This is a genomic window from Salegentibacter sediminis (assembly GCF_002078605.1).
In the GTDB taxonomy this organism is placed as follows: domain Bacteria; phylum Bacteroidota; class Bacteroidia; order Flavobacteriales; family Flavobacteriaceae; genus Salegentibacter; species Salegentibacter sediminis.
This window is the reverse complement of the sequence record NZ_MSJR01000003.1, coordinates 115343-230685: the sequence shown is the minus strand read 5'-3', so window position 1 is coordinate 230685 and position 115343 is coordinate 115343. Positions and strand designations below refer to the sequence as shown.

Here is a 115343-nt window from a genome sequence, read left to right as displayed (position 1 = left end):
GTTGGGCGCACCCCTGGGCTGTCTTGACTCTGCCCGTTTCGGAATTGCCTGGGGCGCAATAGGCGCCGCGATGGATTGTTACGACACCGCTTTAAGATATTCAAAGGAAAGGGTACAATTTGATAAGCCAATTGGGGGAAAACAACTTCAGCAAAAAAAACTGGCAGAAATGATTACCGAAATCACCAAAGCCCAATTAATGGCGTGGAGACTTGGGGTTTTACGAAACGAAGGCAAGGCTACTTCTGCCCAGATTTCTATGGCAAAAAGGAACAATGTGGAAATGGCTATAAATATTGCCCGGGAAGCCAGACAGATCTTGGGGGGAATGGGTATTACAGGTGAATACAGCATTATGCGCCATATGATGAACCTTGAAAGCGTAATTACTTATGAAGGCACTCACGATATTCATCTATTAATTACAGGTATGGATATTACAGGAATGCCAGCATTTTAATTAGGTATTTCTGAATTTTCCAAAAGATCAAAACAAGGGCAGCGCTTACAACGCTTGCCCTTTTTATATTTTTCGCAACATTCACTCTTTAATGGTTTTGGCTTTTTTGCCACAACCCCTTCCAGCTGCAAATAATCCTTTGATTTATTGGAATAAAATACCAGAATATTATATGAATTTTTGACCTGAGTTCTCATAATTTGAATATATCCTAAAATATTGGATGTTAAGAAGTTTATGTCCTTAAGATTTTCATTTCCAGACTTAAGCTTTTAATTTTGAAGCTATATGAGGAAAGATAAAATGACACAAGAAATAAACCAAAAATTTAATTCAGACTTAAAAAACTTCAGGAATTATCCCATCCACCACTATATTAATAATAAACAGCAGTTACAGGTGTTCATGGAACACCAGGTTTTTGCGGTATGGGCAAACATGTCTTTGCTCAATTCCTTAAAAGAGGAATTTACCAAAACAACTAATCCGTGGTTACCAATTGGGGATCCCGACCTCAGGTATCTTATAAACAAAATTATTCTTCAGGAGGAAAGCGCCAGGAATTATTCTGGTAATCATCAAAGTAAATTTGAGATATATCTTGATGCGATGGCAGCCACAGGGGCTAATACTGAAAATATCACTAATTTCCTTAGACATGTGAGTCATGGCACCGATATTTTTCTCATCATAGCCGCTTCTAAAATGCCCATACGCATCAAACGGTTTATCAAAACAATTTTTGATATCATATCAGAAGGAAAATCTCATAAAATAGCTACAGCATTTGTTTATAGCCAGGCAGGAATTAGTGCACTTAATCTAATAAAGACAATTTTAGAAATAGAGAAAGAAACAACAATCGATCTTAAATTATATAAATACTACCTACATTTAGAAGCAGAAAGCGATTTAAGCTCCTCATTTGAAATTCTGGAAATACTCTGTGGAAAGTCTATGGAAAAATGGAAAGACACCGAAGCAATTGCCGAAATAATCACAAAAAATCAGCAAACCCTAATGGAAGGCATAGAAACCGAACTCACAGGTAGCTTTTCAAATTAAAAACCGGTAAAGAAGGATCTTAACCGGTTTAAATTTTTCATTATAATCAGGGTGCCACAGGCGCTATTTTTACCTCCAGACCTTCGAGTTCTTCTGTTATAGGTATCTGGCAACTCAAACGACTATTATCCTGCAGGAAAAACGCCTGATCCAGCATATCTTCCTCTTCGTAACTTTTTTGAGGCAGTAAATGCTCAAAATTAAGCATATAACATTGGCAGGAAGCACACATAGCCATCCCGCCGCAAATCCCAATGGTACCTTCCGGAGCCAGCTCGAAGGAGCGAATAACCTCCATAAGATTCATATTCATATCGGTGGGGGCAGTTACGCGATGAGCCTCCCCTTCTCTATCAATAATAGTGATATTAATATCAGACATCCTCTAATTTATGCTTTTTACAATCTCTCTTTTCGCTTCCTTCTTACTTCCGTCAAAACCATTAATCCCACTAACCGTGGTATACTTCATGACATATTTCTTGTCTGGAAATATACGTTGGTAGGCACTTTGGCACATTATTGCGGCTTCGTGAAAACCACAAAGAATAAGCTTTAACTTTCCGGGGTAAGTATTCACATCGCCAATTGCATAAATTCCAGGGATATTGGTTTGATAATCATACGTATTATCAACCTTTATCGCATTTTTCTCGATCTCTAAGCCCCAGTCGGCAATGGGACCAAGCTTGGGAGAAAGTCCGAATAGTGGAATAAAATAATCGGTGTCTTTTATTTCTTTTTCTGAAGCCTTATCGCGGTGAGATATCACCACGCTTTCAAGTTTTTCTTCTCCTTTTAGGTCGGTCACTTCGGCTTCTGTAATTAGCTTGATTTTTCCTTCTTTTGAGAGTTTTTCTACTTTTTCTACTGAATCCAGAGCCCCACGGAAATCCTTGCGACGATGTACCAGGGAAACTTCCGAAGCAATCTCAGCCAGATAAATAGACCAGTCTAAGGCAGAATCTCCTCCTCCGGCAATAACCACCCTTTTACCACGATAGATCTCCGGATCGCGAATAATATAAGCTACGCCATTCTCTTCATACTGCTGAATATTGGCAATAGGTGGCTTTCTGGGCTCAAAGCTTCCCAGTCCCCCGGCGATTACAACCACCGCTGCATGATGTTTAGTGCCTTTACTGGTAGTAACAATAAAACTTCCGTCTTCCAGCTTATCTATAGTCTCAGCCCTTTCTCCCAGCGTGAAACCGGGTTCAAAAGGTTTAATTTGTTCCATAAGATTATCTACAAGATCACCTGCAAGGACCTCTGGGAAACCGGGAATATCGTAAATAGGTTTTTTAGGATAGATTTCTGAACATTGGCCGCCAGGTTGGGCTAAAGCATCGATCAAGTGACATTTGAGCTTTAACAATCCAGCTTCAAATACCGCAAACAGCCCTGTTGGCCCGGCACCAATGATAAGTATATCGGTTTTAATCATTTTTCATTTTCATTTTAGGCAAACCCGTTGGATTACCTTTCGATATTTACAACCTGCTCGATTTGGGGGGCGTATTTCTTAATAGTCATTTCCACCCCCGATTTAAGGGTCATCTGATTTACAGAACAACCCACACAGGCTCCTTCCAGCTGAACTTTCACCAACCTGTCGTCTTCGATCGAGACCAAAGAAATATTGCCTCCATCACTTTCCAGAAAAGGACGAATTTCAGCCAGCGCCTTCTCCACATTTAGTTTTACTTCTTCGCTTGTCATCTATTTTTTATTAACAGCACTACAACCGGCCATAGTGGTGATCTTAATTGCTTCGGTAGGCGGCAGGCTTTGGTTACGGTTTACCGTTTGCTGCACCATATTTCTGGTAATCTCTTCAAATGCAGCTTCTATAGGGGAATCGGTTTGCAGGGCCGCCGGCCTCCCGATATCTCCAGATTCCCGAAGGCTCTGCACTAATGGAATTTCCCCCAGAAATGGAGTTTCAAGATCTTCTGCAAGGTTTCTTGCACCATGCTTTCCGAAGATATAATATTTATTTTCAGGCAATTCCTCAGGAGTAAAGTAAGCCATATTCTCTATTAATCCCAAAACAGGAACGTTTATGCTTTCCTGGCGGAACATCGCCACCCCTTTCTTAGCATCGGCCAGGGCAACATTTTGGGGGGTGCTTACCACTACTGCTCCTGTGATAGGTAAAGACTGCATTATTGAAAGATGGATATCGCCAGTTCCGGGAGGAAGATCGATCAATAGGAAATCGAGTTCACCCCAGGCTGCATCAAAAATCATTTGGTTGAGCGCCTTGGCGGCCATAGGACCACGCCATACCACTGCTTGATTTGGCTGGGTGAAAAAACCGATGGAAAGAATCTTAACGCCGTAATTTTCTACAGGTTTCATTTTTGATTGCCCATCTATATTCACTGAAAGGGGTTTTTCAGCCTCCACATCGAACATAATAGGCGCCGAAGGCCCGTAAATATCAGCATCTAAGAGGCCTACTTTAAAGCCCATTTTTGAAAGAGACACCGCCATATTCGCCGTAACGGTAGATTTTCCCACACCGCCTTTTCCTGAAGCCACAGCAATTATATTACTGATACCCGGAATATGTTTTCCTTTAATTTCAGGCTTTTTATCGGGGGCATTTACTTTGATATTAACTTTTACCTTAGCTTTTTGGTAAACATGTTCGTGAATAGCTTTTAGCACATCTACCTCAGCACGTTTTTTAATATGAAGTGCGGGGGTATTTAGAACGAGGTCTACTACCACCTCGTCACCAAAAGTCATAACGTTTTGAACTGTGCCGCTTTCTACCATATTTTTGCCTTCACCGGCAACAGAGATAGTTTCAAGGGCTTTAAGGATATCTTTTCTATCTAATTTCATCTTAATTGTATTTAGGGCATAAGGCCTGTGCTTTGCCGCAGAAAAGTCCCAGTCCTTACAATGAATTCTGTAAATAAAGATTTTTAAAAATCAGGCTTATATAGACTGATTCTAAACGCAAATATAGGGGGAAAAGCTAAGAAAACGAAGTATTTACCTATAATTGATTTATGGAGTAATAAGCCGGTTTTATGATTAAAATCAAGGATATATATGCGAGGAAGGGTCCCAGAAATATTTTTCGAAATCTACCACCTTATTTTCGCTAACACTTAGGCCTTCGGCTTCAAGTAAATTTTGCATTGCATTGCTGTCTCCAAAATGATGTTTCCCACTTAAAAGACCCTTGCGATTTACTACCCGATGGGCCGGCACATTTTCCAGGTTATGAGAGGCATTCATCGCCCAGCCAACCATTCTGGCACTTTGTGGTGAACCAATTGCCCTTGCGATTGCGCCATAGGAAGTGACCCTTCCAAAAGGGATTTGCCGCACGGTCTCATAGACTTTATCAAAGAAATTCTTTTCTTCAGAAATCATAAATTATAGATTCTGACAATGGTTATAATTATTAAGATGAGCATAAGACTGGCCATAAAATAATTGGAATATTTAGCAAACCTATCAGCATACTTTTCAATTTTCATAAATGAAAGCACGTAGAGATAAAGCGTGGTAAAACTCCCAAGAGAAGCAGCTAACACAAAAGCTATAATCAAAGACCAGTCATAAGTAACCCCTACCCCTACGTTAAGAGCTCCTGCAATAGCCACGAAATACGGAACAGGAAACAAATTAAGAACAGATATCAGCATGCCTTTAAAAATGCTATTGGCATTTGCTTTTTGGGAAGTATGTTCTATTCCACCCCGTCTTTTGGCCATAAGCAAAAAATATATCCCCAGCAGTATAAAAATTACCAAACCGGCACGTAAAAGAATACTTTGCACAAAAGGATTATCAAATATATATTTTGCAAGAAGAACTGCGATAAGCGCCTGTAAAACCACCACACTGGAAGCGCCAAAAGCTACATATAAACCATTGCGTTTCCCATGTTCCACACAGGTTTTTGCAACAGTCATATTAACCAGCCCCGGAGGAATCACCCCTACAAGGGCGGCAAAGTAAGTGATTAAAAAGAGCTTAGTTTCCTCCAAAAGACGCTATTTTATCCTAAATTGAATATAGGTAATAGGTTTTCCCTGGTCAAGATACTGTTTTTCATAGAAAGTTTGAATTTCCCGCACTTCTTTAGGCGAATATTCATTCTTATAAATATCGTGATGGGCGTAAACAATCTCCTGACCCTGCCCATGTAGAAGCCCCAGGGTATAACCATGCATAAATTCACTGTCGGTCTTAAGGTTCACCAGACCTTCGGGTTTTAAAATATGTTTATATTTTTCAAGGAAATCGGCATTGGTTAAGCGATGTTTTGTGCGCTTGTATTTAATTTGCGGGTCGGGGAAGGTTATCCATATCTCATCTACCTCATTTTCTGCAAAGATCTTGTCGATAAGTTCTATTTGAGCTCTCAGGAAGGCTACATTTTCCAGTTTTTCCTCAAGGGCGGTCTTGGCTCCTCTCCAAAAACGTGCACCTTTAATGTCGATTCCTATAAAGTTCCTATCGGGATAATAATGTGCGAGCCCCACGCTATACTCACCTTTCCCACAGCCCAGCTCAAGTACAATTGGATTATCGTTTTTAAAAAAATCTTTTCGCCATTTCCCTTTTAAACTGAATTCATCCTTTTCCAGTACTTCTCTGGAGGGTTGAATAACATTTTCAAAGCTTTCGTTTTCCCTAAATCGTTTTAACTTATTTTTACTACCCACAGCTTGTTTGAAATTTTGACAAAATTAAGGAAATTAGCCAACAGGAGGAGTATATTAAAAACATATATGAAGAAGAAACGAATTTTGGTTGCTGTACTTAACTGGGGGTTAGGCCATGCCACCCGGTGTATTCCCATCATTAAGGCGCTGGTGACCAATGGATATGAGCCCATACTAGCTTCAGATGGAGCTGCCCTGGCCTTGCTGAAAAAAGAATTCCCCGAGTTATTGGCAGAAGAACTCCCCTCCTATAATATTGACTATGGCGATTCCCCGAATTTTCTAAAGTGGAAACTGTTTCTGGAAAGCCCCAGAATAATGAAGGTTATCAAAGCCGAAAAAGAGTACACCAGGTTATTAGTAGAAAAATACAATTTAAACGGGATAATTTCAGATAACCGATTGGGAGTTCGTTACAAGCATCTAAAGTGTGTTTTCATTACCCATCAACTCAACGTGCTCTCGGGAAATACCACCTGGTTAAGCAGTAAACTTCATCAAAAATATATCAGGAAATTTGATGAGTGTTGGGTGCCCGATCTCCCCGGTTCCAGGAACCTGAGTGGGGTCTTAGGCCATTTGAAGAAAACTCCTGAAGAAGTGAAGTACATGGGGCTGTTAAGCAGGTTCAGCAAAATAGATCTTCCGCAGAAATACAAATTCATGATCATTCTCTCGGGGCCTGAACCTCAGCGTTCCTTTCTGGAAAAAATTCTTTTGAAAGAGTTTAAAAACATTTCAGAAAAGACCCTATTTGTGAGAGGTGTATTAGATGAATCCAATTTAATTTCAAAAGAGCATAATCCTAATCTGATATTAAAAAATTATCTTTTCGGGAAGGATTTGGAAGAGGCTTTGAACTCCAGTGAAACCATAGTATGCAGATCGGGTTACACCAGTATATTGGATCTTTCCAAACTTGAAAAAAAGGCATTCTTGATCCCTACACCAGGACAATTTGAACAGGAGTATCTGGCAGAGCGTTTAGAAAAGCTTGGTATCGCCCCGTCCTGCAGCCAGGATGATTTTAAAATTTCAAAGCTAAAAAGCCTAAAGAGTTTTAGCGGCTTTAGAGACTTTGGGGGTGTTCCCGACTTCAGGAGTCTTTTTGCTCTTTTCGAGGGTAAATGAGAATTCACTTCCCACCCCAAAGACACTTTCTACATAGATCTTTTCATTATGGGCTTCAATAATATGTTTCACAATAGAAAGCCCTAAACCTGAGCCACCTTCTTTTCGGCTTCCGCTTTTGTCCACCCTATAGAATCGTTCAAAAAGCCGGGGAATATTATCTTTTTCGATTCCTTCCCCGTTATCGGTTATTCGCACGATCACCTTATTCTTAATAAGGTTTTCGATGCTAACCTCGGTGGTCCCTCCTTTTTTTCCGTATTTAATTGAATTTACAATAAGGTTGGAAACCACCTGCTGAATTCTATCCCGGTCAGCTCGCACCAGTATGGGCCGGTCATATGGCATATCGAAAGTAAGGGTAATGTTCTTTTTTGCAGCTTTCATCTCGAGCAGATCAAAAGAGTTCTGAACCAGCTCTACAATATTAAAATCTTCCAGATTAAGATGTAGTTCACCAGCCTCAAGTTTGGTGATCATATCAAGATCTTTAACGATATAAATAAGTCTCTCCACTCCTTTATTAGCTCGTTGTAAATATTTTTTTCTCACAGCTTTATCCTTAATCGCTCCGTCAAGCAAGGTTAGGATATAACCCTGAACGGTAAATAACGGCGTCTTTAACTCATGAGAAACGTTTCCCATAAATTCTTTTCGGTAAGCCTCCCGCACTTTAAGGGTTTCTATCTCGAGTTTGTTATACTCCGCAAATCTTTCTACCTCCCTGGTAAGCGAAGCCATATCTGTAGTTACCTGGCTGGGGCTAAGGGTTGTTGAATCCAAAAGGGAAACATTGTCGTAGATTTTTTTAATCCGTTTATAGATAAAATGTTCTACCCTGTATTGAATAATAAAAAAAGAGAAAAGATAAGTGAGCAGAGCCAGGATTAAAACCGGAAACAACTCAAATCCAGTAGTGAAAACCGCATAAAGCGCTACTGCCACCGAAAGAAAAACGGTAATATATAATGAAGTTTTAACTGCAAATTTATATGAACGCTTAAATTTTTTCGCCATTAAATCACAAACTTATAACCAACGCCTTTTACTGTTTTAAAGGATTCATCTCCTATTTTTTCACGTAGTTTTCGAATATGTACATCTATGGTACGTCCCCCCACAACTACCTCGTTACCCCAAACCTTATCTAGAATATCTTCTCTTTTAAAAACCTTTCCCGGTTTTGAGGTAAGCAGGGAAAGCAATTCAAATTCCTTTCGCGGAAGCATCAGTTCTTGTCCATCCTTAATTACCTTATACTGATCACGATCTATAACCAATTCCCCAATTTTGAGAATATTCGTAGAACCTGTATCATCTTTAAAGCGCCTCAAAAGTGCCTTAACTTTACTCACCAAAACCTTAGGTTTAATAGGTTTAGTAATATAATCATCGGCACCGGCATCAAAACCTGCCATTTGAGAATAATCTTCCCCCCTTGCAGTTAAAAAAGTGATGATGGTTTCTTCCAGGCCAGCTATATTTCTTATTTTCTCACAGGCCTCAATACCATCCATTTCGGGCATCATTACATCCAGGATAATTAGCTGAGGTTTGTGTTTTTTTGCCAGCCTTACCCCATCAGCTCCATTTTCAGCAGTAATTACCTGGTAGCCTTCGGTTTTGAGATTATACCCCACAATCTCGAGGATATCGGGTTCATCGTCTACTAAAAGAATTTTAATGTCACTCTTTTTCATTAGTATATAATTGTGTTCTTATTTTGAAGTAAAAGTAAGTATAAATTCCTATGCAATAATCTCCTCTTCTCAAGTCTTAACCTTAAGGTAATATAGGCAATTTTCTTTGAAATGCTTTTATAATCAGGTCTTTTCAGAGAGCATTTTTATAACATTCCTTCCATAAACACCTCTCCTTTTCAAAAGAAAACCCCCGAAATAAACCTAATCATAACATTAAACGTTTCAGAATAACATAAGCTTAAACTTAAGCTAAGACCGCGCTTAAACTAAGCTCGTTTATTTGCTTCAAATTAATTACAGAAACGAAAACTAAATTTTTTGACTTATGAAAAAACTGATTATTGCCGGTTTTGCAATTGCCACCTTAGGATTAACCAGCTGTAGCGAAGATGACGATATGCCAATTGAACAACTTGCTACCTGTACCGATGGAATTCAAAATGGTAACGAAACTGGTGTAGATTGTGGCGGAGCATGTGCCCCGTGTGATGGAGGTGACAATGGTGCAGTTCCGCAGGACGAAGACCTTTCCGGGTTGCTAAGTGAAGATTTTACTTTAACCAATGATATAATTTGGGAATTGAATGGAAAATTTGTGGTAGGTGAGGGAGCTACCCTTACTATTGAACCTGGCACCATTATTAAAGGCCAGGAAGGAACCGGCTCTTTAGCTTCTGCTCTTATCGTAGCCCGTGGAGGCCGAATTATGGCTGAAGGTACTGCTGAGGAACCGATAATCTTCACTTCTATAAATGACAACATCGATCTTGGAGAAAAACAAGGTTCAAACCTTGACGAAAATGATCGCGGACTATGGGGCGGAGTTCTAATTTTAGGAAATGCACCGAGTTCCTTTGAAGGTGACTCTGAAGAATCTCAAATTGAAGGAATTCCAGCCGATGATGAATTTGGGAGATTTGGTGGTAACGATGCAGATGATGATTCAGGCGTATTTAAATATGTATCTATTCGTCACGGAGGTGCATTAATTGGTTCCGGAAACGAAATTAATGGACTTACCCTTGGTGGTGTTGGGGCAGGAACTGTGATAGATCACGTAGAAGTTGTTGGGAATGTAGACGACGGAATTGAATGGTTTGGCGGCACCGTGAACACGAGCAACCTTGTTGTATTCGCTGGAGGAGATGACGGACTTGATATAGATATGGCTTACTCTGGAACTATTACCAATGCCCTGGCCATACAAGGCGCGGAGTCTGATCACGCTTTAGAAATTGACGGGCCAGAAGGTACTCTTGAAGGAGCTTTTACCATTCAGGACCTAAGCATTATTGGAGATGCTAACGCCCCATCTGGTGCAATAGCAGATCTAAGAGACGGTGCAATGGGAGCTTTCAACAATGTATACGTAAGAGGCTTTAACGATATACAGAATGTTGAAATTGACGATAGCGCATCTGCTGCAAATTATACCGATGGAAGCTTAAGCTTCTCAGCCTGGGAAATTGTATTACCGGAAGGGGTAACCAGTGTTTCGTCCATTTTTGAAGACACCACAGGAAGCACAGATTTTTCAAACGATGCTACCAATTTTGCTACAGCAATAGAACAGGACCAGGAAACTGTAGGTGCAGACCTATCGGTTTTTGGCTGGACCTATGCTAGCTTCCGTGGTGCATTCTAAAAATTTAAAGCCAAAATTCAAATAAAGCTTTTCAAATTGCTCGCCTTTTTAGAGGGCGGGCAATTTAATATTAAGATTGTTAATCTAAATTTATATGAAAACTCAATTTTCAGTAGTTTTATTCTTTTGTTTATTTATAAGTCTGGCTCAGGCTCAAACCGGAAAGATCTCAGGATCTATTTTTGATGTAGAAGCAAACGATGTGATGCCTTTTGCCAATGTTAGCCTTAAAGGTACCAATACCGGTACTACTTCAGATTTTGAAGGTGATTACAGCCTCACTGTTGAACCCGGAACCTATACGGTGGTTTTTTCCTTTGTGGGTTACGAAACTGTAGAAGTAACTGAAGTCTTAGTAAAAAAAGGTGAAGTAACCAGCCTTAATGTTGAAATGAAATCTTCTGCCGGGGCTTTAGATGAAGTTATAATTACCACAACTACTGCCAGGGATACTGAGGCTTCGGTCTTAAATATGCAAAGAAATGCCGTTAACCTTTCCGATGGGCTCTCTTCCCAATCTTTCGATAAAATTGGAGCTGGAGAAGTTTCTTCAGCAGTTAAAACAATACCTGGTGTTTCTGTGCAAGGCGGAAAATATGTTTACGTAAGAGGTTTAGGAGATAGGTACACGAAATCTATCCTTAACGGGATGGACGTTCCAGGCCTGGACCCAGATCGAAACACTTTACAAATGGACATTTTTCCCACCAATATTCTGGATAATGTTATGGTGGTAAAATCTCTAACCGCAGATAGTCCGGCCGATTTTACCGGGGGAATGGTGAATATTATTACCAAGGATTTCCCTAGCCGCGAGGAATACAGTGTTTCCCTTGGAGCTACCTACAATCCATCGATGCACTTCAACTCAGATTTCCTGCAATATGAAGGTGGAAACACAGATTTTCTGGGATTTGATGATGGCACAAGAGATCGCCCTGTAAATAGAAGTCAATCTTTTCCAAGACCATTTGATAATGACGCCGCACTAACCAGAATAACCGAGCGTTTTAACCCAACTTTGGGAGGTACAAGAAAGCGGAACAATATGGATTTTAGTCTGGGTTTTACTGCAGGCAACCAATATGATGTTGGTAAGAAAAACAATAAACTAGGTTATTTTGCATCGCTTTCTTATAAAAACACTTCAGAATATTTTGAAGATTTCGAGAACAATTCCTGGTTAAAACCAAGGGAAACTTCAGAGTTTGAACTACGCCCCGCAAGATTATTAAGTGGGGATGTTGGAAAGGAAAACGCATTGCTTAGCGGGCTCACCGGTCTTGCTTTTAAAACCAAACAATCTAAATATCAACTCAATTTGCTTCATATTCAAAATGGCGAATCCACAGCTGGTAATTTCCAAGAAGAAGTTCTTGTTTCTGATGCCATTAAGGTTTTTAGAGATAACCTGGAGTATACCCAACGCTCTATCACCAACGCATTATTAAGCGGAAAGCATACTAATAAAGATGCCAGCTGGACTACCGAGTGGAAAATTTCACCAAGCCTTTCCCGTGTTTACGATAAGGATGTAAGAATTACAGCTTTTGAATACAACCCAGGCAATAACACTTATAGTATCCGGCCCAGCTCATCTGAAAGTCCTACCAGGATTTGGAGAAACCTGGAAGAAGTAAACCTTGCAGGAAAAGTAGATCTTACCAAAAGACATCAGCTCTTTGGCAGAAACGCAAGCTTAAAATTTGGCGGGGGCTACACCTACAAACAAAGAGATTTTACGATAGACCAGTATCAGATCCTCATTCAGGGATCTATAAGTCAAAATTTTGAAGGAGACCCAAACCAGGTATTGGCGCCAGGTAATATCTGGACTCCCGAAAACCAGGCAGGGTCTTATATAAATGGATTTTATGAACCCGCCAATACCTACGATGCCTATAATACCAACGGTTCTGCATACGTTTCGGAAGAATTTAATCTAACCGAAAACCTAAAAGCAATCCTTGGTTTAAGACTTGAAAAATTCGATCTATTTTATACAGGACAAAATAACCTGGGAGATTTAATCCTGGAGGACGAACACCTTATAGATAAAACCGATCTTTTTCCATCAGCAAACTTTATTTACAGTCTTAATTCCGATAGTAACCTAAGACTTTCTTATAGTCGTTCTACGGCAAGGCCTTCCTTTAAAGAAGCTTCAATTGCCCAAATTTACGACCCCTTAACCAACAGGACTTTTATTGGGAATATAGATTTGCAGCCTACCTATGTAGACAACATTGATGCGCGTTACGAACTTTATGGTGGGGATGCGCAGCTTTTTGCGGTAAGTGCCTTTTACAAGAAATTTACAGATCCTATTGAACTATCGGTCTATAGTGATTTTTCAGCCGACAACTTCCAACCCAGAAACGTTAATGATGCAACAGTTATTGGAGCAGAAATTGAAGTGAGAAAGAATTTTGGGTTTATAACAGAAGGGCTTAAAAAATTAAGTGCAAATCTAAATGTTTCTGTAATAGACTCCAGGGTAGAAATGGACCGAAGCCCAAGTGGAGAATTCGAGTCAAGACAACGTAACCTCAGGCCCGGGGAAGAATTTGACGGTACCAGGCAGTTGCAAGGGCAATCTCCTTTTCTTATCAATGCCGGCCTGGATTACACCGATCCCGAAAGGGGATGGCAGGCAGGTATTTTTTACAATACTCAGGGAAAAACCCTGGAGCTGGTGGGATTAGGCACCGTTCCTGACGTTTACACCATGCCTTTTCATAGCCTTAATTTTAATTTGAATAAATCTTTTGGAGAAGAAAAAAATTCTACCATCTCCTTAAAGATTTCCAATATCCTGGGGGATGATATCGAAAGTAAATTCCAATCTTTTGGAGCAGAAGATCAAATCTTCTCTCTAAGAACACCCGGAACTCCAATTTCATTGAGTTATAGTTACAAATTCTAGATGTTGAACCTATATTTGGAATTAGCCCAGAAAGGCTGCCTGTTCGGCAGCCTTTTTTAATGTTATTTTAATATTAAATACCTGTAAGATGTGGCAGGATTTTTGAAATTAATTTGTAAGTTTGTAATAATCACTATTTAAAAGAATGAAGCAATACTACTTTTTTACTTTTCTTCTGGTACTTTTTCTTTGGGTTTCGGCACCTGCTGTGGCTCAGGAATCGTATTGGAAAAGTCAAACAGAGCATTCTATAGATGGTTTATCAATCTATCCTAACCCGGTTACCAATGGAAAGGTTTATATCAACACAACCTTTAACCTGGAAAAGGAAATTGAAATTTATAATGTAATTGGGAAACCCATTTATAAAACAAGATTAAAGGGTAAGGAAATGGATGTTTCTACGCTGTCTCCAGGAATTTATATTTTGAAGATCACAGAAAATGGCAACAGGGCTACCAGAAAGCTGGTAGTAAAATAATACAGTACAACCTATACAATTAATAAAGCTTCTGACCCCGGAAGCTTTTTTTATTTTATTTTTTCGGCTTAATTTCGGTGTATGTATTCAGAGAAGATATTTTCCGTTAAAAGCGAAGCAGAATTTCAGGCTCTGGCCTTCGAGATTTTTGCCTACCAATACCAAAATAATAAAGTTTACAGGCAATTCTGTGAGCTGTTGAAGAAGAGCCCCGGGCAGCTCAGAAAATTGGAAGACATTCCCTTTTTGCCTATTGAATTCTTTAAATCTCATCGCCTGATATCTTCACAAGCAGAACCTGAAATTATTTTCACCAGTAGCGGCACTACCGGGAATCAAACCAGCAAGCATTACGTTACAGACCTTAAACTTTACGAAAAAAGCTTCTCACGGGCTTTTAAAAATGTTTATGGAGATCCTGAAGACCTGGTCATCCTCGCTCTTTTACCTTCCTACCTTGAACGCACCGGCTCTTCCCTAATCTACATGGCCAATGCTCTTATAAAAAAAAGCCAGCATCCTGAAAGTGGATTTTATCTCAATAACCTCGATGAATTACAACAAACTCTGGAGAAAGTTGAATCAGGAGGAAAAAAGACCTTGCTTATTGGAGTATCCTTCGCGCTTCTGGACCTCGTAGAACGACACAGATTTAATTTAGAACATACCCTTATTATGGAAACCGGAGGGATGAAGGGCAGACGCCGGGAGATGATAAGAACAGAGCTTCACGAAATTCTCTGTAAAGGTTTTGGAGTCCCGGCTATCCATAGCGAATATGGGATGACCGAGTTATTGTCACAGGCCTATTCTACCGGAGATGGGTTGTTTGAGGGGCCACCATGGATGAAAATACTCATCCGCGATTCTGAAGATGCCCTTAGCTTACTTCCAAAACATAAGACCGGAGGCATAAACATTATCGATCTGGCAAATTTTAACTCTTGTTCATTCATCGCAACTCAGGATTTAGGCAGAAATACAGGATCTGGAAAAACAGAAATATTGGGCCGTTTTGACAATTCTGACATAAGGGGCTGTAATCTACTAATACTCTGATTATCAGTACAAAATTAAGCACCAACTAAACAAATGTAAATTTTACGTTAAATTTTAAAATCAGCTGTAATTTTCAGGGATTCCATCGACTTAATATATGTAAGATGAAAATAGAATAAGTTCTATTGATTTTTACAGGCTAAGTGAAATTTTTTCATATTAGATTGGTTAGTTAGTTGCAAGCCCCGTGGACGTCCTGTTCACGGGGTTTTGTATTTTTACTACACCGCTCTGATAATATAAGTATTTTTCTTCCCTTTATTCAGGATAATATATTTTTCATTTATAAGGTCATCTGAAGTTAACCTGTAATCTTCTTTTACCTTTTCCTTATTTACCGATACTGAATTTTCTTTGAGTGCTCGTCGTGCCTCCCCGTTGGACTTAAGGAACCCTGTTTCTGCAGAAAGCGCTGCGATCATATCCAGCCCCCTCTCTATAAGGCCTTTAGAAACCTCTGCCTGGGGAACCCCTTCAAAAACATCTAAAAAAGTAGCTTCGTTCAAAGATTTAAGGTCCTGGGCTGTACTTTTTCCGAAGAGAACTTCAGAAGCCTTCACAGCATTTTCAAAATCTTCACGAGAATGAACTGTTACTGTGATTTCCTCAGCCAGGGTCTTTTGTAGTTGCCTTAAATGCGGAGCTTCCTGGTGACTCTCAACCAGCTGTTCTATTTCCTCTTTGCTTAAAAAAGTAAAAATCTTTATATATCTTTCGGCATCAACATCACTGGTATTTAACCAGTATTGGTAAAATTTATAAGGAGAAGTTCTTTGAGGGTCCAACCATACATTTCCACTCTCGGTCTTACCGAATTTTGTTCCATCGGCTTTTGTGATCAAAGGACAGGTAAGCGCGTAGCCTTTGCCATTTCCAATTCTTCTTATCAACTCCGTACCGGTGGTAATATTCCCCCACTGGTCGCTTCCGCCCATCTGTAAACTACAATTATGTTCTCTGAATAAATGCAGAAAATCATAGCCCTGTACCAATTGATAGGTAAATTCGGTAAAAGACATGCCTTCAGCAGCTTCAGAAGATAACCGCTTCTTCACCGAATCTTTGGACATCATATAATTTACCGTAATATGTTTTCCCACATCTCTTATAAACTCCAGAAAAGAGAAGTTCTTCATCCAGTCGTAATTATTAACCATGACGGCAGCATTTTCAGCATCACTTTCAAAATCCAAAAACTTAGACAGTTGGTTTTTAAGAGCTTCCTGATTATGCCTCAAGGTCGCTTCATCCAAAAGATTTCTTTCTGCCGATTTCCCAGAGGGATCACCAATCATCCCAGTGGCGCCACCCACCAATGCAAAAGGTTTATGTCCGCAAAGCTGAAAATGACGAAGCATCATAACGCTCACCAGGTGGCCAATATGTAGCGAATCGGCAGTTGGATCTATTCCCACATATGCTGCTCTCATCGTTTCTTTCAAATGTTCTTCGGTGCCGGGCATCACATCGTGAACCATACCCCGCCAGGTAAGTTCTTCTACAAAATTCTTGGTCATAATTATATATTTGAATACAAAAAGAGCCGTAAAGATACCATAAACTCTTATTTTTCCTAAGGGCTTTCCCTATATTTACGACATGATTTTAATCACAGGAGCAACAGGATTGGTAGGCTCACATTTGGCCTTTGAGCTTGCGAAAAAGAAAGAAAAAATACGGGCATTATTCCGTAGTGAAAGCAAACGGGAGCGTGTAAAAGACATCTTCACCTATTATACGACCCCTGAAAAGGCTGCAGAATATTTCCAGAACATTGATTGGGTTAAGCTTGAAATTAACGACATCCCGAAGCTGGAAAGAGCTTTTGAGGGAGTGGAACAGGTCTATCATTGTGCAGCTTTGGTATCTTTTAACCCGGCTGATGCACAAGAGCTCAGAAAAACAAATATCACGGGCACTGCGAATATTGTAAATTTATGCATTGCCAATAAGGTGAAAAAGCTATGCCACGTAAGCAGTACCGCCAGCCTGGGCAGAGATATAAAAAAGCCTGAAATTGACGAAACTACGGGATGGAATCCCGAGGGTAATCACAGTGACTATGCAATTTCAAAATATGGTGCAGAAATCGAGGTATGGCGTGGGTCGCAGGAAGGCATTCCCATGGTTATTGTAAATCCGGGAATAATTATAGGCCCGGGTTTCTGGGATTCTGGTAGCGGTCCCATTTTTAGCCGGATACAACAGGGCTTAAACTACTTTTTTTCAAAAACCACTGGTTTTGTAGGGGTTGGAGATGTTGTGAGCATCATGCAACTTCTAATGAATTCTGAAATAAAAAACGAAAAGTACGTCATTGTTTCAGAAAACATCAATTTCAAAAGAGTGATGAGCGTTGTAGCCCAAAACCTCAACAAACCTGCTCCAAAGAAGGAATTAAAAAAATGGATGCTATGGCTAGGTTGGACCGGTATGAAAGTAGGGAGCATTTTTGGAAGGAAGCGCCAAATCACAACCAGCACGATTAAAACTCTATTTGAAGATGCTCACTACAGCAATGAAAAAATCAAAAAGGAACTGGATTATGAATTTACTCCCATGGAGAAAGTAATTTCAAAAACAGCAGCTATTTACAAAGAAGAAGTTACTGGATCTCGATAGAACGCGAGTTGATAAGACTATCCAGTTTTCTGTCCTGTTCCATTTTTAGAGAATCGCTTTTTACCCTTAACGAGTCTATCTGAAGGCTATCAAGATCTCCTTCAGCTGCCAGAATAGAATCCTTAATTTTACGCTCCACTTCCCGAATAGAATCCAGTCTATCTTTCATTCCCTGAAGATTTTCTTTTACCCGGCGATAAATATTTTCATACTGCATATAATTTTCAGCATAGAAAGCATTGCTTCTCTCAAATTGTAAACTATCTATACCGAATTTCTCATAAATATACTCCTCGGGTTCAATCCCGGTAGCTTCAAACTCCCGTTTGTTAAAATTACGGGCAGATGTCATAATAGAAATTTCGGTTAACACCTCCACCATTTTATCTTCAGCAATAAGATCATCAGGCTTTTCTGTCTTCTCAACATTTTGACAGGCCGAGAGAAGCATTATAGACATAAGTAAATACAGGCCTCTTTTCATTTTATCGATCAAATTCTATTCTTTCGGCCACCTTTGCAAAAGGCTGATGTTTGAAGTTCTTGTAAACAAGCTTCCCGTTCACGAAGGTATGGGTTACCCTGGATTTAAAAGTTACACCTTCAAAAGGCGACCAACCACATTTATACACAATATTATCTGGTTGCACCGCCCAGGGAGAATTGAGATCAACCAGCACCAAATCGGCCTTATAACCTTCCCGGATAAACCCGCGATCCTTTATTTGATAAAGTATTGCTGGATTATGGCAAAATTTCTCAACGATTTTTTCCAGCGAGATTTTTCCCTGGTGATGTAGCTGAAGCATCGCAGGGAGCGCATGTTGCACCAATGGCCCCCCACTAGGAGCTTTGGTATAAGGGTTTTTCTTTTCTTCTTTGGTATGCGGGGCATGATCGGTTGCCAGTACATCTATACAATCATCTAACAGCCCCTTAAGTAATGCCTCCTGATCTTCTTTTGTTTTTACGGCAGGATTCCATTTAATTAGAGTTCCCTTCTTCGCGTAGTCTGAATCGTTAAACCATAAATGATGAATACACACCTCGGCTGTTATTTTTTTATCTTTCAGGGGCAATTTATTGCTGAATAGTCCTATTTCCTTTGCGGTAGAAAGATGAAAAACGTGCAACCGGGCTCCGGTCTTTTTGGCGAGTGCTACTGCCCTGGAAGACGACAGGTAACAGGCTTCCTCGCTTCTTATCTTGGGGTGCAGCTCTATGGGAATATCATCTCCATAACGCTCCTTACATTCCTGAAGATTTTTCTGAATTGTTTCCTCATCTTCACAGTGAACCGCAATCAACAAAGGGGATTTGGAAAAAATTTCTTCAAGAACCTTCTCATCGTCAACCAGCATATTTCCCGTGGAAGACCCGAGGAAAAGTTTTAGGGCAGCTGTTGTTTTAGGATCAACTTTTAGTATTTCCTCGAGGTTATCATTAGTGCCTCCAAACATAAAAGAATAATTGGCGTAAGAGCTTTCGGCCGCCAACCTGAATTTTTCCTCCAGAAGTTCTATGGTAGTTGTTTGCGGCAGGGTATTAGGCATTTCAAAAAAGGAGGTAATTCCACCGGCCACAGCAGCTTTTGAGCCAGTTTCTATCGTATCCTTATGCGTAAGCCCAGGTTCTCTGAAATGTACCTGATCATCAATAAGACCCGGCAGGAGATAAGTCCCTTCAGCATCAAAAATGTTGACATCGGGAGATTTAGGACTGATGCTTTCCCCAATTTCTACAATTATTCCATCTTCAATAAAAACATCGGCTTCCCTGATATTTCCTTCGTTAACAATACGCGCATTCTTGATTAAAACCTTTTTCATTACCATTTATCCTTTTTGAAAAGACTTTTTATTTTCATAAATATTACCCCAAATACGGCTTCAGAAATAATTCCACCGCTCATTTTAGAAGTTCCCTGTGTCCTGTCGGTAAAGATCACGGGCACTTCAGTAATTTTAAAACCACTCAGGTATGCTTTAAATTTCATTTCAATCTGGAAAGCATATCCCACAAATTGAATTCGGTCCAGATCGATGGTCTCAAGCACCTTCCTGCTGTAACATACAAATCCGGCTGTAGTATCGTGAATATTCATCCTGGTAATTAACCTCACATATTTTGAGGCCAGCCAGGAAAGAAGCACACGATTCATAGGCCAGTTTATCACATTTACCCCTGTAGCATAACGGGATCCAATAGCCATATCGGCTCCACCCCGTTTACAGGCGTTATATAATCTTATTAAATCATTAGGATTGTGAGAGAAATCGGCGTCCATCTCAAAAATGTAATCATAGTTTCTGGTCAGTGCCCATTTGAAGCCATGAATATACGCCGTCCCCAATCCAAGTTTTCCGTTTCGTTCTTCCAGAAATAAGCGGTCGTGATATTCTGCCTGGAGGGTTCTAACCCTATCGGCAGTACCATCAGGAGAGTTATCATCTACCACCAGGATATCAAATTTGCGCTTTTGAGAGAAAATATTTCTAACAAGGCGCTCAATATTTTCAATCTCATTGTAAGTGGGTATAATGATAATCCCCTTTACCATTCTGAATTTTTTTGCACAAATGTATGCATTTTAAATCTTCATTTTCTTCAGACTTATAATCTCCCCGTTAACATCAAAATTTTACATTTGTAAAAAAATCCATTTGCAGGCAATTGAGCGACATGTAGAATCTTTAGACTGGGTAAGCCTCATCCTACTGGGCGCCTTTATCCTGTTAAGCCTTGTAAAAACCGCCTATCCACAGCGTTTTGAGGATTTTATTTCCCTGTTAACTTCGAACAAATTTATGGTGTTTCGAGGAAAGGAGTATAAGGCTTTTCATCCTTTTAACATTTTAATGTTTTTGGTGAATATTTTATCGGTTTCCTTATTTTTATTTCTTATTTCCCAAGTGTTTTGGCCGGAAACTTTACCAGCCAGTCCTGGTATTCTTTTTTTAAGAATCGCAACAGGATATGCCAGTTTTATTTTGCTGAAATTCGGTGTGGAAAAGATAATTGCCAATATTTTTGATCTGGACAAAATAATAGACTACTACCTTTATCAAAAACTGGCATATCGCAACTTTATAGCGCTTTTATTATTCATTCCTTTATTGTTTTTTTTCTACGCCTTTCCCCCTACAACACTTGTATTATCTATAATCTTAGGCCTGGTAATACTTACTAACATTATAAGCATGGCTACCATCTACAAACAAAATCAAAACCTAATTAGCGCTAATTGGTTCTATTTTATTTTGTACCTTTGCGCTCTCGAAATTGCTCCTTATATTATTTTGTATAAGCTTATTACAATTTAACCCGGATCAAATTAAAGTATTGATATATGAAAGTGAAAACAATTTTGGTTTCCCAGCCAGAACCTAAGATAGAGAATTCACCTTATTTTGAGCTTGAGGAAAAACAGCGAGTAAAAATTGATTTCATTCCCTTTATACACGTTGAGGGGGTTCCTTCCAAAGAGGTAAGGCAACAAAAAGTTGATTTAACCAAATATTCTGCAATTATCCTTACCAGCCGTAATGCCGTAGATCACTTTTTCAGAATTGCTGAAGAAATGCGTTTCAAGGTTCCAGACACCTTAAAATACTTTTGTTTGAGTGAAGCGGTTGCCTACTACCTGCAAAAATATGTAGTATACCGTAAGCGTAAGATTTATGTGGGAAAAAGAACATTTGCCGACCTATCTCCTCTAATCAAAAAATACAAGAATGAGAAGTTTCTTCTTCCTTCTTCCGATATGTTGAAACCAGACGTACCCAAGACCCTAAATAAACTTGGTGTTGAATGGAAACAGGCTACTTTTTATAAAACAGTAGTTAGTGATCTTTCTCATTTGAGGGATGTAACTTATGACATTCTGGTATTTTTTAGTCCAAGCGGTATTAAATCCTTGTTCGAGAATTTCCCTGATTTTGAACAGAACGATACTCGTATAGCGGTTTTTGGAAATACAACAATTAAAGCGGCGAAAGACCATGGGTTAACGGTAAATATCAAAGCTCCTACTCCAGAGACACCTTCCATGACTATGGCGCTTCAAAAATATATTAACGAAGCAAATAAAAAGCATACTTAAACCTGGCTTCCATTTGTTTATTAAATAAAAAATCCGGTGTCATTTCAACACCGGATTTTTTTGAATCCAATTAACTAATTAAAAATCACGAAACGGGCCCTCCTGAGAGTATTTCAGAATTGGCGTTATCTTCATATTTTTTAAAGTTCGATTTGAACGATGTCGCCAGCTCATTGGCTTTCTTATCATATGCCTCTTTGTCCTTCCAGGTATTTCGCGGATTAAGCACTTCTGCAGGAACTCCCTCACAGCTCTCCGGCATATTCAACCCAAAAATAGCATGTTTAGTATATTCCATATCTTCGAGTTTTCCTTCCAGGGCAGCACTTATCATGGCTCTGGTATATTGAAGTTTCATACGATGCCCGGTACCATAGGCGCCGCCGGTCCAGCCTGTATTCACGAGCCAGACATGAACTTGCTCTTCTTTCATTTTCTTGCTTAACATCTCAGCATAACGCGTAGGGTGAAGCGGCATAAAGGGAGCGCCAAAACAAGCTGAAAAACTTGGTACAGGCTCATCTATTCCTGCCTCGGTTCCAGCTACTTTTGCAGTGTAACCGCTTATAAAGTGATAGGCTGCCTGTCCTGGGGTTAATTTACTTATGGGAGGCAGCACACCAAATGCATCGGCGGTGAGAAAGAAAATATTCTTTGGATTTTTACCTACCGATGGTTTCTTGATATGATTAATGTGATAAATTGGATAGCTTACCCTGGTATTTTGGGTAATAGAAGTATCCTCGAAATCCACCTCGCCATGTTCATCAAGAATAACATTTTCAAGAATCGCACCCGGTTTAATGGCATTATAGATATCAGGTTCTTGTTCTTTGGTAAGATTAATAACCTTGGCATAACACCCACCTTCGAAATTAAAGATAGTATGCTCCGGAGTCCAGCCGTGTTCATCGTCACCAATGAGTTTTCTCTTCGGATCGGCAGAAAGCGTCGTTTTTCCCGTTCCCGAGAGGCCAAAGAAAATGGCTGTTTCGCCATCATCCCCAACGTTTGCCGAGCAATGCATTGACAGGGTATTCTTATCTACTGGTAAAATAAAGTTAAGTGCAGAGAAAATACCCTTTTTGATTTCACCGGTATAACCTGTACCTCCAATCAAAGCGATCTTTTTACTGAAATTAAGAATAGCAAAATTTTCGGCACGCGTGCCATCCACTTCGGGATCGGCTTTAAAGCCGGGTGCATTCAATATAAGCCAATCTTCTTTAAAGTCTTTAAGCTCCTCTTCTTCCGGTCTCAAAAACATATTATAGGCAAACATATTAGACCAGGGATACTCATTCACCACCCTGATGTTTAACCTGTATTTATCGTCGGCGCAGGCATATGCATCTCTGGCAAAAATTTCTTTTCCTGAAAGATATTCAGTAACCTTTTTATACAGCTGGTCAAACTTTTGTGGTTCAAATGGGATGTTGATGTCTCCCCACCAAACTTCGTCTTTGGTAACTTCATCTTTTACAATAAATCGATCCTTAGGTGAACGCCCGGTAAATTCACCGGTATTCACTGCCAGGGCTCCCGAACTGGCTTCGACGCCCTGTCCTTTTTCAATTGTAATTCGATGTAATTCTTTCGGACTTAATTGATAGTGAAGTGTTGCGTCTTTGATCCCGTACTCCTCTAACGAAATCGTTTTCGTAATTTGGGTGTTTGCGAACATAAATTATTAAGTGTGTGGTTTGTTTAGGCGTACAAAATTATAAATCTTAAGCAGAATAAAGAGATTGCCCCGGCATTTTATTCATTTTTTAACGAAATAAATTTCACCCCTAATATTAACCATGCAAGTATAAGCAGGGTTCCTCCTATGGGGGTAATCAATGCAATGCTTCTAAAGTCGACGCTTGTAAGATCATTTGTGGCAAGTAAATAAATGGAACCTGAAAACAATAGCACCCCTACAAGTAGCAAATAAAAAATACTTTTTAAATTTTTTAATCCTGAAAATTTATATCCCCCAATTATTAGAAATAGCAGCGCATGATAAATTTGATACTTCACACCTGTTTCAAAAGATTTGAGCGAAGCTTCCTCCAAAAGCGGACTTAAACCATGGGTGGCAAAAGCACCAATTACAATTCCCAAAAGACCAAAAACACTTCCTGCAACCAAAAATCGCTTATCCATCTATTAATTTTTTATGAAGTAAAGATTTAATACATTCGTTACCACTACACAAAATTAACTTATTTTATGCGAGAAATATTAATAATTGGCGCGGGAAAATCTACTTCCGTGCTTATCAACCACCTGCTCGAAAATGCAGAATCTGAGGACCTTTTTCTAAGAATTGGAGATCTGGATATTGAAACTGCGCAAAAAGCTACCCAAAACCATAAACGTTGTGAAGCCCTGGCCCTGGATGTCTTTGACCCGGCAGGCCGGGAAGCCGCCATAAAAAAGGCCGATATCGTGATATCTATGCTCCCGGCCCGATTTCATATCGAGGTTGCCCGGGACTGCGTAAACCTGGGAAAGAATATGGTTACTGCCTCTTACATTAGCAAAGAGATGAAAGCTCTGGATGAAGGAGTAAAGAAAAAAAACCTGGTTTTTATGAACGAAATTGGAGTCGATCCCGGTATTGATCATATGAGTGCTATGCAGGTTATAGACCGAATTAGAGATAAAGGCGGGAAAATGCTCATGTTTGAATCCTTTACCGGGGGTCTGGTTGCCCCAGAAAGCGATACCAATCTCTGGAATTACAAATTTACCTGGAACCCCAGGAATGTTGTGGTTGCGGGCCAGGGAGGTGTGGCTGAGTTTATCCAGGAAGGAAAATTTAAATATATCCCTTACCACAGATTATTCCGAAGAACAGAACTTCTTCAAATTGATGAATATGGAAAATTTGAGGGCTATGCTAACAGGAATTCCCTAGATTATATGAGCATTTACGGCCTTGAAGATATTCTAACCCTTTACCGGGGCACCATAAGACGGGTAGGCTTCAGCCGTGCCTGGAATATGTTTGTGCAACTGGGAATGACCGATGACAGTTTTAAAATGACTGATTCTGAGAATATGAGTTACCGCGATTTTGTAAACTCATTTTTACCTTATTCCCCTACCGATTCTGTTGAGCTCAAACTTCGGCATAACCTAAAGATCGATCAGGACGACCTGATGTGGGAAAAATTGCTGGAGCTGGATATCTTTAATGATAAAAAGAAAATAGGAATTAAAAATGCCACCCCCGCCCAGGCTCTTCAGAAGCTATTGATGGAGAAATGGTCACTAGCCCCAGAGGATAAGGATATGATTGTAATGTACCACAAATTCGGTTATGAATTAAACGGTGAAAAAAAGCAAATAGATTCCACCATGGTGCATATAGGAAAGAACCAATCCGAAACCGCTATGGCAAAAACGGTTGGTTTGCCGGTAGCTATTGCTACCATCAAGATCCTTAATGGAGAAATCAATACTCCCGGAGTGCAACTGCCAATTAAGAAAGAAGTTTATGAACCTATATTAAGGGAACTTGAAAAACATGATATCATTTTCAAAGAAAAAGAATCTGATTATCTGGGATATAACCCCTTTGGAGAAGTAGGCAATTAATAGTTATTTTAGCCTTACTAAAAATCACTTTAATGAAAGTAGTAAACGAGAATGTTGTAGTAGATGGTATAGATAAAACCATTCTGAATCATTTAATGGAAGATGCCAAAAAACCTATCCTGGAGATCGCCCGAAGCATCGGAATTACGGGGGCGGCGGTACACCAACGTTTGCGAAAACTCGAAAAAAGCGGATTGATAGAAGGCTCCAAACTTATTGTAGACCCCCGCGTGCTGGGATTTAAGACCATGGCATTCGTGGGGGTCTATTTAGATAAGGCGGTTAGCAACCCACAGGCTGTGAAAAAGCTCAGTGAGATCCCGGAGGTAATTGAGTGTCATTATACCACAGGAGACTGGTCTATTTTCCTGAAGATTCTTTGCCGGGACAACGAGCACCTAATGCAGGTTCTCAATAAAGATATTCAGGCCATAGAGGGTGTTTCAAGAACAGAAACTTTCATTTCGTTAAATCAACAAATTAAGCGACAAATTAAGATCTAATATTTGGAATAATTCTAAATAAGAATTAATTTTGGCGCCAGGATGAATACAATTTTTAAGGCCCATAATTTCACTTCATACCAATGCGACAGCTCGCGGGCTTTTTATATTGATGTAAAGCATAAAATGATAAAGCTTAGCTTCTGCCAACTACTCGCTTTCAGAGAACAGGTTAAGCACATAGATCTTGATGCTCATTTTAGCGGGAAGAACAAACACGGAATTGAAATTCTTGTTTTATGTAATCGCTGCCACATCTTCATTTTTGACACTTTTGAATGCATAGCTCTGAAAGAACTCATGGATGGAACCTTCGCAATGCTGGAGCTTAATTCCCTTCTTACAACCAGGGTATAATAAACTCTTTAGGTTTAGACTCTTTCTAAATTCTGCCGAAAATTGGGTGGTTAATAGCTTTTTGGCTAATTTTAGAAAAAAGAATCATGAAAGATATAGTAAGACAAAAGTTAAGCATAAATGTGGAGATCATGGATATGCTTAATAAACAGATAGAAAGGGAAGCAGTTTCCTCTTCGGCATACCTTGCAATGGCATCCTGGTGTGATCATAACGGATTAGTGAACAGTGCGAGTTTCTTTTACGAGCAGTCTGCAGAGGAACGGGAACATATGTTGAAGATATTCAAATTTATAAATGATAATGGTGGTACTGCTTATGCTCCTGAAGTAAAAAGCGTGATGCACGAATTCAATTCCCTTGAGGAGATTTTTGAGACCGCCCTGGACCAGGAAATTGAGATCACCAAAAACATTCATAATCTAGTTCAGAAATGCAGGAAACTCAACGACTTTACCACCGAATATTTCTTGCAATGGTTCGTAAATGAGCAAATGGAGGAAGAACAGCTTATGCGCAGAGTGCTGGAGTTATTCGACCTGATGAGCGATGAACCTCTAAAGTATATAGACGAAAGAATCCCTGGAATAAGGGAAGAATAATTAAAAAGGCCGCTTTTAAAGCGGCCTTTTTTCTTTCAGGCTTACATTTTATCGGCCGGGATCTTGGTTAATTCGGCAATAGCAAAGCCCTCAATCTCTATGGAAATAAGAAACAAACTCTCTCCGGGAATAATATCTACAATTCTGAAGTTTTCAAGGTAACCCGACAGACTAATTTCTTCTGAAGGTTTTATATGCGCTTCTAATTTCTCATTTATCTCCTTTAACTGTTTCTCTATGTGTGGAGAAAAATCCAGTTTCATTCTTTTTTTAAGCTTTTCATAAATAAAAGTGTTGGCTACAGCCTGCAAGCTTTTATCCATAAGCCAGTTATTACTCCTTCCTTCCAGCTTATAATCTTTCACCATTATTTCCTGCTCTTCAGGGTCAAATTCAATAGCCAGGTGCAGAAATATGCGACCTTCCTTATTTTTAAACAGGGAAGTGAGGGTTTTAAATTTAATATCCAGTGCCAGGTCATAGCCTTCCTTTTCACTCTTCATCAGGGCGGCGTCTAAAATGCTGGCATAGGTAGAAACCTCGCCATCTTTCCCTTCTGTTTCAATATTTTCACCTACAAGTTTATTCCGCAAGGCTTCATCAAGAACCTGAAAGCCGATTTTAACCGGTAACCGAATGGAAATTTTATCTTGTAATGAGTTGCTCATAGAAATATTTTTACTGATTCCTGCTCTAATTTAGAAGTTATCATTCATAAAACCGACAATATTAAATCAGGTTTATACTTCTAAAAGTAAAAAATAAGATTTCATTAACTTTATTCCATAAGGAAGGCTCCCGTCAAAAATAAGAAAGCTCATGACCTAATATATCATGAGCTCTGATTTACTTTAAGTCACGGCTTAAAAATCGAATTTAACTTTAAAATTTCCCTCGGAAATATGCTTTTGTGATAGATAGGTACCATTATGACCCTGAAATGAAAATCTTCCGGTAAGATAATTTCCGTCATCCTCTAAAATTTCAATCAAATCCTGGGAATTACCTTTAATATTAAGCCATTCTCCATTGGTGTGCCTATACATAATCCAGCTATCCTGAAAGTTGTTACTACTTAGAACATAAGCGTGATTCCCAAGGTAATTGGCCAGTCGGAATTCAATTCCTTCTCCGTTGGTGGTTTCAACCTTAAGTAGTAAATCCATACTTCCATTATGATTAAGATATTTCTGGCAAGAGATTAGCCCGTCTAAACCTTGAACAGATAGATTTACACCATCTATTTTAGCAGTTAAAAACTCTTCTTCATCCATAAGTTGTAATGAATCATCACTATTACAGCCTACTAGAAGACACATAAAAAAGAACAGGGGGGCTGCGGTTTTTTGGATGAAATTTTTCATAATAAAAGAACTTTAGTGATTACAAATTATCAAGCTCTTTAAAAGTAAGACATTCCAACCAGTCCTAACAAGGGTGAAATCACCCTAATTTACTGAAAATCAAATTTTTAACATCTGTTTACCGATTACATTAGGCTTCATTTTAAAAAAACCGGGACTCCTCCATAGAAACCTTGATCTCCAACTGCTGCAAGTTAGTTCGTTTAGGTATCTTGTTCCGAAAATTCTTTTAATCTTGAAGCTTTGCGATGGTATATCTTTTCGAGAGGAACACTTGTAAGACCATGTACTAAGGTAGAAGCAACCACAATCAAACTCGGTATAACCCAAACTTCCTCCATCCCCGATTTTTCTTTCATGAGAACAGAATAATATAGCGTAGCTACTCCTATAGGTCCAAACCACCCAAGAAGAAGGGAAGAATAAATCTTATTCCTGAATTTGGGAAGAAACGGCATCAATGCAAGTACCGCCGGTATTCTTCTAAAGATTAAGATCAAAAGAGGAATGGCAATGGCTTTCCATCCTAACAAGTTCCATTGCTGCCACGGCAACATCAGTCCCAGGATGAAGAAAACGGGAGTTGTTGTTAAGCGCTCCATGGATTCCTGAACATGTTTTTCCTCCAGTTCTTCATTAGAGGTTATATCTTTAGCAAAGGCCAAACTCCCCGCAAAAACGGCAATGATTCCGTTCATTTGTAAAGCATTGAAACCCGCTAACAGAAATAAAGCAACCGCCATGGAAAAAGGTAAGATAGTTTTTTTATTCATCAATCCGGCCCTGTGAGAATTCCTCATTAAAAAACCTGCGCCGTTCCCCACCAAATAGGCTAATACGGCACATAAAACATTTTGATAAAGAAAAATTCTTTTGGTCCAATCGGCCAAATCATAGGTAGCGAATCCTCCTAAAAGTAAGGCAATAAAGACAATGGGATAAGAAAGTCCATCATTCATACCAGATTCAAAGGATAAATTGTTTCTTAGGAATCCAGGCAGATATTTTTTAGCCATTTTCCCACTGGTAAGAGTTGAAGCGACAACAGGATCTGTAGGGGCGATAACGGCTCCTAAAAGCAGGCTTTGACCCATTGAAAAATTGGGTACTATTAAATAAAATACCAGTGAACCAAGAAGCCACATAAAAGTCATTCCGAAGATTACCAGCAAAGAGGCAGTTTGAGCATTTCTTTTAAAAAAATCCTGGGGTATCCTTAGCGCAGTGGCCATCAAAGTCATGGCAAGGGTAAATTGGCAGGCCGTTTCAAGTATTTTAAATTCTTCTGAAACCGGCGCAGAATCAATAATACCAAGAACATCAGGTCCTACGATTACGCCTAAAAGGAGTGCCAGAAAGGGTTCTGTAATTGAGTTTGATTGCAACTTTTTATAGACGGCTCCAGAAAGGATGATAAAAAGGCTAATGAAAAACACAATCAGCATAAAATCCATAACTCAAAAGTTTACTCTTTCAAGTTAAGAAGCAAAAAACCCTTATTTCTTAAAAAGAATATAATTCTGGACGGGCTCCCAGACGAATCTTCTAATTCTGATTATTGGAAATACAGGCTAATAAAAATAAGGAAAACAAAAAAGCCACCGAAATGGTGGCTTGTTTTGCTTAGTAGCGGGAACTGGACTCGAACCAGTGACCTTCGGGTTATGAGCTTGAATTAGAGGAACATTAAAATCCACCAAACACACATAAATACTATGATTTTCAATACTATACATTTTTTATTGATATCAAAAAATAGCGGATAAAAACGAATTATTCTGTACCTATTCTGTACCCATTTTTGAAAAATAACCTTATATTTAAAATATTAAAAATTAGATGGTTATGGTAAATATTCAAGTAGTCTTACGCCCCAACAAAATGAAGAAAAATGGCACCATTCCTCTTGCCTTAAGAATAAGTGAAAACTACAAGACCAATTATTATTTTTTGGGCCATTCGATTTTAGAGAAAGATTGGGATGAAACTTTGAGAAAAGTAAAAAAGACCCACCCAAACCACAAAAAGCTAAACTATTTTCTCAACAAGAAGATTACCAAAGCACAAGATTTGTATTTTCATTCAGAAGATGATTTAACTCCCAGACAGATTAAAAACAAACTCAAAGGACCGGGAGGTTCTCAATCTTTCTTTGCAGTAGCGGCTGAACGTGTAAAGCAAAAATATGATAAAGGAACTTTTTCTGTCGCGAAATCTGAGCTGTCTATTCTCTATAACTTGGAAGAGTTTCTGAACCTCAAAACCAGTCAAAAGAAAGAGGAGGTTATAAAATCAATTAAAGAGCGAAGACGAATACGAGTGAGTAAGACCAGAAAAGGTCAATATTCTTTTGAGGATGCTATTACCTATTTTAAGAGAAATACCCGACTGGAATTTCGGGAAATGAATGAATCATTTCTGAATAAGTACAAAGCCTTTTGCTCCACATACTTGGGACACAAGACCCGAACCATCACAAACCAACTTATTTTTATTAGAACCCTCTTTAATGTTGCTATAAAAGACGGGATTGTTTCTCAAAAGTATTATCCCTTCGCGGGCGAAAAAGAAAAAATCAGGATTGGCTCAGGAAATAAAATTGGACTGACTGCTGAGGAAGTTACCAGAATAGAAAATCTTGCAGTGGAAAGTTATTCTTCAATTTGGCATACCAGGAATGTCTGGCTAGTTTCCTTCTACTTTGCAGGTATAAGAATTTCAGATGTTGTAGCCTTGAAGTGGACAGATGTAAAAGATGGCCGCCTGTACTATGTGATGAATAAGAATGAAAAACCATTAAGCTTTAAAGTCCCGGACAAAGCCAGAACCATCTTTAATCTCTACCTGATGGATAAGACGGAAAACAATGGCTATATTTTTCCATTTTTAAAAGATGCAAATCAACAGGATCCAAAAAGCGTATTTCTTAAAATGAGGAACGCTACTAAGGTTTTAAACAAATTCCTAAAACGAATAGCTAACGAGTGTGAAATAGACAAAAACCTCTCAAACCACATAGCCCGTCATACTTTTGGAAACATAGCCGGGGACAAAATTCACCCTCTCATGTTACAAAAGCTTTACCGGCATAGTGATTTAAAAACCACACTGAATTACCAGGCCAACTTTATTCATAGAGATGCTGATGATGCTTTGGATAGTGTAATCAATTTTTAGAAGGAGGGGGGAATTTATATTTTAGCTGTGAAGGAATTGCAATAAAAGCTTTTATTCAAGTCAATAAATAATCTTTAGAAATACATCTTAAATCATACGAATTCAACATCAAATCCATTTCTTGCCTGGTACGCCATAAAAGATTGCAGTAAGTCTGCTGAATAAGGAAATTGATACCTTTTTATTCGTTTTATATTAAAATCAAAACGTTTTCCATCAGCGTTATAAATGTTATGTTTTCCTAATGAAAATTGTTTGACGTACGAAGGTTTTTCGAAAAAAGATTTCAACTTATCAATCTCAGTTTTATCTAATGTATCTTTTAAGGTAGGCTTAAGTTTTTCGAATGCTAAGTAGGCTATCTCCTCCTTTTTAAAATCCTTATAAATTATCTCATATCTTTTCTTCCAGGATGGTATCAAGATATCATTTGATTCGAGATCCGAAACGGCCATATCTAAAATTGCCTCGCTATTCTCATTAAACACGGTTAAATCTAAAATATCTAAAGGAATTGTTTTAAATTCTGCAAAAAAAGCACACGAAACTTCTCCATCTCCAGTTTCTGGATCAACCAAAGAAGACGAAACTGCTGCGTTATATTTTTGTTTAGAAATAACTTTTAGCGGCACTAACGTACCGATGTTAAATCCCCTGCCCCTTTTAGCATCTGATCTTAAAGCTATATTACAAGGTTGAACGAGTAAAATATATTCTTTCTTACCTATTTTAAATATATCTCCGTTTCCAACTGGAAAATGTAATTTTGTAAGTAGTTCACCATCCAAAAAAACTTCTTTGAATCTTAGATCCACCGCTTTTTTATCTTCATCGATATGATTGTAGCCTGTTGCGACAGAATCTAATTCTCGAATTTGTTTAATCGAATCATCAAAGCTTTGTCGAATTTCATCCTTCATTAAGGTTTTAAAATTATGATGCGTATTTAGTATAGAGCTCATTCTAAAGAGTCCTTCAACTTCCCAAATCCCTTCTTTGTAAGATGCTCTCTGTACGATTCGGTTATAAGTTTTAGGACTTATTTCACTCAACTCGGTAATCGAACTCTGATTACTTTCTATAATAATGTCTATAGATTTTTCTTTTAGGTCTTCTAGATAGGGGAGGGACACCACATTCTTTATTCCTTCAGCAAAAGCACTGAGTTTTGGATCATGTGCAAACCTGGTTTTAGAAACAGTATAAAATTTCTTAGGGGATATCTCATAATCATCAGAATAAATTCGCCTGTATTCATCCTCATCCTCTATACTGAAATGATGGGAAAATATTCCGCAGATAACTTTATTATTAAATTCACTTTCTAGAACATTCTTCAATAAATCAGCTCCATTTTTTTCGCCGTTTGGACCTTTAAAATCATGAAGTTCAAAATCGAAAAGGCAAAGAATTTTTTTGTCCTCTCCAATAGAGCTTAAGTCTTTTTTATATTTTTGTATCCAGTCATTTGGAGTGAGAAGTTTTAGTTTTTCTGGAAAGAATTCCTCAATTTCCATTGAAGGAATTATGTTAGAACTTTCTTCATTTTCTAACACCATAGAAACCTCATGTATTAGTTTCTTCTTGTCGCTCTCATTATCCCATAGATCTTTAACTTTTTGTTGAAAGACAGGATTTGGAAGATTTGAATTAAGATCTTTAAAAATTGGATGCTCGAAGGAATGACTTTTCATCTTTGCGGTATTCATCATTCCTTTAAAATAACTTTCTTGTTGTCCTACCTCAATTTTATCATCTATATAGTAAATAAATTCAATATTTTCCTTATCGAGTAACTGGTTTATCGCCTCTATAGCTTTTTCTTTCTCTCCATTACTAGTTTGAGGTGTGATGTTTTGGGTACCGAGTTTAGAATTCAGGATAATTTTTTCCGCCATTTTAAATTAAAGCATTACTAAGGTTGATCGTGAAATTAAAAAGTTTACCATTATTATTTCTTTCGGGATCCAGAGCTATAGTACCGCCCATCGAGTCTAAAAGTTGCCTAACTATAAATAATCCTAATCCCCTTCCCTTTCCTTTTGGCTTGGTGGTTACAAAAGGATCGAATAATTGATTCTCTATAGATTTTGGTATACCGTAGCCATTATCGCCGATATTTATCCAAGGGCTAACAATTTCAATTGTAATACGTGGTTGAAAATTTGCATCCGCAGATTTTTTCTCTTTTAACCAATACTCTGAGTTTATTAAAAGGTTATCTATGATTTGAGTAAGTTTTCCTCTATTAGCCTTAATTCTAAAATCATCCGTAGTCTTTATATCCAACTGAATTTCTTTCTCTTTAAATCTGTGGTTATAATAATTCATTTCTTGCTGAAAAAAATTACTTATGCTAATTTTTTCTTTCTTTTCACGATGATATTTAAGAGCTGGATCTAAATGACGCAATTGAACTTTAAATCCATTTACGGTGGTTTTTATATACTCTAATAGAACATGTAGATCAGAATCCGACAAACTATTATTTTGAAGTTTCTTAAAATAATGGTTGGCTTTTAATCCTAGTCTATCAGCTGAACCTGCAAACTCATGACTAATTGATTCTGCTGTTATACCTAAACTAGCTAATTCAGAGAAATCGCTTAACTGTGATTCTAACGTTTCTATTTTTGGTTCTAATACATCTATTACTTCTCCTAAGTTTTTTGATCTTTGTACTATTTTTTCTATTCCTTCAAAGGTTTTTTGAATAGATTTTAGTCGATCTAAAATTTTTAAAGCTTTATCGTAATTTGTTTTAAATTCTTCTTTTGCAAACATCGGATTGTTTTCAACCTCGTTTACTATTCGACTTTGTTCTTCAATCAAACTGTCGACAGTTTTTTTAGATTGAATAGCTTCCTTGGTTAAGGATTCTGTTTCATCCTTAGTTCTTTTGATTTCATTAAAAGCTTCAGATACAGTTTTTATTCCACTATTTTCCGTTTTATATATATTCAAAAATTCATTATATGCTCTTCTAATATTAGTTTGATATATATTAATTCTATCTTTAATAAAATCTGCTATTAAGAAAAAATTTCTAGAATATGGATTAGAAACAAGTCCCTCTCGATCAGTTTTGTCCTTGAGATTCTCATTAGAACCTTCATCTATTGAAAAGTAACCAATTACATTGGAAGGCCTTAAACCGTAAAAGGAACTTCCAGAGGTCTGTCCTCCTCCTAGCTTTAACCAATCATTATCGTCCAGTCCAAAAGGTTTGACTGCAAAACCATTTCGATATATTTTGATACCCGACTGGTTTTGAGCAAATGCCCTATAATTTGCAAAACCCCCAAATACATTCTGCACCTCTTCATCTTTTGAAAGCCAGTTATCATAGCTAAATTCATCGATAACACCTTGGAATGGACCAGGATTTGCTCGTTCCCCATCTACAACCTCCATACCTCCTAAATCATCGAGGTGATGATCCTGTTTAAATTCCAAAAAGAAATCGTTTTGGTTTGACTTTTTATATTCTGGATATTTTTTTGAAAGAAACTCAAAAAATTTAGCTCCATTATCTGGAAGGAGATATTGTTTGTACTCAGTTGGTTTGTTACCTAAAAATTTATAAAGTTTGGTCTTTCCACTTATACTTATTTTTGAACCATCAAAGTTAAATTTGTATCGCCCAAAAGCTAAATCTCTAAGGTTTTCATTAGATTCTTCTAAATCTATTGAAATTCCGTTGACTCGTATATAAACTTCGAAGGGTCTATTTTCTTTATATGGTGAGATAATTTGAGAGACTTGACCTTTGAATCTCTCTAAATTTTTACCTGACCAAACTTCATGATAATTGAGATCACTTAAGATCAATTTTGTACCAATACTTTTCGGATTATAGTTTCTTTCCTTAATCCTTACTTCACTAAGTCTATCTTCTTTTTCAAAATCTTTCCAATTAAAAGCCAGATGAGTACCATCTTTACTGTCAGTACTTGTGAAGATTTCACAGATATCTGATAATCTTTGAGTACTCAACCTCCCAAGTCCTTTATCTCCTAAAGGAGTCCGACCTTTAGGAGTTTTTTTTCTCTTTAATTTCTGATTCCTTTTTTCTGAGTATGATATCAACAGCCAGGACTTTAGTATAGTCTCTCTACTCATACCGAAACCGTCGTCTTCAACTATCAGATATCCTTTGTGATCTGGATAAAAAAGTTTTTCGTCGGTATATTTTTCTTGTGTATTTATATCAATAGATACATAACTAGCATCCGCATCGTATGAATTCTTTATAAGCTCTAATAGCGCAGTTACTTCATCAGATACCAATTGTTCTCCTAGTTGTTTTACAATATGTGGAGTAATGTCGAAGTGTAGATTAGAGCCCATATTTAATTTTTGAAAATCAAGATTTTCTCTTTTGACATAGTACTAGAAAAATTATTTTTATTAGGCATCCTTTTACCTAATATATCTCTTTCCAAATCCACAAATAAGTCAACACCTTTAGATTTAAATAATTCCGCTATTATATTATCATTTTCCACAACTTCTTTATTAACGCTTCTATTACCCACAGTCCAGATGAGATAAGAATCATCTTCCATAGAGTTTAGAATATTATCAATCGTGGAATCTAAATCATGGAAAAAGTTTAATACTTTCTTAGCTTTAATCTTTTGATTCTCATTAAATTTTTGGAAAAGAGTATATAGTGTTGTGGACTTTTCAAATAACATTTTTTCCACTAGGTTATAATCTTGTACAGTTTTACCTCCTAAACTTAGAGAATCAATAGACTGTATGGCTTTTAAATAATCGATGTTAATTTTTTCATCTATTTCTGAAATAGGAATCCATTGTAAAGGTAAGTATGAAAATTGACCATAAGTAACAGTTGTTTGATTATCTCCATAAGGTGGCGAAGTCACTAATAAATTGCACCTAGCTTTTGTATTAATTTTCAACTTCGAGTCACCCCAGTGAACACCTACAGATTTTTGATACGAGTTCTCGGTTATAAAACCTTTTTCACTCAATTCACTCTTTAAGGTTAACAAATCGGCAATATTCCGTTTACCAATTTTCTTGAAATACTCTTTAGGAGATAAATTTCTTTTAGTGATTTCTTCTAACGGTCTGACATGCATTTTGAAAGTCGAAGTTCTATCATTGCTTGTTAATCTGATAACTTCTGCCAATGTCACCCAATAAAATTTGCGAATGTTAATATCTGGCTCTTTTAATATAGCCCTATATATTTGGGATAGTTCTACTTGAACTTCTTTTTTAAACCACTTATCTATATTGTTAAAATCTATTTCAATTTTTGTAGATCTAGATCTGTCTAATTTCAGTATTAAATCTTCAAATTTTTCGGATAAACTGTAATCGTAAATTTTAGTTTTAACTTGACTGATAAGAATTGAAAGAGGATTAATATCCTGCCCAAAAACATTGACACCAAATTTCATACCTGTAACAAGTGTATTTGATGCTCCCATAAATGGATCTAAAAGAGAAATTTCCTCAGGGTAATAATCTAAAATACTTTGAATTATGGATTCCTGCACACTAGGAACCATCATGGCAGGATAATTAATAATTCTTCTGGCGTTTTCTTTATTACTGCAATTAACCCCGTTTAAAATATCCGGACTAATCGAATAAAGTGACTTTTCAATCTTTGCTCGTGTTGTCAATCTACATTAGTTAGTATTATCAAAAATAGAAAAGTTTTATGTTATATAAGTAAATAGGTAGATTAACTTGATGAAATATCTAAATTTTTGCTTCCGGGAACATATTTTCTACTTCGGAGAAGAATTCCGAAGGACTAATATTTTCCCCTTCACAGATTCTAAAAATTGTAAGTAAACTAATTTGGTAATCACCTTTATTAAGAATATCTCGTACGGTGCTATCTTCTATAAAATGAACTTTAGCAAACTTACGTTTGGATAATTCAGATTTCTTGAAGAGATATTCTATGTATTTATATATAGCGTGATTGTAGTCCATCCTTAACAAAGGAAACGGATGAAAAATAAATTAATGCGGTTTGCAGACCGCATTAATAAAAAAATTATTATATTTACTTCATATTAATATATTTGCGAAACTTCTTAAAGTAAAATATTAGAAGCATTTTGCTTTGAATCTCGATCTAAAAACTGGTAATTTTAAGCAACGAGAGGATAAGCATAATGCTCACGACCCGGGCGTGGGCTTGCTTATTGTTGCGTGGTATACCAGTACCTTAGATCGATAAGTTGAGTCTCCACGCCTTTTTTGTTTGTAAAAAACAGGCATCCTTCTCAATTCTTTTCAAAGCTATCTTCTCTTTATCTTATAAGAATTCGCTTAAGCTAAATTCAGTTTAATTCTGGAGGTATTTACCTCTGGCTTAATAGCGACTGCTTATGTTACAGCGTATTTTTAAATTATTACAACAAGGGCATCCCGATGCTTTGGAATTTATATACACTAAATATTACCGCAATATTTTCTGGGTGGGCAGGCAAATTCTGGATGATGATTTTGCTGTGGAAACATTGGCACAGGATACCTTTCTAATTTTATGGGAGAAAAGAGACAGGATAGAACGACCGGAACATATTTACTATTTCCTGCGGATGGTAATGAAAAGGGAATGCTACACCTATTATGTCCGACCTAAAAATAAGTTTTTCAGAACCGTCAATTCCCTGGAAAGTTATGAGAACTACCAGGACTATTTAGCTGGATATGATCCCAAGGAGGATCTTCAACACCATAAAGATCACGAGGCGCAGCAAAAGGCCTTTGACAGAATAAAAAAAGTTTTTCCACTACTTAACTCCAAGAGAAGACATCTTATTGAGCTTTGTTTAAAATATGATTTTCGCTATAAAAGGGTTGGCCAGGTAATGGGGTTCAGTATTACCCATACAAGTAACGAGGTAAAAAGAGCGATAGAAGATATTAAAAATATCATCCATCAGGGAAGCACTTTGAATACCGAACCAAAACCCTTGTTGGCGGTAAAGCTACAGGGGGAAATGACCGAGGAACAGAAAAAGGTCTTGCGACTTCGTAATGAGAGGCAGTACTCTTTTGCTGCAATAGCCAGGGAGCTAAACCTTTCCCAAAAGGAGGTCCACCAGGAATTTATGACCGCCTATAAGCTAATACAACACAAACATGAACAACAACAATCGGCTTAGTTATGGGAAAGGAAACGATAACACTCACTCGAAGGATCCAATTGGTGATCGATCTGCCTACCGAGGAAGAACGCCGGGAAGCTAAAAGTAAGCTGTATCAATGGCGTCACCGCTGCCATAAGGCTGCGAACCTTATTGTTTCCCATCTTTATGTCCAGGAAATGATCCAGGAGTTCTTCTATTTATCGGAAGGGGTCAAATATAAACTGGTGGATGAAAAAAAAGATGAACTTGGCATCTTCAACCGTTCGAGGATGAACACGACCTACCGGATGGTATCCAACCGTTTCAAAGGAAAAATGCCTACCAACATTTTATCCCAACTGAATAGCAGCATTCAAAGTACTTTCAATAAAAACCGGGAGGAATATTGGAGAGGCGAGCGTTCCTTACATAGTTTCAAAAAGGAAATGGCTTTCCCATTTAGCATGGAAGGGGTTTGTGGCCTGGAATTCAAGCCTGAAAAAAGTGCCTTTTGCTTTCGGTTCTTTTCCATTCCCGTGAAAACCTATTTGGGAAAAGCATTTGACGACAAGTGGAAATTAATGCATCAGCTAACAAAGGGAGAGATTAAGATGCGTACTTCCTACCTTAAGTTAAAAGATGGCAAGATCTTTATGTTGGCCGCTTTTGAAATTGAAAAAGAAAAGCACAGGTTACGGCCGGAAGTGGTTGCGGAAGCCAGCTTGTCACTGGAATACCCCATTATGGTGAAGATCGGTAAAGCCAGGCTTAGCATCGGCAGCAGGGAAGAATTTCTATATCGAAGGTTGGCGATACAGGCCGCCTGTAGAAGGACCCGGGAGGGAGTCAAATATGCCAGGTCGGGAAATGGACGTAAGCGGAAAACAAAGGCCATGGCCAGGTATGGGGAAAAGGAGCATAATTATGTAAACCATCGATTGCACGTGTATAGCAGGGAGCTTATCAACTTCTGTGTAAAACACCAGGCAGGAACACTGGTTTTAGTGAATCAGGAGAAGAAGATTGAAATAGCCAGGGAGGAGGCTTTTGTACTAAGGAACTGGAGTTATTATGACCTGATGACCAAAATTAAATACAAGGCCGAAAAAGCCGGTATTGAACTAATAACAGATTAAACGATAAATTATGAGGGTGCTTGTACACCCGCAAGGTGAGGTGAATATTTCACTCACTAAATGCGCTTAGCATATACAACGCGTGGGTTTCTCTTAGCAATATTTTAAAATCGCAAAGTACATACACTGCAAACTAGTTAGACGAATTTTGAATTACAGATTGTTATAAATTATTCGAATAGAATACGAGGGTGCCTGTACACCCGTAAGGTGAGGCAGATTGTGGTACTCACTAAATGCTTTGGTATATACAGTGGCGTGAGTTCTCTATTTTTAATTGGATATATATAATTCAAAGAACGTTTGCTGAAATTCAATATCGGAAAATAAGTTTCTAAAATACAAGCCTACCCAATCTTATTATGAAAAAGGATCCTCCTTTAATATTTTTATCATTTTATTTCTTCAAGTAATTTATGGGGGTCTAAATCCTCGAACAGCTCATCTTTGGATGAAACTAGTGGATCCAGCCAGTCTACTTTTTGATAACCAAATACCACAAGCTTCTTCATCTCCTCAGTCAGATTTTTATTCTTATTACATGCTTCCAAAAAAGCCCTAAGTTTATTGGCCTCATGCCAGAGATCAGATTTTTGCTTAATAAAACGCAATTTTTCAATTTCTTCCTTTTGTAATCTTTCCCGTTCCTCCTGCTTTTTCTTTTCAATAGCCTCTTTTTTTAAACGTTTTTCGTTTTCTACTTTCCATTTTCTTTCCCTCTGGGCTTCCCTTTCTAAATATTCAATGATTAAAGGTAATTTTTCAGCAAGTGTTTTATTAGGAGTTTCCTGCCATTCCTTTTCATAAGAATACTCTCCCGTAATAAGACTTAAAAGTCCAATCGGAACTAATTTACTAGATCGATAACCAGACTTTTCAATCTCATAAACTCTCTTTGATCTCTCTCGCATCCGGATGGCAATTTCAATACCCTCGATCACAATGTAGGCCCGCTCATAACAGAATAAAAAATAATGGCCTCTTGCTTTCATCACCTTAATAAAAGTATCTAGAAAACACAGGGCTCTTTTATATGGCTTTTTTGAGGCACTAACCCAAATTCTTCCGTAATTATACCTTTTGGTGTAATCTCTAATATTATTTACTATTGGATGTTTCCTCGGATTATCAGATAACATTTCCTGGATAATTGGATCCGGATTTTTTGATAATCGTTTGGGAACTTCTAAATCGTATGACTTGGAATCAGAATCTATTGCTTTAAGTTTTTTGGCAGTTTTAGGTTTTTTTGAATTTTCTTTGGTCCTTAATACCAGGTGAATTTTTCCGGCATCATCAGAGGTTTTAGGTAATTCCGGTTTGAATATCTCCTTATTAAATTTTTTTTTCATCCAATATCCATTGGGCGGTAATGGAATTTGATATTTAGTACAGGTATTTTTAAACTCCTGATAGGATATCAAATAGTTTTTGCAAAACCATAAAATACTCTTTTCCCAGCATAGATTAAAGAATTCCTCTCTCTCAAATTCAGTTTTCATTACAGTAAAATTATAAGTTGGACTGATTTCAATTGTAAATTTAAAATGTTGTTGATATTTCTAAAAACGAAGTTGAAGATGGCTATTAAATATTAACCAACCCTCCCATACGTGGACGGTTTCGACTAACAAAATCTTCTTCATTTGGTATTAATCAACTAATTCTAGGTGTCTTATTTTTTTAGAGGGCTAGAAGCCAAAGTTCACATTACTGGTCGTGTACTAATGTTTTGCAGTTTATTGTAATACCCGTTCAGCCCATTTCCACTACATTTCGCAAAAGCTTCATTCCGGGAAAAGCGCTTCTCTATAAAGGTCTTGGACACCATCGAAGAATTTCGACTTCCGTTACGCTAACCCGATGAAAATATCGGATCGCTTCACTCCAGCTCGCAATTTTTCGATGAAGTCCGCCTGATTAAATTTCAAATCGAAGCTTATCTTTCCGAAGAAAATAGTGGTTTTTCCTAATCCTATTTAAGCTTCCTCCTCACAGCCCTCCCTTTTTAAGACGCGAAAAAACAACATCCTTTCTTGGACAGCGGCATAAAGCCGTTCCGGCTTCGCCCTCTCTTTTTATACGCTTTACCAAGCCAGGATGTTGTAAAATAAAAGCATCAAAAAAGGTAATGTGACGGCTCTATAGGAAGTAAATCAGCAAGGAATAGGTAGAATCAATTCAAAACCTAAAAAGACCGATCTAGTCTGAGGTTAAAAAACAAAAAAAGGAAAATGCTCTGGATATAATAAGTAAATCATTTAAAAATTAGTTCAATGAGTGGGTTAGGTAGGACAAATTTGGGTCGGATTTTTTCAGGTTAACGGTGGAAATTTTTGACGGTTTCTTGCCATCTAAAATTAAAAATCTGCCGTCTCAATTTTTTCATTTTTAAAAAATTGAGGGTTTTTATACCAAATCAGGCTAATAGGCATCAAATTAAATGAATAATAAATTTTATTTGAATTATTATAATTGGTATCTTAAAGTGGTGATCTTCTGTTGATTCTTAAAATAGAGATCCCACTGATTTGACTTTCGCTGAATAATTACACCCATTTAAAATTTTAAAGGGATTTTTTTAATTCCCTTAAAGAAATGCAGTTGGTGCAAACCAACATGTATGAAAATTTTGTCCCGCCTGCGGGACGAAATCGAATAGCAAGAGGGTAACACGTTTCACGGTGTTATTCGATTTCGTTTTTAGTAAAAGCCTGATTTTATAGGGCTTTTTAAAATTGAAACTTTAAAAAATATCCACCCTTCTGGATATACCCCACTGGAAGGGTCTGTAAAATCAATGATGGCTGTAGCCAGCAAGTATTAAAATAGTATCCATTATGTCAAAATCAAGGCTGCAATTAAAAGCAAATACAGCAAAGAGGTTCCGGGAGTTTTCAAAAAAGAACAATAGCAACCAGTCCGAAACTTTAGACCTGATTCTGGACTTTTTTGAGAAAAATAACCTCTCCCCTTTTGAAACCTTAGTGCCTTCAAAAGTAAGCCTGGAACAGCTTATTAAAAAAAGAATTGATGCCGTTATTGCTATTCTCAAAAATATTGAAAAGACCCAGACCAAACCAGGTTTGTTAATGCTTGAGTTACTAATGGAAGGGCGTTCGGTTCCAAAAGTGGAAGTTGCAAAAAGGGAAAAAATTTCTGTCTCAAATGAAAAAAGCCTGGGGCAAATGAAATCAGAAATCACCCGACTTGAGAAAATAGTAAAAGCAACAAATAAAGATTTGGAGTACCTACTAGATAATGTCGAAATAAAGAGTACCCCTTTTGGTCCGGATTATCTAAAGTTAAATATCCCCCGGTCAGAATTAGAACGAGTTAAAATAACTTTCAAACGCAGGTCCTAATGTATATCACCATCTCTCCTCAAAAATTAGGTGGCGCTTATTCACAAAGTGCAGGGGATTTTGTGACTTATCTGGAAAAAGAAAATCAGGGAAAAAGCTCGTCGGAAAAGGAATATTTTTTTAATCAATATGAGGATAAAATACGCCCGTATGAGGTAATTAAAGAGATCGATGGGAATACAGCGAAGTTAAAACTCAAAGAACCCAAATATTATTCTATCACCATAAACCCCAGCCAGTACGAATTAAAACATATTCATAATAATCCTGAAAAACTCCGGGCTTTTGTTCGTAAAGCTATGAAGGAATATGCCACTTCCTTTAACCGGGAGATAGGCGGAAGGCCCATCAATGTTGACGACATTAAATATTTCGCCAAAATTGAACATGAGCGAACCTATAAAAGTTATGATGTAGCTATTCGGGAAAATAAACCCTACAGTAAGCAGATTGCCAAATTGAAAAATGAACTTGGCAAAGTAGAACGTGGGGGAATACCTGGAAATACCCGGCAGCTTAAAAATGAAATTCAAAAGGTGGTCCGAGATGCTCCCTATAAAATTCGAGGCCAGGTAGTGGAACCGGGAATGAAAAAAGAAGGACTGCAAAGCCATATCCATATCATTGTAAGCAGAAAAGATGCTTCAAACTCTTACAGCCTTTCCCCGGGCAGCAAATACAAAGCTTCAGAAGTGAAGATGCATGGCAAAATCGTAAAGCGGGGTTTTGAGCGGGATCGTTTTTTTCAAAATTCTGAAAAAGCTTTTGACAAGATGTTCCAGTACAACCGGAATTACGTGGAAAGCTATACCGCCAGAAAGACGTTGAGTAAGGATCCAAAACAATATTTTCTGTCCTTAAGAAACCTGGGGATAAGCGAGAAAAAGATTGCTTTTAAGATGATTCGACAAACCGGACTGCAACTGCCTGTATTACACCTGCCCCAGAATAAAGTGGGGTTCGTTTACAAACAACTAAAGAAAATCATCGAAACCGGAATTAAAGCAAGTTCTATCAGTTATTAAAATTATCCGTTATGCTTTTAAACATCTATTTTATCTTATTTTTTTCGGAGCAAGATTCGGAATTGAATTATCAGAAAACCCCCAGGAAAAGCAAACCAATTTACAACCCTGAAAATCCAAGAAAATGAGGGAGGTTAACTACATACGCCATCTCAATGGAGCCTTGCGAAAATTCTCAGATGACGACAAAATATCGTCCTCACACCGCAGCTTATATCTCGCCTTTTTTGAATTATGGAATCAGAAACGTTTTCCGAAAACGATCATGGTTAACAGTAAACAGGTGATGGCTCTGGCCAAAATACGTTCCAGGACAACCTATCATAAATTACTTAAGGATCTAAAAAACTGGGGCTACCTTCAATACCACCCCTCCAATAATCCGCAAATTGGTTCACTCGTTGAGATGTTCAGATTTGATGCGCGCTCTGTTCAAAAAATGAATAAGAGGTATCCAGTTTCTGAACAGTCATCTGTTCAAAAAATGGTCTCTTTTAATAAAGATAATAGTAAACATATAATAAACTCTTATAAACAAATAGGTCCAAAAAATGAACAAGTAGTTATTGAGTTTTTCAAAAAAGAAAATAAAAGTGCTCTGGAGGCTGAAAAATTTTATAATTTTTACGAATCTATAGGTTGGAAATTAAATGGGAAAAATCCGATCACAAACTGGCAGGCTTGTGCGCAAAATTGGATGATAAAGGCCGACGAAATAAAACATAATCAAAGGGTGAAGCAACCAGGCCAAAATCGGAACAACTTGCATACTAGTAAGAATAAAAACTATGAGGAGCCGTTGTGAAAATTGAGAGAGCAATCATAAAATAAATTTGAAGACAAGTATAAGAGAAGGAAAAATAAAAGTTTCATCATCTCCCCCTCTAATAATATTCTTTTATATACCCATACGCCCTATCAAAGAGCACCTGGTCTTTATGTAGTTTATACTTCAGCAATGATTTTCGAAGAGACTGTTGCACTTCTCTTTCCCCTGCCGCTGTACCCTGCCAGCCGGGAAAGCGAACGATACGCACAATGGAATCTATATCTTCAACAATTCTTGAAACGACAGCTGGAGTTTGATTGGTTTTAAGTTCAAGAAATAGTTCTGTTAAAGCAGCTTGAGGTGTTTTTTCCTGTACCATTTGCTCAACTTCTTTTTCTGCCTGAACTGTTTCTTTAGCGATTTTACAGAGCTCTTTTACAAATTCTATGGAGGTAATAAGCCCCTGCTCGGCCCTGTCCCGCAATTCTTCCAGGCGATCACTCAACTTCTTAAACTTCGGATCATTTCCATGCTTCTTAAAACGCTTTATCAGCATTTTCTCAAGACGTTTAGCGTTTCTGGGATCCGGATTATTGAAGATATCCTCTATCACATCTGCATCCAGAACATACTCTTCCAGATTATGAACATCACCTACATGAACATTGTCATGAATAAGTTTAGTAGTCTGGGCTCCTAAAGCAAACCATAATAACTTACCTGTGTTATCTGAAGCTGGTCGGACTGATTCATATACCTGGGTTAGCCATTTATAGTCTTTCGCAAAAAGGTCCAAAATTCTGTCGGGAGAAAGAGATTCCCATATCTTGGATAGATATTTATAATCCTTGGCGAACTCATCCTTTTTTTCATCGGTATTGATGGCATTTTGTGCTGCCTCCAGACCTTCAAAACCATCTAAATCTCGGTCCACTCCCTCAAAATGGGCTAAGGTTTCAGCCATTGCTTCCGGTAATTTTTCCCGCAGTACAGATAGATTAGAAATGATTTGCTTTATGGTATTTTCATCAAATTCCAAAGCTTTTGCAGTGTCATCAAAAACTCCAAAATAATCTACAATTCTACCATAATTCTTTCCGGGATATACCCTATTCGTTCTACAGATTGCCTGTAACAAGGTATGGTCCTTGAGAGATTTATCCAGGTACATAGTCTGCAGCACCGGCGCATCAAAACCTGTGAGAAGTTTTGCTGTAACTATAAGGAATTTTAACTCCGTTTTGGAATCCTTAAACCTGTCCACTATTCGCGTCTGCTCGCTTTTATCTATTCCCCATTTGTGCTTGAATTCCTGCGGATCATTCGCTGAGGTTGAAATTACTACCTCGCTTGTTTCTTCCGGAAAGTGTTTATCTAATTCCTCTTTATACTGCACACAGGCATATCTGTCTGGAGTTACTATCATGGCTTTAAAACCATGTGGTTCTACTTTTTCACGAAAATGATGGGCAATATCACCAACGATCTTTGAAATCCGTTCCGGGGATTTAAGAAAAATAGCCATTTTAGCTGAGCGTCTGTTTATTGCATCTGCCTCTTCATCACTTAAGGCGGCACTCTCTCTAAATTCCTCAAAAGCTTTATCCAGAGTTTCTTTGTCCACATGAACATCTACCAACCTTGGTTCAAAATGAAGGGGTTTGGTAGCTTCATCTCTTAGAGAGTCCTGAAATGTATATCTGGATAAATAACCCCCCTGATCTTCCTCGGCACCGAAAGCCCAAAAAGTGTTTTTTTCTGCTTTATTAACGGGCGTTCCGGTTAGACCAAAAAGAAATGCGTTAGGCAAGGCCGCTCGCATCTGCATTCCCAAATCGCCTTCCTGAGTCCGGTGGGCTTCATCTACAAGGACAATAATATTTTCCCTCGTATTCATATTGGGTTTCGCATCCCGAAATTTGAAGATCATAGAAACAATTATCTTCCGGGTATCTCTTTCCAATAATTTCTGTAATTCCTGAATACTGGAAGTGGTCTCTACATTTGGGATATCAGCTGCATTAAAATCACCGGAAATCTGAGAGTCCAGATCGGTTCGGTCTACTAATACTAAAACCGTAGGGCTTTTCAGTTCCGGAGCTCTTCTTAGTTTCTGTGCTGCAAACATCATAAGCAGGGATTTACCTGATCCTTGAAAATGCCAGATTAATCCTTTCTTTATCTTTCCCTCTTTTACCCTTTCAACAATTTTATTGGCTCCTTCATACTGCTGAAATCGAGGTATTATTTTTATTCTCCTACTCTTTTTATCAGAAGAAAATAAAGAAAAATTTTGAAGAATATCCAATAACTTTTCTGGATGCATTAAATCTGTTAACTCCTTCCCTATTTCTCCTAAGCCTAAACGCTTTGCCAAATTTTCCTCATCATCTTCTAAACGCCAGGGAGACCAAAATTCAAGAGGAGTTCTTACAGCACCATAGTATAATTCTTTCCCTTCTGTTGCGAAAGAAAGAATATTAGGCACAAACAACTGCGGGACCGAATTTTCATAAATATTATGGATTTCATTCGCTCCATCCAGCCAGCTTATGGAAGGTCTTATTGGAGTTTTTGCTTCTCCAATTACGACAGGAATCCCATTGATGAAAAGGACTATATCCGGAATTTTGGTTTCCCGAAAATGAACCCTGTACTGATTCGTAATATGATACTTATTTTTCCGAAGCTTCTCCTTATCAAATTCAACAAGCTTTACAGGAACATGCCTGTTGTTTTCTCCAAAGGGCATTGTTTTATCTCCTCTTAACCACTTAAAAAATTCTTCATTTGCTTTAACTAATCCGGTTTGGTTTACAGCAATAAGTACAGCTCTTAGTTTGTAAATAACTTCATCCGCTAATTCTGGCCGCGCTTTTATTTCAGGGTTGAGTCTTATTAAGGCCTTTTTCAGCTCCTCTTCATTTAAAATCTCATTGACGTTCCTCTTCAGCTCATTCGCCGACTTATATTCCCACCACTTTCCGTAGGTCTGCTCCGGTTCTGCAACATCACCATTATTAAGATTTTCTCCACTTAATTTATGAATGATGTAGTGCTCGACGCTGTTGAGTTCGTTAAAGGCCATATCTTAATCTTCAATTATTTGATTGATTTTTTCAATTACCAGTGGCATCCGTTCTTCTAGCATGAGAGGGTGAATATATGCCGTAAGAATCTCCTCCAGGATATCATTGTCCGTAAACTTCTTTAATTCTGTGCGCAGAAATTCCCGGATTTCCAGCACCTCATCCTTAATTTCCTGGACAATACTTGTGCGGTTATCTATGACGTAGATAACATCTTCCAGATCGTGACTCCAGCGGTAATCTCCACCACGATTATTAAATGCTTCAAATTTGGTGGCCAGAAAACAGGGGGCTGATAAAATTTTGATTTCCTCGGAATTTGCAGTAGCTGTCCATAAATTCTCAAATCCAATCTTATACCAGGGATTGGAAGGGCCAAACGGGCCATCTTCGGTAGACATGATATCCACCGGAATTTTATTAAACTTATAACTACAAATAGACTGTCCCTGTGGATCGGGATAAAAGCCCAATTCGGCTAATTCTTCCTGTAATTTTTGCCAATGACCAAGGTTTATAACATTTAGAGTCAAATCAATATCCTTTGTTGGTCTGATTTCATCTGCCGCTGGATCATCGGTATACAAACTAACTACCGACCCGCCTACAAAAACCATTTTATCTTTGAAATGCCGGAGGCCATGAGCAACTTCTTCTACCGTTGAAATATTAATAGTTCTATTCTCCAATTATGCGTTTTTTTAGCTCGTTTAATGCTAGCTCTCGTTCTCTCACTCTACCCACGCGAAGGGCATCAACCAGGGCGAGTAATTCATGTAAAGCATTATCATTTAAGGCCGCTTCGGGAACGGAGGAATATAAAGGGATAATGCTATGACCTCTTACAGGTCCTTTAGCATAAGGCCAGACATAGTTTTCATTACTTGCTATCTGTTCACTCAATGGCAATGCTGAATGCGAAGTAGGAATTCCACGAACCACCGGTCCCGGCTTTTGCGGAAATACATACTTTAAACCAAATTGTAAAAAGTCCATAAAAGCCATTTTCATCACTTTCTTTCCTTTAGGATCTAAAAGCCCTGAATACTTCGATCGGGCTACTGATTCACTTACTTCAGATTGACTCATCCCTAAAGCCTCAGCTACTATTTGTTGTTTCCAAGAGTTATCATTAATGCTAATAAGCTTTAATAGCAATACGATATCCTGGGGTTTCATTTGTGTATTTAATGCTTTCATAACGTTTATTGCATATCGCGATATGCAATATTAACATTTAAAACTCAAAATATCAGCATTTTATTTATTTTTATCGCGTATCGCGATACACGATATTTAATCTTCAGTTCGTGCAATTTGTTTACACTTATTTCTAAGTAAGGTAATTTCCTCCAGAGCCCCGGGATTCCCGGCGATATTTAATAAAGGCAGGTGTTCATTTAAAAGCACAGCCTCAAAACTGTTTAAATTCTCTTCCAGCTGAATCCAGTTCACCAGAAAATTTTCGTTGATCCAGGCTATAATCTTCTTTTCATCCTCTTTTGCAAACCTGTAATTATTCTGATTTCTTTTCCCAACCAAAGAACCCTTCTCCGGGACATAACCTAATACCGCCCCTATACTTCTGAAAAATGTACCGTGACCTTTGGCTCTTAATTCCTGATTAAGCCGTTTGCGTAAGCTTTTAGAAGCGATTCCTATATAAATAATATTATGCTCGCGTGATTTTAAAACTGAAGAAAAAGAACCAGGTAGAGTTTCCGGCCGTGGAATTCGTAAACAATATAAGCCAGGTATATCGGGTAAATCACCATCTATCTCACCGGCCGGTTTAAAGTTTTTTTCATTCATTAAAACTTTTAAAGCCAGTTCAGGTTTTAAATTTGCACCACTTAAACCGACTTTTCCTTTAGGTTTTGAAATAGCAGGTTTCTTAATTCCCGTATTGCTTTTCAAAGAAATAAGGGAACCTTCTTTCCTGAATAAATGTGGATAATTCTTAATCCTTGCACCTATCTGACTGCTTTTAATCACAGAACCATCCTTTTTGGAATACCAGCTATTCTTGTTTAGAGCTTCGGCAATCTCTACCGGAGTCATCTTTATTTTTTCCTGTGCAAGTACTTGTTCTATGGCTGCGTGTAAAGTCATATTTAAATTATTTAGGATACAACGTCTTCTCTTCCTTTTAGAATTTCAATATTAAAAGTTGATTTTATCACCTCATTAAAATCACGAAGAACTTTGTCGGTGGCTTCTTTATTAATAAATTCCATCATATCATAAGAAACTCCTACCCAATCTTCATTTTCACTCTTTAGAATTCCATTTGAATCTTTTGATAAATGTGGAGGTAAAAAATCTTTAAGGGGAAAAGAATCATCGTTTTTACAAAGAATCAGAAACAAACGGGTCTCAGATTCATCCACCTCATTAAAATTATCTATTGCGAGCTTTGAGAGTTTCGTGTCTCCGTTATCATAGAATCCGGTATCAGCCTGATGAATTATCCGAAAACGATAAATATCTTCACCTATCCTGATCGGGGAAAATTTGAAGGAATAGAAATATAGTACCAAATAGTTCCACCCAGAGTAATCAAGGTTAAAATATTTGCCATTACCCCCGGCTTTACAAAATTGTGGGCCACCTCTTTCAAAATCAAGACTGTACTGATTTCCAATGTAATTCACAAGATCCAGTAGCCGTTTTTGATATAAAGCTAATAGCCTATACGAAGACCGTACATCTTGAAATAGATTCGTTAAATCCGGCTTATTTAATTTTTCCATTCTGAAATATTATTTAGGTCTTGCATCTTATTTAAATTTGAAATAGATAAAGACTCTGGTTTTATAAATCTTTCTATCCATTCCCCTGTAAAAAAGCCATACATCCCGAAAGCCAAAATGATATCACTTAGAATATTATGAATGGCAGTATGATTGTTAGTCAAATCATAAGTAGATTCAAGCCTGTATAAAACCTCTTTTACCACATCCAATATTCTTTGCCATTTACATTTGTAAATTTTTGTGTTATAATAATCATGAAGAACAGGTTCTGTCTTATTACTATTGAGCCCACCCAGGGCTATATAAATTAGTTCCTTTTGTTCTTCCCCATATTCAGTGTGATAAGCAATTACCTGTTTCTTCCACTGGAAAGGATCCTGCTGTTTAATATCATAGCGTTTGGTTTCAATGATAATATCCGACTTCCGGGTACGGATAAAAACATCTGGTTGAACGTGAGTGCTATTACTTGTTCCATTGGCACTCCAGTTAGGCCAGTATTCCACACTATCAATGCTGGTTAAATCCAGTCCCGGAATGGTATCATATAAAGCCTTTTCCAGAATATGCTGAAACATTTCTTTCGGTAGATACATCAACCTTTCAAAAACCGAAGAGGTCAGGGAATCCTCATTCAGTTTAAATTGATTACGGTCAACTTTATTATGTTTTACGGCATAGATCATAAAGCGAGTTCAAGCATTGTTTTTTCATAAATTTCCCCTGCTATTCTCTTAGCCCAGGCCCGTTCTTCATTATTAAAATGAATTTCATTCTGAAACTCCGGCCACTTCCCTGTCTCTTCTCTAACTTTATACACCAGCTCAGCTTCTACAGCTTCCGCCAATAAGGTAAAAGGTTTATCATTTTTGTGTTTACCTCCATTTAATTCATGATCAAAAACATAAACCAATAACTCAAGTTCATCTACCTGTTTCCATTTATAGCCGTGATATCCATTTAGCCCTTTTGCTTTAATCCCCTGGGATAGTCTTGTTCCTATTGATTGACTGGCATAACCCACATAAACTATTTTATCTTTGCTCTTTAGTATATAGATCTTTGGAGTTTTGGTTAAGGTTAGAGGTCGCTTAAAATTGGTTGGTTTTCCATCAGATTCTTTTTTAGATAAAACTCTCTTCTCTTCTTCTCCGGAAAGAAATAAGGTGTAGCAATAAGGGCCGGTGTATTTCATATTTTTTTAAAATTTAAATCTCTCTTTTACATAAGGCTTAAAATCAAAATGTTTCCCACCGGACTTTACATCTTTTAAATAGAGGTAAGATCTATCTGCTGAAATTTCCAGATCTACGGCATCTTTATCCTGCCTTATTTTAAATTTCGACTCCAGGTTAGTAACAAAATCTTTAGGCAACTTAACCCAGATGATTTCTTCCTCCCCTTTAAGCAATAAATTAACCTCATCATCAAATTTTCGCACAGGAACATTAAACCACCAAACCTGTTTTGACTTATTAATGTTGGAATAACTGGTATTACTGCTGTTAACTGAGGCTGCAGCAAAGGTGTTTTTTAGATACTCGATAATGTTGCTTTTTTCACTCATCTTAAAATATCTGGTTGATTAGGCTTTTTTGAAGAGCTTTAGCACTATTAATAGCCTCATTTAAGTTATCCTCAGCAATCTCGAAACTTCTGATTTTTTGCATTAACTTCTTTTGGGTTTCTAAAGGTGGATAGGGTAGGTTAATTTTCTTAAGACTCTGAGCATTTATATTACTTTGATTTACGCCTGGAGTTCGATATTTGCGGATTTTAGATAAACCAACGGCACTGTTAAGGAAAAAATTTAAAAATTCTGAGTCAAGTTGTGTATTATCAACTTTAAGCCTAATTAGATAAGAAGCGAAACTGTAGTCTTTCTCCTCTCGGAAAATGCTTACTTTCCCTACCAGGTCAAAACTGTTGGTCCTGTTAAATAAAATATCTCCTTTCTTTAGCATAAAGTCTTTCAACTCTTCATTTACTGGAGAATAATATTTTAAGTCTGTTACATCAAGGGTTCCCCCTTGTAAATTATTCATCCTAAGGATTGGGACACCAACTTTTTCTTCCGAAAGACTTTCTGAAATACCGTATTGAATTTTTTCCAGTAGCTTCCCCAGTTTGACAACTGGATATTTTGATTTAAAGAACGAATTTACTTTTTCATCTTTTTGATACAATACATCATTAAAAAATGACTTTTTTGAACCGATAGATTTTTTTAGCAGGTTATTATTCTTCTCAATCACCTCATCCATCGCCCAAAGCAATTCGGCTAATTGCGCTTGCTGGTCTTTTGGCGGGAAGAGGAATTCGTACTTAGCAAGATCTTTAAACTTTACCCGGGGAGAAAGTCCACCCGCAGAATGTTTTACAGCGTAGTCAAAGAATTTATCATTGTTAACTATAAATGGAAGTATTTCCGGAAGCAGGTTTTCCTTAGCTCTAAATACTGTAATATCTCCTGAACAAATTCCGGAAAATGGTGCCAGCGCAGCTTTCTTTAGATATGCTCGTCTTCTTCCAAAGAGCACATCTCCTTTTTTAAAAGCTTTTGTAAAAGTTGTACTTTCTTCCAGCGTGGCGTGATTTCTTAGATGTATATCTTCCGGTTCTATATGTTCAAGACCAATTACGTGTTGAATTCCTGAGGCTACAGGATTTTTTACTGATTCTTTGGGTTCTTTAACTACGTCTCCAAATCTCACCTTTTGCCAGGAAGATTTATCAAGCTTTAATTCTTGTTCCAATATCGCTTCCATTAATTTTCCAGGGTTTCAAAAAGTTGCTCCATAGAGACTTTTAATTTACTGGATGATTTTTCCCAGTTATCATAAGCCTCCGCAAAACTCTCATTTTTATCTGCGTCATATTTATTAGCTCTTGCGTACAAGCTAACAGACATATTTCCGCCATTTTGAAGAACCTCATCTTTACTTACTAAAGCAGCAAAATCTTCTTCATTATCGAAATTAGAATAGGCATTAAAAATTTTATCAATATGAGCCTGTTCTAAAAACCCCATTGTTTTCTCCTGTCTAACTTCATTCACTGCATTTATAAAAAGAATTTGCCCTTCCTTGTGTTCCGGCTTTTTGGTTCTTGTTATCAACAAACAAGCTTCCATAGGAGAGTTATAAAATAGATTAGGTCCTAATCCAATAACACATTCAACCAGGTCCTCTTCTATCATTTTCCTTCGCATTGCCGCCTCAGAATCTCTAAATAGGATTCCGTGAGGCCAGAGGGAAATAGAGCGGCCATTTTCTGTATCTAAACTCTTTTGGATATGTTGCTGAAAAGCATAATCGGCACAGCCTTGTGGGGGCGTACCCCAAAGATTTCTTCCATAAGGATCATTATCAAAACTTTTTCGGTCCCATGATTTAATTGAGTAAGGTGGATTAGCAAGGATTACATTAAATTTCTTCAGTTCGTCATATTCCAGGAAAGATGGTCGCGCCAAAGTATCACCCCGCACAATCTGAAACTCTTCTATCCCGTGTAGAAACATATTCATACGGGCAATTGCAGAAGTAATCAAATTAATTTCCTGCCCGTATAATTTAAGCGTGCGGTACTCCTTCCCTTCATCTCTGAGGTGTAAAGCGCAATTTAAAAGCAATCCTCCGGAGCCACAGGTGGGATCATAAACACTTTCCCCCGGCTGCGGATCCATGATCATAGTCATTAGCTTTACCACTGTCCTGTTGGTATAGAATTCAGCGGCCGTATGTCCGCTATCATCTGCAAACTCCTTGATCAGGTATTCATAAGCATTACCCAGTTGATCATCGGGAACGTTCGCAAGATTCAATTTATGCTGAGAAAAGTGTTCTATAAGGTCAGTTAGAGTTTCATCGCTAAGTCTGTTTTTATTGGTCCAGCTGGCATCACCAAATATTCCATAAAGGGTATCGGGATTGGCTTTTTCAATCTGCCGCATAGCCTCTTGTATAGCCATTCCCACATTCGTAGTGGTTTCCCTCACCTCATTCCAATGCGCTCCTTTAGGGATCTGGAATCTATGATTCTCTTCAAAAGAAGCGTACTCCAAGTCTCCGTCACTTTCTTTTAATGCATTCTCAAATTCCTCATCATAAACATCACAGATACGCTTATAAAAAAGTAGCGGAAAAATATATTGTTTATAATCTCCGGCATCTATGGTCCCACGTAAAGTAGTAGCGCCCCCCCAGAGATATTTTTCAAGTTGTTGTTGGGTCATTAAGTCCTTCTTTGTGAGTTGATAATTTTTTTTGCTTTTGCTCTAAGCTCAGATTCACGTTCAACCTTATCATATATTTCATGTATACAGTGCTGAAGGAATTCATAGCCATCTAATAATTTATTTATATCAACCCCTTCCATATGACTTCCCGCATTTCCAACCCATTTTGTTGCAATTAAAAAATCGCTTAATTCTGGCCTTTCCCTTCCAAACTCTTCAAGCCTTGAATGGAGACTTTTCAATTTCCCCTTTTCACAGAATTTTGCAATTCCTTGCTCACTTATAATAAATTCAATTGCTGTTCTCAAGGCATTTGCAGCTGCTGCAGGATCATTGAAATAGTGACTAAATGATCGGCGAATATGTTCTTCAAGCTCTTTTGGACACTTCTCAGATATCGGAAATATTTGTAGCGGAGGGTAAAAAAATTTAGGTATAAAATAAGTGGTATGTCTCTTACTGAATTCTGGAAAATTCCCGGATATACCTACAACTGCCACATTTTCTCTACAACTAGGATTTTCACAGTTTAAAAAACCAGTAAACTGATACTTAGCCTTTTCAGGAAAGTTTCTAAAGTATTTCGGGTTTTCTTTTGCAGTCACGGAATTTGGTTTTCTTTTGAACCATTCATCTTCAAACCTCAGACTATATACTCCACAAGTAGGACATACCCAATTTGGTTTTTTTGATGGAATAAATTTAAAATTCACCCAACTATTTCTATTTATTTCATTAAGCATTAAATGAATTTTTGCAATATATTTTTAAACTTTTCTTCTGCTTCTAAACTGTCATTCCACGCCTGTTTTAAATCAGCCAGTGCCTCTTCCACAGAAGGCAGATCATCTTCTATGATTTTCTCCACATAAAGTGGAATGTTCAGGTTAAAATCATTCTCTTTGATCTCCGCCAGCTCTGCCACTTTCACATGATTCTCCACATCATTATATTCCCCGAACCAGGTATAAATTTGTTGCACATGTTCCGGCTCAAGGAAGTTTTGTGCTCTTCCCACCCGCACCTGGTCGGCAGCATCTATAAACAGCACTTTCTTTTTCTTCTCATCCTCCTTCACCTGTTTAAAAACAAGAACACATGCAGAAAGTTGAGTTCCGTAGAATATATTCGGACCAAGACCTATAACTGCTTCCAGAAGATCATCCTCAATAAGTTTTTTGCGAATCTTGCCTTCAGCGTTTTTTCTGAATAAAGCTCCATGTGGCAGAACAACGGTCATCCGGCCGGTACTGTTCATCGATTTAATCATATGCTGCACCCAGGCCATATCTCCATTCCCTTTTGGAGGTACTCCGGCAATATTCCTTCCGTAGGGATCATTAGCCCAGTTTTCAGCTCCCCATTCCTTTAAAGAAAAGGGTGGGTTGGCAATTACGCAATCGAATGTTTGTAAACCATCAGCTTCAAAAAATGCAGGTTGCCTTAGGGTATCTCCACGTATGATCTGGAAATCTTCAATTCCGTGCAGGAACATATTCATCCTGGCTATGGAACTGGAGGTAAGATTTTTTTCCTGTCCGTAAAGTTTTAAAGTCCGGTAATCTTCATTGTTATCTTTAAGATGATCTACACACTCAAGAAGCATTCCCCCGGTACCACAGGCAGGATCATAAATGCTTTCCCCTTCATGAGGGTCGAGTATCAATCCGAGTAAATGAACTACAGAGCGCGGAGTATAAAATTCCCCGGCTTTCTTATTGGTAAGATCAGCGAAGTGTTTGATCAGATATTCATAAGCCTGACCCAACATATCAGGATCTACCAGCTCATTTGATAAATTGTATTGGGAAAAATGCTCTACCAGATCGATTAGCAATCTATCTGATAGTTTATTTTTGTTGCTCCATTGGGCATCACCGAAAATGCCATAGAGATAATTCTGGTTTGCCTGTTCAATACAGCGTAAAGCTTCTTCTATTTTTTGACCAACGTTATTTGTTGTTTCCCGTACATCTCGCCAATGGCAATCTTTCGGGATTTCGAAACGGTGAAATTCTGGTAAAGAGGCGTATTCCTGATCTCCATCAGATTCCTCTAAGGCTTTCTGATACTCTTCATCATATACATCAGAGATGCGCTTAAAGAAAAGCAGCGGGAATATATAAACTTTAAAATCTGAAGCATCTACCGGTCCTTTAAGGATCCAGGCAGCTTTAGATAAATATTGCTCAAGTTGAGATAGGGTGATTTTTTCTTTCTGCATTAGAAAAGTCAATTAATTGAAATTGAACAGCTGAAATAAGTGTAGGGAAGTTTTTCAGCCTGCAGTAAATATAGAAAAATCTTAGAGGAATGTTAAAAAAAATCCTAAGCTTAATTCGGGATCAAACTACATTCATTAAAATCACAGGTAAATAGAAACAATTAATATCAATTAAAAATTTGCTTTTGAATAAGGAGTTATTCTGTACCTATTCTGTACCCAGAGCAAAAAGGAAAGGCTTCACATTTCTGTGAAGCCTTGTCTTTGCTAGTAGCGGGAACTGGACTCGAACCAGTGACCTTCGGGTTATGAGCCCGACGAGCTACCTACTGCTCTATCCCGCGATATCGACTGCAAATATACAGTCATTTTTTATTTCTCCAAAGCTTTATTGTAATTATTATATCATCCAATTCATAGCACTGAGTCGCTCTTTTCTTTCAAAGGATTTTACCTTCGCATAAACCAGAAGATTTTTTAATTCCATAGATTTTTTAAAAAGCTTATCGTCAGTGACAACGGCTATCTTTTCAAAGTCCTTCGGATGGGAAAAATGAAATTCAAGAGTTTTCAAAAAAGCCAGGATTGAAATACCTTCATCTGATGCGTCCTCCAGGTACAAACAAATTGGGGAAACCACTTCTAAGCGATCTTTAATTGTAGCCAGGATCTCTTCCATTTTCTTTTGGTCGATTTCTTCATTGACTATGAAGCCAATAACATTTTCTGCAAATGTGAAAGTTTCTTCCATTATGGTACAAATGGGTTAATACAATCTCCAAGTTAAAAAAAGAAAATGAAATGAAAGGCAACTTTCGGATTACTGTTCAATATTAACCGCTTCAAAAGAGGTTAAGTCACCGTGCTCAAAGGAGACCCTTATTTCAATTGGGTTGCAGCAGTTTTCACAGTCTTCAATATAAGCCTGTTGACGAACCGAGGAGTCCAACAGCACCGAAATTTCCTGCCAGCAATAGGGACATTGAAAAAAATGTTCAAACATTACAATTCTATATTTAGCAACTGCCCGGTAAGCTGAAGCAGTTCCAATTCTGCCAGTTTAGCATCATACTTGGCAAGGTTTAAACTCGTTTGAGCATCCAGTAGATTAACCTGTGCCTGGCGAAATTCTATAGATGTGATACGCCCGAGTTTAAATTGCTCTTGAGTACGTTCAAAATTGTCCCGGTTAGTAGCAACGTTATCCTCCTGAACCCGATATATATAAAGTTTATTCTGATAATTCCCCCAGGCATTAGCAATGTCTCGTTTTACCTCAAGTTCTATTTGCTTTTTTAGCAATTCCTGGTTCTCATAATTGATCCTGGCATTCTGAACCCGGACACTGGTCGCACCTCCATCAAAAAGATTCCAGTTAAGACTAACTCCCGCAGAAATTCCGTCGGTGGTGGTGGTGCTTCCGGGGAAAAAGGCCGTGGCAGCGCTTCTGTTCCTGTTCCAACCATAAGAACCGGTAAGATCTATGCTAGGCAGATATCCTGCCCTGCTTATCTTGATATCATAATCGCTGATATTTAGATTTTTTTCAATTTGTAATAATGATACATTATTCAGAGCAGCCTCTCCAACAAAAGCCTCTAATTGAAGTTCGGAAATAAATCCAACCGCAGTATCGACTACAAACTCTTTATCTGTTATTTCCCTATCTAGCAAAACATTGAGGTCCCGTTTGGTATTTTGCAACAATTGTCGTGTTTCCAGTAAATTAATACTGTCGTTATTAACATCTACCCTGGCATTTAAAACCGCAAGATTATTAGTTTGCCCATAATCAAACTGATATTGTGCACGGGTCACCCTTTCCTCTGAGGTTTTTAGTACATCCTGGAGCACTTCAATATTTTGAGTAAGGCGAGCGATCTCATAATAAACGCTCATAAGCTGCAGGATGGTGTTTTCTATGGTTTCCCTGGCTTCCAGTTGAGAGAGGTCGTATTGTTCCTTTAGACTTTTAAAATTGTACAGTCTTCCCAATCCGTCAAACAAGGTATAATCAAGATTGATGGAAGCGTTGTACCTGTTGCTTTCAATTCCCTTTTGATCTACGTTTTCACGACCTTCAGGTTCTGTAAGTCGGTCATTAAGATCATAAACGGTACCGGCTTGCCCCCTAAGTCTCGGTAAATAACCTGAATTTAGTATCCCCTGATTATTCTCTGCAATTTCCAACTGATTTTTAGCGATCTTTATTCCGAAGTTATTCTCCAGGGCTTGTGCAATAGCTTCATCTTTAGTAATAACCTCTTTCTCCTGAGATAAACCCCGGAATACAACTAATAGAACGAATATAAACGTAAGCCTAAGTTCTTTCTTCATGCTCATTTTCTTCTTTTTGTTCCCTAATTGCACGCTCCACATCCTCTTTACTCACACGATTTCCAGTTGCCAGCCATTTACCCCCCACCTTAATATTATTACTTATAGACAGTAACAATGGGAGTAATAAAAGAGTTAAAATTGTAGCGATAGCGATTCCGTAAGAAATAGATATTGCCATTGGTTTCAGGAACTGAGCCTGCCTGCTTTTTTCAAGCAGCAGGGGTGCCATTCCGGCAATGGTGGTAACCGAGGTAAGAAAAATAGCTCTAAACCTTGCCCGTCCTGCTTCGTACAAGGCTTCCTCGAATTTCATGCCTGCCCGTAGATTACCATTTAATTTACTAATCAACACCAAACCATCGTTAACCATAATTCCAATAAGGGCAATGATTCCCAAAGCTGAAAGTATATTTACAGGAAAATCGTGAATCCAATGTCCCCAGGCAACTCCAATGACGCTAAAAGGAATCATTAACATTAATAAAAATGGCTGACTGTAACTCCTGAAAGTGAAGGCTATAGTAGCATAAATGAGAAATAATATTACCGGAAGGACGCCTCTGGCAGAATTAGTTAATTTTTTTGCTTCGCGATTCTGGCCCTCATAGGAAACTCCTAAACTAGGATATTTCACAAGCAGATCGGGCATTATGTTATTTTTAATATCGGAAATTATTTCTGTCGGACTTCCGTTAGGATCTTCCATATCGGCACTTACCCTGATTTCTCGCATGCCATCCAGATGGCTTATGGATTCTGTTCCTCTTATAATTTCGTAAGTAGCTATCTCATTAAAAGGCACCCGGCTTCCCGAAGAAGTTGTAAGGCGCATATCATCCAGATCATTAATAGAAGACCTGTTTTCGCGATTGTAACGCACCCATACCCTTATTTCATCTTGCCCACGTTGAAAACGCTGCGCCTGAGTTCCAAAAAAAGCGTTACGCACCTGCCTCATCACTTCACTAAGATCCAATCCTAAAGCATAAGCGTTCTCCTTCAGTTGAATATTAATCTCTTTTATACCCTTTGGGTCGTTATCTTTCACATCTTTAAGAAGAGGGTTATTCTCGAAATTTTGTTTCAGTTCCTCTTTGGCGGCTTCGAGTTCCCCAAGATTGTTCCCCAATAAGGAAACCGAAACCGGATCTCCCCCAAAATTACCTCCCGAGCCAAAGGTGAGGTTTTCCACGCCATACACCGGTCCTACTTCTTCCCTTATAGCATTGGTGATTTCCGGAGAACTAAAATCTCTTTCCTCGCCAGGTAATAAATTCACCTGCAAAGAAGCTTTATTATTTCCCGGTCCTACCCTTTTTATAATATTCTCGATCACCGGTATATTATCGGTTTGTCTTGCTGTATAATCCTCATTCACTCTCCAGGCCGCCTCTTCCACCATGGAAATTATAGAGTCTGTACGAGATGGATTAACACCCTCGGCCATTAAAAGATCAATACTTACCCTATCACTGGCTACACTAGGAAAAAAACTAACTCTAATCCAGTTGCCACCAATCGCTCCAATGGTAAGTATTAAAATTGAGGCCAGGATGCCCAAAGAGAGAATTTGCTGTCGCAACACAAATTTTAAGACAGGACTATAAAATTTATCCCGATTATAGCGCATAATACGATCTCCAAGCTTATTTATCTCCCTCATTTTACTGAAAAAGCCGGTCTTCTTTTTTTCTGTTTCCTCATTTTTCTTTTGCCGTAAAGCTTTAGAATGGGCAATGTGTGCAGGAAGAATTATAAGCGCTTCTACCAAAGAAACGCTCAGCGTCAGGATGACCACGGTTGACACCTCACTGAAGAACTCACCTATACGGCTATCTAAAAACAAAAAGGCTGAAAAGGCAAGAACGGTCGTGATTATTGCTGAAATAATTGGGGGTACAACCTCCATCGTTCCATCTAGTGCAGCCTGAACAGGCGATTTCCCCATCTCGTAATGTTGATAGATATTTTCACCAATCACAATACCATCATCAACCAGGATCCCAATCACAATAATCATCCCAAAGAGGGATAAGACGTTAATAGTTACCCCAAACTGACCCGCGAAAATAAACATTCCCAAAAAAGCGACTGGCAGACCGAAAGCCACCCAAAATGCCAAACGAATATTCAGGAAAAGCGCAAGAAAGAATATAACTAAAAGAATTCCTATGGCCCCGTTTTCTAAAAGAAGGCGGGTACGTTGCCCCAGGGTTATGGAAGAATCGGAAACAACATCTAATCGAACATTACTACTTTTAGCATTATAATCGGCAATATATTTTTTTACTGAGGAAGCAGCAGATAACAAATCCTCATTATTGGTGTTGCTAATAGATACATTAACGGCAATATTCCCATTGAAGTAAGAGGCATTGGGCGTTTCGCTAAATTGATCCCGTACCGCGGCTATATCGCTAAGCCGGGTGATTTGCCCACTTTCTGAAGAACGTACTACCAGGTCATTAAGGGCATCGGCATAGTAAGAACGACTGTTTGCTCTAATTAAATAATCTTCTGCATCGGTTTTAATGGTACCACCAGTACTCAGGATATTTGATGATCTTACAGTGCGGGCCACCTCCTCAAAGGTGAGGTTATAGGCAAGTAAATCGGTTTGGCTAATAGCAATTTCAATCTCTTCCTGTGGAAAGCCAGAAATGTCAATCTGGGAAATCCCATCTATTCTTCTCAGGTCGTTCTCAATTTGCTCACTAATTCGTTTTAAAGTAACCAGTGGAACTCCTTCCCCGCTTATTGCAAAACTTATAGAAGGACGTATCCTTTCTTGTTTTGAAACCACCAGAGGTTCCATTCCCCCGGGGAAAGTGGGAACACGATCCACAGCGTTCTTCACTTCGGTGAGCATCACATCAATATTTTCATCCTGTTCTATTTCTACTGTAATAGAACCACCGCTCTCCCGTGCTACAGAGGTCACCCTGTCTATTCCCACAAGACCTTTAAGGTTGTCTTCAATCTTCAATATTATTCCCTCTTCAATCTCTTCAGGAGCTGAACCGGGGTAATTCACACTTATATTTATAATCTTGGAATCTGTAAGCGGAAAAAAAGAGGAATTCAGGCTAAAGATTCCCACCAGACCAAAAATCGCAAATGCGAAGATGACCACGTTTACGGCAACCTCATATTTAATAAAGTAACTTATTAATTTTCTCACAACTAAAGGGTTTTAGTAGTGTCTTCCTGCTGAATCTGCACTATCTGACCGGGATAAGCCCCGGGGACAGGAGCTGAAATCAATTTAGTACCGTCTTCCAATCCCTTAATCACCACACTTTTCGAAGCAAAATACACGGGATTAACTTCCTGGAGGGCGAGTACACTGTCCCGCACCACATAAACCTTAGAGCGATCTATCAAAAGCTCTCTGGGAATTTCAATGGCATTTTCCTCATCGCGGGCATCGAGTTTTGCCTCCAGATACATACCTTCACGAATATCGGGATCTGAAAGTTTTATAAACACCTGAATAGTTTGTGACTGCCTGTCTACCCGGGCATTTATACGGCTTACTGTGCCGTTATAGGTTTTGGTTTTTTCAAGGTTTTGGAGAGAAACATCTTCCCCAACTTTTAAAAGATCTGTAAATCTTTTGGGGACCGCTACTTCCAGCTCATAAACAGAAGGATCTATAAACTCCCCTAATTTCTGACCGGGCCGAACCAGGGTCCCGGGATTTACGGCGGCTTCAGTTAGCACTCCATTAAAGGGAGCACGGATGGTAAATTTGCTCAGCCGCTCTTCTAAATTTTTTATTTCGTAATATGCCGAGACAATTCCGCGACCTGTGATAAAATACTTTTCTTTTTCAGTATCCATTTCGGGTAAGGGCGGAGTGGTTCTATTTACATCAAAATTAGTTAAATAGGCTTGCCATTTCTCAAAAGCTTCAGGATAATCCATCCGCAAATCGGGCATAATTGAGGTAATAGTATTGTACAACTCGCTTTTCGCTGAAAGCACTCCTGCGTAATATTCTTGAGAATTGATATTAAGAAGCACCTGTCCACGGGAGTATTCCTGCCCGGGCCTGAAATTTTTACTACTGGACTGGAAGATTCCCTGAACTTCAGAAAACAATTCCAGTTTTCTAAGGGCCGTCACATTTCCGTTGGCGGGAATTACAATAGGCACCGTGCGATTCTTCACGTGAGTTACAAATACATTTTTAACGGTTTTTCTGGGTGGGGGAACCTCCTGCACATTACTATCTATAATTGCTTTAGCTCCGAAAATTGCTAAAACAATCAGCAAAATTCCTAAAATCGAAAGAATGATTTTTCTTTTATCCATATGGCGGTTAGACTTACAAAGCCCGAAATAGTTTAATAAACAAAATATAAATTATGCATAACGATCCAGTTTCTCCTGAATCTCCTCCCATTTCAACATCAACTCCTCCAGTTCATGTTTGGTTTTTTTATATTTTTCAAGGAAATCTGGTTTGGCCATAGCTTCTTCATAGTTGGTGGCAAGCTCCTCATCTTTTTTCCTGATCTCTTTTTCCAGTTTTCCTATCCTGGATTCAGTATTGCTAAGTTTATTCTTAAGAGATTTTACTTTTTTCTGGTCTTTGTACGATTGTTTCCCTTCATCGGCCTGGTTGGTCTTTGCTGCCTGCTTAACTTCATCTTTTTTCTCTATAGCACGCATATTTTCGACCTGGCGTTGTTCCAGGTAGAAGTCGATATCACCAAGGTATTCTTTTATCTTTCTGTCTTTGAATTCATATACTGTTTTGGTAAGCCCCTGAAGAAAATCCCTGTCGTGAGAGACAAGAATTAAGGTGCCTTCAAAATTCTTAAGCGCCTGTTTTAGTACATTTTTAGATTTGATATCAAGGTGGTTGGTTGGCTCATCCATTACCAGTACGTTAAACGGCTGCAATAGCAACTTTGCCAGAGCCAGGCGGTTGCGCTCGCCTCCAGAGAGGACTTTTACCTTTTTATCCACCTCTTCTCCCCGGAATAAAAATGAGCCCAGAATATCTCTAACCTTACTCCGGTTTTTCTCATTGGCCGCATCGATCATTGTGTCATGCACGGTTTTCTCTCCATCAAGATACTCTGCCTGGTTTTGGGCAAAATAACCTATCTGAACATTATGACCCAGTTTCAGTTTTCCGGTATGGGATATCTCATCAACAATAATTTTGGCGAGAGTGGTTTTACCCTGTCCGTTTTGACCTACAAACGCTATTTTACTCCCACGTTCTATCAACAGATTGATATCTTCCAGAACCTGGTTATCGCCATAAGCTTTACCTACATTTTCGGCTTCAATAACTACCTTCCCGGGTTGCACCGAAATAGGAAAATGGATGCTCATCACTGCATTATCATCTTCATCTACCTCAATGCGGTCTATTTTGTCAAGCTTTTTTACAAGCGATTGGGCCATAGAGGCTTTAGTCGCTTTAGCCTTGAATTTCTCTATGAGCCTCTCGTTACGTTCTATCTCTTTTTGCTGATTTTTTTGTGCTGCAAGCTGTTGTTCCCTGAGTTCATGGCGAAGTTCCAGGTATTGCGAATAAGGTTTTTTAAAATCGTAGATCTTCCCAAGAGAGATTTCAATGGTTCGGTTGGTTACATTATCCAGAAACATTTTATCGTGCGATACGATTATTACACATCCGGGATAATTATTCAGAAAACTTTCCAACCAGATAATACTTTCTATATCGAGGTGGTTGGTAGGCTCATCGAGCAATAAAATATCATTATTCTGAAGCAGTATCTTGGCCAGTTCTATCCTCATCCTCCATCCTCCCGAAAAAGTATCGGTGACTTTATCAAATTGATCCCGTGTAAACCCAAGCCCCAGCAGAACTTTTTCGGTATCTCCCTGGTAGTTATAACCACCAATTATTTCATATTGATGCGTGACTTCACTTAACTCCTGAATTAATTCGGAATAAGAATCACTCTCATAATCGGTTCGTGTGGCAAGTTGATGATTGATGTGATCTATTTTCTTTTCCAGTGTTTTGATTTCCACAAAGGCCTGTTGAGCTTCTTCCACTACAGTACGTCCCTGTACGAAATCTATATCCTGTTTTAAAAAGCCTATTTTTAGCTCTTTATCTTTAGCGATCTGTCCCTCGTCATACTCCTGTTCTCCCGCCAGGATTTTAAGCATGGTGGATTTCCCGGCACCGTTTTTTCCAATTAGACCAACCCGGTCACCACCGTTTAATCTAAAGGTTACTTCTTCAAAAAGGTACTCGCCGCCAAAGGAAACGGACAGATTATGAATATTGAGCATTTATGGTTTTTATTTTTGCAAATATGCCTAAATTTACCTTGCAAAAAAAATGAGATGAAGTTCCTGAAAGGCAAAAAGTTATATAGTATTTTATTTGGGGTTTGTCCTGTTTGTCACGAGGAAAGCATGTACAAAGAAAACAACCCATATGTGCTTAACCGCATCTTTGACATGAATGAGCGTTGCTCTAATTGTGGTACTAAATACAAGATAGAACCTTCATTTTTCTACGGAGCTATGTACGTAAGTTATGCTGTGGGTGTGGCCTTTGCGGTAGCTGCCTTTATTATTGCTCACTTGTTTTTTGGTGCCGGTTTAATGATCTCCTTTTGGGCCATTATTGGTACCCTGGTTGTTTTTATGCCAATAATTATGCGGCTCTCAAGAAACATTTGGATAAATTTCTTTATGAATTATAAAGAAGATGCAGGGAAAACACGTCAACCCGAATAGTGTTTTTTAGTAAAGCGGGATAGGTCTAGCTCGGTGGGTAAAGGTTTTCCACTTTCGGTGAGCTGCAACATTTCTTCTGAGAGCATTGGCGAGATCAACATACCCCTGCTTCCAAAACCATTACAACAATAAAGATTCTTATACTCAGGATGCTGTCCTGCCAATGGTCTTCTATCTTTACTGGCTGGTCTTATTCCGGCCACCTGATCTACCACATCAAATTTGCAACTTATTATAGCAGAAAGCTTACTGATTAATTCTTCACGGGCATTTGAAGTGGGATCGGGGGAATTATCCTGGTTATTATAAGTAGCTCCAACGCGATACAGGTTATTCCCTATTGGAATAATAAAAACTGAGGACTTGACAATTTCATTCAGCTGAAGTTCTTCAGAATAAATTGTAATATACTCTCCTTTGTTGCCGGCTAAAGGGAGGTAATTAAAAAATGGATTGCTTTTAAGTCCGAAACCTTCGCAAAAGATTATTTTTTTAGCCTTAAGACCCTTGTATTCCAAATGATCTTCTTCAATATTCAGGACATCATAATCGAAATTCTCAAAACTGATTTTATCCTGATTTCTTAAATAACTCCCGTATTCAGAAATCATAAGCTCTGTGTTTACGGTTCCGGTATGCAGGACTTCCCCAAAACCATAATCTGATTTTATACAGGGATTAAGCTCGGGTGTGAGTTCGGTATTGAGAAAGTCCGAAAGGCCGGGCTTATCGGCCGCAGAAAACCAGTTATTTTGTTCTTCTGCAGAATTAAATCTCCTATAGATATTACGCGGATAAAATAATTTAACCCGCAGTTTTTCTTCTATATTCTTATAAAATGGAATGGCTATTTCAAGTTGCTCATCGGCTTTCCAGGCAAGGGTGAAGCGTTTTAAAATCACGGGATTGATAAGCCCTGCCGCAACGATGGAAGCATTCTCACTTCCACTTTCAAACACTCTAAAGCTTAATTTTTTTTCTTCAAGGCGCTCACAAAGCGACACCCCACTTAAACCTAAACCTACAATTATATAATCTAACATAGCTTAAAAATATAACTTCTTGGGAAAACCCCGAAACTCAAACCTCTTTGAAAATAAAAAAAGCGTCCACCAGGGACGCTTAATTCTCTTTACTAAAGGGCACGGCCTAAATTAATAGTTCCACATATCCTGCTCAAAGTTGCGAATCTGTTCTTTTATACGTTCAGATTCCAGCAGTTGCATAAATGCATTATCAACGATATAATCATTGATCTGTCGATCGCCATGAACATTTTCTTCCTGATAGATTATGCCGTTAAAACGTCTAGCATTCAGCAAATGGTCAAAACTAATACTTTGGGAAGTATTGCCTCCACTAAAGGCTTTGTTTTCGTGCAAAAGTTCACGGGCATCTGGGAACCAAACCCAAAAAAGCTCTACAAGATCGGTTTGACCAGAATCAATAAAGTTCACATCTGGTGCAACTGGTGCAATGCCAAGTAAACGATACTTTAATTCTGCCTGTCTTTTATCGAAATACCACATCCCACGGATATGATATTCAGCAATATCAGCAGAGCTAAGATCCCGTCTATCTATAAACTGCTCGTCCACTTGTTCTCCTGCGTTGTACTGCTCAATCCCAAGATCGGTAGTATCTACTTTAGAAAGAGTGGCCTGGATATCTTTAAGAGAGCGCTTTTCGGTAAAATAAGAATCGGCATATATATTCTCGATTGTCCCATCCTTAATTCCCTTCATTAGTACATCGTAAAGAGAACGTCGGTTTCCACCAATATTATTAGTGTCTATCGGATAAAACAACGGGAAATTCACTCTTTCATCCAGGTCTATTATTTCCCATACATTTTTAGACCAAAGCACATCTCTGTCTTCGATATAGCCATATTCCAATGGTTCATCATTAAGATCGCTTAAGCGCTGGGCTTCGGTTTGTTTACCGATATCTTCAGGGCTTTTGGCGTTCAAAATATTAGTTTGTCCGAAGGAAACGGTGGTTACCAATACCGCTATTATAGCAAATAATCCTCTCCAGCTCATGGTCATAAATTTTATTAATTAGTAAGCTCAATTACTACAGGAGCTACTTTCTTCAGCATATATCCAGAATTATTAGATAAACGCGCATTAATGTCAAATATTGTAACATTCTCTCCTCTTCCGGCGCGTCTTAAAGCAGCTTTCGCTCTATCGTCAAGACGATTTCCGTTTACCTGGATTGTTGGTTGCCCCGGTACTTTAAAGCTAAACCCGGAAACATCTAGATTTATATCGAAATCAAAATCAGGCAAATCGGCTCCAATGGTAGAAACTTCAAGACTATTACGTTGCATTTTAACTGAACCATCTTCGCCACGCACAGTACCTACAGGACGGGGAATATCTTTTATTCTGAAAGTCGAACTGGAAGGATAGCTCTCGCCATCTATTGTTCCGGTTACATTGATCTTCACCTCCCTGGCTTGAATATTGGTTACATTCATCATATAACTGCTGCCTGAAGTTTTTCTTAACCCGGGTGCCGACGCGCTAACATTGTTATCTGGTACTCCAGCCATAGAAATGGTTAGTGGGTTTTGAACTCCACGATATAGCACATTCATCTTATCGGCAGAAATAGTAGCCGAATTTGGTTTTGGAATTACAGAAAACTCCTGATCTACAGGAACAACGGTTTCCTCTCCATCTTCCACGAAGATTAACCTTCCTTCAAGTTTATGTTGCCCGGCGTTTCCAGCGTTAACATTCAACACCACCCGGCCATCTTCGATAGAGTAATCAGATTCGCTTAAACTTTGCCCATCAAGGCTTAATTCAACCCTATTGGGTTTTGTGGTCGCGTCTTTTCTCCCCAATACAATAGAACCATTAAAAGTCTCTCCCTGGTAGTATGCCGACCTTGGAGTCTCAAGCAAAGTAGTATAGTTGGTCATCGCTACTTCACTCTGCAACTGGCCAGATAACATTGCCGAAAGTATATCATTTTCGGTTGTTTTAATATCAGACTGTGTTTGAGTCATCTTAGTGAGAGAAGCGATTAAAGGATAACCCTGGTAATGGTACATCAACCAAGGTTGAGTTACATTCTCTCTATTGGTCACCTCCTCGGTAGAAAATTCTTCAGAAACTTCTTCGGCAATTTGAGAATAATCATCTCCTATTATATCGATGACTCCCTCCCGGTAGATTCTTATTTGTTCAATAAATTCCTCTCCTTTAGGGCTAACTCTACCACTCGCGAAGAACATATTGTCCAATTTATCAGACCTATCCATCGATTCGTAATCCTTTTCCTCCTCTTCATCATATTCTGCCAGCAATTCATTCTTTATACCCTCAATATAATCGTTAAGATTTTGAGAGAGCTCATGAACCCTTTCAGCATCTTCCATTATGGATACGTATTTTTCAGGTTGCTCATCGGCTTTTGCTTCAAGGCCAGCCATAAAAGCATTATTACGTTCAGTAGTAGATATGTTTGATGCATTCAGTTTTTCATTCATAAGTCCGAAGGCCGTAAGAACCTCCTTAGACATATTTAATGCCATCATCGCGATGAAAACCAGATACATCAGGTTAATCATCTTCTGTCTTGGTGTTTGTTTTCCAGACGCCATGTGCTAATTAGTTTTGTTGTTTAAAATTTCGGATAACTGATTGGGTTTTAATTAAACTAATTAGTATTTACCCTGGTACCATTCATTGCAGTGAGCATTCCACCGTACACTCCGTTAAGAGAGGAAAGGTTATTAGCAAGGGAATCCATTTGTTCTTTAAGCCTGCCCGCATTTTCAGCAACTTCCTTATTAACTTCCGCCTGACGTGAGGCCGATTCAACCTGAACTTTATAAATATTATTCAAGGTTTCCATTTGAGCGGCTGCCATAGTAAGTTCTTCGCTGTATTTCTTTTGGGAGGCCATAGAGTCTACCGTAGGAGCAATTCCTTTAGCAGCTCCTTCAAAATTACGGATGCTCTCCCCAAGGCTATTCATAAGATTTGCATCTATTTTAGCGTCGCGCAGCATTTCATCAAGTTTCTTAGATAAAAGGCCGTTTGCTTCTTTCTCTTCTTCGATAACCATGGATTGTTTTCTATTATCGGCTGCGGTTCCTCCTGCCAATTCAGGATACACCAAAGACCAGTCAAGATCATCGTCTACCGGTTCAAAGGCTGAATATGCAAAAACCAGAGCTTCCACAATAAGTCCTGCAATAAGCATAGGGTTACCACCCGGCCAGTGCATTAATTTAAAAAGTGCACCCAGAATTACAATAGATGCACCTAAACCGTACACCATATTGGTTATTTTCTTAGTAGATCTTGAATTTGCCATAATTAAGAGAGATTTAGATTTTCTTTATTTTATAAATAGGTTATAGTTCAGGGTATTCTAACGGTTGTTCTGGTTGAGGGTAACATCTGTACCAAGGTAATCCTGCACAGTTCTGAAGCCGATATAACTTCTGGCAGAATCTGCATATTCATAATCTCTGGAGCTAACCTGAAGAAAATATGCAACATCTTTCCAGGATCCACCACGCACTACTTTACGCATATCTTCTTCGTTATTAACGGTAGGGTTCATAGAAGACATATATTGATAGGACGCAGGATCATAAGAAGAGTTCACCCATTCTGAAACATTACCGGCCATATTATATAGCCCGTAATCATTAGGGTCGTATGACTTGGCTTCAACCGTGTACAGCGCCTGGTCTGCAGCGTAATCGCCACGTAATGGTTTGAAATTAGCCATGAAACACCCGCGGTCATTCTTGGCATAAGGACCACCCCATGGATAGGTCGCTCCTTCGAGTCCACCCCGGGCAGCGTATTCCCATTCGGCTTCAGTTGGCAGTCGGTAAGAAGGCACATTATGATCTCCTTTCGACCGCCTGTAGGCATTGTGATAAAAAGTTCTCCACTGGGTAAAGGCCTTTGCCTGTTTCCAGGAAACACCTACCACAGGGTAATCATCAAAAGCACTATGCCAAAAATAATCGTTGTGCATAGGCTCATTATAAGAATAATTAAAATCTTTAATCCAAACGGTAGTATCAGGATAGATCGCTATCTCTTCATTCTGAATAAAATCACGTCTATTCCCCTGCGTTCTTGCCGCATCCTGGATATCCATATAGGAGTATTTGAACTTCAGTTTTTTAACATCAATAGTACGTTGTCCGTTATACACCTCTTCCATTGGAATATACATAGTATCCATTACTTCGGCATAATAAACGTCGGGATAGTCTTCGGTATCCCATATTATATCAATGTCTTTATTTAGTTTTCGATTTTCATAGTCATCGGTGGGTCCACCGGTACCATAGGAATTAAGCATATATTCCTCATAGGGCGTAAGGTTGTCTGGATCTGCATCTGCAAAAGCAAATTCGCCAATGCCGCCACTACCTGGAGTTTCTCCCATTTCTTCAGCCATAATTGCCAGGCGAACTCTAATTATAGAGTCTTTTACGTAGTCTACAAATTGGCGGTATTCCGCATTAGTGATCTCGGTTTCATCCATATAGAACGAACGAACTGTCACTGTTTTTGGAGGTGCGTTCTTTTGGTCGGCAAGATCATCATCAGATTTCCCCATGATAAAAGCTCCACCTGGGATTAATGTCATACCGTAAGGTTTCTCCGGATTCCACTTTTTCCCTTTCGCACCCACCAGCTGCCCCCGGTCTCCCCGACCACAACTAAAAAGCAAGGCTAGAACAGCAATTAGCGAAATAAACTTCTTCATAATTTCTCTTAAGGTTAAGACATATTGCTTTTACGGCAGTAAACCTATCTATTTATTTTTTAAAAAACAATAATTTCGGTAAAAATACAGTAAATACAATTAGTGTCTAAAATTTGTTTAAACTTCGTTTTTTCTCTTGGCTTTATACCATCTTTCAGGGATTACCTGGTTGCAAGCCTCCATGTAATCTTCTTCGCTGCAAGGTAATAACGTATGACGTTTTAATTTAGTATTGACGTTTGCAAGAAAAGGTATTTCTATCCACCACCTGCCACTTACGGGGCTTTTATAAAACACCAAAACATCATCATCTATTGGTACCTGATATTTAATAAACTCTTTTCTGGCCGAAATAGTATTTTCATTGGTGCGGTAATTTACTCCTTCGATAAAATACCAAAGAATCTGTGCCACAAGCATATCTCCTCTTTCTCCCATTTCCGGGCTGTATTCATAAAGCCCAAAAGATGAAACTTTATCACTAATTCCGGCATACCTGGAAAGGGCACAAATTTCCCGGCCATCAAAACCATTGGGTGAGTGCCCGGCTCCTAAAACCGAACTATTTAAAGCCCCTAGATCAATCCCTACCAGGTTGGCATCCCGCATTACCGGCTCTACCAGGCTTATATCGTTTATTATTTCTCCTAAACGATAGGCATCAAAAAACAACCGATCCATCAGTTCTATTTCATCCTGGGAGTTGAAATAGGTTTGATAGCCTAAATTAGAATAGTTAAAAAGGTTATAAGGCTGATTCACTACGATTTTCCCTACGTAAGAATGATTATTTATAGGTTGCTCGGCATCCCCCAAATCAAATCTATGGTCGATATTTACCAGGTTCACCATTTGATCCAGAGTGTCGTAGGCACGATATTGGGCATATATCAAATCCTGTCCCCCTCCCATAATCACTGGAATAATATCTTTTTTCATCAGATTTGAAACCAGGTTCTGAAGGGCGAAATAAGTATCCTCTACAGATTCTCCTTTTTCGATATCCCCCAGGTCTACAATATTCAAGTGCCAGTTCCCGGGGTAAAGATTATAAAATGCTCTCCTTATTTTATCAAAATGAAGAAAACCTTCTCCTTCTTCACGCAACCGGTTTTCCTTTACCCCCACCAATGCGATTTGCACATTTTCCAGCTCGGGTAATCCTGTACTTTCAGTATGTATTTCCAGATTATTTCGAAGGGTCTGACTGTCTTCACCTGAGAATTCTTCAAGCAAATCAGGGTTTACGGGACTCAGAAATTCTAAATCCATAAATTATTTCTTTTTGGGAGTTTTCTTTTTTGCTGAAGTTTTTTTCGTGGCTGTCTTTTTTGCCGGAGCCTTCTTCTTGGTAGTCTTTTTCTTCTTTCCGCCTTTTTTCTCCAGGATATCTTTAACTTCTTCCAGGCTAAGTTTAGCAGCATCTACCGTTTTTGGCAGTTCGATTTTGGTTTTCCCCTTAATAATATTAGAACGACCCCAACGCGCTTTCTCTACCCTTATTCCTTCCTCTTCCCAGTTGTGGATCACTTTATCTTTTTCCTTCTGAATTTTATCTGCGATCAGGGTCTCAATGTCGTTATCAGAAAGATTATCAAAATCGTATTTTTTGTTCACGTTTATGAACATCCCGTTCCACTTAAGATAAGGACCAAATCGGCCTACGCCTTTTTGCACGGGCATACCATCATATTCATAAATTGGTGCATCAGCCTTTTCTTTTTCCTTGATAAGCTCTAAAGCGCGGTCCCAATCTACACCAAGAGGATCTTCCCCTTTTGCCAGGGAAACATATTTTTTACCAAATCTCACATAAGGCCCAAACCGTCCATTATTCACCTCAACGTCTTCTCCCTTGTATTCTCCCAAATGCTTCGGAAGCTGGAATAAGTCCATCGCTTCCTCATAGGTTATAGAACCTAAAGTCTGATCTGGGCTCAGGCTGGCAAATTTTGGCTTTTCCTCATCTTCAACAGATCCTATCTGAACCATAGGACCAAATTTTCCTAAACGCACACTTACCGGTTTTCCGGTTTCGGGATCTTCGCCAAGAATACGTTCGCCAACTTCTCTTTCTGCATTCTTGGCAACATCTTCAACCTGCGGATGAAAGGTTTTGTAGAAATCCTTCATCATCTTGGTCCATTCCTCATTGCCTTCGGCTATATCATCAAAATTCTGTTCCACTTTTGCAGTGAAATTATAATCCAGAATATTCGCAAAATGATTAACAAGGAAGTCGTTCACAACCATCCCTACTGCCGTAGGCACTAATTTACCTTTATCGCTACCCACGGTTTCGGTTAATTTCTTTTCCGAAACTTTATCTTGTGAAAGCACAAACTGGATATAATTACGTTCTGTACCTTCTACAGAACCTTTTTCGATATAATTCCTATTCTGAATAGTAGAAATCGTAGGCGCATAGGTTGAAGGACGCCCAATACCCAGTTCTTCCAGTTTTTTAACAAGAGAAGCTTCTGTATAGCGATATGGCGGACGCGTGAACCTCTCGGTAGCGGTTATGTATTTATTTATTAGCTTCTGATTTTTCTTTAAAGCCGGTAGCATTCCGCTTTGTTCCTCTGTTTCTTCTTCATCATGACCTTCGAGATAAACCTTAAGGAAACCGTCGAATTTAATCACTTCTCCGTTGGCAGTGAATTGTTTATCGTGTGTATCAGCTTCAATCTTAAGATTGGTACGTTCCAGCTGGGCTTCACTCATTTGGGAGGCGATGGCCCTTTGCCAAATCAACTCATATAAACGCTGTTGATCTCTGTCGGCATTTACCGTATGGTTTTCGAAACTGGTAGGACGAATAGCTTCGTGAGCTTCCTGGGCACCTTTTGTTTTTCCCTTATAATTGCGTGTTTTCGCATATTTCTCTCCGTAAGCCTTAAGAATTTCGGCATTTGCACCTTTTTTTGCGTCATCCGAAAGGTTTACGCTATCGGTTCTCATATAGGTAATATGACCGGCCTCGTATAATCTTTGAGCCATCGTCATCGTCTTACTCACCGAAAAATAAAGCTTTCGCGCAGACTCTTGTTGCAAAGTAGAAGTAGTAAAAGGCGGTGCCGGTGATTTTTTAGCGGGTTTGGTAGTAAGCTCAGCTACTTTAAAGTTTGCACCCAGGTTTTCTTTTAAGAAAGCTTCAGCCTCTTCTTTGGTATCAAAGTTCTTCGGAAGCTTCGCCTTAAAAGATTTCCCGTCTTCCGTGGAAAATTCAGCATCTATTCTGAATGAGCCTTCCGGAGTAAAATTCTGGATATCTCTTTCCCGCTCTACGATTAACCTCACAGCAACCGATTGAACTCTTCCGGCTGAAAGACCTCCTTTTACCTTTCGCCAAAGTACAGGGGAAAGTTCGTAGCCCACCAGTCTATCCAGCACCCTTCGGGCTTGCTGTGCATTAACCAGGTTATAATTAATATTCCGCGGATTCTCGATTGCTCTTAAAATCGCCGATTTGGTGATCTCATGAAATACAATCCGTTTAGTCTTTTCGTCTTTAAGATTTAGTTCTTCGGCAAGGTGCCAGGCTATGGCCTCTCCCTCCCGGTCCTCATCACTAGCAAGCCACACCGTTTCGGCATCTTTGGCGAGACTTTTTAACTTCTTAACGACGTCTTTTTTATCTTTAGAGACAATATATTTAGGAGTGAAATCCCCCTCGGTATCCACCCCAAGTTCCTTGGTAGGCAAATCGGCGATGTGCCCAAAGCTGGAAGCTACCTTATAATCTTTACCAAGAAACTTCTCAATAGTTTTTGCCTTGGCCGGGGACTCAACGATCACTAAATTTTTTGCCATAATACTGCATTTTGAAGTTGCAAAAGTATATCAATTTTTTTGTAACCCACAGCATGTCTTAACAAAACAACAACAAACCTACTCCATAAGGCCAGTATTTACGGGCCTTCACAGATCACAAATTTTATATTAAAGTCTAAAAAAGTTAGGGAGCTTATCGACTTTTTTGGTTGATCAAATCTAATAGGTCTACATCATTTCCGAGAAAAACCTCTTCAGAATTTATTCTTCCCCGCGGGGAATCATTTTCCAGCTTAAGCACTCCACGAGGGCAAACCGCCGAGCAAATTCCGCAGCCTACACAGCTGGAACGCACAATGTTCTCTCCTTTTTGGGCATAAGCCCGTACATCTATCCCCATCTCACAATAGGTAGAACAATTCCCACAGGAAATACACTGCCCGCCGTTGGTGGTGATCCTGAATTTTGAGAACAAACGTTGCTGCATCCCAAGAATCGCCGCCATAGGACAACCAAATCTACACCAGACCCGGTTACCGAAGATAGGATAAAAGCCAACCCCAATTACCCCGGAGAAGGCTGCACCTATTAAAAAGCCATACCACTCCCGAAGCTGATAGCCGGGAAAGAAAAAGATATTTCCATTCCCACTAAAATAATTAATGCCAATTATCGCCAGGATCACCACAAGGTAACCAACGGCACCGTATTTAGCGTCTTTCGCCAGTTCGTTGCGCTTAAAGATCATTATCGCAGCAAATACCAAAGTGAGTAATCCTGCAGAGCCCCAAAGAAAAATATCCCGGGTAAGCCAAAATTCCCCTGCATTTTCTCCCAGGAACGAATACACCACCGCTATGGTCATCACTGTTACAAAAACCAGCACGCTATGAATTACCCAGCGCTCCACTTTCCAGGCAAAAAGCGATTTGTCTGAGAGATGCCGGTAAGGGTCGCCGGCAGTCTCTGCAAGGCCACCGCAACCACATACCCAACTGCAGTACCAGCGTTTTCCGTACTTATAGGTTAAAATCGGGGTAATCACGAAAATGGAAATCAGCCCAAAAACAAGCATAAAAACCCCAAGATTTCCTGCGGAAAGAAACTCGTTAATCTTATATCCGGCAAAAAGATCGTAATTAAGCGGCCAGATATTGGCAGGATTAAAATAAGGTTGATTTAGCCGCATAAGAATTTCGGGAATCAGAAAGGCAAATCCCAGTTGAAAAAACATCACCGAAAAAGTTCGTAAAACCTCGTAGCGGTTGTTTCGGTACTTCAGAATAAATTTATAACCAAAAATAAAAATAGCCAGCGTATAAAGTGTACCATATACAAACCATTGACTCGCAGGACCTCCATTAATAAGGTAACTCAATGGATCGAAAAGTGAAATAACCCCGGTATTCGGGCCGTCCTCTGTTAAGCCAAGATACGCCGGGAACCAGTAAAGTACAATATAAAAAAGGGTAAGCGCAATCCCGGTGAACCAAGCCCAAAGGCCCCGACCTGTCATAGATTTAAACCAAACCCCATCGTTCTTTATTCCGGCGTGTTTCCCCCGATAGAGGTCATTCGCAAATACTACAGTTCCTGCCGTCATTAGCACAAGAGAGAGCGTAAGAAACAAGGCTTTATTGGGGAAATTTACATTGGCTACAGCCAATACGAGAATAAACAAGCCTATAAGGCCAATTGCACTGGCAAATTTTTGAGTACCTGAAAGTGCGGCAGGAGTCTGCCCGGCTAATGACATATTTCGTTCTATTTTGCTCATATCTTATTGATTAGACTTCACAGGTTGCAAAAACCTGTGAAGTCTGTTTTATCAAGATTCCTGTAAATTCTCTTTAAAACTTCTGAAGATTTCCTTCTCATAACCGTCATAAAACTCAGGATCGAAATTGGCTTCTCTTAGATGCTGCAGAACATACTGTACACTTCGGTTTTCGTTTAACCACCGATCAAAAACCTCGTGTCTCATCCGTATTCCAAAAGTATTAATACCTAAAAACTTATTATCTGAAGCATCAAAAGCAATCGTTATTGCCTTGGTATGATCTTTATGCTGCCAGTGGAAATGAATTTCGCCCTCGCCAGGATTTGCTGAAACCTTTCCGTAAGTCTGATATTCAATATCAAAAAATTTAGCGGAATTAAACCAATTACCGGGCTTATATTTTATCAGATTCCCGGTAAGGCTTTGTGCCAGGGTTTCGCCCATCATCCTGCCGGTGTACCACACCGCTTCAATGGAATTTCTATTGGATTGAGGTTCTCTAAGTTGTGCGCAATCCCCAATCGCGTAGACATCCTTTATATTGGTTCGCAAATATTCGTCTACCAGGATTCCCCTTTCGGTTTCAAGGGCAGATTTCTTTATAAAATCAATATTGGGCCTTACCCCTGCACAGAGACCTACCAACTGGCATTCAATTTCTTCTCCTGATTCAGTAATTACAGCTCTTACGTGACCCTTTTCATCTCCTAAAATCTTATCGAGCTGGGTTTCATGACGTAGATCAACACCATGAGATCTCACGTGGGCTGAGATCATTTTTGCATCCTGCAGCGGCAGAATATTTTGCCAAAAAGCTTTCTCCCTTATTAAAAAAGTAACTTCAATATTTCTGGTCCTGAGCATTTCGGCAAGTTCCACCCCTATAAGTCCGCCTCCAATTATTACGGCTTTTTTACAGTTTTGGGTATTCTCTTCAAGAAGCTCAAGGTCCTGTTTGGAAATTAAACCTTGTACCCCCTTTAAATCCTGCCCTTCCCAGCCAAATTTATTATAGACCGATCCCGTTGCTATAACCAGTTTGTCATATTCCAGGCTTTCTTCAGAAGAGAAATAAAGTATCTTTTGCTGAAAATCTATTTTTTCAACCCAGTCCTGCCTGAGTTCTATCCGGTTTTTCTCCCAAAACCAATCTTCATAAGGTTTGAGGTGTTCCCATTTCATATGTCCCATATACACGTACATCAAGGCGGTGCGGGAAAAAAAATAATCACTTTCCGCTGAAATCACGCTAATGCGTTTATCAGAGTTTTTTCTTACATGTCGCGCGCAGGTTATGCCCGCAATCCCATTTCCTATGATGACAATATGTTCCATATCTTATTTTTAGCAGCAACCCCCGCCATCATAATGAAAAGTAGATTCGCTAATGTATATATCGTCTCTGCCAAGCTTTGCCAGGTCGCCGGCTGTTTTATCACAAATAGCAAGAGGCTGATTTTTCAGCAGGATGTGTCCCTTTTTATCGTCAAAGTAATCATTATTTCCGTAATAGATCGCAGCCTTACCTGTAAACACGCAGGGACCGTCCCCGGGCATAGGATCTTTTATGGCAGCAACCTCAACCGCTTCAATATAAATCAATTCTGAAGTCGGATAATTCTTAGGATCCAGAATTCGGTATGGCTTTTTAGCCCTTATTTCTATAGTTCCAAAACCCACATCGGTGAGCGCTTTCACATAATCCTTTAGCGGAAGACTGCCACTAAGGCACAGGGCCCGCAATCGCTCATCATTTCTTAGCTCATCATTCATTCCCTGCTCACAAATGGGATCGCTCATCACTAAGCGCCCGTGAGGTTTTAAAACCCGGTACATTTCCTCGAGTGCCTTTTTTAGGTCTTCTGCCTTAAAAATATTAAATAGACAATTTTGCGCAGCCACCTCTATACTTTCATCTTCTAAAGGCAAAGACAGGGCATCCCCTTCTCGTAAATCAACAAATTCTGATTTAAACCAGGGATTTTGTTTTTCGGCTTCGGAAAAATTCTTCCTTGAAGCATCAAGCATTTCCGAAACAGAATCTACGCCGATCACTCCGTTTCTTTGACGAGAAAAATAGGCGAACTGCAGTAATTCCATTCCTCCTCCTACTCCCACATAAAGAATCTTTGGACTATTGCTCAGATCCCGTGGATGCACAGTACTCCCGCAACCGTAATTCATCTCCTGCATTATTTGCGGAATTTTAAGGCCGGGAAGCTCCCAAACGGGGTTGGTCGTACAGCAAAGCCCAACATCGGGAGTTAATGCTGCTTCCCGATAAACGTCTCTTGTAGTTTCCAGATAACTCATTTCTTTCAAATATTTTTAATAACCTCTTTAAAGATCGCGATCATATTGGGTTCGGCTTTTGTCGCCATGGCGATAATCTCATTAATATCTACAGGTTTCAGATTATCGGGGTCGCCCTCATCGGTAATCACTGAAATCGCCGAAACGGGAATCCCCAAATGGTTGGCTACAATCACTTCAGGCACAGTGCTCATCCCTACGGCATCGGCGCCAAGGATCTTCAGCATTCTATATTCTGCACGGGTCTCCAACTGGGGGCCCAACACTGAAGCGTAAACCCCTTTATGTAACCTAACACCATGCTTTTTCGCTGAATCTTCTATTATTCTGTTCATTTCAGGATCATAAGGCTGACTCATATCTACAAAGCGTTCGCCTAATTTCTCTACTCCGTGGAAAGCCAACGGGGAATCACCCAACAAATTGATGTGATCATCAATAAGCATGAGTTCCCCCTTTTTAAATTCAATGTTTATCGACCCCGAAGCATTACTCACCAACAATTTCTTTACCCCCAACCTCTTCATTACCCGAACGGGATAGGTTACATCCCGAAGGCTGTACCCCTCATAAGAATGGAAGCGGCCTTGCATCACCATTACCTTTTTACCTTCCAATTTTCCAAAAATCAATTTCCCTTTGTGAAACTCTACCGTAGCCGTAGGGAAATAGGGAATGTGATTATAACTAACCTCAGCTTCTATCTCAATTTCATCGACTAGCTTTCCCAGTCCCGTTCCCAGGATAATCCCGACTTCCGGGTTGTCAAACCCCCGGGAAACAAGGTAATCAGTAGATTCTAATAATTCTTTAATCATCTTTTATCTTATAAATTTTCTTAATTCTGAATCTCCTTCAATATCGCTTAACACATCAATATCATTAAGGCTTTTCAAAAGTTTTACATCTTTATTTTTAAAATCTTCCAGCGTATTTTTCAAAACTGAAGCTGTACTCCAAGCTTTGTTTTTAAACACCTTCGAATTTAGTGATTTCATTCCTAATAAATAGTACCCGCCGTCTTTTGCAGGACCAATCACCGCATCCCTTTCTTTTAAGTGAAGAAAGGCATCCTCCAGGTCCTGCTGAGTGATTTCAGGGAGATCGGTCCCGATAATAATGACGCGTTGGTAGTTTTTGGCAAAAGCATCCTTAAAGGCATTTTCCATTTTCTCGCCTAAATCCTGTCCCTGCTGTTCTTCTGTGTGAAATATTTTAGAATCAAAAACACTTTCTTGCGGAAGACCTTCAGCATAAAAAACCACTTTATCAACCTGAAGGTTTTTGGTTACTTTAAAGGTATGATTCAGCAGGAATTCATAAATATCAAGTGCAGCCTTATCCCCAATTTCTTTGGCCAAACGGGTTTTCACCCTGCCTTTTACCGGGTTTTTCGCAAAAATCATCAGGAGTTCTTCAGATTCATTTTTCAAAGCAAAAAGAATTTTAGTTCTGGAGAAGTTAAGCCACTGTTCCCTGGCAACTACTGCCGGCACCGGCTGTACAGCCGTAACAGTGTTGAGAAATTATAATTTCACGATCCTGTAATGCCTGCTCGTTATATTCACTGACATGTTTTACGGTAGAAGCTACCTTAAGTTCCAGCATCTGGTTAAAATCGCAGTCATACAACCAACCATCCCAGCTTACGGAGATCGTGTTGGTACACATCACATTCTTAACGGCTTCGGGGTTGTAGGCATTCACCAGTTCATACATATAATCCTCATAGTTATCTGAGGCAATAAGATATTCCAGGAAACGACTTATAGGGAGATTAGTTATAGCAAAAAGGCTATTGAAGTCAATATTAAAGTCTGTTTTCAAAGCTTTTTTAAAATCCTGTTCCATTGCCTCCTGGTTTGTCGGCAAAAATGCTCCGGCGGGATTGTACACCAAATCGAGTTTTAAACCGGTTCCTTCCTGGGCATACCCCACTTCATTAAGCATCTGCAGTACTCTTATAGATTTATCAAAAACTCCGTTTCCACGTTGCTTATCGGTTTTTTCCTTTTTATAAAAAGGTAACGAGGATACAACGTGAACATTATATTTTTTAAAGAACTCGGGGAGGTCATAATATTTCTTGTTAGCGAGAATTATGGTGAGATTCGAGCGAACAATAAAATCTCTGATTCCCGCTTTGGAAGCTTGCTCTACAAACCACCTGAAATTGGGGTTCATTTCGGGAGCTCCGCCGGTGAGATCTAAAGTATGGGCACTGGTTTTTCTAATCACTTCCAGACATTTCTCCATAGTTTCCCTGGTCATAATTTCTTTGCGGTCGGGTCCCGCGTCTACGTGGCAGTGTGAACAAACCTGGTTGCACATATAGCCAAGGTTTAGCTGAAGAACTTCCAGCTTCCCGGGTTTTAAAGGGAAATTTCCCGTTTCGGCAAGTTTTTCACTAAACCTGGGAAGCTCAGCTTCACTAAAAAGTCCGTTATCCAGGATCTCAAGTTGCCTTTCCGGCTTAGAAAGGCTGTCTTTTCTGGCTGCTAATGATTTAATGGACATAAATTAGGTTTAATTTCAACGGATATTATTTAAAAAACAAATTCTGAATTTAAGGTAAATCTCTTACCTCAAATAGGGCTCCCGATTTGCATCGGGATGAGCGACTTCCTCTTCACAAGGCAAGATTGCAAACTCAAGATCCCGATTTGCATCGGGATGAGCGACTTCTACGTCGCCGCTGCGCGGCTCCTTGAATCTGCTCACATGCTTAGTTTTTTGTGTTTGTTCATCATTTGAACGCCGTGAACCAGGGTGGCTCCGCTTTTTATGGCGGCTCCCACGTGCACAGCTTCCATCATTTCCTCTTTTTCAATTCCGCGCTCCAGTCCATCTTTGGTATAGGCATCAATACAATAAGGGCACTGCACCACATGGGACACCGCCAGGGCGATTAAGGATTTTTCACGAGCAGAAAGTGCCCCCTCCTCGAAAACTTTTCCGTAGTAATCAAAGAATTTTTCTCCTAACTCTTCACTCCATTCGGAGATATTGCCAAATTTCCGGAGATCTGCCGGGTCGTAATAAGTTTTTGACATTTCCTGATTTTTTCGCTAAAGGTAAGTTTTTCTTTATGGAATTCCAGCCCACCACCCGTAGTCTTGTTATAGATTCCATGTTTAGATTAATCTAGCCCCCAAAGGAAACCAGGTCTGTTATATTGGAAAATGACCACCTTGGTTTTTAAAACCAGGACCAATTTTTAGAATTTCAGATAAGTTTAGTTTAAGTGTCCTTTTTAAAAAAAGCGAACTGAGAATTACTAAATAGAAAAGTCGAGCAACCTTAGAGACAAAGGAAGAATTAGAAAAAGGAAATTTTTTATATACGGTATAGAATTAAATCCGGTTGTGACGATCGCGTCTGAATTTGACTAATTTGCGGATTAAAAATATCGCAACCCCAACAATGACAAGTATTTCAAGCCCAAGAAAAATGTATATTAATTCCATAAAAATATTTTTTTAAAAGAACCAAATTCGAGGGTAGGGCTCTAAAATTTTAAGAATGTAAATATCTGATAATTAATAAGTTTACTTTAACGTTATAAGAATTAATCTTGCCGTTTATAAAGAAGAAGTTATAAGCGGATTATTAGCGATTTATGTATGCCAGCCTCCGGATTCTAACGTTTTTGCAACTAGTATTACCTCTTTCAACACAATGCACCGATTAACAATTGTTAAAATTTTAATTTTACACAGAACTACATATAGTTAAGGTTTCTTAAATAGTTAAAAATTAACATCAGGACGCTGTATTTTTAAATCCACGATTAATTATTTCGAAAATTTTTTATGAGAATAGATGTCAAAACCCTACCCGTTAATGAAATCATTGAAGACATTGCCCGAATCATTGGAGTAGAAATTGAAAATGGTAATGGGGAATATGTTATTCAGATTCCTGAAAAGCTGGGAGAGGGTTATATAAGGGGGGCAAGTTTTGACACGGGAATGGGGGTTATCACCTATAACTGTAAATTCTATGAAGATGTAGAAATTCATTTCTCTCTCAATACTGTACATCCATTAAAATTCATCTTTTGCTCTCAAGGAAGCGTAGGACATTGTTTTCAATCGCAAGAGAAAGTAAATAACATAGAAACCTATCAAAATATCATTGTTTCCAGCAGCGGGTATAATGGTCACGTCTTGTATTTTAAAGCTAACGAATCAACCCATGTTTCCAGCCTGGAAATTATTAGGTCGGTTTTTGCGTCTCGCTCAAATCATAATTTCAAAGACCTGGATCCTACCCTTAAAGATCTTTTTAGGGATAATGTTTCCAGGAAGCAGTTCTTTTATCAGGGAAATTACAGCATTAAGGCCGCCGATTTAATGGAAGAAATAGACACCAGAAACTATACAGGATTTTTGAGATCCTTATTCTTGGAGGGAAAGGCTTTTGAAATGCTGGTAATCCAGATCGCCCAGTACGAAGATGATAAAGCCGAGGACAAACTTCCACAAATACTTAGAAAATCTGATATCGAAAAGGTAGACTATGTAGTGAAGCGCATCCAGGGAGACCTTGGCAGCAATCTAACTGTGGAGGCTTTGGCCAAGGAAGCAGGGACCAACGTGAATAAACTTCAGGAAGGCTTTAAATACGTATATGACCTCACCGTTAATAAATATATGCAGCACAAAAAACTGGAAGCTGCCAAGGAGATGTTGATGAATTCAGAAAAAAATATCTCTGAAATCGTTGTTTCTATCGGTCTTAATAATCGGAGTTACTTCTCTAAGATCTTTAAGGAAAAATACGGGGTAAACCCAAAATATTTCCTGAAGACCCGAAACAAACAGGATTAAGGCCCCGTGTGTGGTGAAATTCAGGTAAAAATCCCTGATCAAAGTACCATATTAGAGGTAAAGCATTGTATGCTTCAAACACTACCGAAAGAATAGAGGGCAAACTCATCTCTACCCCGGCCTTTATTCTAGCTGAAATATGCAATTAACCTCCAGAAGAATAACAAGAGGCCAGACAACTAAAATTTCGGTTTTTGCATTTTTATTCAAAAAGGAAATTATTTCGGGGAAAATGGCCGGTTTTCTTCCAAATTCACGGGAAGTTAGTAATTTTAGCCTAAATTTTCTGCTATCATGAAAAGAATACTCACAGGAGTAATCGTTTTCCTGCTTTTGGCCTGTCAGCCAAAAACTCAAAAAAAAGACCTTATTGCCTGGTTACCACAAGATTCGGAAGTGGTGGTTCAAACACACGACCTAGAGTCCCTCTCGAGCAACCTGGCCTCCTTAGACTTCGTGAGCAAGAATGATTTTAAGCTGAAACAAGAGATTCAGGATCGGTTTATCTTTTTAAATTATATAGACAGCCTGGGAAGTTCCCTGATCGCTTTTTCCGATCTGGCTACAGAGCACTATACGTTTACCTTAATCAGCGAGAATCAGCCAGTGCTTAAACTGGACTCTGTACCAAATAAATCGGTAGAGCGATTGAAATTTAAGGATTTCGAGATCGACAAAGTGAAGCTTGAAGAACATTTATTTTTCACTTCCAGAGTAGACGGGATCTTTTTGGCCGGAAACTCCCTTGATAAGTTAAAAATCCTGCTGGAAGGAAAAGGTTTTCTGAACGATTCCGAATTTAAAAAAGTTTTTAAAGCCACAGATCCTAAGGAAACCTCTATAGTTATTCGCCATGAGCAGGTGGGAGAGAAATTCAAAGAATGGTTTCCAGCCACAGATTCGACGCTAACGACTTTCGCCAGTTGGAGCTCAGTAGACCTAAACAACAAAAATGGATCTCTCAATTTTAACGGGCTAAGTCTTTGGCCTGAAAAACCCGGCCTACAGCATATTTTCAAGGATGTGGGCGCTTCTCCAAATCAGATTTCCAGGGTTGTTCCGGTAACAGCGCCAGGATTTTCATCCTTTGGATATGATAATTTCGATCAATTTCAGCAGAATTTCAGCACCTATTTTCAAAAGGAATTCTCTGAGGTTGAGATAGAGATCCTTAAGAATGTTTCAGAAATCGGCCAGCTTAACTACCCATCGGAGAATTTACTTATTCTCAATAATATTGATGTGATCCTTGCCGAACAGAATCTGGCCAGGTTTAGTGGGGAAAGCAAGGAATATAGAAGTGCTAAGATTTATCAATTTGATAATCCCGAGCTTTTCGCGGAACATCTAAATCCATTAATTAGCCCGGTTGATCTGAATTTTTATACTATTCTGGAGAATTTTGTCATCTTCAGCAATTCTGAAGAAAAACTTCAGAATGTGATTTCAGCCTTTGTGAATAAAAACACCCTTGCACAGCAGGAGCATTTCCAGAAGGCCTTTGAGCATTTGGCGAAAGCTTCAAATATTTTGTTAGTCGCCAATAATGAGTTGATTAAAGACCTTGTGAAAAAGAGGAGCTCAGAAGAATTTGGAAATAAATTCTCCAGCCTGAATTTTGATAAGAATAAGCTCTCTACTATCCAGCTTGTTGCCGACAGGAATTTTTCACATATCCATGGAATTTTTCATAAATCTGAGGACAAATTGGTTAAGAAAGATACTGAGCAGCTTCTCTCGATTAAGCTGGATGAAGAAATTCTTGGGGAACCGGTTTTTTTCAGCAATCATAATAATAACCAGAAAGACATCGCAGTACAGGACATTAATAATGTGCTTTACCTCATCTCTAATAAAGGCGATATCTACTGGAAAAAACAACTGGACGGCCCAATTCTAGGCGGAATTAAAGAAGTTGATATCCTAAAAAACGGAAAGTTCCAGCTGGCCTTTGCAACCCCAAACCGACTTGAAGTAATCGCCCGGAATGCAAATTCGGTGAAGCCTTTCCCACTTAAGTTTAAAGACAACATTACTCAGCCTTTAGCTTTATTCGACTATGACAACAACCGCAATTACCGTTTCCTAATTACCCAGAACAGGGAGCTTCATATGTATGATTCGAAAGGAAGGAGTGTTGGAGGTTTTAAATTTAAAAGTACAGCCTCAGAAGTTTTATTTCCTCCCAGGCACATACGAATGGGTAACAAAGATTACATTGTTATTGCAGAAGAATCGGGCAAGCTTAATATTTTATCCCGGCAGGGCCGGCAACGGGTAAAAGTGAGCGAAAACTTCAACTTTTCAGATAATGAATGGTTTCAGTATGACCGGAATTTTATCTCCAGTAATGACCCGGGAGAGCTTATCCTGGTAGATGAAAACGGAAAGGTTTCAAAACAAAATTTAAACCTCGCTCAAAACCACAAAATCGACGCCACCTCCAATTTACTGGTAAGTTTTTCTGAAAATACCCTGAAAATTAGGGATAAGGAAGTCACCTTAGACTTTGGTCTTTATACCGAGCCACAGATCTTTTTGGAAGACAACAAATACTACATTAGTATTACCGATTTACAAACCCAAAAAGTGTATGTTTTTGACAGCAATGCTGAATTATTATCTGGCTTTCCTGTTTACGGCACTTCAACTATTGACCTGAGTAATATCAATAATGATAATGCTCCCGAGTTTGTAGTGAAAGGTGATAAAGGAGAACTCATCATCTATAAGTTTTAAACTTTAATGTAATAGTTAAGTGTAAAAGCGCGGAACTGAGAAAAGAAGTAGAAGAACTTTTAAAAAAGATCATTTTACCTTCTGAAAATCATTCATTTGGAGGTATATTAAATTTAAATCAAGAAGTTCTGAAAGGCTCAAGTTAAAAAAGCACTGGATCAAGTTTCTATTCGAATATTTCTGCCTGAAATAACTGGGAAAAATGCTTCAGTATTTTCTCCTGAACATCTTCCATTGGTATTTCCTTCTTCCCGAGTTCCACATTTAGAGAAGTAACGGCTTTACCTTTAATTCCGCAGGGAACAATATTATCAAAATAGCCCAGATTTGCATTTACATTCAGTGCAAATCCGTGCATGGTTACCCACCGGCTGGCCCTTACTCCCATCGCGCAAATTTTGCGGGCAAAAGGGGTGCCCACATCCAACCAAACCCCGGTTTCTCCCGGACTTCGTTCAGCTTGTATTCCATAATCCTTCAAAGTTAAGATCACCATTTCTTCGAGTAAGCGAAGGTATTTATGGATATCGGTAAAGAAATTTTCCAGGTCAAGAATGGGATATCCCACCAGCTGTCCGGGGCCGTGATAGGTAATATCACCCCCGCGGTTAATCTTGTAATACCTGGCGTTTCTTTTCTCCAGTTCCTCTTCAGAGATCAGGAGGTTTTTGATATCTCCGCTTTTTCCAAGAGTATACACATGGGGATGCTCTACCAACAACATGTAATTAGGCGTCTCCAGATTCAACTCCTCTCTCCGGTTCTTAATCTTAAGCTCCAATATCTTTTGGAACAACTCTTCCTGGTAATCCCAGGTTTCTTTATAATCCTTTAATCCTAACTGCTGTAATTCAGTTCTTCTATTCATTTTCTATCTCCTTGGATTGTTTAAAATAATAAGTGCTGCAATCACCCCTGGTATCCATCCCAGGATAGTTAAGATTAACACAATTAGAATAGAACCACAACCGCGATCATAAACGGCAAGGGGTGGAAACAAAACAGAAAGTATGACTCTCCAAACACTCATAATTCTCGTATTTAAAGCTATTTTAATTGCAAAGATAAGACTAAAAATTCGGCCTGTCCCTCCATTGGTTGGTAGCCTGATAGTCACTATATTTGCATCCGCCTTGCAGAAAAGCAGGTTTTTAATTTTCAAACTATTATCATGCACCTATCTGAACAGGAAATTATACGCCGAGACAAACTCGCAGCCCTTCGCAAAGAAGGCATTAATCCATATCCCGCCGATCTATTTCCGGTAGATCACACCACCAAACAGATAAAATCTCATTTTGAGGATGGAAAAAAAGTAGTGATGGCCGGCCGACTTATGTCACGCCGCATCCAGGGGAAAGCTTCCTTTGCCGAGCTTCAGGACTCTGCAGGAAAAATACAGATTTATTTCAACCGGGATGAAATTTGCCCTGGTGAGAATAAGGATAAATACAATAATTTCTATAAGAAGCTCCTGGATATAGGTGATTTTATTGGGATTGAGGGAGAGCTTTTCAAAACCCAGGTAGGTGAAATGACCGTGATGGTGAAGGATTTTACATTACTAAGTAAATCGCTGCGCCCATTACCTCTGCCAAAAACTGATAAGGAAGGAAACACTCACGATGGTTTTAATGACCCTGAACAGCGATACCGCCAGCGCTATGCAGATTTAGCGGTTAACCCACACGTTAAGGAGATCTTCGTTAAGCGCACGAAATTATTTAATGCGATGCGTAATTTCTTTAATGAGAAGGGTTATTTTGAAGTTGAAACTCCCATTCTTCAGTCCATTCCGGGAGGGGCGGCAGCAAGGCCTTTTATCACGCATCACAATGCACTTGATATTCCGCTTTATTTAAGGATAGCCAATGAATTATATTTGAAAAGACTTATCGTAGGTGGGTTTGATGGGGTGTATGAATTCTCGAAAAACTTCAGAAATGAAGGCATGGATCGCACGCACAATCCGGAGTTTACCGCGATGGAAATCTATGTAGCCTATAAAGACTACAACTGGATGATGGAGTTCACCGAAAATCTTCTTGAACATTGTGCCCTGGAGGTAAACGGAACAACCGAAGCAGTTTTTGGTGAATATGAAATAGATTTTAAAGCCCCCTACAAACGGGTTACTATGACAGATTCTATTAAGGAATTCACCGGTTTTGACATCACCGGAAAATCTAAGGCTGAAATCAGAAAAGCTGCCGAAGATATGGGAATCGAGGTTGATGAAACCATGGGAAAAGGAAAGCTCATCGATGAGATCTTCGGGGAAAAATGTGAAGGAAATTACATCCAACCCACATTTATCACCGATTACCCTAAGGAAATGAGTCCGCTTTGTAAAGAACACCGGGAAAACCCAGAGCTAACTGAGCGCTTTGAGCTTATGGTATGCGGAAAGGAAATTGCCAATGCCTATTCAGAATTAAACGATCCTATAGACCAGCGTGAACGTTTTGAAGAGCAACTTAAACTTGCCAAAAAAGGAGATGACGAAGCTACCGAGTTTATAGACCAGGATTTCCTTAAAGCCCTGGAATACGGGATGCCACCTACTTCAGGTCTTGGAATTGGCATGGATAGATTAATCATGTTTTTAACCAATAACAGGTCTATTCAGGAAGTGCTGTTCTTCCCTCAAATGAAGCCCGAGAAAAAAGCGGTGGAATTAAGCGAGGATGAAAAAGCAGTTTTCGAGTTGCTTAAAAATGATGAAATTCATGAGCTGGAGGCCATTAAAACCAGGTCGGGATTAAGCAATAAAAAATGGGACAAAACTTTAAAATCATTGAGAAAACATAAAATGATAGATGTTTTTAAAGATGACGAAACCATGAAGATCAAAGCCGTTTAATTTCTTTCAACTGATTTTATGGCTAAACAATGGTTAAATTAAGTTTTTCTTAACTGAATTTTTAAACCATTTAAATAAATACAAGTCAAAAGACTGCCTAAGGGTGGTCTTTTTTATTTTAGCTTGCGCTCAATCAACACCGCCTTCAGTATTTATTTAACCTTGTAAAGAACTTTCTATGAACAAAATTTTTTCGCACAAAGTCTTATTGATCGCCCTTTCGCTATCGGTAAGCAGTTGTGCAGTTTTTCAACCAGAAAAAGACAATGCCACTACGGCAAAAGCCGATGAGGGAAAGAAAAACGGCAATGGCATAAAACCTTATGACAAAGTAATTACCAAAGATGCCAAATCTGATGATGGATTATTTACTGTTCATCGTGTAGAAGATAAATATTTCTACGAGATCCCAGACAGTCTTTTCAATCGTGAAATGCTCACCGTAACCAGAATTGCCAAAACCGCCACAGGTATCGGTTTTGGAGGTGGAAAACAAAACACCCAGGTGCACCGTTGGCAGAAAAAAGACGGTAACGTATTACTACGAGTAGTTTCTCACGAGATCTATGCGGCAGATTCCCTTCCTGTGCACGAAGCCGTGGTAAATTCCAATTTCGAGCCTGTTTTGCAACGCTTTCCTATAAAAGCCTACGGAAAGGCCTCTATTAGCAAAACAACGGTAATCGATGTCACCGAGCTTTACACCAAAGATGTGATGGCCCTTGGGCTTCCAAACAGGACCCGGGAAGAATATAAGGTTTCCCGCCTGGACGATGCCCGCTCTTATATAGATACCATTAGAAGCTATCCCGAAAATATCGAGGTACGTCACGTAAAAACTTATAATGCCGGCGAACCGCCTTCAAATGCGAGCACCGGGTCTATTTCCCTGGAGTTCAGCAACTCCATGATCCTGCTTCCCAAAGTCCCGATGGAACGTCGTTATTTCGACCAGCGCGTTGGTTGGTTTGCCCGTGGACAGGTTGACTACGGCCTGGAAGACCACAAAAGTAAAGAGGTGAAATACCTTGATCGCTGGAGACTGGAAGTAAAAGAAGAAGACAAAGAAAAATTTGAACGTGGGGAATTGGTAGAACCAAAAGAACCAATTGTATACTATATAGATCGCGCCACTCCGGAAAAATGGAGATCTTATATCAAACAGGGGATTGAAGACTGGCAGGTAGCCTTTGAGGAAGCAGGCTTTAAAAATGCTATAATCGCAAAAGATCCTCCCAGTAAGGAAGAAGACCCAGACTGGAGCCCGGAAGATGTTCGTTATTCAGTAGTTAGATATCTTGCCTCTCCTATTCCAAATGCCAACGGGCCACATGTGAGTGACCCCCGTTCTGGAGAGATCCTTGAATCTGACATCAACTGGTACCACAATGTAATGACCCTTCTTAGGAACTGGTTTTTTGTGCAAACCGCTGCCATCAATGAAGACGCACAGATGCCGCAATTTAAAGATGAAGTTATGGGGCGTTTAATCCGTTTCGTATCTGCCCACGAAGTAGGTCACACTCTTGGTTTACCTCACAATATGGGGAGTAGCGTAGCCTATCCTGTAGAGAAATTGCGCGATCCTGAGTTCACTGCAGAGTTTGGAACAGCCCCTTCTATTATGGATTATGCCCGCTTCAATTACATTGCCCAGCCAGGGGATGGGGATGTTGCTTTAATGCCTAATATTGGCCCATATGACAAATATGCTATCAAATGGGGTTACAAGCCAATCCTTGACAAGACCTCCAAAGAAGAAAAAGAGATTCTTGACCAGTGGATCCTGGAAAAAGCAGGAGACCCGCTTTATCGCTTCGGAAGACAGCAAGGTGGTGGAGTTATTGATCCCAGCTCCCAAACAGAAGACCTGGGAGATGATGCTATTCTTGCCAGTGAATACGGAATTAAAAACCTGAAACGAATTGTTCCAAATCTAATTGAATGGACAGCTGAAGACGGTAAGAATTATGAAGATCTTGATGACCTGTATTCACAGGTACTCGGACAATTTAACCGATATATGGGCCACGTAGCCGCCAACATTGGTGGAGTATACGAATACTATAAGACCTATGACCAGGAAGGAGCGGTTTATACTCACGTAGACGCTGCCCACCAGGAAAATGCAATGCAATTCTTACAGGATCAACTCTTCACAACGCCCGAATGGCTTATCGACCAGGAGATTTTCAACAAAATTGAATTCGATGGAAATATTGAGCGTATTAGGAACTATCAGGTGCGTACCCTGAACAACCTTCTCGATTTTGGAAGGATGGCGCGTCTTATGGAAAATGAAGAGGTTAACGGAGAGGAAGCCTATTCTCTGTTGGATATGATGGGAGACCTGCGAAAAGGCATTTTCAGCGAATTATCACGGGGACAAACAATTGATCGCTACCGCAGAAACCTTCAACGAGCCTATATAGATAGAATGGAATATTTAATGACAGAGGAACAGCCTGAAATTCCAGCCCGCAGACGTGCCTGGTCTTCAAGAAGTGATATAAATGTGGCGCAAAGTGACATTCGTCCGGTAGTTCGTGGGGAACTTAAAACCCTGGAGCGCCAGATAAGGAACGCTATAAATAGAACCGGTGACACCTTAACCAGATATCACCTTCAGGATGCTTTAGAAAGAATCGATCTTATCCTGAATCCTATTAAATAGAATTAAAATTTTAAACATTCGTTAATTGTGAGGGAGCCTGTCGGAATTTTCGGCAGGCTTCTTTTTTTCATTTAAACTATTTTAAGTTTCTGGAGTCTTACTTAAACCAAAAAAAGCTGAAGAAGCTAAAAGAAGTTTCAATTATATTACAGAAGTGACCTCAGCAAAAGAGATTATGTAAGCTGAAAATTTTAGTTTGTTTGAGCAGTCAAAGAGGATCCGGAAATCTAATTAAGCTTAAGCCAGGCTAAAAAAGATTTTCCTCTTTGTCCCATAGAAAAGGCCGTCTTATCCAGACGGCCTTTCTTGTTTTCTATTATATTTAAATAGCAGCAGTTTTAATCTCTCCCCATATAAATGCTAAGGAAATATAACAAGGTGGCCAGGGAACCAACCGCGGCAACCACATAAGTTCGAGCCGCCCATTTTAAAGAATCCTCAGCAGCATCATGTTCCTGGGTTGACAGCATATTCTCATTTTCCAACCACACCAAAGCACGTTTACTGGCATCATATTCTACCGGCAGGGTCACAAAGCTAAAGAGCGTCCCCATACCATAAAGAATAATTCCAATCAACAAAATAGTGCTACCCATCGCCGTGGTGGCCATCAGCATTAATCCACCAAAGATTACCCATTGAGAGAACCTGGAGGCTACACTTACTATAGGAACAAGTTGGCTACGCAATTGTAACCAGCTGTAAGCCTGAGCGTGCTGTATAGCGTGCCCGGTTTCATGAGCCGCAACTGCAGCCGCCGCAGCATTTCGTTGTGTGTAGACCCCTTCACTAAGATTTATGGTTTTTTTCTGCGGATTATAATGATCGGTTAGCATCCCGGGAGTAGAGATCACCTTAACATCATTTATTCCGTTATCGCTTAACATTTTTTCAGCGATTTCCTTCCCGCTCATTCCATTTTGTAAGTGTACTTTAGAGTATTTTTTAAATTTACTCTTCAGTTTATTGCTTACATACATACTCACTATAAAGAGTACTCCCGCAATAATATAATATCCTATCATTTCCTGGTTTGTTTTATTTTTTTTGAACTTCAAATATAGCAAAAACCTCGCCATATCCTACACGCTACCTTAGCAAGGCTTTAACAGGAATCCATTGAAAAACCTTATTTATCACTTTAAGATTATACCTATATTTGCAGCAATTAATTAAAAACCGCCCTATGCAATATAAAAGAATCCTTTTAAAATTATCGGGAGAGTCTTTAATGGGAGACCGTCAATATGGTATTGACCCTAAAAGGCTGGCAGAGTATGCCAAAGAAATAAAATCGGTAACAGATAAAGGTATTGAGGTCGCGATTGTTATTGGTGGCGGCAATATATTCAGAGGGGTTGCCGGAGCAAGCAAAGGAATGGACCGCGTGCAGGGAGACCATATGGGTATGCTTGCCACTGTAATTAACGGACTGGCACTACAGGGTGCCCTTGAAGATGCCGAAGTTCAAACCCGCCTGCAATCGGCCATCCACATCAATGAAGTAGCTGAACCTTTCATTAGGAGAAGAGCGATAAGGCATCTGGAAAAAGGCCGGGTGGTAATCTTTGGTGGAGGAACTGGTAATCCTTATTTTACCACAGATTCTGCAGCCGTTTTAAGAGCCATAGAAATTCACGCCGATGTTATCCTTAAAGGAACACGCGTAGATGGTATTTACACCGCCGATCCTGAAAAGGATACCAAAGCAACCAAATTTGATTATATTACCTTTGATGATGTGATTCGAAAAGGCCTTAAAGTAATGGACACTACTGCCTTCACCTTAAGCCAGGAAAACGAATTACCTATTATAGTTTTTGATATGAATACCCCCGGAAATCTTCTAAAAGTGGTAACCGGTGAAAACATTGGAACCAAAGTAAATCTATAGTTCAAATAAAACCTGCATTTTAAACTTTATAAAGATGGAAGACGAAATTGAATTTATTATTGATAGCACCAGGGAAGGAATGGAAAAAGCCGTTGCTCACCTAAAAAAACAATTGGCAAATATCAGGGCCGGCAAAGCCAGTCCGTCGATGGTTGGCAGTGTGATGGTGGAGTACTACGGATCACAAACCCCACTCAACCAGGTAGCCAACGTGAACACCCCCGATGCCCGAACCATTTCTATTCAGCCTTTTGAGAAAAGCCTGATAGGCGATATAGAAAAGGGAATAATGCAGGCTAACCTCGGCTTTAACCCTATGAACAATGGTGAAAATGTAATTATAAGCGTACCGCCATTAACCGAAGAAAGAAGAAAGCAGCTTACCAAACAAGCCAAAGCTGAAGCGGAAGACGCTAAAGTTGGGGTTCGTAACGATCGCAAAGCAGCAAATAACGAACTTAAAAAGCTGGATATTTCTGAGGATCTCCTTAAAGTTACTGAAGAGGAAGTACAGCAGTTAACAGATACTTATATCGCCCAAATCGATAGAATTCTCGAGACAAAAGAGAAAGAGATTATGACAGTTTAGCAGAAAGCTCTTTTTATAATTTAACATACAATTGTCAGATAAGCATAGCCATGCCTGTCTGACAATTTTTATTTTAGGCTTAAATTCCGGAAATTTAAGCCAATCAGTAAAGAAATAATATGCGCCATTGCCTTTTACTCGCTCTCGTTTGTATTGTTTCTTTTACCAATGCTTTTGCTCAACATAAAATTTCGGGCCGGGTTGTAAATGCTGAAACCGGGGAGCCTCTCCCCTACGCAAAAATTTCAATCCAGGAAAAGCCCGCAAACCTCACTAATATTGATGGTTCCTTTTCACTCAATCTTAAAGAACCCACAGCAGAAGTCACTTTTTCTTATGTAGGTTTTTCCTCCCGTACCATCCAGCTTTCTGCTGCAACAGAATTTATCTTCATACGCCTAAAGCCATATGCTGAAATTCTTGATGCCGTGGTAATAGATTCAGATAAAAATCCTGCAAACGCAATCATCAGAAAAGCCATCGCCAGGCGCGATCAAAATGATCCTGAAAAAGCCGTGAATTCTTTTAGTTTTAAAAGCTACAATAAATTCTTAATCGACAATGAAAACAACCGGATAAGCCTGGAGACCGACAGCACAATGCTGGAGGTTGAAACGATTATAGAAACCGGAGCCGCTTTCTTTTCAGAAAAAATATCTGAATATCGTTTTGAGAAGGGAAAGGACCTTAAAGAAATGGTTTTGGCCATGAAAAACGCTGGCTTTAAAAAGCCGGTTTACGAAATACTCTCACTCTCAGTGAATCCCTTTTCTCTTTACAAAAAAGATTATAGCATTTTCGAAACTGACTATGCCGGGCCACTTTCCGAACAGGCTTTCAGAAATTACAAATTTAAAATACTGGATACCGCCAATACCGCAAAACCTGCATTTGTAGTATATTTTGAGCCCAAACGGCAGCAGGCTGTTGCCGGTTTAGAGGGGATCTTATATCTGGATACCAGTAGTTTTGCCATACAGAAATTTAAAGCGCAGCTACTGGGCGCCATTAAACTTGAAACCGATCAGGAATATGAATATTTTGAGGAAGAAAATCTCTGGTTTCCTAAAAAACAAGTGACCCGAATTAGGCCTGGTAGCGGCGGGAAAAGGATTTCGGTTTTTGGGGGGGTGATCTCTACGGGCCGTCTTCAAAGCGGGGGAGATATTATTAGCACGGTACTTTCCGGGAATAAAATGGAATCAGGGCTATATCTCACCTCTACCACCACCAATTATGAAATTCAATTTAATTCTGAAGAAAAAATAGAAAATCCTTCGGCGCAGATAGAAGTGGCACCCGAGGCCTTTAACCCCGGTGAAGATTTTTGGCAGAGACACCGGCAGGAAGATTTTACTTTTGCAGATAAAAATCTTGAAGAAAGAGTTATTGATCTGGTTAAGGAAAAGAATGTAGAACGCCAGATAGAAATAAAAAACACAATTTCAACGGGTTATTACCCCGTGGGCTTTTGGGATTTCGACCTTGGAAAATTTTTTAAGTATAATAACTATGAGGGTCTTCGATTGGGTTTTGGAGGAAAAACCAATAATAGATTTTCAGATAAATTCAATATTAATGGCTACGCCGTTTATGGAATTAAAGATGAAGTGCTTAAATATGGTCTGGGCACCAAAATAGCACTTCATAAGCCAAGTGGCACTAACCTGAAATTTAAGTACACCAGCGATATTATTGAAGTGGGTAGTTTTAATTATTTACAGGGCGTTAATGAGTTCTCTATAATTGAACCTCGTTTTGTAAATATCAGTTTTTTCTATACCGATAAAACATTTAGCGGGGGTCTTACCCACCGTTTTACTTCCAGGCTCAACAGCGAATTACAGATAAGTCAAAGCCAGATATCAAACATCAGGGATTACGCCTACATTCATGAAGGTCAGCAATTTAGTGATTACAAGCTTAGCCAAGCAACTATTTCTTTTTTATGGCGCCCATTCGCAAGATTTTTAAAGACCTCCACAAGCAATATCCTAATAGAAAAAGGCTACCCAAAATTCACCGGGCAGTTCAGCCAGGCATTTGCAGGATTTATGAAGGGTAATTTTAGTTTCTCCAAGGTCGGGTTAAAAATAGAACACGAAATAAAGAGGCTGGATAGGTCACGCACCGAATTCATCCTGGAGGGGAATTTTGCGCTTGGGGATTTACCTTTAACCCATGCATTTCACGCTTTGCCCAACAATGGAAATCAACCTGAAATCTTAAAACGTTTCTCGGTGGCAGGACATACAAGCTTTGAGACCATGTACTACAACGAATTTTTTAGCGACCGCCAGGCAATGCTTCATGTAAAACATCAGTTCAGACCAATTGAGCTCAACAGGTTTATGAAACCAGAAGTTGTACTCATCTCCCGCCACGCTATAGGAGCATTTAAACATCCTGAAAACCACGCAAATATTTCGTTTAATACCCTGGATCACGTTTACTCAGAAGCGGGACTCGAGGTAAATAATATCCTGGCTGGTTTTGGGTTGGGAACCGCTTACCGTTATGGCGGTTATAACTTACCGGGTTTTAAACAGAATTTTGCTTTTAAATTCACCTTTCAGCTAAAGATCTAAAGCCTGCACTTTACAATTAAAACTCCGCTATTTAGTGTGGCTTTTTATACCTTTGCGCTCGTTTAAACTTCGCCCATGTCCAAAATTTTCAGCTTTGGTTTCTGGAACTCTGTTGCAAGGATGATTCTTCGCAACAGGATTGTTATTATTCTACTCGTGGTTGCGGCCACCGCTTTTCTGGCCACCCAGTGGAAAAATATGAGATTCTCCTATACCGAAGCCAATTTGTTGCCCGATGATCATGAAGCCAATTTAACTTATAATTCCTTTCTCGATACTTTTGGGGAAGAAGGCAACCTTGTGATTCTTGGGGTCAAAGACTCCTCTTTATTTACTCCTGAAAAGTTCCAGGCCTGGACAGCACTTAATCAGGAGCTTGAAAATTATCCGGAGATAGATCACGTTATTTCTATAAGCAGTTTAAAAAAGCTGGAAAAGTTTAACGACCCCAAGCGCTTTGAAATGGTTCCTTTTATAAAAGAGGACAATCCCAGCAAGGAAGAGCTAAAAGCTTATGAAAACGAACTCTTTACCTCGCTTCCTTTCTATGAAAATCTGGTATACAGCTCGCATTCCAACACCATACAGTCTGCCCTTTATATCAATAAAGAAATCGTTAATTCGGAAGAACGAAAGGATTTTGTGCTGGAAAAACTTCGGCCGCTTATCGGGGAATTTGAGGAAATGCACGGAATTGATGTTAAGGTCTCGGGTATGCCCTACATACGCACCCTAAACTCCCAGAATATCATTGATGAAATTGGTCTATTTATCCTGGCGGCATTAAGTGTAACTTCCCTGATTTTCTTTTTCTTCTTTCGGTCCATTCGCGCTACGGTAATTTCAATGATCACCGTTTGTATTGGGGTGATGTGGGCCTTTGGAGTTATTGGGTTGCTGCATTATGAAATAACCGTTCTTACAGCCTTAATTCCACCGCTCATAATTGTGATAGGAATCCCTAATTGTATTTTTCTTATTAATAAATATCAGCAGGAAATAAAAAAACACGGCAACCAGGCCAAATCGCTTCAGCGGGTAATCACAAAGGTGGGGAATGCCACCCTAATGACTAATGTTACCACGGCTTCGGGTTTTGCAACCTTCATCCTTACCGACAGCACCTTGCTCAAGGAATTTGGTTTAGTGGCTTCCATAAACATCCTGGCTATTTTTGTGCTAAGTCTACTCATCATTCCTATTATCTATAGCTATATGTCTGTTCCAAAAGACAAACACCTTAAGCACCTTAACAAAAGATGGATAGGTGGTTTTGTAGGCTGGATGGAACGCATGGTACGGCACAACCGAATTGCGATCTATATAGTTTCAGTCCTCTTACTGGTAGCCAGTATTATTGGAATATACACTATAAAAATTTCGGGAAGCTTGCTTGAAGATATGCCGCAGGAAGCGACCTTCTTTCAGGATATCAAATTCTTTGAAGAGGAATTTGATGGGGTAATGCCAATGGAAATCCTTGTGGACACGAAACGTCCTAAGGGCGTATTAAAACTCTCTACCCTGAAACGTCTGGAGCGCCTGGAAGAAGAAATTACAGATGTGCCCGAGCTCTCCAAGCCCCTCTCGGTGGTGAGATTGGTAAAATACACCAAACAGGCATATTATAACGGCAACCCAAAATACTTTCAGCTTCCTACTTCCCAGGAACAAAATTTTATTATGCCCTACACCAAAGGGATGAATGCGGGGGAGAACCTTTTGAATTCCTATGTAGATTCTACCGGCCAATATGCCAGGATCACAACTTTTATGAAAGATATTGGAACCGACAAAATGGAACGTATTGAGGAAAACCTATGGCCCGAAATCAACAAAATCTTTCCCGAAGAACAATATGATGTTTCGCTTACGGGGAAAGCGCTTATCTTTCAAAAGGGGACAAATTATCTGGTAAAGAACCTGGTGATCTCGCTGTCCCTGGCCATATTACTTATCGCCATCTTTATGGCCTGGATGTTCAGGTCGTTCCGGATGATTCTTATTTCTCTGGTTCCAAATCTTTTGCCACTGCTGGTAACTGCGGGGATGATGGGCTTTTTAGGTATCCCAATTAAACCTTCAACCATTCTTGTTTTTAGTATTGCTTTTGGAATATCGGTAGATGACACCATACATTTTCTTGCAAAATACAGACAGGAACTCAAGGCCAATAACTGGAAGATAAAACGCTCGGTTTACGCAGCCTTAAAAGAAACGGGGGTGAGTATGTTCTACACCTCCATTGTACTCTTCTTTGGGTTCTCGGTATTTATGATTAGTAGCTACGGCGGAACTGTAGCCCTGGGTGGCCTGGTTTCAGCAACCTTACTTTTTGCCATGCTTTCTAACCTCTTATTGCTTCCATCCCTTTTATTATCGTTGGAACGAAGTATTGCCAATAAAGAAGTAATGAAGGAACCGGCAATGAAGATCATAGAAACCGATGAGGATGAAGAGGAAATTTCAAAAGAAGAACACAATCATCCAGAATAAAATTAATTAGGCCGAAGGGCATTCAAAATAAAGCGCTTACTTGCTAAGCATAAACGGAAAAATTATCTTTGTTTCTTTCTAAATCTAACATAAATGATACAAGCAAAAATTGCTGAAATATTAGACAGCAATCAGTTTTTACAGGAATTTGAAGTTAAAGGTTGGGTACGCTCGTTTAGGAGCAATCGCTTTATCGCGATGAACGATGGGTCGACCATCAACAACCTTCAATGTGTTGTAGATTTCGAAAATTTCAGCGAAGACCTTTTAAAAAGGGTGACGGTTGGTGCTGCCATTAGGGTTGCAGGAACTTTAATAGAAAGTGAAGGCAGTCAACAACGCGTAGAGATAGAGGTAAAGGAATTGGAAGTGCTGGGAGATGCTAACCCCGAAGAAGTAAAGCTAACCATTCTTTCCCCAAAACGCCACAGCCTGGAAAAACTTAGGGAGCAAGCTCATTTGAGGGTTCGCACCAATACCTTTGGTGCTGTGATGCGCGTGCGATCCAAATTGTCTTTTGCCGTGCACAGTTATTTTCAGCAAAATAATTTCCATTATGTAAACACCCCAATTATCACGGGAAGTGATGCTGAGGGTGCCGGGGAAATGTTTAAGGTAACTGCTTTTGATTTAAAAAATCCGTCTAAAACCGAAGACGGAAGTATAGATTATAAAAAGGACTTCTTCGGAAAAGAGACCAATTTAACCGTTTCAGGCCAGCTGGAGGCAGAAACCTATGCGCTGGGGCTGGGACAGGTTTATACCTTCGGACCCACCTTTAGGGCAGAGAATTCAAACACCTCAAGACATCTGGCAGAATTCTGGATGATAGAGCCGGAAGTGGCTTTCTGTGACCTGGATGGGAATATGGATCTAGCGGAAGATTTTATTAAATACGTTCTGAAGTATGTGCTTGAAAACTGCAAAGACGATCTTGCATTTTTAGAGAAAAGGCTTCAAAATGAAGATAAGTCTAAGCCCCAGAACGAACGCAGTGACATGAACCTGATGGAAAAACTTCATTTTGTTCTGGATAATAATTTTAAACGGGTAAGTTACACTGAAGCAATCGAGATCCTTAAGAACAGTAAGCCTAATAAAAAGAAAAAATTCAATTATGTGATTGAAGATTGGGGCGCCGATCTACAGAGCGAACATGAACGCTTCCTGGTAGAGAAACACTTTAAATGCCCTGTGATCCTGTTTGATTATCCGGCTAACATCAAGGCATTCTATATGCGTTTAAATGAAGATGGAAAAACGGTTCGGGCTATGGATATTCTTTTCCCCGGAATTGGAGAGATCGTTGGGGGATCTCAACGGGAAGAACGCCTGGAGGTGCTGAAATCAAAGATGAAAGAACTCGATATTGATGAGAAAGAACTTTGGTGGTATTTAGACACCAGAAAATTCGGAACTTGTGTACATAGTGGGTTTGGGCTTGGCTTCGAACGCCTGGTGCAGTTTGTAACCGGAATGGGGAATATTAGGGACGTAATTCCTTTCCCCAGAACCCCACAAAACGCTGAATTTTAAATTTTGAAACTTATTGAAACCCATATTGTTCCTGCAGGCGTAAAAGATATTCGGCTGCAGGAATATGCGGTTTCCATCTTCCAGGCTGCACCTACTAAAAGCAGTATCAAAAAAGCCATTAAGCGGGGCGAAATAAAAATAGACGGCAAAGCGGCTAACACCGGAGACTGGATAATTGAAGGGCAAAAAATAGAACTTTTCCAACAGGAAGCCCCGCAAAAGGTATTCAATTTAAAACTTGAAGTTCTTTTTGAAGATGAGCATATTGCAGTGATAAATAAACCAGCCGGATATCCCACCAGCGGAAATTACTTCAAGACTATCACGAATGCGCTTCAGTACAATTTAAAAGTTTCAACGGCGCCTACAGCACTTTCTTCACCACAGCCGGCACACAGGCTGGATAACCCCACCTCAGGCCTATTGCTGATTGCAAAAACCGGAGACAGCCTTAGAAAACTTCATAGTGATTTTAAAGAAAAGAGAATTGAGAAAATCTACACGGCTTTAGTAGATGGAAAGTTCCCCAATCGAAAGAGACTCCAGGATAATATTGGAGGAAAATACTCTGAAACCGAAATTTCCCTTATAAGAAGCTTCCGGTTTAAAGGGAATGATTATTCTCTTGTTAATGCCACTCCAAAAACCGGAAGAACTCACCAGATCAGAATCCATTTGGCACAGGCCGGTTTCCCTATTGTGGGCGATAAATTGTATGGAAAAGGAAAAAGTTCAGGCAATCTAAAAGGGTTATTCCTTGTAGCCACCTCCCTTAAATTTGAGCATCCTGTAACGCAAAAAAGCCTGGATATTGCTGTGACTCTTCCCAAAAGATTCATAAAAATTCTAGAACAGGAGGGGCTTACTTAACAAAATTTTACCACAATCATTTACTGTGCCAAAGCCAGTGTAGCGTTGTTTTGCTTATTTTTGTGAAAGGCAAAATAATTTATATGCTTAAACAACAATTAAATCTAAAACTCTCACAGAAGCTTTCTCCTCAGCAAATCCAGCTGATGAAACTCATCCAGCTTCCTACGCAGGCTTTTGAGCAAAGGATCAAGGAAGAATTGGAGGAAAACCCTGCCCTGGAAGATGGGAAATTAGAGAGTGAGGATGAATACGAAGAAGATTTCTCGAATGCTGAAAGTGATGATGATTACGATAATGAGACTATAGAAACAGAAATTGACGTAGACGAATATCTTAGCGACGATGAAATCCCCAGCTACAGGCTTCAGGCTAATAATTACAGCGCAGACGATGATGAAAAAAGTGTGCCCTATGCTTCGGGAACTTCATTTACACAATATTTAAAAACCCAGTTAAGCACATTAAGGTTTAACGATAATGAACAGGAGATCGCAGATTTTCTGGTGGGGAGTATAGATGAAAGCGGCTATCTTAGAAGAGAACTTCAGGATGTGGTTGATGATCTTGCTTTTACCCAAAATATTTACACCGATGAAAAAACGGTAGAAAACGTTTTAAAGAAAGTTCAGGCCCTTGATCCTGCCGGAGTAGGCGCCCGTTCTCTGCAGGAATGTTTGTTACTCCAGCTTGACAGACGGGAACCTACTAAAGCCGTTCAACTCGCTACCGATATGCTGGATAGATCCTTTGACCTTTTCAGCAAAAAACATTATACCAAACTGCTTTCCCGTCACGATATAAGTGAAGATGAACTAAGGGAAGCTATAGATGTAATTGAGCATCTTAACCCCAAACCGGGAGGCTCCTACTCCGGTAACACCAGGATAGTTGAGCACGTAATCCCCGATTTTACCATAAAAATTGTTGATGGAGATCTGGAGTTAAGCTTAAACGGAAGAAATGCGCCCCAAATGCACGTTTCCAGAGATTATAGTGATATGCTTAAAGGCTATAAAGAGTCTAAGGAAAAAACCAAGGATCAAAAAGATGCTGTGATGTTCATCAAACAGAAACTCGATTCGGCAAAATGGTTTATAGAAGCCATCAAACAGCGCCAGCAAACCCTTATGGTTACTATGAGTTCTATAATGAACTACCAGAAAGAATATTTTCTAACCGGGGATGAGCGTAACCTCAGACCGATGATTCTTAAGGATATTGCAGATGAGATTGGAATGGATGTATCTACAGTTTCCAGGGTAGCCAATAGTAAATATGTAGACACTCCCTACGGAACGAAGCTCATAAAAGAGTTCTTTTCTGAATCTATGAAAAATGACCAGGGTGAAGATGTCTCTACACGGGAGATAAAAAAGATCCTGGAAATGTCTATAGAAGAAGAAAACAAGAAGAAGCCTTTAACAGATGAGAAATTAGCCAAAGTATTAAAGGATAAAGGATACCCTATAGCCCGCCGCACAGTCGCCAAATACAGGGAGCAGCTCGATATTCCGGTGGCCCGTTTAAGAAAGGAAATTTAATGAACTTTTTGTTGAAAAGCGCTTCCTATATCTTTCATCCTATTTGGATGCCTCTGGGGGGAAGTCTTATTTATTTTTTGGTCACGCCGCGTTTCTTTCCATCGGGGGTGATACAGGCTAAATTACTGGCTATTGCTATTCTCACTATCTTCATCCCCATTGTTTTCTATTTTCTGCTTCGGAATCTCGGAAAAGTAGACAGTATTTTTATGCAAAATGCAAAAGAGCGAAAGTGGCCACTTTTCTTCTTTATTCTGTTAACATTGATGATATTAAAGCAGATATTGAATGTATACAACTATCCAGCACTCTACTATTACTTCACCGGGATTTTAATTTCAGGGGTAGTGGCTTATCTTTTTTCGATTTTCAGAATAAAAATAAGTCTTCATATGATGGGGTTGGCCGGCATAACAATGTTCCTCGCAGGCCTAAGCATTCATTACCGCATAAACCTTGTCTATAGCATCCTGTTTTTAGTGCTGGCAAGTGGATTAACAGGTTCTTCCCGATTATATTACAAGGCCCACACCCCACCAGAACTTTTACTCGGTGCCCTGGCTGGATTTCTTCCTCAGTTAATTATGTGGCGATTCTGGCTATAGTATGTAGAACATTAAGCCTATGCGAACGAGGTGCATTCCTATTTCAGAGTCATCTACAAAGGAATCTTTAAAGAGAGGATTCAGACTATAATAAAAATGAAAGTTGAAAGTGTTGTAACCAAAGGTGAGATTGGCTCCCAACCGGAACCGGTTTAATTCCGGGAGATCGTATTGTACCACTTGGTTGCCAGGTTGGACAAAATTAGATTTAAATTTATAAATATATCCAAATTTCAAGCCCGTATAAACACGCCAGAACTTATAGCTTTCGGCTGAAGAAGTACGCCATCTAAATTCTACAGGAGCTTCAATAAGCTGGGTAGTGAATCGGTTAGTATCATAATCCAGGCTCTTATCAAGACTTCTAAAGATGGTTTCACCATTCTCTGCCTGTCCGACAAAAAGATTATGACCAAAGCTGTTTAAAGACCAGCCCAACCCAGTCCCTATTGCGATATTACGTTGTTTATTCAAGGGAAAATCCCTTATAAAACCAAGATGTAGTCCCCCTGAAAAACTCGACTGAGAAATCGAGGCAGGCTTTTGATCTATTAGGTTAAAAGTAAGACCTATATAAAACTGATCCTCGCGGTACAGACTATCTATAACCGAGGGCACCGTATCGGGAATTCGTCTTGCTTCTTCCTGTTCATTTATTTGTGCAGTAAGCATTAAGGGCAGGAAAAGGAGAAAGAAGAAATTAAGCCGCACCAACTTCATCTGGATTTATACATTTAATTATTAAATATAAAAAAACATCCTGCCAAAAATTAATTAAGGCAGGATGTTTTTACAGTTTTGAAAAGATTTAACGGACTATCCGTTATTCCATATTTCTTAAGGCATCCCCTTGTAAGGTGGTATAATTGATTTTAAGAGCTTCAGCTTTTCTCAATTCCTGTTTGATGTCTGAAACCAATCCCATATTTGTTTCTTCATCTACCTTTAAGGCAGTAGTTAAATAGGGAATCAATTCTTCACGCTTAGTCTCTCTTTCAGAATAAATAAACTGTTGCACCTCACTTACACTGGCAAACTTATCATTCAACTGGATTCTGGCTTCGGTTCCAAAACGCTGTTGATAACGCGGACTCGGTTTACCGGCGTAGATGTACATTACCAAATCCTTTTTATCCAGTTTTTCAACCTGATTGGCATAAGGTAATTTATTCTTAACCATCAAGGTATTTTGGCGCATCACGGTTACCACCATAAAGAAGAACAGTAGCATAAACACAATATCCGGTAAGGATGCTGTACTAATAGCTGGTTGCCCTTCGTTTGTTTTCTTTTTGAATTTAGACATAATTAAGTCTCAAATTTAAGTTTTGTTAGTAGGCCTGTTAACTTGTTGGCTCTGCTTCAGAAAGCTTTTGAGGTATCATATCTTTAATAACCTCAATTTGATCTTTCAGTTTATCCTTATTTCCTGTGTAATTAGGATCGTTATACTCCTTTTCCATTTGGGTAAAGGATTTTCCAAACATACGTTGGGCTTCCCGATCCCTCAATTGGTTATAAGCCGCTACGAGTTCATTTTGAACTGCGATATAGGTTCCATACTCGGTACCACGGTTATTCACCAGGGAAATAATCGCTTTCTGTGGGTTCACAGAGGAAGATGGATCACCGGGGCCCTGACAGAAATCACAGGCCTCGTCTCCGGCTCCCCCTCCATTATCTAAAAATTCGAAGGCTGCCTGACGCAATTCCTCAATCTCCATAAACTCATCTTCTACAAGTAACTCATTATTACGGTTAACAAGTACAGTAAAGATGTTTCTCTGCTTAATTACCGGCGGCTCTTGCTCTTCTGGCTGCCACGGGGGTAGTTTCCTACTTATCCCGCTATCTGTCTCAATGGTTGTGGTTACCAAAAAGAAGATTAGAAGCAAGAAAGCAATATCGGCCATCGAGCCGGCATTAACTTCTGGTGCATCTCTTCTTGCCATATTATTACTTCATTAATTTTTTAACTCCAGAGAATATCATTGCTAAAATAGCTACTCCTGCAAGGATGTAAAAAGTCACTAATCCTGCGCTTATCCAATGAGCTCCACTCGCCGAAAGAACACTTCCGTCTTTAAGAGTCATTTCAGATCCATCGGTTATCACATATGCAATTACAATAACTGCTAAAAATGCCCCTAGAGAAATAAGTGTGTTTTTGATATTTCCTTTAAAAAGGCCTTTTATTACAAAGAAGGCTACCAATACCAACACAACGGCTAATACCAGATACGCTACCCACATAAACGGATCAAGAAGGCTGTTCTGCAGATCGGCTGAGGCCTCGATAGCATCATCGTTTTCGGCCAGGATCCTTCCAAGCAGGATAAGACCTATAACACCAATAACGAGGGCTATATATTTTAATATTTTATGTAAAGTCATAATTTAATCTGGTCTTAGATTCTTTTTTTGTTTTTGTAAGCTACTAACATATCGATAAGGGTAATAGAAGCATCTTCCATATCATTTACGATGCTATCGATTTTAGCGATAATATAGTTATAAAAGATTTGAAGGATAATAGCCACGATCAAACCAAATACTGTAGTAAGTAACGCCACTTTAATACCTCCGGCAACAAGTGATGGTTGCATATCACCAGCAGCCTCAATTCTATCGAAGGCGGTAATCATACCAATTACAGTTCCCATGAAACCAAGCATAGGTGCAATGGCGATAAATAAAGACACCCAGGATACGTTTTTCTCCAATTGTCCCATTTGAACACCACCATAAGCAACTACGGCTTTCTCTGCAGCGTCAATGCTTTCATCGGCACGATCCAGACCCTGATAATAGATAGAAGCAACAGGACCTTTAGTGTTTCGGCATACCTCTTTAGCAGCATCTACTCCACCACTGTTTAAAGCGTCTTCAACATCCTTTGCCAGTTTTCTGGTGTTTGTGGTAGAAAGATTCAAAAAGATGATTCTCTCAATGGCTACAGCCAGACCAAGAATTAAACATAAAAGCACGATCCCCATAAAGGCAGGACCCCCTTCTATAAATCGTTTTTTAAGTTCCTGGTGAAAACCGAGGCTTTCTTCCTCTACCTCGTCAGCGGCAGCTGCAGCCTCATCATCCTGTACAAAATTTACAATTGTCTCAGGTAATGTATTCACATTATTGGCCGCATATAGGTTTCCGGCTCCTAGCACCATCACCGCGGCGATTACCAAAATAGAAAATAATCTTTTCATTGCTGTTTGTCTTAATTTAATTAGTTAAAGGGTTAAAGATATAAAAATAAAATTTTAATAAAAATACTATAAATTTTGCAGAGAGGAAGGGATTCGAACCCTCGATACGCTTTTGGCGTATACACACTTTCCAGGCGTGCGCCTTCGACCACTCGGCCACCTCTCTTTCTTAACGTTTTCTAAACGGTGCGCCAAATAACAAAAAAAATTAAACTCAATCAAGTTGTTGGCGTTAATTTTATGACATTTCCCCTCGCAGAGAGGTTTCAAAGATAGTTTTAAAAACCTCAGGGCTTAAATCTTTTCCTAATAAATACATTAATTTAGCGACTGCGGCCTCTGTAGTAATATCTTTTCCGGAAACCACCCCTATCTGTTTTAGCTTAACACTGGTTTCATATTGCCCCATATTTACACTCCCCGCTATGCACTGGGTCACATTTACCACGCATAAGCCCTCGGCGATTCTTTCTTTTAATATATTAACAAACCAGGGAGCGCTGGGAGCATTTCCGCTGCCATAGGTTTCCAGAACAACTCCTTTTAAATTTTTCTTGGACAAAATATGCCTGATGGTGCTTTCACTAATTCCCGGGAACATTTTCAGAATAAGAACATCATCATTAAAATTGGTATGAAGTTTTGTAGGCTGCTTCCTATTTGGCTTCCACAAGGCATTGTAATTTACCGAAAGATAAACCCCGGATTCTGCCAATGGTGGATGGTTCATTGAAGCAAAAGCCTGAAAATGTTCAGCATTTATTTTGGTGCTGCGGTTGGCACGGTAAAGTTTATATTCAAAATAAAGTCCCACCTCACTAATTACAGGTCTATCGTTTTTTTGCAATCCGGCAATCTGTATGCTGGTAATGAGATTTTCTTTTGCATCGGTTCTTAAATCACCTATCGGAAGCTGGGATCCGGTAAAAATCACGGGCTTAGTAAGGTTTTCGAACATAAAACTAAGTGCCGAAGCCGTATAGGCCATGGTATCACTGCCGTGCAGAATCACGAAGCCATCATATTCTTCAAAATTAGAATTAATGGTATCGGCAATCTGCACCCAGCATTCGGGATCCATGTTCGAAGAATCGATAGGCTCGTCAAAACTTAAGGTATCAATATTATGTTCGAGTATCTTAAGCTCAGGTATATTCTGAAGTAATTCATCGAAATTAAAAGCCTTTAAGGCTCCGGTATCATAATCTTTGATCATACCTATAGTCCCCCCGGTATAAATAAGGAGAATATTAGCCTTTTTTTTCATAAAGCGCATTTTTATTGATTACCGGGTTGGCATACATTAAAAGGTAACTATTTAGTTCAAGCGCATTTTTCATATCTATTCTTCGGGAAATTCGGCGCTCAAACTGTCGCTTTTCTTTTTCAGAATATTTATCGGAATAGGTACTGGAATTATTCAAAAGATCACAGGCGATATAATTGGAAGGCCAAAGTTTATAATTCCTGTACACCGCTTCATCAATCTTGGTAGTGATAGTCTTTAATTGTTCGTTTACCGAAGCTGCATTTTTCTCTATTCCGTCAAAAACCTCTTCTCCCAAAACATCTCCGGCACTAATGTGGATACGACCTTTATTACCAAGGGCACCCTGCATAATACTATTAAAATCTTCATTAGCAGATTTCACATAGGTCTCCTGCATGCGTTTGGCCATAATTTCAGGCATTTTCAATCTATCGGTAGGATCAAATTCATAGGAGATTGCCACCGGAACTATCTTTAGTTTCTTCAGGTATTCAGTAAGACTGAGATTGCCTTTTGCCATGGCGATCATTTTTAAAACACCCTGCTGGGTATGATCGCTACCATCTTTGGTGCGGCCTTCTCTTTGTGCCATCCAAACCGAGCGCCCTTCTTCAAGAAGAAGATGTTTAATGTAATTAGACAGATTTTGTGAACTTTTAAGCATTTCCCTGGGCCCTAACCCACGCTTCACCAGAAAATTCCTGTTAAGACGGGAAAGTAACATCAAAAAAGGTTTTTGCACCAGGTTATCTCCTATGGCCGAAGCCGTCATCACCAGGTCACTCTCATATAAAGCACTGTTCAGAAGAGAGGTATCTAATACAATATCGCGATGATTTGAAATATAAAAATAGGATTCATTCTTATTCAGCTTATCAAAGCCCGAATAGGTAAGACCTTCAGTACTCCGCTCCAAAACTTTTTGTACAGAATGATAAATCACTTTGGTTTGAAACTCTCTAATGGAGGTACAAGCCAGCGTAATCTCTTCAATCTCCGCAAAATCCTTTTCAGGAAAAGTGAACTGTAACAGCGCCTTAATCATTGGGTGCTTAATATTCTCCTTTAAGGCCTGCTGCACCTCATCGTCGCGGTAAAATCTTATATCTTCAAAATCCTTCACAAAAAGTCTTATTTTCTTAGCAAATGAACAAATTTAAATTTTATTACCCCTTAAATCTTAAAAATATCTTTAGAACTTTGAGTAGTAATTGAAGCCACTTCCTCCAGCCTGAGCTGGTAAATTTCTGCAACTTTTTCGGCTACCTTTCTTAAATATACAGGTTTATTACGTTTTCCCCTAAAGGGAACCGGCGCCAGGTATGGCCCGTCGGTTTCCAGTACAATTTCCTCAATGGGAATTTGCTTTAGAAATTTATCGATCTTTCCATTCTTAAAAGTGACTACTCCCCCTATCCCAAGCTTCATATTATAGGACATTGCTTGCTGAGCCTGCTCATAAGTTCCTGTAAAGCAATGGAAAATTCCGTAGAGGTCTTCACTTTTTTCACTTTCCAGAACTTCAAAAATTTCATCAAAAGCCTCCCGGCAATGTATAACTATGGGTAATTTATATTTTTTTGCCAGCTGAATCTGCCTTCTAAAAGCCACTTTCTGAATTTCCAAGGTACTCTTGTCCCAGTACAAATCGATGCCTATCTCTCCAACGGCAACAAAATTTCTTTCCAAAAACTGTTTTTCAACTTTAGCCAGCTCTTCTTCAAAATCATCTTTTACATGCGTTGGATGCAAGCCAGCCATTAGGAAGACATGCTTCGGATATTTTTTTTCCAGCCTATACATGGCCGGGACATAAGTGGAATCTATCGCAGGCAGAAAAAACCTCTTGATATCATTTTCAAAAGCCTCTTCAATAACTGCATTTTGATCTTTCTGAAAATCTTCGCTGTATAAATGTATATGGGTATCGGTTAATATCATAATTGCAAAATTAATTTATTTTGAAGACCTATCTTTGTCAAAAAACAAGGAATGTCATTTAAGAAATTGCTGAAAGAGAAAGGTTATAAGCGTATCAAGTTAAATATCACCAAAACCAATCACCTTGAAGTGGTTGCGAAAATAAATAATATTGAAGGAAATTTCATCCTGGATACTGGCGCTTCCAGTACTTGCGTAGGAATGGAGGCCATAGAGCATTTTCAGCTTCTTGCCGAAGACAGCGACATAAAAGCTGCAGGAGCCGGTGCCACAAATATGCTCACTCAAATAGCCCAAAAGAACAAAATTGAAATAAAAGGATGGAAAAAGAAAAAAGTAGATCTGGTGCTTTTTGATCTTCGCCATGTCAATGAAGCTCTTCTCAATCACGAGGCCGAAAAGGTACATGGTATAATTGGAGCCGATATCTTAAGGAAAGGAAAAGCAATTATAGATTACAAGAACAAATCTTTGTATCTCAAATAAATTTTAGGGGAAATTTCCCCTTGATGCAAGGCAGCTTATAATCTAAATTTGAAACATTAATGTTAGATGATGCCTGTTTTGTTTAAAAATAAGACTCTTAGTATAGTATTTCTCGTCATCCTTACGGCTGCAGTCATAGGAGTTTTGTCACTTAACATAGCATCCCTTATTTTATTTTAATTTGTTATTGGAATTAGAAAAGGAGGCCCTGGGCCTCCTTTTTTATTTATAACAGACAAGCAAAGACTTTTCTATAGTTCCAAAGCCCGCTTCACATCATTATCCATCAAGAGCTCTTCTGGATTTTCGAGAGCTTCTTTAATTGCAACCAGGAATCCTACAGACTCTTTTCCGTCTATAATTCTGTGATCGTAAGACAAGGCCACATACATAATCGGCCTAATTTCTACGTGGCCATCTACGGCTACGGGGCGCTCTACAATATTATGCATCCCAAGAATAGCACTTTGTGGAGGGTTAATAATAGGAGTAGAAAGCATAGACCCAAAGACCCCGCCATTGGTTATGGTAAAAGTTCCTCCAGTCATTTCATCTACCGTGATTTCACCGTCCCTTGCCCGAACAGCCAGACGTTTAACCTCCTCTTCTACACCTCTGAAACTAAGATTTTCAGCATTTCTAATCACCGGAACCATTAGCCCCTTGGGTCCTGAAACGGCTATACTAATATCTTTAAAATCATATTTTATCTGATAATCTCCATCTACCATCGAGTTTACATCGGGGTACATTTCCAGCGCCCGCACTACTGCCAGGGTAAAGAAAGACATAAACCCGAGGCTTACTCCATGCTTTTCTTTAAATTCTTCCTTATATTTTTTACGCAACGCAAAGATAGGAGCCATATCTACCTCGTTAAAAGTAGTAAGCATCGCTGTTTCATTTTTTGCTGAAACCAGGCGTTGAGCTACTTTTCGTCTAAGCATAGACATTTTTTTACGGGATTCCCCTCTTTTTCCAGGACCCGGAGTTCCCATAGAGGCTTTTGCCTGGACAGCGTCTTCTTTGGTTACTCGACCATCCTTACCACTTCCCTTCACAGATTTAGGCTCAATTCCCTTTTCATCGAGAATTTTCTTAGCAGCCGGAGAAGGACTTCCTGTAGCATAGGTCTCTTTGGAAGCCTCTTTAGACTCTTCTTTTTTCTCCTCTTTTTTAGGCTCTTCTTTACCGGATTTTTCCTCTTTCTTATCTTCCGCTTTTGCTTCAGATTTTTCTTCACCACCTCCGGGCTTTGGAGCCTCGGTATCGATTAAGCAAACTACCTCACCTACGGCTACGGCATCACCTTCTTCAGCTTTAAGAGTGATGATTCCGCTAGCCTCGGCAGGTAATTCCAGGGTAGCTTTATCACTATCAACCTCGGCGACCGCCTGATCTTTTTCAACGTAATCCCCGTCTTCAACAAGCCACTGGGCTATTTCTACTTCGGTTATCGATTCTCCTGGAGAAGGAACTTTCATTTCTAAAGCCATGTTCTTAATTTTTATTTTGTTACCTCTACCAAGCAGAGATATTTTTTGAATTTACTTCTTATTATTTATTCTTCTAAATTTTTATCAAATACGCAGGCGATTACTTTTTCGTGACGCTTTTTAAACCTCACGGCGCTACCTGCAGCCGGTGACCCGTAGAATTTCCTGCTGCAAACCCTAAAGTTCTTAGCTTCATCAAAATGCAGTAATAAATGACCATAGGCTCCCATGTTTCTAGGTTCTTCCTGCGCCCACACAAGGTCATCGGCATTTTTATATTTCTTAAGGGCCTCTTTCATTTCTGAAACCGGAAGTGGGAACAACTGCTCAAGCCTTACTAAAGCAACATCGTCACGCTTATTTTCTTCGCGGAATTCCAAAAGGTCGTAATAGAATTTACCGGTACAAAAAACAAGGGTTTTAACCTTATCAACCTTAGCTTCTTTGTCGTCAAGGAATGGCTTGAAACTTCCGTTAGCAAATTCTTCTTTTGTAGAAATCACTTTTGGGTGTCTCAGCAAACTTTTAGGAGTAAATATGATTAGAGGTTTCCTAAAACCAGCTTTCATCTGCCTTCTAAGAATATGAAACATGTTGGCAGGAGTGGTAATATCGGCTACATACATATTATCCCGGGCACAAAGCTGAAGAAAACGCTCCATTCTTCCTGATGAATGTTCTGCACCCTGACCTTCATAGCCATGCGGAAGGAACATCACCAAACCATTTTGTAATTTCCATTTATCTTCTGCCGCCGAGATATATTGATCGATCATAATCTGTGCGCCATTTACAAAGTCACCAAATTGCGCTTCCCAAATGGTGAGCGTTTTTGGACTCGTCATTGCATAACCGTAATCAAAACCTACAACTCCGTATTCAGATAAAAGCGAATTATAAATAAATATATCCCCATCTCTATTGGGAATATTATTATGAAGAATTATTTCTTCTTCGCTGTCTTCAACTTTTAATACGGCATGGCGGTGAGAAAAGGTCCCTCTTTCACTGTCCTGCCCGCTAAGGCGAACATTATAACCTTCTGCCAGTAAAGTACCATAAGCCAGATGCTCTGCCATAGACCAGTCAAGCTTATTATTTTCAAAATACATCTTCCTCCTGCCCTCTATGATCTTGGTTATCTTTCGTAAAAATTTCTTATCCCCGGGCAATTTCGAAATGGTTTCTGCTACCAGATCAAGCATTTTTATATCCACACCGGTTTCGACAGATTCCATCATCCCTTCTTGGCGTACTGATTGAAAGCCTTCCCATTCATCATGCATAAAAGGAGTCACCCTGGTGGTTTCTTCTTTTCTGGAGTCTTCCAGATCTTCATCTAATCGGGCCTTATAGTCCTCTTCAAGTTTTCCTACATAGTCATCTTCAATCACCCCTTCTTTCTTAAGCTTTTCTGCATAAATATCCCTTGGGTTACTATGCTTGGCGATTGCCTTATAAAGTTTAGGTTGAGTAAACCTGGGTTCGTCTCCTTCGTTATGTCCGTATTTTCTATATCCCAGCAGGTCGATAAATACATCCCGACCAAACTTCATTCTAAATTCCAGCGCGAATAATATAGAATGCACCACAGCTTCGGCGTCATCGGCATTTACGTGCAGTACAGGAGAAAGGGTTACTTTTGCCACATCGGTACAATAGGTAGAAGAACGTCCATCTAAATAATTAGTGGTAAAGCCAATTTGGTTATTGACTACAATGTGAATGGTCCCTCCGGTTTTATAACCGTCTAACTGGGCCATTTGCACCACTTCATA

At 39.1% G+C, this 115343-nt stretch carries 103 protein-coding genes and 2 tRNA genes (2 of these 105 running past the window's edge); 34 read left to right on the top strand and 71 right to left on the bottom strand.

What is annotated here, in order from left to right:
• Both BUW93_RS07210 and BUW93_RS07200 read left to right on the top strand, forming a co-directional pair.
• Positions 1–460 carry the final stretch of an acyl-CoA dehydrogenase family protein gene (locus BUW93_RS07210; protein WP_081210594.1) on the top strand. It extends 716 nt beyond the left edge of the window, so only the last 460 of its 1176 coding nucleotides appear in the window; its start codon lies off the left edge, out of view; it ends in the stop codon at positions 458–460.
• A gap of 288 nt (positions 461–748) precedes the next feature.
• Positions 749–1525 (top strand): DUF3050 domain-containing protein, encoded by a 777-nt coding sequence (locus BUW93_RS07200; protein WP_081210590.1) that lies wholly within the window; start codon positions 749–751, stop codon positions 1523–1525.
• Between the two features lie 46 nt (positions 1526–1571).
• On the opposite strand, the gene BUW93_RS07195 is transcribed toward BUW93_RS07200, so the two are convergent.
• The 7 genes from BUW93_RS07195 to trmB all read right to left on the bottom strand — a co-directional run bounded on the left by BUW93_RS07195 (position 1572) and on the right by trmB (position 6222).
• The gene (locus BUW93_RS07195) at positions 1572–1907 is read right to left on the bottom strand and encodes a 2Fe-2S iron-sulfur cluster-binding family protein (protein WP_081210588.1); all 336 of its coding nucleotides are present in this window, start codon (positions 1905–1907) and stop codon (positions 1572–1574) included.
• 3 nt (positions 1908–1910) lie between these two features.
• The gene (locus tag BUW93_RS07190) at positions 1911–2972 is read right to left on the bottom strand and encodes an NAD(P)/FAD-dependent oxidoreductase (protein WP_081210587.1); all 1062 of its coding nucleotides are present in this window, start codon (positions 2970–2972) and stop codon (positions 1911–1913) included.
• A gap of 32 nt (positions 2973–3004) precedes the next feature.
• Positions 3005–3247, bottom strand: a complete 243-nt coding sequence (locus BUW93_RS07185; protein WP_081210586.1) for a NifU family protein — start codon at positions 3245–3247, stop codon at positions 3005–3007.
• Complete coding sequence (locus tag BUW93_RS07180; protein ID WP_081210585.1) at positions 3248–4381, bottom strand: Mrp/NBP35 family ATP-binding protein; 1134 nt, start codon at positions 4379–4381, stop codon at positions 3248–3250.
• A 201-nt stretch (positions 4382–4582) separates the two neighbouring features.
• Positions 4583–4921, bottom strand: coding sequence for an MGMT family protein (locus tag BUW93_RS07175; RefSeq protein WP_081210584.1), 339 nt, complete (start codon positions 4919–4921; stop codon positions 4583–4585).
• Positions 4918–5541 (bottom strand): LysE family translocator, encoded by a 624-nt coding sequence (locus tag BUW93_RS07170; RefSeq protein ID WP_081210583.1) that lies wholly within the window; start codon positions 5539–5541, stop codon positions 4918–4920. Before BUW93_RS07170 ends, BUW93_RS07175 begins: the two co-directional genes overlap by 4 nt.
• Before the next feature lie 6 nt (positions 5542–5547).
• Positions 5548–6222 (bottom strand): tRNA (guanosine(46)-N7)-methyltransferase TrmB, encoded by a 675-nt coding sequence (gene trmB, locus BUW93_RS07165; protein ID WP_081210582.1) that lies wholly within the window; start codon positions 6220–6222, stop codon positions 5548–5550.
• Between the two features lie 66 nt (positions 6223–6288).
• Between trmB and BUW93_RS07160 the strand changes: the two genes are divergently transcribed.
• Positions 6289–7353 (top strand): glycosyltransferase, encoded by a 1065-nt coding sequence (locus tag BUW93_RS07160; RefSeq protein ID WP_081210581.1) that lies wholly within the window; start codon positions 6289–6291, stop codon positions 7351–7353.
• On the opposite strand, the gene BUW93_RS07155 is transcribed toward BUW93_RS07160, so the two are convergent.
• Both BUW93_RS07155 and BUW93_RS07150 read right to left on the bottom strand, forming a co-directional pair.
• Positions 7273–8370 (bottom strand): sensor histidine kinase, encoded by a 1098-nt coding sequence (locus tag BUW93_RS07155; protein ID WP_081210580.1) that lies wholly within the window; start codon positions 8368–8370, stop codon positions 7273–7275. The genes BUW93_RS07160 and BUW93_RS07155 overlap by 81 nt on opposite strands.
• Entirely contained in the window at positions 8370–9053 is a 684-nt protein-coding gene (locus tag BUW93_RS07150; RefSeq protein WP_081210579.1) for a response regulator transcription factor, read from the bottom strand. The genes BUW93_RS07155 and BUW93_RS07150 overlap by 1 nt, the downstream gene beginning before the upstream one ends.
• 328 nt (positions 9054–9381) lie before the next feature.
• Here BUW93_RS07150 and BUW93_RS07145 point away from each other — a divergent pair, with 328 nt between their 5' ends.
• From BUW93_RS07145 to BUW93_RS07130, 4 genes are all read left to right on the top strand, one after another.
• Positions 9382–10701 (top strand): hypothetical protein, encoded by a 1320-nt coding sequence (locus tag BUW93_RS07145; protein WP_081210578.1) that lies wholly within the window; start codon positions 9382–9384, stop codon positions 10699–10701.
• A 94-nt stretch (positions 10702–10795) separates the two neighbouring features.
• Positions 10796–13627: a TonB-dependent receptor gene (locus BUW93_RS07140; RefSeq protein WP_081210577.1), complete on the top strand. Its 2832-nt coding sequence runs from the start codon at positions 10796–10798 to the stop codon at positions 13625–13627.
• A gap of 145 nt (positions 13628–13772) precedes the next feature.
• Entirely contained in the window at positions 13773–14108 is a 336-nt protein-coding gene (locus BUW93_RS07135; RefSeq protein WP_081210576.1) for a T9SS type A sorting domain-containing protein, read from the top strand.
• Positions 14109–14189: 81 nt separating this feature from the next.
• On the top strand, positions 14190–15167 hold the full coding sequence (locus tag BUW93_RS07130; protein ID WP_081210574.1) for a LuxE/PaaK family acyltransferase: 978 nt from the start codon (positions 14190–14192) through the stop codon (positions 15165–15167).
• 221 nt (positions 15168–15388) lie between these two features.
• On the opposite strand, the gene tyrS is transcribed toward BUW93_RS07130, so the two are convergent.
• Positions 15389–16684: a tyrosine--tRNA ligase gene (gene tyrS, locus BUW93_RS07125; protein WP_081210572.1), complete on the bottom strand. Its 1296-nt coding sequence runs from the start codon at positions 16682–16684 to the stop codon at positions 15389–15391.
• 82 nt (positions 16685–16766) lie between these two features.
• Between tyrS and BUW93_RS07120 the strand changes: the two genes are divergently transcribed.
• Positions 16767–17789, top strand: a complete 1023-nt coding sequence (locus BUW93_RS07120; RefSeq protein ID WP_081210570.1) for an NAD-dependent epimerase/dehydratase family protein — start codon at positions 16767–16769, stop codon at positions 17787–17789.
• On the opposite strand, the gene BUW93_RS07115 is transcribed toward BUW93_RS07120, so the two are convergent.
• The 3 genes from BUW93_RS07115 to BUW93_RS07105 are packed head-to-tail and all read right to left on the bottom strand — an operon-like array spanning position 17773 to position 20349.
• Positions 17773–18273, bottom strand: a complete 501-nt coding sequence (locus BUW93_RS07115) for a DUF4296 domain-containing protein (RefSeq protein WP_110688278.1) — start codon at positions 18271–18273, stop codon at positions 17773–17775. The genes BUW93_RS07120 and BUW93_RS07115 overlap by 17 nt on opposite strands.
• 1 nt (position 18274) lies before the next feature.
• On the bottom strand, positions 18275–19618 hold the full coding sequence (locus tag BUW93_RS07110) for a dihydroorotase (RefSeq protein WP_081210782.1): 1344 nt from the start codon (positions 19616–19618) through the stop codon (positions 18275–18277).
• Positions 19618–20349 carry a polyprenol monophosphomannose synthase gene (locus BUW93_RS07105; RefSeq protein WP_081210568.1) on the bottom strand — a complete coding sequence of 244 codons (732 nt, stop codon included), beginning with the start codon at positions 20347–20349 and terminating at the stop codon, positions 19618–19620. Before BUW93_RS07105 ends, BUW93_RS07110 begins: the two co-directional genes overlap by 1 nt.
• Positions 20350–20452: 103 nt before the next feature.
• Here BUW93_RS07105 and BUW93_RS07100 point away from each other — a divergent pair, with 103 nt between their 5' ends.
• Positions 20453–21112, top strand: a complete 660-nt coding sequence (locus BUW93_RS07100; protein ID WP_081210566.1) for a DUF4271 domain-containing protein — start codon at positions 20453–20455, stop codon at positions 21110–21112.
• A gap of 26 nt (positions 21113–21138) precedes the next feature.
• Entirely contained in the window at positions 21139–21891 is a 753-nt protein-coding gene (locus BUW93_RS07095) for a uroporphyrinogen-III synthase (protein WP_081210564.1), read from the top strand.
• 85 nt (positions 21892–21976) lie between these two features.
• Here BUW93_RS07095 and pckA read toward each other — a convergent pair whose 3' ends face one another.
• Complete coding sequence (gene pckA, locus BUW93_RS07090; RefSeq protein WP_081210562.1) at positions 21977–23575, bottom strand: phosphoenolpyruvate carboxykinase (ATP); 1599 nt, start codon at positions 23573–23575, stop codon at positions 21977–21979.
• Between the two features lie 77 nt (positions 23576–23652).
• Positions 23653–24042, bottom strand: coding sequence for a DUF423 domain-containing protein (locus BUW93_RS07085; RefSeq protein WP_081210560.1), 390 nt, complete (start codon positions 24040–24042; stop codon positions 23653–23655).
• 66 nt (positions 24043–24108) lie between these two features.
• Here BUW93_RS07085 and BUW93_RS07080 point away from each other — a divergent pair, with 66 nt between their 5' ends.
• The 4 genes from BUW93_RS07080 to BUW93_RS07065 all read left to right on the top strand — a co-directional run bounded on the left by BUW93_RS07080 (position 24109) and on the right by BUW93_RS07065 (position 26944).
• A complete protein-coding gene (locus BUW93_RS07080) occupies positions 24109–25482 on the top strand; it encodes a saccharopine dehydrogenase family protein (RefSeq protein ID WP_081210559.1) in 1374 nt (457 codons plus the stop codon).
• 32 nt (positions 25483–25514) lie between these two features.
• Complete coding sequence (locus tag BUW93_RS07075; protein WP_081210557.1) at positions 25515–25985, top strand: Lrp/AsnC family transcriptional regulator; 471 nt, start codon at positions 25515–25517, stop codon at positions 25983–25985.
• 42 nt (positions 25986–26027) lie between these two features.
• On the top strand, positions 26028–26342 hold the full coding sequence (locus BUW93_RS07070; RefSeq protein ID WP_081210555.1) for a hypothetical protein: 315 nt from the start codon (positions 26028–26030) through the stop codon (positions 26340–26342).
• A gap of 86 nt (positions 26343–26428) precedes the next feature.
• Complete coding sequence (locus BUW93_RS07065; protein ID WP_081210553.1) at positions 26429–26944, top strand: ferritin; 516 nt, start codon at positions 26429–26431, stop codon at positions 26942–26944.
• A gap of 41 nt (positions 26945–26985) precedes the next feature.
• Here BUW93_RS07065 and BUW93_RS07060 read toward each other — a convergent pair whose 3' ends face one another.
• The 3 genes from BUW93_RS07060 to BUW93_RS07050 all read right to left on the bottom strand — a co-directional run bounded on the left by BUW93_RS07060 (position 26986) and on the right by BUW93_RS07050 (position 29762).
• Positions 26986–27612, bottom strand: a complete 627-nt coding sequence (locus BUW93_RS07060) for a DUF4403 family protein (RefSeq protein ID WP_081210551.1) — start codon at positions 27610–27612, stop codon at positions 26986–26988.
• A gap of 195 nt (positions 27613–27807) precedes the next feature.
• Positions 27808–28308: a hypothetical protein gene (locus BUW93_RS07055; protein WP_081210549.1), complete on the bottom strand. Its 501-nt coding sequence runs from the start codon at positions 28306–28308 to the stop codon at positions 27808–27810.
• Between the two features lie 203 nt (positions 28309–28511).
• On the bottom strand, positions 28512–29762 hold the full coding sequence (locus BUW93_RS07050) for a cation:proton antiporter domain-containing protein (protein WP_081210547.1): 1251 nt from the start codon (positions 29760–29762) through the stop codon (positions 28512–28514).
• A 391-nt stretch (positions 29763–30153) separates the two neighbouring features.
• Between BUW93_RS07050 and BUW93_RS07045 the strand changes: the two genes are divergently transcribed.
• Positions 30154–31485, top strand: a complete 1332-nt coding sequence (locus BUW93_RS07045) for a tyrosine-type recombinase/integrase (protein WP_081210780.1) — start codon at positions 30154–30156, stop codon at positions 31483–31485.
• 92 nt (positions 31486–31577) lie between these two features.
• On the opposite strand, the gene BUW93_RS07040 is transcribed toward BUW93_RS07045, so the two are convergent.
• The 4 genes from BUW93_RS07040 to BUW93_RS07025 all read right to left on the bottom strand — a co-directional run bounded on the left by BUW93_RS07040 (position 31578) and on the right by BUW93_RS07025 (position 37467).
• Positions 31578–33383: a hypothetical protein gene (locus tag BUW93_RS07040; RefSeq protein ID WP_081210545.1), complete on the bottom strand. Its 1806-nt coding sequence runs from the start codon at positions 33381–33383 to the stop codon at positions 31578–31580.
• A 1-nt stretch (position 33384) separates the two neighbouring features.
• Entirely contained in the window at positions 33385–35835 is a 2451-nt protein-coding gene (locus tag BUW93_RS07035) for a sensor histidine kinase (protein ID WP_081210543.1), read from the bottom strand.
• A 2-nt stretch (positions 35836–35837) separates the two neighbouring features.
• Positions 35838–37148 carry a hypothetical protein gene (locus BUW93_RS07030; RefSeq protein WP_081210541.1) on the bottom strand — a complete coding sequence of 437 codons (1311 nt, stop codon included), beginning with the start codon at positions 37146–37148 and terminating at the stop codon, positions 35838–35840.
• 79 nt (positions 37149–37227) lie between these two features.
• Positions 37228–37467: a hypothetical protein gene (locus BUW93_RS07025; protein ID WP_081210539.1), complete on the bottom strand. Its 240-nt coding sequence runs from the start codon at positions 37465–37467 to the stop codon at positions 37228–37230.
• Positions 37468–37868: 401 nt separating this feature from the next.
• Between BUW93_RS07025 and BUW93_RS07020 the strand changes: the two genes are divergently transcribed.
• A complete protein-coding gene (locus BUW93_RS07020) occupies positions 37869–38651 on the top strand; it encodes an RNA polymerase sigma factor (RefSeq protein ID WP_081210537.1) in 783 nt (260 codons plus the stop codon).
• Between the two features lie 2 nt (positions 38652–38653).
• Positions 38654–39751, top strand: coding sequence for a hypothetical protein (locus BUW93_RS07015; protein ID WP_081210535.1), 1098 nt, complete (start codon positions 38654–38656; stop codon positions 39749–39751).
• A gap of 392 nt (positions 39752–40143) precedes the next feature.
• Here the strand turns inward: BUW93_RS07015 and BUW93_RS07010 are convergent, their stop codons facing one another.
• On the bottom strand, positions 40144–41253 hold the full coding sequence (locus tag BUW93_RS07010) for a hypothetical protein (RefSeq protein WP_081210533.1): 1110 nt from the start codon (positions 41251–41253) through the stop codon (positions 40144–40146).
• 1338 nt (positions 41254–42591) lie between these two features.
• On the opposite strand from BUW93_RS07010, the gene BUW93_RS15020 reads away from it, so the two are divergent.
• The 3 genes from BUW93_RS15020 to BUW93_RS06995 all read left to right on the top strand — a co-directional run bounded on the left by BUW93_RS15020 (position 42592) and on the right by BUW93_RS06995 (position 44946).
• Positions 42592–43116 carry a BfmA/BtgA family mobilization protein gene (locus BUW93_RS15020; protein WP_081210531.1) on the top strand — a complete coding sequence of 175 codons (525 nt, stop codon included), beginning with the start codon at positions 42592–42594 and terminating at the stop codon, positions 43114–43116.
• Positions 43116–44141: a MobB family relaxase gene (gene mobB / locus BUW93_RS07000; protein ID WP_081210529.1), complete on the top strand. Its 1026-nt coding sequence runs from the start codon at positions 43116–43118 to the stop codon at positions 44139–44141. Before BUW93_RS15020 ends, mobB begins: the two co-directional genes overlap by 1 nt.
• A gap of 286 nt (positions 44142–44427) precedes the next feature.
• On the top strand, positions 44428–44946 hold the full coding sequence (locus tag BUW93_RS06995) for a hypothetical protein (protein ID WP_232778327.1): 519 nt from the start codon (positions 44428–44430) through the stop codon (positions 44944–44946).
• A 79-nt stretch (positions 44947–45025) separates the two neighbouring features.
• Here the strand turns inward: BUW93_RS06995 and BUW93_RS06990 are convergent, their stop codons facing one another.
• The 19 genes from BUW93_RS06990 to BUW93_RS06900 all read right to left on the bottom strand — a co-directional run bounded on the left by BUW93_RS06990 (position 45026) and on the right by BUW93_RS06900 (position 65844).
• Positions 45026–47998 (bottom strand): type I restriction endonuclease subunit R, encoded by a 2973-nt coding sequence (locus BUW93_RS06990; RefSeq protein WP_081210525.1) that lies wholly within the window; start codon positions 47996–47998, stop codon positions 45026–45028.
• Between the two features lie 3 nt (positions 47999–48001).
• The gene (locus BUW93_RS06985; protein WP_081210523.1) at positions 48002–48688 is read right to left on the bottom strand and encodes a nucleotidyl transferase AbiEii/AbiGii toxin family protein; all 687 of its coding nucleotides are present in this window, start codon (positions 48686–48688) and stop codon (positions 48002–48004) included.
• Complete coding sequence (locus tag BUW93_RS06980) at positions 48678–49199, bottom strand: hypothetical protein (protein ID WP_232778326.1); 522 nt, start codon at positions 49197–49199, stop codon at positions 48678–48680. Before BUW93_RS06980 ends, BUW93_RS06985 begins: the two co-directional genes overlap by 11 nt.
• Positions 49200–49295: 96 nt before the next feature.
• Complete coding sequence (locus BUW93_RS15015; protein ID WP_198536992.1) at positions 49296–50111, bottom strand: GIY-YIG nuclease family protein; 816 nt, start codon at positions 50109–50111, stop codon at positions 49296–49298.
• 11 nt (positions 50112–50122) lie between these two features.
• Positions 50123–50752: a hypothetical protein gene (locus BUW93_RS06970; protein WP_081210521.1), complete on the bottom strand. Its 630-nt coding sequence runs from the start codon at positions 50750–50752 to the stop codon at positions 50123–50125.
• Positions 50740–51441 (bottom strand): hypothetical protein, encoded by a 702-nt coding sequence (locus BUW93_RS06965; protein ID WP_081210519.1) that lies wholly within the window; start codon positions 51439–51441, stop codon positions 50740–50742. The genes BUW93_RS06970 and BUW93_RS06965 overlap by 13 nt, the downstream gene beginning before the upstream one ends.
• Entirely contained in the window at positions 51438–51950 is a 513-nt protein-coding gene (locus tag BUW93_RS06960) for a hypothetical protein (RefSeq protein ID WP_081210517.1), read from the bottom strand. The genes BUW93_RS06965 and BUW93_RS06960 overlap by 4 nt, the downstream gene beginning before the upstream one ends.
• A 6-nt stretch (positions 51951–51956) precedes the next feature.
• On the bottom strand, positions 51957–52322 hold the full coding sequence (locus BUW93_RS06955) for a hypothetical protein (protein ID WP_081210515.1): 366 nt from the start codon (positions 52320–52322) through the stop codon (positions 51957–51959).
• Between the two features lies 1 nt (position 52323).
• Positions 52324–53523, bottom strand: a complete 1200-nt coding sequence (locus tag BUW93_RS06950) for a restriction endonuclease subunit S (RefSeq protein ID WP_081210513.1) — start codon at positions 53521–53523, stop codon at positions 52324–52326.
• Positions 53523–54989, bottom strand: coding sequence for a type I restriction-modification system subunit M (locus BUW93_RS06945; protein ID WP_081210511.1), 1467 nt, complete (start codon positions 54987–54989; stop codon positions 53523–53525). Before BUW93_RS06945 ends, BUW93_RS06950 begins: the two co-directional genes overlap by 1 nt.
• Positions 54989–55735 (bottom strand): DUF4145 domain-containing protein, encoded by a 747-nt coding sequence (locus tag BUW93_RS06940; RefSeq protein WP_081210509.1) that lies wholly within the window; start codon positions 55733–55735, stop codon positions 54989–54991. Before BUW93_RS06940 ends, BUW93_RS06945 begins: the two co-directional genes overlap by 1 nt.
• Positions 55735–57216 carry a type I restriction-modification system subunit M gene (locus BUW93_RS06935; protein WP_081210507.1) on the bottom strand — a complete coding sequence of 494 codons (1482 nt, stop codon included), beginning with the start codon at positions 57214–57216 and terminating at the stop codon, positions 55735–55737. Before BUW93_RS06935 ends, BUW93_RS06940 begins: the two co-directional genes overlap by 1 nt.
• Positions 57217–57487: 271 nt before the next feature.
• Positions 57488–57560 (bottom strand) — tRNA-Met (locus BUW93_RS06930).
• Positions 57561–57616: 56 nt separating this feature from the next.
• Positions 57617–57967 (bottom strand): SpoIIAA family protein, encoded by a 351-nt coding sequence (locus BUW93_RS06925; RefSeq protein WP_081210505.1) that lies wholly within the window; start codon positions 57965–57967, stop codon positions 57617–57619.
• A gap of 69 nt (positions 57968–58036) precedes the next feature.
• On the bottom strand, positions 58037–58219 hold the full coding sequence (locus BUW93_RS06920) for a CPXCG motif-containing cysteine-rich protein (RefSeq protein ID WP_081210503.1): 183 nt from the start codon (positions 58217–58219) through the stop codon (positions 58037–58039).
• Positions 58219–59553, bottom strand: a complete 1335-nt coding sequence (locus BUW93_RS06915) for a TolC family protein (RefSeq protein ID WP_081210501.1) — start codon at positions 59551–59553, stop codon at positions 58219–58221. Before BUW93_RS06915 ends, BUW93_RS06920 begins: the two co-directional genes overlap by 1 nt.
• Positions 59537–62737: an efflux RND transporter permease subunit gene (locus BUW93_RS06910; RefSeq protein ID WP_081210499.1), complete on the bottom strand. Its 3201-nt coding sequence runs from the start codon at positions 62735–62737 to the stop codon at positions 59537–59539. Before BUW93_RS06910 ends, BUW93_RS06915 begins: the two co-directional genes overlap by 17 nt.
• 2 nt (positions 62738–62739) lie before the next feature.
• The gene (locus BUW93_RS06905) at positions 62740–63873 is read right to left on the bottom strand and encodes an efflux RND transporter periplasmic adaptor subunit (protein WP_081210497.1); all 1134 of its coding nucleotides are present in this window, start codon (positions 63871–63873) and stop codon (positions 62740–62742) included.
• A gap of 51 nt (positions 63874–63924) precedes the next feature.
• Positions 63925–65844: an ABC-F family ATP-binding cassette domain-containing protein gene (locus tag BUW93_RS06900; RefSeq protein ID WP_081210495.1), complete on the bottom strand. Its 1920-nt coding sequence runs from the start codon at positions 65842–65844 to the stop codon at positions 63925–63927.
• Between the two features lie 54 nt (positions 65845–65898).
• On the opposite strand from BUW93_RS06900, the gene BUW93_RS06895 reads away from it, so the two are divergent.
• Positions 65899–66297 (top strand): DUF983 domain-containing protein, encoded by a 399-nt coding sequence (locus BUW93_RS06895; protein WP_081210493.1) that lies wholly within the window; start codon positions 65899–65901, stop codon positions 66295–66297.
• Here BUW93_RS06895 and BUW93_RS06890 read toward each other — a convergent pair.
• From BUW93_RS06890 to BUW93_RS06825, 15 genes are all read right to left on the bottom strand, one after another.
• Positions 66285–67340, bottom strand: a complete 1056-nt coding sequence (locus tag BUW93_RS06890; protein ID WP_081210491.1) for an NAD(P)/FAD-dependent oxidoreductase — start codon at positions 67338–67340, stop codon at positions 66285–66287. The two genes, BUW93_RS06895 and BUW93_RS06890, sit on opposite strands and share 13 nt — an antisense overlap.
• 111 nt (positions 67341–67451) lie before the next feature.
• Positions 67452–68342 carry a type IX secretion system ring subunit PorN/GldN gene (porN, locus tag BUW93_RS06885; protein WP_081210489.1) on the bottom strand — a complete coding sequence of 297 codons (891 nt, stop codon included), beginning with the start codon at positions 68340–68342 and terminating at the stop codon, positions 67452–67454.
• 14 nt (positions 68343–68356) lie between these two features.
• A complete protein-coding gene (gene porM / locus BUW93_RS06880; RefSeq protein ID WP_081210487.1) occupies positions 68357–69919 on the bottom strand; it encodes a type IX secretion system motor protein PorM/GldM in 1563 nt (520 codons plus the stop codon).
• Between the two features lie 56 nt (positions 69920–69975).
• A complete protein-coding gene (porL, locus tag BUW93_RS06875) occupies positions 69976–70638 on the bottom strand; it encodes a type IX secretion system motor protein PorL/GldL (RefSeq protein WP_081210485.1) in 663 nt (220 codons plus the stop codon).
• A 57-nt stretch (positions 70639–70695) separates the two neighbouring features.
• The gene (gene porK, locus BUW93_RS06870; RefSeq protein WP_081210483.1) at positions 70696–72060 is read right to left on the bottom strand and encodes a T9SS ring complex lipoprotein PorK/GldK; all 1365 of its coding nucleotides are present in this window, start codon (positions 72058–72060) and stop codon (positions 70696–70698) included.
• A gap of 117 nt (positions 72061–72177) precedes the next feature.
• Positions 72178–73332 (bottom strand): formimidoylglutamase, encoded by a 1155-nt coding sequence (locus BUW93_RS06865; protein ID WP_081210481.1) that lies wholly within the window; start codon positions 73330–73332, stop codon positions 72178–72180.
• Between the two features lie 3 nt (positions 73333–73335).
• Positions 73336–75876 (bottom strand): type I DNA topoisomerase, encoded by a 2541-nt coding sequence (gene topA, locus BUW93_RS06860; RefSeq protein ID WP_081210479.1) that lies wholly within the window; start codon positions 75874–75876, stop codon positions 73336–73338.
• Between the two features lie 154 nt (positions 75877–76030).
• On the bottom strand, positions 76031–77614 hold the full coding sequence (locus BUW93_RS06855) for a 4Fe-4S binding protein (protein ID WP_081210477.1): 1584 nt from the start codon (positions 77612–77614) through the stop codon (positions 76031–76033).
• A gap of 51 nt (positions 77615–77665) precedes the next feature.
• The gene (locus BUW93_RS06850) at positions 77666–78952 is read right to left on the bottom strand and encodes an NAD(P)/FAD-dependent oxidoreductase (protein WP_081210475.1); all 1287 of its coding nucleotides are present in this window, start codon (positions 78950–78952) and stop codon (positions 77666–77668) included.
• A 9-nt stretch (positions 78953–78961) separates the two neighbouring features.
• On the bottom strand, positions 78962–79930 hold the full coding sequence (gene arsM / locus BUW93_RS06845; RefSeq protein ID WP_081210776.1) for an arsenosugar biosynthesis arsenite methyltransferase ArsM: 969 nt from the start codon (positions 79928–79930) through the stop codon (positions 78962–78964).
• Between the two features lie 5 nt (positions 79931–79935).
• The gene (locus tag BUW93_RS06840) at positions 79936–80748 is read right to left on the bottom strand and encodes a purine-nucleoside phosphorylase (RefSeq protein WP_081210473.1); all 813 of its coding nucleotides are present in this window, start codon (positions 80746–80748) and stop codon (positions 79936–79938) included.
• A 3-nt stretch (positions 80749–80751) separates the two neighbouring features.
• Positions 80752–81363, bottom strand: a complete 612-nt coding sequence (locus BUW93_RS06835; RefSeq protein WP_232778325.1) for a TIGR04282 family arsenosugar biosynthesis glycosyltransferase — start codon at positions 81361–81363, stop codon at positions 80752–80754.
• Between the two features lie 28 nt (positions 81364–81391).
• Positions 81392–82447: an arsenosugar biosynthesis radical SAM (seleno)protein ArsS gene (arsS, locus tag BUW93_RS06830; RefSeq protein ID WP_081210471.1), complete on the bottom strand. Its 1056-nt coding sequence runs from the start codon at positions 82445–82447 to the stop codon at positions 81392–81394.
• Between the two features lie 63 nt (positions 82448–82510).
• Positions 82511–82651, bottom strand: coding sequence for a hypothetical protein (locus BUW93_RS14905; protein ID WP_157893294.1), 141 nt, complete (start codon positions 82649–82651; stop codon positions 82511–82513).
• On the bottom strand, positions 82648–82983 hold the full coding sequence (locus BUW93_RS06825) for an arsenosugar biosynthesis-associated peroxidase-like protein (protein ID WP_081210469.1): 336 nt from the start codon (positions 82981–82983) through the stop codon (positions 82648–82650). The genes BUW93_RS14905 and BUW93_RS06825 overlap by 4 nt, the downstream gene beginning before the upstream one ends.
• 759 nt (positions 82984–83742) lie before the next feature.
• Between BUW93_RS06825 and BUW93_RS06820 the strand changes: the two genes are divergently transcribed.
• On the top strand, positions 83743–84762 hold the full coding sequence (locus tag BUW93_RS06820; RefSeq protein ID WP_081210467.1) for a helix-turn-helix domain-containing protein: 1020 nt from the start codon (positions 83743–83745) through the stop codon (positions 84760–84762).
• Between the two features lie 294 nt (positions 84763–85056).
• The gene (locus BUW93_RS06815) at positions 85057–87501 is read left to right on the top strand and encodes a hypothetical protein (RefSeq protein WP_081210465.1); all 2445 of its coding nucleotides are present in this window, start codon (positions 85057–85059) and stop codon (positions 87499–87501) included.
• Positions 87502–87667: 166 nt separating this feature from the next.
• Here BUW93_RS06815 and lipB read toward each other — a convergent pair whose 3' ends face one another.
• On the bottom strand, positions 87668–88369 hold the full coding sequence (gene lipB, locus BUW93_RS06810; RefSeq protein ID WP_081210463.1) for a lipoyl(octanoyl) transferase LipB: 702 nt from the start codon (positions 88367–88369) through the stop codon (positions 87668–87670).
• A 3-nt stretch (positions 88370–88372) separates the two neighbouring features.
• Positions 88373–88531: a YqaE/Pmp3 family membrane protein gene (locus BUW93_RS06805; RefSeq protein WP_081210772.1), complete on the bottom strand. Its 159-nt coding sequence runs from the start codon at positions 88529–88531 to the stop codon at positions 88373–88375.
• Positions 88532–88672: 141 nt separating this feature from the next.
• Here BUW93_RS06805 and lysS point away from each other — a divergent pair, with 141 nt between their 5' ends.
• Both lysS and BUW93_RS06795 read left to right on the top strand, forming a co-directional pair.
• Positions 88673–90364, top strand: coding sequence for a lysine--tRNA ligase (lysS, locus tag BUW93_RS06800; protein WP_081210461.1), 1692 nt, complete (start codon positions 88673–88675; stop codon positions 90362–90364).
• Between the two features lie 178 nt (positions 90365–90542).
• Complete coding sequence (locus tag BUW93_RS06795; protein WP_081210459.1) at positions 90543–93038, top strand: zinc-dependent metalloprotease; 2496 nt, start codon at positions 90543–90545, stop codon at positions 93036–93038.
• 338 nt (positions 93039–93376) lie between these two features.
• Here BUW93_RS06795 and BUW93_RS06790 read toward each other — a convergent pair whose 3' ends face one another.
• Positions 93377–94063: a zinc metallopeptidase gene (locus tag BUW93_RS06790; RefSeq protein WP_081210770.1), complete on the bottom strand. Its 687-nt coding sequence runs from the start codon at positions 94061–94063 to the stop codon at positions 93377–93379.
• A gap of 161 nt (positions 94064–94224) precedes the next feature.
• Here BUW93_RS06790 and pyrH point away from each other — a divergent pair, with 161 nt between their 5' ends.
• From pyrH to BUW93_RS06750, 8 genes are all read left to right on the top strand, one after another.
• Positions 94225–94932: a UMP kinase gene (gene pyrH / locus BUW93_RS06785; protein ID WP_081210457.1), complete on the top strand. Its 708-nt coding sequence runs from the start codon at positions 94225–94227 to the stop codon at positions 94930–94932.
• A 34-nt stretch (positions 94933–94966) separates the two neighbouring features.
• Positions 94967–95521 (top strand): ribosome recycling factor, encoded by a 555-nt coding sequence (gene frr / locus BUW93_RS06780; RefSeq protein ID WP_081210455.1) that lies wholly within the window; start codon positions 94967–94969, stop codon positions 95519–95521.
• A 119-nt stretch (positions 95522–95640) separates the two neighbouring features.
• Complete coding sequence (locus tag BUW93_RS06775) at positions 95641–98109, top strand: DUF5686 and carboxypeptidase-like regulatory domain-containing protein (RefSeq protein ID WP_081210453.1); 2469 nt, start codon at positions 95641–95643, stop codon at positions 98107–98109.
• Positions 98110–98184: 75 nt separating this feature from the next.
• On the top strand, positions 98185–100605 hold the full coding sequence (locus tag BUW93_RS06770; RefSeq protein WP_081210451.1) for an efflux RND transporter permease subunit: 2421 nt from the start codon (positions 98185–98187) through the stop codon (positions 100603–100605).
• Positions 100606–100698: 93 nt separating this feature from the next.
• The gene (gene asnS, locus BUW93_RS06765; protein WP_081210449.1) at positions 100699–102141 is read left to right on the top strand and encodes an asparagine--tRNA ligase; all 1443 of its coding nucleotides are present in this window, start codon (positions 100699–100701) and stop codon (positions 102139–102141) included.
• 3 nt (positions 102142–102144) lie between these two features.
• The gene (locus BUW93_RS06760; RefSeq protein WP_081210447.1) at positions 102145–103011 is read left to right on the top strand and encodes an RluA family pseudouridine synthase; all 867 of its coding nucleotides are present in this window, start codon (positions 102145–102147) and stop codon (positions 103009–103011) included.
• An 83-nt stretch (positions 103012–103094) separates the two neighbouring features.
• Positions 103095–104555: an RNA polymerase factor sigma-54 gene (gene rpoN, locus BUW93_RS06755; RefSeq protein WP_081210768.1), complete on the top strand. Its 1461-nt coding sequence runs from the start codon at positions 103095–103097 to the stop codon at positions 104553–104555.
• On the top strand, positions 104555–105160 hold the full coding sequence (locus BUW93_RS06750) for a hypothetical protein (protein WP_081210445.1): 606 nt from the start codon (positions 104555–104557) through the stop codon (positions 105158–105160). The genes rpoN and BUW93_RS06750 overlap by 1 nt, the downstream gene beginning before the upstream one ends.
• On the opposite strand, the gene BUW93_RS06745 is transcribed toward BUW93_RS06750, so the two are convergent.
• From BUW93_RS06745 to BUW93_RS06705, 9 genes are all read right to left on the bottom strand, one after another.
• Positions 105155–105880, bottom strand: coding sequence for a porin family protein (locus BUW93_RS06745; protein WP_081210443.1), 726 nt, complete (start codon positions 105878–105880; stop codon positions 105155–105157). The two genes, BUW93_RS06750 and BUW93_RS06745, sit on opposite strands and share 6 nt — an antisense overlap.
• A 103-nt stretch (positions 105881–105983) precedes the next feature.
• Entirely contained in the window at positions 105984–106466 is a 483-nt protein-coding gene (locus BUW93_RS06740) for an ExbD/TolR family protein (RefSeq protein ID WP_081210441.1), read from the bottom strand.
• A gap of 37 nt (positions 106467–106503) precedes the next feature.
• Complete coding sequence (locus tag BUW93_RS06735) at positions 106504–107112, bottom strand: ExbD/TolR family protein (protein ID WP_081210434.1); 609 nt, start codon at positions 107110–107112, stop codon at positions 106504–106506.
• Between the two features lie 4 nt (positions 107113–107116).
• Complete coding sequence (locus BUW93_RS06730; RefSeq protein WP_081210433.1) at positions 107117–107554, bottom strand: hypothetical protein; 438 nt, start codon at positions 107552–107554, stop codon at positions 107117–107119.
• 14 nt (positions 107555–107568) lie between these two features.
• Complete coding sequence (locus tag BUW93_RS06725) at positions 107569–108372, bottom strand: MotA/TolQ/ExbB proton channel family protein (protein WP_081210432.1); 804 nt, start codon at positions 108370–108372, stop codon at positions 107569–107571.
• 78 nt (positions 108373–108450) lie between these two features.
• Positions 108451–108538: transfer RNA gene (locus BUW93_RS06720), tRNA-Ser, on the bottom strand.
• Between the two features lie 72 nt (positions 108539–108610).
• Positions 108611–109639 carry an asparaginase gene (locus BUW93_RS06715; RefSeq protein WP_081210764.1) on the bottom strand — a complete coding sequence of 343 codons (1029 nt, stop codon included), beginning with the start codon at positions 109637–109639 and terminating at the stop codon, positions 108611–108613.
• Positions 109623–110765, bottom strand: coding sequence for a 1-acyl-sn-glycerol-3-phosphate acyltransferase (locus BUW93_RS06710; RefSeq protein ID WP_110688277.1), 1143 nt, complete (start codon positions 110763–110765; stop codon positions 109623–109625). Before BUW93_RS06710 ends, BUW93_RS06715 begins: the two co-directional genes overlap by 17 nt.
• Before the next feature lie 50 nt (positions 110766–110815).
• Positions 110816–111583: a TatD family hydrolase gene (locus BUW93_RS06705; RefSeq protein WP_081210431.1), complete on the bottom strand. Its 768-nt coding sequence runs from the start codon at positions 111581–111583 to the stop codon at positions 110816–110818.
• A gap of 51 nt (positions 111584–111634) precedes the next feature.
• Here BUW93_RS06705 and BUW93_RS06700 point away from each other — a divergent pair, with 51 nt between their 5' ends.
• Positions 111635–112069 carry a retropepsin-like aspartic protease gene (locus tag BUW93_RS06700; protein WP_081210430.1) on the top strand — a complete coding sequence of 145 codons (435 nt, stop codon included), beginning with the start codon at positions 111635–111637 and terminating at the stop codon, positions 112067–112069.
• 251 nt (positions 112070–112320) lie between these two features.
• On the opposite strand, the gene odhB is transcribed toward BUW93_RS06700, so the two are convergent.
• Positions 112321–113565 carry a 2-oxoglutarate dehydrogenase complex dihydrolipoyllysine-residue succinyltransferase gene (gene odhB, locus BUW93_RS06695; RefSeq protein ID WP_081210429.1) on the bottom strand — a complete coding sequence of 415 codons (1245 nt, stop codon included), beginning with the start codon at positions 113563–113565 and terminating at the stop codon, positions 112321–112323.
• A gap of 65 nt (positions 113566–113630) precedes the next feature.
• A protein-coding gene (locus BUW93_RS06690; RefSeq protein ID WP_081210428.1) for a 2-oxoglutarate dehydrogenase E1 component crosses the window boundary here: on the bottom strand, positions 113631–115343 show its 3' portion. 1056 nt of this gene lie beyond the right edge of the window; 1713 of the gene's 2769 nt are visible here — the last part of the coding sequence; its start codon lies beyond the right edge, outside the window; its stop codon occupies positions 113631–113633.

Coding starts and splice junctions, on each gene's coding strand:
- BUW93_RS07200 (WP_081210590.1), top strand. CDS start 749: ATGAGGAAAGATAAAATGACACAAGAAATAAACCAAAAATTTAATTCA.
- BUW93_RS07195 (WP_081210588.1), bottom strand. CDS start 1,907: ATGTCTGATATTAATATCACTATTATTGATAGAGAAGGGGAGGCTCAT.
- BUW93_RS07190 (WP_081210587.1), bottom strand. CDS start 2,972: ATGATTAAAACCGATATACTTATCATTGGTGCCGGGCCAACAGGGCTG.
- BUW93_RS07185 (WP_081210586.1), bottom strand. CDS start 3,247: ATGACAAGCGAAGAAGTAAAACTAAATGTGGAGAAGGCGCTGGCTGAA.
- BUW93_RS07180 (WP_081210585.1), bottom strand. CDS start 4,381: ATGAAATTAGATAGAAAAGATATCCTTAAAGCCCTTGAAACTATCTCT.
- BUW93_RS07175 (WP_081210584.1), bottom strand. CDS start 4,921: ATGATTTCTGAAGAAAAGAATTTCTTTGATAAAGTCTATGAGACCGTG.
- BUW93_RS07160 (WP_081210581.1), top strand. CDS start 6,289: ATGAAGAAGAAACGAATTTTGGTTGCTGTACTTAACTGGGGGTTAGGC.
- BUW93_RS07155 (WP_081210580.1), bottom strand. CDS start 8,370: ATGGCGAAAAAATTTAAGCGTTCATATAAATTTGCAGTTAAAACTTCA.
- BUW93_RS07150 (WP_081210579.1), bottom strand. CDS start 9,053: ATGAAAAAGAGTGACATTAAAATTCTTTTAGTAGACGATGAACCCGAT.
- BUW93_RS07145 (WP_081210578.1), top strand. CDS start 9,382: ATGAAAAAACTGATTATTGCCGGTTTTGCAATTGCCACCTTAGGATTA.
- BUW93_RS07140 (WP_081210577.1), top strand. CDS start 10,796: ATGAAAACTCAATTTTCAGTAGTTTTATTCTTTTGTTTATTTATAAGT.
- BUW93_RS07135 (WP_081210576.1), top strand. CDS start 13,773: ATGAAGCAATACTACTTTTTTACTTTTCTTCTGGTACTTTTTCTTTGG.
- BUW93_RS07130 (WP_081210574.1), top strand. CDS start 14,190: ATGTATTCAGAGAAGATATTTTCCGTTAAAAGCGAAGCAGAATTTCAG.
- tyrS (WP_081210572.1), bottom strand. CDS start 16,684: ATGACCAAGAATTTTGTAGAAGAACTTACCTGGCGGGGTATGGTTCAC.
- BUW93_RS07120 (WP_081210570.1), top strand. CDS start 16,767: ATGATTTTAATCACAGGAGCAACAGGATTGGTAGGCTCACATTTGGCC.
- BUW93_RS07115 (WP_110688278.1), bottom strand. CDS start 18,273: ATGAAAAGAGGCCTGTATTTACTTATGTCTATAATGCTTCTCTCGGCC.
- BUW93_RS07110 (WP_081210782.1), bottom strand. CDS start 19,618: ATGAAAAAGGTTTTAATCAAGAATGCGCGTATTGTTAACGAAGGAAAT.
- BUW93_RS07105 (WP_081210568.1), bottom strand. CDS start 20,349: ATGGTAAAGGGGATTATCATTATACCCACTTACAATGAGATTGAAAAT.
- BUW93_RS07095 (WP_081210564.1), top strand. CDS start 21,139: ATGAAAGTGAAAACAATTTTGGTTTCCCAGCCAGAACCTAAGATAGAG.
- pckA (WP_081210562.1), bottom strand. CDS start 23,575: ATGTTCGCAAACACCCAAATTACGAAAACGATTTCGTTAGAGGAGTAC.
- BUW93_RS07085 (WP_081210560.1), bottom strand. CDS start 24,042: ATGGATAAGCGATTTTTGGTTGCAGGAAGTGTTTTTGGTCTTTTGGGA.
- BUW93_RS07080 (WP_081210559.1), top strand. CDS start 24,109: ATGCGAGAAATATTAATAATTGGCGCGGGAAAATCTACTTCCGTGCTT.
- BUW93_RS07075 (WP_081210557.1), top strand. CDS start 25,515: ATGAAAGTAGTAAACGAGAATGTTGTAGTAGATGGTATAGATAAAACC.
- BUW93_RS07070 (WP_081210555.1), top strand. CDS start 26,028: ATGAATACAATTTTTAAGGCCCATAATTTCACTTCATACCAATGCGAC.
- BUW93_RS07065 (WP_081210553.1), top strand. CDS start 26,429: ATGAAAGATATAGTAAGACAAAAGTTAAGCATAAATGTGGAGATCATG.
- BUW93_RS07060 (WP_081210551.1), bottom strand. CDS start 27,612: ATGAGCAACTCATTACAAGATAAAATTTCCATTCGGTTACCGGTTAAA.
- BUW93_RS07055 (WP_081210549.1), bottom strand. CDS start 28,308: ATGAAAAATTTCATCCAAAAAACCGCAGCCCCCCTGTTCTTTTTTATG.
- BUW93_RS07050 (WP_081210547.1), bottom strand. CDS start 29,762: ATGGATTTTATGCTGATTGTGTTTTTCATTAGCCTTTTTATCATCCTT.
- BUW93_RS07045 (WP_081210780.1), top strand. CDS start 30,154: ATGGTAAATATTCAAGTAGTCTTACGCCCCAACAAAATGAAGAAAAAT.
- BUW93_RS07040 (WP_081210545.1), bottom strand. CDS start 33,383: ATGGCGGAAAAAATTATCCTGAATTCTAAACTCGGTACCCAAAACATC.
- BUW93_RS07035 (WP_081210543.1), bottom strand. CDS start 35,835: ATGGGCTCTAATCTACACTTCGACATTACTCCACATATTGTAAAACAA.
- BUW93_RS07025 (WP_081210539.1), bottom strand. CDS start 37,467: ATGGACTACAATCACGCTATATATAAATACATAGAATATCTCTTCAAG.
- BUW93_RS07020 (WP_081210537.1), top strand. CDS start 37,869: ATGTTACAGCGTATTTTTAAATTATTACAACAAGGGCATCCCGATGCT.
- BUW93_RS07015 (WP_081210535.1), top strand. CDS start 38,654: ATGGGAAAGGAAACGATAACACTCACTCGAAGGATCCAATTGGTGATC.
- BUW93_RS07010 (WP_081210533.1), bottom strand. CDS start 41,253: ATGAAAACTGAATTTGAGAGAGAGGAATTCTTTAATCTATGCTGGGAA.
- BUW93_RS15020 (WP_081210531.1), top strand. CDS start 42,592: ATGTCAAAATCAAGGCTGCAATTAAAAGCAAATACAGCAAAGAGGTTC.
- mobB (WP_081210529.1), top strand. CDS start 43,116: ATGTATATCACCATCTCTCCTCAAAAATTAGGTGGCGCTTATTCACAA.
- BUW93_RS06995 (WP_232778327.1), top strand. CDS start 44,428: ATGGCTCTGGCCAAAATACGTTCCAGGACAACCTATCATAAATTACTT.
- BUW93_RS06990 (WP_081210525.1), bottom strand. CDS start 47,998: ATGGCCTTTAACGAACTCAACAGCGTCGAGCACTACATCATTCATAAA.
- BUW93_RS06980 (WP_232778326.1), bottom strand. CDS start 49,199: ATGAAAGCATTAAATACACAAATGAAACCCCAGGATATCGTATTGCTA.
- BUW93_RS15015 (WP_198536992.1), bottom strand. CDS start 50,111: ATGACTTTACACGCAGCCATAGAACAAGTACTTGCACAGGAAAAAATA.
- BUW93_RS06970 (WP_081210521.1), bottom strand. CDS start 50,752: ATGGAAAAATTAAATAAGCCGGATTTAACGAATCTATTTCAAGATGTA.
- BUW93_RS06965 (WP_081210519.1), bottom strand. CDS start 51,441: ATGATCTATGCCGTAAAACATAATAAAGTTGACCGTAATCAATTTAAA.
- BUW93_RS06960 (WP_081210517.1), bottom strand. CDS start 51,950: ATGAAATACACCGGCCCTTATTGCTACACCTTATTTCTTTCCGGAGAA.
- BUW93_RS06955 (WP_081210515.1), bottom strand. CDS start 52,322: ATGAGTGAAAAAAGCAACATTATCGAGTATCTAAAAAACACCTTTGCT.
- BUW93_RS06950 (WP_081210513.1), bottom strand. CDS start 53,523: ATGGAAGCGATATTGGAACAAGAATTAAAGCTTGATAAATCTTCCTGG.
- BUW93_RS06945 (WP_081210511.1), bottom strand. CDS start 54,989: ATGACCCAACAACAACTTGAAAAATATCTCTGGGGGGGCGCTACTACT.
- BUW93_RS06940 (WP_081210509.1), bottom strand. CDS start 55,735: ATGCTTAATGAAATAAATAGAAATAGTTGGGTGAATTTTAAATTTATT.
- BUW93_RS06935 (WP_081210507.1), bottom strand. CDS start 57,216: ATGCAGAAAGAAAAAATCACCCTATCTCAACTTGAGCAATATTTATCT.
- BUW93_RS06925 (WP_081210505.1), bottom strand. CDS start 57,967: ATGGAAGAAACTTTCACATTTGCAGAAAATGTTATTGGCTTCATAGTC.
- BUW93_RS06920 (WP_081210503.1), bottom strand. CDS start 58,219: ATGTTTGAACATTTTTTTCAATGTCCCTATTGCTGGCAGGAAATTTCG.
- BUW93_RS06915 (WP_081210501.1), bottom strand. CDS start 59,553: ATGAAGAAAGAACTTAGGCTTACGTTTATATTCGTTCTATTAGTTGTA.
- BUW93_RS06905 (WP_081210497.1), bottom strand. CDS start 63,873: ATGGATAAAAGAAAAATCATTCTTTCGATTTTAGGAATTTTGCTGATT.
- BUW93_RS06900 (WP_081210495.1), bottom strand. CDS start 65,844: ATGCTCAATATTCATAATCTGTCCGTTTCCTTTGGCGGCGAGTACCTT.
- BUW93_RS06895 (WP_081210493.1), top strand. CDS start 65,899: ATGAAGTTCCTGAAAGGCAAAAAGTTATATAGTATTTTATTTGGGGTT.
- BUW93_RS06890 (WP_081210491.1), bottom strand. CDS start 67,340: ATGTTAGATTATATAATTGTAGGTTTAGGTTTAAGTGGGGTGTCGCTT.
- porN (WP_081210489.1), bottom strand. CDS start 68,342: ATGAGCTGGAGAGGATTATTTGCTATAATAGCGGTATTGGTAACCACC.
- porM (WP_081210487.1), bottom strand. CDS start 69,919: ATGGCGTCTGGAAAACAAACACCAAGACAGAAGATGATTAACCTGATG.
- porL (WP_081210485.1), bottom strand. CDS start 70,638: ATGGCAAATTCAAGATCTACTAAGAAAATAACCAATATGGTGTACGGT.
- porK (WP_081210483.1), bottom strand. CDS start 72,060: ATGAAGAAGTTTATTTCGCTAATTGCTGTTCTAGCCTTGCTTTTTAGT.
- BUW93_RS06865 (WP_081210481.1), bottom strand. CDS start 73,332: ATGGATTTAGAATTTCTGAGTCCCGTAAACCCTGATTTGCTTGAAGAA.
- topA (WP_081210479.1), bottom strand. CDS start 75,876: ATGGCAAAAAATTTAGTGATCGTTGAGTCCCCGGCCAAGGCAAAAACT.
- BUW93_RS06855 (WP_081210477.1), bottom strand. CDS start 77,614: ATGAGCAAAATAGAACGAAATATGTCATTAGCCGGGCAGACTCCTGCC.
- BUW93_RS06850 (WP_081210475.1), bottom strand. CDS start 78,952: ATGGAACATATTGTCATCATAGGAAATGGGATTGCGGGCATAACCTGC.
- arsM (WP_081210776.1), bottom strand. CDS start 79,930: ATGAGTTATCTGGAAACTACAAGAGACGTTTATCGGGAAGCAGCATTA.
- BUW93_RS06840 (WP_081210473.1), bottom strand. CDS start 80,748: ATGATTAAAGAATTATTAGAATCTACTGATTACCTTGTTTCCCGGGGG.
- arsS (WP_081210471.1), bottom strand. CDS start 82,447: ATGTCCATTAAATCATTAGCAGCCAGAAAAGACAGCCTTTCTAAGCCG.
- BUW93_RS06825 (WP_081210469.1), bottom strand. CDS start 82,983: ATGTCAAAAACTTATTACGACCCGGCAGATCTCCGGAAATTTGGCAAT.
- BUW93_RS06820 (WP_081210467.1), top strand. CDS start 83,743: ATGAGAATAGATGTCAAAACCCTACCCGTTAATGAAATCATTGAAGAC.
- BUW93_RS06815 (WP_081210465.1), top strand. CDS start 85,057: ATGAAAAGAATACTCACAGGAGTAATCGTTTTCCTGCTTTTGGCCTGT.
- lipB (WP_081210463.1), bottom strand. CDS start 88,369: ATGAATAGAAGAACTGAATTACAGCAGTTAGGATTAAAGGATTATAAA.
- BUW93_RS06805 (WP_081210772.1), bottom strand. CDS start 88,531: ATGAGTGTTTGGAGAGTCATACTTTCTGTTTTGTTTCCACCCCTTGCC.
- lysS (WP_081210461.1), top strand. CDS start 88,673: ATGCACCTATCTGAACAGGAAATTATACGCCGAGACAAACTCGCAGCC.
- BUW93_RS06795 (WP_081210459.1), top strand. CDS start 90,543: ATGAACAAAATTTTTTCGCACAAAGTCTTATTGATCGCCCTTTCGCTA.
- BUW93_RS06790 (WP_081210770.1), bottom strand. CDS start 94,063: ATGATAGGATATTATATTATTGCGGGAGTACTCTTTATAGTGAGTATG.
- pyrH (WP_081210457.1), top strand. CDS start 94,225: ATGCAATATAAAAGAATCCTTTTAAAATTATCGGGAGAGTCTTTAATG.
- frr (WP_081210455.1), top strand. CDS start 94,967: ATGGAAGACGAAATTGAATTTATTATTGATAGCACCAGGGAAGGAATG.
- BUW93_RS06775 (WP_081210453.1), top strand. CDS start 95,641: ATGCGCCATTGCCTTTTACTCGCTCTCGTTTGTATTGTTTCTTTTACC.
- BUW93_RS06770 (WP_081210451.1), top strand. CDS start 98,185: ATGTCCAAAATTTTCAGCTTTGGTTTCTGGAACTCTGTTGCAAGGATG.
- asnS (WP_081210449.1), top strand. CDS start 100,699: ATGATACAAGCAAAAATTGCTGAAATATTAGACAGCAATCAGTTTTTA.
- rpoN (WP_081210768.1), top strand. CDS start 103,095: ATGCTTAAACAACAATTAAATCTAAAACTCTCACAGAAGCTTTCTCCT.
- BUW93_RS06750 (WP_081210445.1), top strand. CDS start 104,555: ATGAACTTTTTGTTGAAAAGCGCTTCCTATATCTTTCATCCTATTTGG.
- BUW93_RS06745 (WP_081210443.1), bottom strand. CDS start 105,880: ATGAAGTTGGTGCGGCTTAATTTCTTCTTTCTCCTTTTCCTGCCCTTA.
- BUW93_RS06740 (WP_081210441.1), bottom strand. CDS start 106,466: ATGTCTAAATTCAAAAAGAAAACAAACGAAGGGCAACCAGCTATTAGT.
- BUW93_RS06735 (WP_081210434.1), bottom strand. CDS start 107,112: ATGGCAAGAAGAGATGCACCAGAAGTTAATGCCGGCTCGATGGCCGAT.
- BUW93_RS06730 (WP_081210433.1), bottom strand. CDS start 107,554: ATGACTTTACATAAAATATTAAAATATATAGCCCTCGTTATTGGTGTT.
- BUW93_RS06725 (WP_081210432.1), bottom strand. CDS start 108,372: ATGAAAAGATTATTTTCTATTTTGGTAATCGCCGCGGTGATGGTGCTA.
- BUW93_RS06715 (WP_081210764.1), bottom strand. CDS start 109,639: ATGAAAAAAAAGGCTAATATTCTCCTTATTTATACCGGGGGGACTATA.
- BUW93_RS06705 (WP_081210431.1), bottom strand. CDS start 111,583: ATGATATTAACCGATACCCATATACATTTATACAGCGAAGATTTTCAG.
- BUW93_RS06700 (WP_081210430.1), top strand. CDS start 111,635: ATGTCATTTAAGAAATTGCTGAAAGAGAAAGGTTATAAGCGTATCAAG.
- odhB (WP_081210429.1), bottom strand. CDS start 113,565: ATGGCTTTAGAAATGAAAGTTCCTTCTCCAGGAGAATCGATAACCGAA.